This window comes from Caulobacter sp. ALps2, assembly GCF_058681635.1.
The window spans coordinates 3,352,616-3,464,449 of the sequence record NZ_CM178743.1 but is presented as its reverse complement, the minus strand read 5'-3'; the positions used below and the strand labels follow the sequence as shown (position 1 = coordinate 3,464,449).

Annotated in this window: 114 protein-coding genes, 2 tRNA genes and 1 pseudogene (2 of these 117 only partly in view); 38 read left to right on the top strand and 79 right to left on the bottom strand. The window is 67.4% G+C overall.

Annotated elements, in window-relative coordinates; all coding sequences use genetic code 11:
- On the top strand, positions 1-177 hold the 3' portion of the coding sequence (locus ACW173_RS16530) for a substrate-binding domain-containing protein (RefSeq protein ID WP_492081095.1). Its footprint begins 864 nt before the window's first position; the window shows 177 of its 1,041 coding nt (coding positions 865-1,041); the start codon falls outside the window, past its left edge; the stop codon is at positions 175-177.
- Between the two features lie 146 nt (positions 178-323).
- Here ACW173_RS16530 and ACW173_RS16525 read toward each other — a convergent pair whose 3' ends face one another.
- From ACW173_RS16525 to ACW173_RS16505, 5 genes are all read right to left on the bottom strand, one after another.
- Complete coding sequence (locus tag ACW173_RS16525; RefSeq protein WP_492081094.1) at positions 324-683, bottom strand: GFA family protein; 360 nt, start codon at positions 681-683, stop codon at positions 324-326.
- A 100-nt stretch (positions 684-783) separates the two neighbouring features.
- Complete coding sequence (locus ACW173_RS16520; protein ID WP_492081092.1) at positions 784-969, bottom strand: hypothetical protein; 186 nt, start codon at positions 967-969, stop codon at positions 784-786.
- A gap of 141 nt (positions 970-1,110) precedes the next feature.
- Complete coding sequence (locus ACW173_RS16515) at positions 1,111-1,455, bottom strand: hypothetical protein (protein WP_492081090.1); 345 nt, start codon at positions 1,453-1,455, stop codon at positions 1,111-1,113.
- A 120-nt stretch (positions 1,456-1,575) separates the two neighbouring features.
- Positions 1,576-2,229: a peptidoglycan L,D-endopeptidase MepK gene (gene mepK / locus ACW173_RS16510; protein WP_492081088.1), complete on the bottom strand. Its 654-nt coding sequence runs from the start codon at positions 2,227-2,229 to the stop codon at positions 1,576-1,578.
- A gap of 72 nt (positions 2,230-2,301) precedes the next feature.
- Positions 2,302-3,801 (bottom strand): L,D-transpeptidase family protein, encoded by a 1,500-nt coding sequence (locus ACW173_RS16505; protein ID WP_492081087.1) that lies wholly within the window; start codon positions 3,799-3,801, stop codon positions 2,302-2,304.
- Positions 3,802-4,010: 209 nt separating this feature from the next.
- Here ACW173_RS16505 and ACW173_RS16500 point away from each other — a divergent pair, with 209 nt between their 5' ends.
- The 4 genes from ACW173_RS16500 to ACW173_RS16485 all read left to right on the top strand — a co-directional run bounded on the left by ACW173_RS16500 (position 4,011) and on the right by ACW173_RS16485 (position 11,341).
- Positions 4,011-5,819 carry a glycoside hydrolase family 15 protein gene (locus ACW173_RS16500; protein ID WP_492081085.1) on the top strand — a complete coding sequence of 603 codons (1,809 nt, stop codon included), beginning with the start codon at positions 4,011-4,013 and terminating at the stop codon, positions 5,817-5,819.
- A 125-nt stretch (positions 5,820-5,944) separates the two neighbouring features.
- On the top strand, positions 5,945-8,944 hold the full coding sequence (locus ACW173_RS16495) for a porin family protein (protein ID WP_492081084.1): 3,000 nt from the start codon (positions 5,945-5,947) through the stop codon (positions 8,942-8,944).
- Between the two features lie 118 nt (positions 8,945-9,062).
- Complete coding sequence (otsB, locus tag ACW173_RS16490; RefSeq protein ID WP_492081083.1) at positions 9,063-9,857, top strand: trehalose-phosphatase; 795 nt, start codon at positions 9,063-9,065, stop codon at positions 9,855-9,857.
- Entirely contained in the window at positions 9,854-11,341 is a 1,488-nt protein-coding gene (locus tag ACW173_RS16485) for an alpha,alpha-trehalose-phosphate synthase (UDP-forming) (protein ID WP_492081082.1), read from the top strand. The genes otsB and ACW173_RS16485 overlap by 4 nt, the downstream gene beginning before the upstream one ends.
- Here the strand turns inward: ACW173_RS16485 and ACW173_RS16480 are convergent.
- Together ACW173_RS16480 and ACW173_RS16475 are read right to left on the bottom strand one after the other, a co-directional pair.
- Positions 11,338-11,706: a BlaI/MecI/CopY family transcriptional regulator gene (locus ACW173_RS16480; protein WP_492081081.1), complete on the bottom strand. Its 369-nt coding sequence runs from the start codon at positions 11,704-11,706 to the stop codon at positions 11,338-11,340. The genes ACW173_RS16485 and ACW173_RS16480 overlap by 4 nt on opposite strands.
- Positions 11,707-11,776: 70 nt before the next feature.
- Positions 11,777-12,667 carry a PAS domain-containing protein gene (locus ACW173_RS16475; protein ID WP_492081080.1) on the bottom strand — a complete coding sequence of 297 codons (891 nt, stop codon included), beginning with the start codon at positions 12,665-12,667 and terminating at the stop codon, positions 11,777-11,779.
- A 236-nt stretch (positions 12,668-12,903) separates the two neighbouring features.
- On the opposite strand from ACW173_RS16475, the gene ACW173_RS16470 reads away from it, so the two are divergent.
- Genes ACW173_RS16470 through ACW173_RS16460 form a run of 3 tightly spaced genes read left to right on the top strand, consistent with a single transcriptional unit; the run spans position 12,904 to position 15,278 of the window.
- Entirely contained in the window at positions 12,904-13,329 is a 426-nt protein-coding gene (locus ACW173_RS16470; RefSeq protein ID WP_492081079.1) for a TadE/TadG family type IV pilus assembly protein, read from the top strand.
- 1 nt (position 13,330) lies between these two features.
- Positions 13,331-14,980, top strand: coding sequence for a TadG family pilus assembly protein (locus ACW173_RS16465; protein ID WP_492081077.1), 1,650 nt, complete (start codon positions 13,331-13,333; stop codon positions 14,978-14,980).
- A 46-nt stretch (positions 14,981-15,026) separates the two neighbouring features.
- A complete protein-coding gene (locus ACW173_RS16460; protein ID WP_492081076.1) occupies positions 15,027-15,278 on the top strand; it encodes a hypothetical protein in 252 nt (83 codons plus the stop codon).
- Between the two features lie 10 nt (positions 15,279-15,288).
- Here ACW173_RS16460 and ACW173_RS16455 read toward each other — a convergent pair whose 3' ends face one another.
- Complete coding sequence (locus tag ACW173_RS16455; RefSeq protein WP_492081074.1) at positions 15,289-17,283, bottom strand: ATP-binding protein; 1,995 nt, start codon at positions 17,281-17,283, stop codon at positions 15,289-15,291.
- 350 nt (positions 17,284-17,633) lie between these two features.
- Between ACW173_RS16455 and ACW173_RS16450 the strand changes: the two genes are divergently transcribed.
- From ACW173_RS16450 to ACW173_RS16430, 5 genes are all read left to right on the top strand, one after another.
- The gene (locus ACW173_RS16450; protein ID WP_492081073.1) at positions 17,634-18,455 is read left to right on the top strand and encodes a 2-keto-4-pentenoate hydratase; all 822 of its coding nucleotides are present in this window, start codon (positions 17,634-17,636) and stop codon (positions 18,453-18,455) included.
- A 38-nt stretch (positions 18,456-18,493) separates the two neighbouring features.
- Positions 18,494-19,768 carry an MFS transporter gene (locus ACW173_RS16445; protein ID WP_492081072.1) on the top strand — a complete coding sequence of 425 codons (1,275 nt, stop codon included), beginning with the start codon at positions 18,494-18,496 and terminating at the stop codon, positions 19,766-19,768.
- 69 nt (positions 19,769-19,837) lie between these two features.
- Positions 19,838-20,884 (top strand): oxidoreductase, encoded by a 1,047-nt coding sequence (locus tag ACW173_RS16440; RefSeq protein WP_492081070.1) that lies wholly within the window; start codon positions 19,838-19,840, stop codon positions 20,882-20,884.
- A 103-nt stretch (positions 20,885-20,987) separates the two neighbouring features.
- The gene (locus ACW173_RS16435) at positions 20,988-22,217 is read left to right on the top strand and encodes a PQQ-dependent sugar dehydrogenase (protein WP_492081069.1); all 1,230 of its coding nucleotides are present in this window, start codon (positions 20,988-20,990) and stop codon (positions 22,215-22,217) included.
- A gap of 123 nt (positions 22,218-22,340) precedes the next feature.
- Entirely contained in the window at positions 22,341-23,894 is a 1,554-nt protein-coding gene (locus ACW173_RS16430) for a tryptophan halogenase family protein (RefSeq protein ID WP_492081067.1), read from the top strand.
- A 4-nt stretch (positions 23,895-23,898) separates the two neighbouring features.
- Here ACW173_RS16430 and ACW173_RS16425 read toward each other — a convergent pair whose 3' ends face one another.
- Positions 23,899-24,909 (bottom strand): 2-hydroxyacid dehydrogenase, encoded by a 1,011-nt coding sequence (locus ACW173_RS16425; RefSeq protein WP_492081065.1) that lies wholly within the window; start codon positions 24,907-24,909, stop codon positions 23,899-23,901.
- Between the two features lie 105 nt (positions 24,910-25,014).
- Between ACW173_RS16425 and ACW173_RS16420 the strand changes: the two genes are divergently transcribed.
- Positions 25,015-25,710, top strand: a complete 696-nt coding sequence (locus ACW173_RS16420) for a hypothetical protein (protein WP_492081064.1) — start codon at positions 25,015-25,017, stop codon at positions 25,708-25,710.
- A gap of 193 nt (positions 25,711-25,903) precedes the next feature.
- Here ACW173_RS16420 and ACW173_RS16415 read toward each other — a convergent pair whose 3' ends face one another.
- On the bottom strand, positions 25,904-27,268 hold the full coding sequence (locus ACW173_RS16415; RefSeq protein WP_492081063.1) for a cation:proton antiporter: 1,365 nt from the start codon (positions 27,266-27,268) through the stop codon (positions 25,904-25,906).
- Between the two features lie 206 nt (positions 27,269-27,474).
- Between ACW173_RS16415 and ACW173_RS16410 the strand changes: the two genes are divergently transcribed.
- Positions 27,475-27,717 carry a type II toxin-antitoxin system Phd/YefM family antitoxin gene (locus ACW173_RS16410; RefSeq protein ID WP_492081062.1) on the top strand — a complete coding sequence of 81 codons (243 nt, stop codon included), beginning with the start codon at positions 27,475-27,477 and terminating at the stop codon, positions 27,715-27,717.
- On the top strand, positions 27,717-28,232 hold the full coding sequence (locus tag ACW173_RS16405) for a PIN domain-containing protein (protein ID WP_492081061.1): 516 nt from the start codon (positions 27,717-27,719) through the stop codon (positions 28,230-28,232). Before ACW173_RS16410 ends, ACW173_RS16405 begins: the two co-directional genes overlap by 1 nt.
- Positions 28,233-28,246: 14 nt before the next feature.
- Here ACW173_RS16405 and ACW173_RS16400 read toward each other — a convergent pair whose 3' ends face one another.
- The 3 genes from ACW173_RS16400 to pip (ACW173_RS16390) form a co-directional block, all read right to left on the bottom strand.
- Positions 28,247-29,716: an alpha/beta fold hydrolase gene (locus tag ACW173_RS16400; protein ID WP_492081060.1), complete on the bottom strand. Its 1,470-nt coding sequence runs from the start codon at positions 29,714-29,716 to the stop codon at positions 28,247-28,249.
- Between the two features lie 64 nt (positions 29,717-29,780).
- Positions 29,781-30,554, bottom strand: coding sequence for a hypothetical protein (locus tag ACW173_RS16395; RefSeq protein WP_492081059.1), 774 nt, complete (start codon positions 30,552-30,554; stop codon positions 29,781-29,783).
- An 88-nt stretch (positions 30,555-30,642) separates the two neighbouring features.
- Complete coding sequence (pip, locus tag ACW173_RS16390; RefSeq protein ID WP_492081058.1) at positions 30,643-31,728, bottom strand: prolyl aminopeptidase; 1,086 nt, start codon at positions 31,726-31,728, stop codon at positions 30,643-30,645.
- Positions 31,729-32,503: 775 nt separating this feature from the next.
- Here pip (ACW173_RS16390) and ACW173_RS16385 point away from each other — a divergent pair.
- Positions 32,504-32,707, top strand: a complete 204-nt coding sequence (locus tag ACW173_RS16385) for a hypothetical protein (RefSeq protein ID WP_492081057.1) — start codon at positions 32,504-32,506, stop codon at positions 32,705-32,707.
- A 4-nt stretch (positions 32,708-32,711) separates the two neighbouring features.
- Here ACW173_RS16385 and ACW173_RS16380 read toward each other — a convergent pair whose 3' ends face one another.
- The 7 genes from ACW173_RS16380 to ACW173_RS16350 all read right to left on the bottom strand — a co-directional run bounded on the left by ACW173_RS16380 (position 32,712) and on the right by ACW173_RS16350 (position 42,497).
- Positions 32,712-33,818, bottom strand: a complete 1,107-nt coding sequence (locus ACW173_RS16380; protein ID WP_492081056.1) for a PfkB family carbohydrate kinase — start codon at positions 33,816-33,818, stop codon at positions 32,712-32,714.
- A complete protein-coding gene (locus ACW173_RS16375; protein WP_125157944.1) occupies positions 33,819-34,493 on the bottom strand; it encodes a bifunctional 4-hydroxy-2-oxoglutarate aldolase/2-dehydro-3-deoxy-phosphogluconate aldolase in 675 nt (224 codons plus the stop codon).
- 690 nt (positions 34,494-35,183) lie between these two features.
- Positions 35,184-37,913, bottom strand: coding sequence for a phosphoenolpyruvate carboxylase (gene ppc / locus ACW173_RS16370; protein WP_492081055.1), 2,730 nt, complete (start codon positions 37,911-37,913; stop codon positions 35,184-35,186).
- A gap of 174 nt (positions 37,914-38,087) precedes the next feature.
- Positions 38,088-38,843 (bottom strand): 2-dehydro-3-deoxy-D-gluconate 5-dehydrogenase KduD, encoded by a 756-nt coding sequence (gene kduD, locus ACW173_RS16365; protein ID WP_492081053.1) that lies wholly within the window; start codon positions 38,841-38,843, stop codon positions 38,088-38,090.
- 138 nt (positions 38,844-38,981) lie between these two features.
- Positions 38,982-39,824: a 5-dehydro-4-deoxy-D-glucuronate isomerase gene (gene kduI, locus ACW173_RS16360; RefSeq protein ID WP_492081052.1), complete on the bottom strand. Its 843-nt coding sequence runs from the start codon at positions 39,822-39,824 to the stop codon at positions 38,982-38,984.
- 24 nt (positions 39,825-39,848) lie between these two features.
- Complete coding sequence (gene uxaC / locus ACW173_RS16355; protein ID WP_492081051.1) at positions 39,849-41,312, bottom strand: glucuronate isomerase; 1,464 nt, start codon at positions 41,310-41,312, stop codon at positions 39,849-39,851.
- Between the two features lie 108 nt (positions 41,313-41,420).
- Positions 41,421-42,497, bottom strand: coding sequence for a LacI family DNA-binding transcriptional regulator (locus ACW173_RS16350; protein WP_492081050.1), 1,077 nt, complete (start codon positions 42,495-42,497; stop codon positions 41,421-41,423).
- A gap of 160 nt (positions 42,498-42,657) precedes the next feature.
- Between ACW173_RS16350 and ACW173_RS16345 the strand changes: the two genes are divergently transcribed.
- Together ACW173_RS16345 and ACW173_RS16340 are read left to right on the top strand one after the other, a co-directional pair.
- Positions 42,658-44,166 carry a UxaA family hydrolase gene (locus tag ACW173_RS16345; RefSeq protein WP_492081049.1) on the top strand — a complete coding sequence of 503 codons (1,509 nt, stop codon included), beginning with the start codon at positions 42,658-42,660 and terminating at the stop codon, positions 44,164-44,166.
- Positions 44,167-44,257: 91 nt separating this feature from the next.
- Positions 44,258-45,706 (top strand): mannitol dehydrogenase family protein, encoded by a 1,449-nt coding sequence (locus tag ACW173_RS16340; RefSeq protein WP_492081048.1) that lies wholly within the window; start codon positions 44,258-44,260, stop codon positions 45,704-45,706.
- On the opposite strand, the gene ACW173_RS16335 is transcribed toward ACW173_RS16340, so the two are convergent.
- The 3 genes from ACW173_RS16335 to ACW173_RS16325 form a co-directional block, all read right to left on the bottom strand.
- A complete protein-coding gene (locus tag ACW173_RS16335) occupies positions 45,707-46,267 on the bottom strand; it encodes a sugar transferase (protein WP_492081047.1) in 561 nt (186 codons plus the stop codon).
- Between the two features lie 8 nt (positions 46,268-46,275).
- Complete coding sequence (locus tag ACW173_RS16330) at positions 46,276-48,966, bottom strand: polar localization protein TipN (RefSeq protein WP_492081046.1); 2,691 nt, start codon at positions 48,964-48,966, stop codon at positions 46,276-46,278.
- 175 nt (positions 48,967-49,141) lie between these two features.
- A complete protein-coding gene (locus ACW173_RS16325) occupies positions 49,142-49,351 on the bottom strand; it encodes a hypothetical protein (protein ID WP_492081045.1) in 210 nt (69 codons plus the stop codon).
- Positions 49,352-49,583: 232 nt separating this feature from the next.
- Between ACW173_RS16325 and cysD the strand changes: the two genes are divergently transcribed.
- Both cysD and cysN read left to right on the top strand, forming a co-directional pair.
- The gene (gene cysD, locus ACW173_RS16320; protein ID WP_492081044.1) at positions 49,584-50,564 is read left to right on the top strand and encodes a sulfate adenylyltransferase subunit CysD; all 981 of its coding nucleotides are present in this window, start codon (positions 49,584-49,586) and stop codon (positions 50,562-50,564) included.
- A complete protein-coding gene (gene cysN, locus ACW173_RS16315) occupies positions 50,564-52,471 on the top strand; it encodes a sulfate adenylyltransferase subunit CysN (protein WP_492081043.1) in 1,908 nt (635 codons plus the stop codon). Before cysD ends, cysN begins: the two co-directional genes overlap by 1 nt.
- Here the strand turns inward: cysN and ACW173_RS16310 are convergent.
- The 5 genes from ACW173_RS16310 to ACW173_RS16290 all read right to left on the bottom strand — a co-directional run bounded on the left by ACW173_RS16310 (position 52,459) and on the right by ACW173_RS16290 (position 58,286).
- Positions 52,459-53,670, bottom strand: a complete 1,212-nt coding sequence (locus ACW173_RS16310) for an MFS transporter (RefSeq protein WP_492081042.1) — start codon at positions 53,668-53,670, stop codon at positions 52,459-52,461. The two genes, cysN and ACW173_RS16310, sit on opposite strands and share 13 nt — an antisense overlap.
- Before the next feature lies 1 nt (position 53,671).
- A complete protein-coding gene (gene metG / locus ACW173_RS16305; RefSeq protein WP_492081041.1) occupies positions 53,672-55,381 on the bottom strand; it encodes a methionine--tRNA ligase in 1,710 nt (569 codons plus the stop codon).
- Positions 55,382-55,592: 211 nt separating this feature from the next.
- A complete protein-coding gene (locus ACW173_RS16300; protein WP_492081040.1) occupies positions 55,593-57,125 on the bottom strand; it encodes an acyl-CoA carboxylase subunit beta in 1,533 nt (510 codons plus the stop codon).
- Positions 57,126-57,240: 115 nt separating this feature from the next.
- Complete coding sequence (locus ACW173_RS16295) at positions 57,241-57,567, bottom strand: YnfA family protein (protein WP_492081039.1); 327 nt, start codon at positions 57,565-57,567, stop codon at positions 57,241-57,243.
- A complete protein-coding gene (locus ACW173_RS16290) occupies positions 57,564-58,286 on the bottom strand; it encodes an ATP12 family chaperone protein (protein WP_492081037.1) in 723 nt (240 codons plus the stop codon). Before ACW173_RS16290 ends, ACW173_RS16295 begins: the two co-directional genes overlap by 4 nt.
- A gap of 114 nt (positions 58,287-58,400) precedes the next feature.
- Between ACW173_RS16290 and ACW173_RS16285 the strand changes: the two genes are divergently transcribed.
- Both ACW173_RS16285 and ACW173_RS16280 read left to right on the top strand, forming a co-directional pair.
- On the top strand, positions 58,401-59,798 hold the full coding sequence (locus tag ACW173_RS16285; RefSeq protein ID WP_492086003.1) for a DUF1800 domain-containing protein: 1,398 nt from the start codon (positions 58,401-58,403) through the stop codon (positions 59,796-59,798).
- A complete protein-coding gene (locus ACW173_RS16280) occupies positions 59,795-61,057 on the top strand; it encodes a DUF1501 domain-containing protein (protein ID WP_492081036.1) in 1,263 nt (420 codons plus the stop codon). The genes ACW173_RS16285 and ACW173_RS16280 overlap by 4 nt, the downstream gene beginning before the upstream one ends.
- Here the strand turns inward: ACW173_RS16280 and ACW173_RS16275 are convergent.
- Both ACW173_RS16275 and crcB read right to left on the bottom strand, forming a co-directional pair.
- Complete coding sequence (locus tag ACW173_RS16275; protein WP_492081035.1) at positions 61,054-62,049, bottom strand: RluA family pseudouridine synthase; 996 nt, start codon at positions 62,047-62,049, stop codon at positions 61,054-61,056. The two genes, ACW173_RS16280 and ACW173_RS16275, sit on opposite strands and share 4 nt — an antisense overlap.
- The gene (crcB, locus tag ACW173_RS16270; RefSeq protein WP_492081034.1) at positions 62,046-62,429 is read right to left on the bottom strand and encodes a fluoride efflux transporter CrcB; all 384 of its coding nucleotides are present in this window, start codon (positions 62,427-62,429) and stop codon (positions 62,046-62,048) included. Before crcB ends, ACW173_RS16275 begins: the two co-directional genes overlap by 4 nt.
- Positions 62,430-62,593: 164 nt before the next feature.
- Here crcB and ACW173_RS16265 point away from each other — a divergent pair, with 164 nt between their 5' ends.
- The gene (locus ACW173_RS16265) at positions 62,594-63,826 is read left to right on the top strand and encodes a hypothetical protein (RefSeq protein ID WP_492081033.1); all 1,233 of its coding nucleotides are present in this window, start codon (positions 62,594-62,596) and stop codon (positions 63,824-63,826) included.
- 15 nt (positions 63,827-63,841) lie between these two features.
- On the opposite strand, the gene ACW173_RS16260 is transcribed toward ACW173_RS16265, so the two are convergent.
- The 9 genes from ACW173_RS16260 to ACW173_RS16220 form a co-directional block, all read right to left on the bottom strand.
- Complete coding sequence (locus tag ACW173_RS16260) at positions 63,842-64,366, bottom strand: CC0125/CC1285 family lipoprotein (protein WP_492081032.1); 525 nt, start codon at positions 64,364-64,366, stop codon at positions 63,842-63,844.
- A gap of 12 nt (positions 64,367-64,378) precedes the next feature.
- A complete protein-coding gene (locus ACW173_RS16255) occupies positions 64,379-65,194 on the bottom strand; it encodes an RluA family pseudouridine synthase (protein WP_492081031.1) in 816 nt (271 codons plus the stop codon).
- On the bottom strand, positions 65,191-66,492 hold the full coding sequence (locus ACW173_RS16250; RefSeq protein WP_492081030.1) for a replication-associated recombination protein A: 1,302 nt from the start codon (positions 66,490-66,492) through the stop codon (positions 65,191-65,193). Before ACW173_RS16250 ends, ACW173_RS16255 begins: the two co-directional genes overlap by 4 nt.
- 33 nt (positions 66,493-66,525) lie before the next feature.
- Positions 66,526-67,941, bottom strand: a complete 1,416-nt coding sequence (locus ACW173_RS16245; RefSeq protein WP_492086002.1) for a Do family serine endopeptidase — start codon at positions 67,939-67,941, stop codon at positions 66,526-66,528.
- A gap of 80 nt (positions 67,942-68,021) precedes the next feature.
- Positions 68,022-69,272 carry a TCR/Tet family MFS transporter gene (locus ACW173_RS16240; protein WP_492081029.1) on the bottom strand — a complete coding sequence of 417 codons (1,251 nt, stop codon included), beginning with the start codon at positions 69,270-69,272 and terminating at the stop codon, positions 68,022-68,024.
- Positions 69,269-69,766 carry an SRPBCC domain-containing protein gene (locus ACW173_RS16235; protein ID WP_492081027.1) on the bottom strand — a complete coding sequence of 166 codons (498 nt, stop codon included), beginning with the start codon at positions 69,764-69,766 and terminating at the stop codon, positions 69,269-69,271. The genes ACW173_RS16240 and ACW173_RS16235 overlap by 4 nt, the downstream gene beginning before the upstream one ends.
- Positions 69,763-70,092 (bottom strand): ArsR/SmtB family transcription factor, encoded by a 330-nt coding sequence (locus ACW173_RS16230; protein WP_492081026.1) that lies wholly within the window; start codon positions 70,090-70,092, stop codon positions 69,763-69,765. The genes ACW173_RS16235 and ACW173_RS16230 overlap by 4 nt, the downstream gene beginning before the upstream one ends.
- Positions 70,089-70,547, bottom strand: coding sequence for a VOC family protein (locus tag ACW173_RS16225; RefSeq protein WP_492081025.1), 459 nt, complete (start codon positions 70,545-70,547; stop codon positions 70,089-70,091). Before ACW173_RS16225 ends, ACW173_RS16230 begins: the two co-directional genes overlap by 4 nt.
- Before the next feature lie 193 nt (positions 70,548-70,740).
- Positions 70,741-71,982 (bottom strand): alkaline phosphatase family protein, encoded by a 1,242-nt coding sequence (locus ACW173_RS16220; RefSeq protein ID WP_492081024.1) that lies wholly within the window; start codon positions 71,980-71,982, stop codon positions 70,741-70,743.
- A 167-nt stretch (positions 71,983-72,149) separates the two neighbouring features.
- On the opposite strand from ACW173_RS16220, the gene ACW173_RS16215 reads away from it, so the two are divergent.
- The 4 genes from ACW173_RS16215 to ACW173_RS16200 all read left to right on the top strand — a co-directional run bounded on the left by ACW173_RS16215 (position 72,150) and on the right by ACW173_RS16200 (position 75,355).
- A complete protein-coding gene (locus ACW173_RS16215) occupies positions 72,150-73,046 on the top strand; it encodes an ABC transporter ATP-binding protein (RefSeq protein ID WP_492081022.1) in 897 nt (298 codons plus the stop codon).
- A complete protein-coding gene (locus tag ACW173_RS16210) occupies positions 73,046-73,873 on the top strand; it encodes a DUF2705 family protein (protein WP_492081021.1) in 828 nt (275 codons plus the stop codon). The genes ACW173_RS16215 and ACW173_RS16210 overlap by 1 nt, the downstream gene beginning before the upstream one ends.
- A 7-nt stretch (positions 73,874-73,880) precedes the next feature.
- Positions 73,881-74,426 carry a sugar O-acetyltransferase gene (locus tag ACW173_RS16205; RefSeq protein WP_492081020.1) on the top strand — a complete coding sequence of 182 codons (546 nt, stop codon included), beginning with the start codon at positions 73,881-73,883 and terminating at the stop codon, positions 74,424-74,426.
- 68 nt (positions 74,427-74,494) lie between these two features.
- A complete protein-coding gene (locus ACW173_RS16200) occupies positions 74,495-75,355 on the top strand; it encodes a DUF6624 domain-containing protein (protein WP_492081019.1) in 861 nt (286 codons plus the stop codon).
- 62 nt (positions 75,356-75,417) lie between these two features.
- Here ACW173_RS16200 and rplQ read toward each other — a convergent pair whose 3' ends face one another.
- The 28 genes and pseudogenes from rplQ to ACW173_RS16060 form a co-directional block, all read right to left on the bottom strand.
- A complete protein-coding gene (gene rplQ / locus ACW173_RS16195; RefSeq protein WP_492081018.1) occupies positions 75,418-75,831 on the bottom strand; it encodes a 50S ribosomal protein L17 in 414 nt (137 codons plus the stop codon).
- Between the two features lie 187 nt (positions 75,832-76,018).
- Positions 76,019-77,035 carry a DNA-directed RNA polymerase subunit alpha gene (locus ACW173_RS16190; RefSeq protein ID WP_047413138.1) on the bottom strand — a complete coding sequence of 339 codons (1,017 nt, stop codon included), beginning with the start codon at positions 77,033-77,035 and terminating at the stop codon, positions 76,019-76,021.
- A gap of 77 nt (positions 77,036-77,112) precedes the next feature.
- Positions 77,113-77,502, bottom strand: a complete 390-nt coding sequence (gene rpsK / locus ACW173_RS16185; RefSeq protein WP_004616890.1) for a 30S ribosomal protein S11 — start codon at positions 77,500-77,502, stop codon at positions 77,113-77,115.
- Positions 77,503-77,514: 12 nt separating this feature from the next.
- Positions 77,515-77,883, bottom strand: coding sequence for a 30S ribosomal protein S13 (rpsM, locus tag ACW173_RS16180; protein WP_252634399.1), 369 nt, complete (start codon positions 77,881-77,883; stop codon positions 77,515-77,517).
- Between the two features lie 246 nt (positions 77,884-78,129).
- The gene (locus ACW173_RS16175; RefSeq protein WP_492081017.1) at positions 78,130-78,705 is read right to left on the bottom strand and encodes an adenylate kinase; all 576 of its coding nucleotides are present in this window, start codon (positions 78,703-78,705) and stop codon (positions 78,130-78,132) included.
- A gap of 135 nt (positions 78,706-78,840) precedes the next feature.
- On the bottom strand, positions 78,841-80,196 hold the full coding sequence (secY, locus tag ACW173_RS16170; RefSeq protein WP_492081016.1) for a preprotein translocase subunit SecY: 1,356 nt from the start codon (positions 80,194-80,196) through the stop codon (positions 78,841-78,843).
- A 223-nt stretch (positions 80,197-80,419) separates the two neighbouring features.
- Complete coding sequence (gene rplO / locus ACW173_RS16165; protein ID WP_492081015.1) at positions 80,420-80,905, bottom strand: 50S ribosomal protein L15; 486 nt, start codon at positions 80,903-80,905, stop codon at positions 80,420-80,422.
- A 186-nt stretch (positions 80,906-81,091) separates the two neighbouring features.
- Complete coding sequence (gene rpmD, locus ACW173_RS16160) at positions 81,092-81,277, bottom strand: 50S ribosomal protein L30 (protein ID WP_099579521.1); 186 nt, start codon at positions 81,275-81,277, stop codon at positions 81,092-81,094.
- 3 nt (positions 81,278-81,280) lie between these two features.
- Positions 81,281-81,886 (bottom strand): 30S ribosomal protein S5, encoded by a 606-nt coding sequence (gene rpsE, locus ACW173_RS16155; RefSeq protein ID WP_096051657.1) that lies wholly within the window; start codon positions 81,884-81,886, stop codon positions 81,281-81,283.
- Positions 81,887-81,896: 10 nt separating this feature from the next.
- Positions 81,897-82,247 carry a 50S ribosomal protein L18 gene (gene rplR / locus ACW173_RS16150; protein WP_013078658.1) on the bottom strand — a complete coding sequence of 117 codons (351 nt, stop codon included), beginning with the start codon at positions 82,245-82,247 and terminating at the stop codon, positions 81,897-81,899.
- Between the two features lie 3 nt (positions 82,248-82,250).
- Positions 82,251-82,784, bottom strand: coding sequence for a 50S ribosomal protein L6 (gene rplF / locus ACW173_RS16145; RefSeq protein WP_101719243.1), 534 nt, complete (start codon positions 82,782-82,784; stop codon positions 82,251-82,253).
- Positions 82,785-82,802: 18 nt separating this feature from the next.
- Positions 82,803-83,201 carry a 30S ribosomal protein S8 gene (gene rpsH, locus ACW173_RS16140; RefSeq protein WP_099579526.1) on the bottom strand — a complete coding sequence of 133 codons (399 nt, stop codon included), beginning with the start codon at positions 83,199-83,201 and terminating at the stop codon, positions 82,803-82,805.
- Between the two features lie 10 nt (positions 83,202-83,211).
- Positions 83,212-83,517, bottom strand: a complete 306-nt coding sequence (rpsN, locus tag ACW173_RS16135; RefSeq protein WP_223394549.1) for a 30S ribosomal protein S14 — start codon at positions 83,515-83,517, stop codon at positions 83,212-83,214.
- Positions 83,518-83,538: 21 nt separating this feature from the next.
- The gene (gene rplE / locus ACW173_RS16130) at positions 83,539-84,096 is read right to left on the bottom strand and encodes a 50S ribosomal protein L5 (RefSeq protein WP_492081013.1); all 558 of its coding nucleotides are present in this window, start codon (positions 84,094-84,096) and stop codon (positions 83,539-83,541) included.
- Positions 84,089-84,403, bottom strand: coding sequence for a 50S ribosomal protein L24 (gene rplX, locus ACW173_RS16125; protein ID WP_492081011.1), 315 nt, complete (start codon positions 84,401-84,403; stop codon positions 84,089-84,091). Before rplX ends, rplE begins: the two co-directional genes overlap by 8 nt.
- A complete protein-coding gene (rplN, locus tag ACW173_RS16120; RefSeq protein ID WP_125159663.1) occupies positions 84,403-84,771 on the bottom strand; it encodes a 50S ribosomal protein L14 in 369 nt (122 codons plus the stop codon). Before rplN ends, rplX begins: the two co-directional genes overlap by 1 nt.
- A gap of 17 nt (positions 84,772-84,788) precedes the next feature.
- Positions 84,789-85,028, bottom strand: coding sequence for a 30S ribosomal protein S17 (rpsQ, locus tag ACW173_RS16115; protein WP_354073205.1), 240 nt, complete (start codon positions 85,026-85,028; stop codon positions 84,789-84,791).
- Positions 85,029-85,038: 10 nt separating this feature from the next.
- Positions 85,039-85,230: a 50S ribosomal protein L29 gene (gene rpmC, locus ACW173_RS16110; protein ID WP_047413099.1), complete on the bottom strand. Its 192-nt coding sequence runs from the start codon at positions 85,228-85,230 to the stop codon at positions 85,039-85,041.
- Positions 85,231-85,232: 2 nt separating this feature from the next.
- A complete protein-coding gene (gene rplP / locus ACW173_RS16105) occupies positions 85,233-85,664 on the bottom strand; it encodes a 50S ribosomal protein L16 (RefSeq protein ID WP_492081010.1) in 432 nt (143 codons plus the stop codon).
- Positions 85,665-85,677: 13 nt separating this feature from the next.
- Positions 85,678-86,430 (bottom strand): 30S ribosomal protein S3, encoded by a 753-nt coding sequence (gene rpsC / locus ACW173_RS16100; RefSeq protein WP_223394543.1) that lies wholly within the window; start codon positions 86,428-86,430, stop codon positions 85,678-85,680.
- Complete coding sequence (rplV, locus tag ACW173_RS16095) at positions 86,430-86,810, bottom strand: 50S ribosomal protein L22 (RefSeq protein WP_010919132.1); 381 nt, start codon at positions 86,808-86,810, stop codon at positions 86,430-86,432. The genes rpsC and rplV overlap by 1 nt, the downstream gene beginning before the upstream one ends.
- 2 nt (positions 86,811-86,812) lie before the next feature.
- Complete coding sequence (rpsS, locus tag ACW173_RS16090; protein WP_252634387.1) at positions 86,813-87,091, bottom strand: 30S ribosomal protein S19; 279 nt, start codon at positions 87,089-87,091, stop codon at positions 86,813-86,815.
- A 3-nt stretch (positions 87,092-87,094) separates the two neighbouring features.
- Entirely contained in the window at positions 87,095-87,934 is an 840-nt protein-coding gene (gene rplB / locus ACW173_RS16085; protein ID WP_492081009.1) for a 50S ribosomal protein L2, read from the bottom strand.
- A 3-nt stretch (positions 87,935-87,937) separates the two neighbouring features.
- Positions 87,938-88,234 carry a 50S ribosomal protein L23 gene (locus tag ACW173_RS16080; protein ID WP_004616934.1) on the bottom strand — a complete coding sequence of 99 codons (297 nt, stop codon included), beginning with the start codon at positions 88,232-88,234 and terminating at the stop codon, positions 87,938-87,940.
- The gene (rplD, locus tag ACW173_RS16075; protein WP_492081008.1) at positions 88,234-88,872 is read right to left on the bottom strand and encodes a 50S ribosomal protein L4; all 639 of its coding nucleotides are present in this window, start codon (positions 88,870-88,872) and stop codon (positions 88,234-88,236) included. The genes ACW173_RS16080 and rplD overlap by 1 nt, the downstream gene beginning before the upstream one ends.
- Positions 88,872-89,639 (bottom strand): 50S ribosomal protein L3, encoded by a 768-nt coding sequence (rplC, locus tag ACW173_RS16070; RefSeq protein ID WP_492081007.1) that lies wholly within the window; start codon positions 89,637-89,639, stop codon positions 88,872-88,874. Before rplC ends, rplD begins: the two co-directional genes overlap by 1 nt.
- A gap of 13 nt (positions 89,640-89,652) precedes the next feature.
- Positions 89,653-89,961: a 30S ribosomal protein S10 gene (gene rpsJ / locus ACW173_RS16065; protein WP_004616952.1), complete on the bottom strand. Its 309-nt coding sequence runs from the start codon at positions 89,959-89,961 to the stop codon at positions 89,653-89,655.
- A gap of 13 nt (positions 89,962-89,974) precedes the next feature.
- A pseudogene (locus ACW173_RS16060) lies at positions 89,975-90,162 on the bottom strand (hypothetical protein).
- Between the two features lie 402 nt (positions 90,163-90,564).
- Here ACW173_RS16060 and ACW173_RS16055 point away from each other — a divergent pair.
- Positions 90,565-91,323, top strand: a complete 759-nt coding sequence (locus tag ACW173_RS16055) for an outer membrane protein (protein ID WP_492081006.1) — start codon at positions 90,565-90,567, stop codon at positions 91,321-91,323.
- 90 nt (positions 91,324-91,413) lie between these two features.
- Here the strand turns inward: ACW173_RS16055 and ACW173_RS16050 are convergent, their stop codons facing one another.
- The 4 genes from ACW173_RS16050 to fdhD form a co-directional block, all read right to left on the bottom strand.
- Positions 91,414-92,250 (bottom strand): GIN domain-containing protein, encoded by an 837-nt coding sequence (locus ACW173_RS16050; RefSeq protein WP_492081005.1) that lies wholly within the window; start codon positions 92,248-92,250, stop codon positions 91,414-91,416.
- 111 nt (positions 92,251-92,361) lie between these two features.
- On the bottom strand, positions 92,362-93,513 hold the full coding sequence (locus ACW173_RS16045) for a GNAT family N-acetyltransferase (protein ID WP_492081004.1): 1,152 nt from the start codon (positions 93,511-93,513) through the stop codon (positions 92,362-92,364).
- 61 nt (positions 93,514-93,574) lie between these two features.
- Positions 93,575-95,890: an FdhF/YdeP family oxidoreductase gene (locus ACW173_RS16040; RefSeq protein WP_492081003.1), complete on the bottom strand. Its 2,316-nt coding sequence runs from the start codon at positions 95,888-95,890 to the stop codon at positions 93,575-93,577.
- The gene (gene fdhD, locus ACW173_RS16035; RefSeq protein ID WP_492081001.1) at positions 95,890-96,705 is read right to left on the bottom strand and encodes a formate dehydrogenase accessory sulfurtransferase FdhD; all 816 of its coding nucleotides are present in this window, start codon (positions 96,703-96,705) and stop codon (positions 95,890-95,892) included. The genes ACW173_RS16040 and fdhD overlap by 1 nt, the downstream gene beginning before the upstream one ends.
- A gap of 119 nt (positions 96,706-96,824) precedes the next feature.
- On the opposite strand from fdhD, the gene ACW173_RS16030 reads away from it, so the two are divergent.
- The 3 genes from ACW173_RS16030 (at position 96,825) to ACW173_RS16020 (ending at position 100,241) form a co-directional block, all read left to right on the top strand.
- Positions 96,825-98,483, top strand: coding sequence for an FAD-dependent oxidoreductase (locus ACW173_RS16030; RefSeq protein ID WP_492081000.1), 1,659 nt, complete (start codon positions 96,825-96,827; stop codon positions 98,481-98,483).
- 14 nt (positions 98,484-98,497) lie between these two features.
- Positions 98,498-98,803, top strand: a complete 306-nt coding sequence (locus tag ACW173_RS16025; protein ID WP_492080999.1) for a UBP-type zinc finger domain-containing protein — start codon at positions 98,498-98,500, stop codon at positions 98,801-98,803.
- Between the two features lie 76 nt (positions 98,804-98,879).
- On the top strand, positions 98,880-100,241 hold the full coding sequence (locus ACW173_RS16020; RefSeq protein WP_492080998.1) for a serine hydrolase: 1,362 nt from the start codon (positions 98,880-98,882) through the stop codon (positions 100,239-100,241).
- Between the two features lie 75 nt (positions 100,242-100,316).
- Here the strand turns inward: ACW173_RS16020 and tuf are convergent, their stop codons facing one another.
- The 3 genes from tuf to ACW173_RS16005 form a co-directional block, all read right to left on the bottom strand.
- On the bottom strand, positions 100,317-101,507 hold the full coding sequence (gene tuf, locus ACW173_RS16015) for an elongation factor Tu (RefSeq protein ID WP_096051670.1): 1,191 nt from the start codon (positions 101,505-101,507) through the stop codon (positions 100,317-100,319).
- Between the two features lie 52 nt (positions 101,508-101,559).
- Positions 101,560-101,633 (bottom strand) — tRNA-Gly (locus ACW173_RS16010).
- Positions 101,634-101,724: 91 nt separating this feature from the next.
- Positions 101,725-101,810, bottom strand: a tRNA-Tyr gene (locus ACW173_RS16005).
- A gap of 173 nt (positions 101,811-101,983) precedes the next feature.
- Between ACW173_RS16005 and rlmB the strand changes: the two genes are divergently transcribed.
- The 3 genes from rlmB (at position 101,984) to ACW173_RS15990 (ending at position 105,533) form a co-directional block, all read left to right on the top strand.
- Complete coding sequence (rlmB, locus tag ACW173_RS16000) at positions 101,984-102,820, top strand: 23S rRNA (guanosine(2251)-2'-O)-methyltransferase RlmB (protein WP_492086001.1); 837 nt, start codon at positions 101,984-101,986, stop codon at positions 102,818-102,820.
- 107 nt (positions 102,821-102,927) lie between these two features.
- Positions 102,928-104,664: a stalk-specific protein StpX gene (gene stpX, locus ACW173_RS15995; protein ID WP_492080997.1), complete on the top strand. Its 1,737-nt coding sequence runs from the start codon at positions 102,928-102,930 to the stop codon at positions 104,662-104,664.
- A gap of 134 nt (positions 104,665-104,798) precedes the next feature.
- The gene (locus ACW173_RS15990; protein ID WP_492080996.1) at positions 104,799-105,533 is read left to right on the top strand and encodes a TerC family protein; all 735 of its coding nucleotides are present in this window, start codon (positions 104,799-104,801) and stop codon (positions 105,531-105,533) included.
- A 39-nt stretch (positions 105,534-105,572) separates the two neighbouring features.
- On the opposite strand, the gene ACW173_RS15985 is transcribed toward ACW173_RS15990, so the two are convergent.
- Genes ACW173_RS15985 through ACW173_RS15975 form a run of 3 tightly spaced genes read right to left on the bottom strand, consistent with a single transcriptional unit; the run spans position 105,573 to position 108,138 of the window.
- Entirely contained in the window at positions 105,573-105,998 is a 426-nt protein-coding gene (locus ACW173_RS15985; protein ID WP_492080995.1) for a hypothetical protein, read from the bottom strand.
- Positions 105,995-107,020, bottom strand: a complete 1,026-nt coding sequence (locus tag ACW173_RS15980) for a phosphotransferase family protein (protein ID WP_492080993.1) — start codon at positions 107,018-107,020, stop codon at positions 105,995-105,997. The genes ACW173_RS15985 and ACW173_RS15980 overlap by 4 nt, the downstream gene beginning before the upstream one ends.
- Positions 107,017-108,138, bottom strand: a complete 1,122-nt coding sequence (locus tag ACW173_RS15975; protein ID WP_492080992.1) for an Rv3169 family protein — start codon at positions 108,136-108,138, stop codon at positions 107,017-107,019. Before ACW173_RS15975 ends, ACW173_RS15980 begins: the two co-directional genes overlap by 4 nt.
- Positions 108,139-108,259: 121 nt before the next feature.
- Between ACW173_RS15975 and ACW173_RS15970 the strand changes: the two genes are divergently transcribed.
- The gene (locus ACW173_RS15970) at positions 108,260-108,646 is read left to right on the top strand and encodes a DUF423 domain-containing protein (protein ID WP_492080991.1); all 387 of its coding nucleotides are present in this window, start codon (positions 108,260-108,262) and stop codon (positions 108,644-108,646) included.
- Here ACW173_RS15970 and ACW173_RS15965 read toward each other — a convergent pair.
- A complete protein-coding gene (locus ACW173_RS15965) occupies positions 108,637-109,854 on the bottom strand; it encodes a multidrug effflux MFS transporter (protein ID WP_492080990.1) in 1,218 nt (405 codons plus the stop codon). The two genes, ACW173_RS15970 and ACW173_RS15965, sit on opposite strands and share 10 nt — an antisense overlap.
- 114 nt (positions 109,855-109,968) lie before the next feature.
- Between ACW173_RS15965 and ACW173_RS15960 the strand changes: the two genes are divergently transcribed.
- Complete coding sequence (locus ACW173_RS15960) at positions 109,969-110,952, top strand: alpha/beta fold hydrolase (protein ID WP_492080989.1); 984 nt, start codon at positions 109,969-109,971, stop codon at positions 110,950-110,952.
- A 6-nt stretch (positions 110,953-110,958) separates the two neighbouring features.
- On the opposite strand, the gene ACW173_RS15955 is transcribed toward ACW173_RS15960, so the two are convergent.
- Positions 110,959-111,219 carry a low temperature requirement protein A gene (locus ACW173_RS15955; protein ID WP_492080987.1) on the bottom strand — a complete coding sequence of 87 codons (261 nt, stop codon included), beginning with the start codon at positions 111,217-111,219 and terminating at the stop codon, positions 110,959-110,961.
- Between the two features lie 90 nt (positions 111,220-111,309).
- On the opposite strand from ACW173_RS15955, the gene pip (ACW173_RS15950) reads away from it, so the two are divergent.
- Positions 111,310-111,834, top strand: the 5' portion of a protein-coding gene (gene pip / locus ACW173_RS15950; RefSeq protein WP_492080986.1) for a prolyl aminopeptidase. It continues 465 nt past the right edge of the window; the window shows 525 of its 990 coding nt (coding positions 1-525); its start codon is at positions 111,310-111,312; its stop codon lies off the right edge, out of view.

Genomic DNA, 111,834 nt, shown 5'->3' with positions numbered 1-111,834 from the left:
CAGGTCGGCGTGACGCCGGGCCTGAAGGAGTTCGTCACCGAGTTCGTGTCGGACGCGGCTACTGGCCGCGGCGGCTACCTGCAAGGCCGCGGCCTGATCCCGCTGCCCCCGGCGCAGCACCAGGCCATGAAGGGCAAGGCGGGGGCCCTGCCGGCCATGCCGATGCCGAAGGAATAAGCTCTCCACGAGCTTCGACTTGGAGAAGGCGGTCCCCGGGGCTCGTTCGGCAAGCCGAACGAGCCCTGACTCTTTGCGGGAAGAGCGTGACAACCGCCGAAACCGGCATCCACTTTCGGCTGTCACGCTCTCGCGGCCGCCTTTTTCTATGCCGGCTTCTCCCAGGGCGGAGCGTCGGGCGTGTATTCGTCGAAGTCCAGCCGCACGCCGGGATCGTCGTCCAGGCAGTTGGCGGCGATGGCCAGGATGCGGCCGCTGTCGGGATCACCCAACGAGGTGCCGCAGCGCTTGCAGAAGGCGCGATTGAACCGCATCGGCGGCTTGGGCTCGTAGCGGACGACGAGGTCCCTGCCCGCCAGCCAGTGGAAAGCCTCGGCACGGACATAGACATAGGTGCTGGAGCCTGCCTTGCGGCAGCGCGAGCAGTGGCAGGTCCCCATCAGGGCCGGCGGCTCGAACAGCTCGAAGCGGACGCCGCCGCAGCAGCAACTCCCCTTGATCGTCAAATGGGCATCTCCTTGGATACCCAAGGAATTTACGCCTGCCCTGCCGCCAGCTTGGTGGCAGCAACGTCAACGGGCGGCCTTTCGGCCGCCCGCCTTTGGATCAAGGAAGTTCGTAGCCCGGACGCGCGTAGTCGTACGGATTGCCGCCGCCGGCGAGGTATTCTTCGTAGATCTGCGATTCCCAGGGATTGTAGGGCTCGCCCGCCCCCTCGACGACATAACCAGTGCCCGACTGTCCCAAGGACAGAACGCCGGGGATGTTCGAACCCGTCTGAATCCAATCCACTTGATGCTCCTTCATTGCCTTGAATGGCGTTCGGTTGAATGGAGCGCGATCACGCACCCAGATACTTCTCTGGGTTGCGGACAGTTTCAAGTTGTTTTCAGGCTCGACTGAAATGAATTCGAACAACGGTATGGAAGCGCCTTAGCGCGTCCGCGAGGTCATTCCGGCGGCGGCCGCGTCGTCGGCGACCTGCGGGTCAAGGTCTTGTGGCGCGGCGGCGGGCCGGTCGGAACGCGGGGCGGCGGCGGTGGGGTCGGTCACCACGGGGGCCGAGGTTTCCATCTTGTGCGGAGTCGGCTGCGAGCCGGTCGCCGCGTTCATCGCCGCGCTGGCGGCGTCGTCGGCGGCGGTGCGCACTTCGGACGGAGTGTCCTCGTAGCCGCCACCACTGGAGGTCAGGAACAGGATCGTCCCAAACGTCACCAGGACGCCGACGATGAAGCCCAGAATGATCCAGCCGAACGGGTTACCGCGACGTTCGCTCATCTGGCCTGCTTCCCCTGCGACGCTACCGACCTCAGCCGGCTACCATGCCCTAAACGTCCGAACTAGAGCCTGGTTACCCGTTTCGCCAAGAGGCTCGCCTGACAGGCGAATAGCGCCGCCTTAGGTCCCCGACCATTTACGCACGGGACCGACGTCGACGTGCACGAACTTGCTCTTGGGGTAGTAGCCAACGCCGCCCAACCGCAGGCCCAGGGCCTCGGCGCGGATCTCTTCGAGCGCGATGTCCTCGAGGTAGATGTCCATGGCCTTGCCGTCCATGTGCAGGCTGCGCTTGGCGACTTCGCCGCTGCGCTCGGCCAGCAGCCTGTTGGTCGCCGGCGAGCGGTAGCCGGAGATGACCTGGAAGTGGGCCTTGGTCTGGGTCTTGTCCGCGATCTTGCCCAGGATGTCGTACAGGCCCGGGTCGATCGGGTGGGTCTCGTCGTTGCGATAGTCGCGCAGGACGTGGTTCAGGGCCTTCACCGCGTCGGGAACGTACGCGCCGTTCTCCCAGTAGACGGCTTCCAGCTTCTCGTCCGTGTGGATGTTGCGCAGCTTCACCCAGCGCGGCTCGATCACCGGTTTGACGGCGAAGCTCTCGACCGGCGTGGGGCGAAGACCCACCGGCGGCGCGGCGGGAACCACCGGCCCGGTCGGGACTTTACCCTCGAGGATGGCGCCGATGATGTCGTCATCGGCCTTGGCCGCCGCGAACGGCAGCACACTGGCCCCAAAAGCGCCCAGCCCCCACTGGAGCAGCTTACGTCGATCCATGCGTACGCCCTATCCCGACACTAAGTGGCGGGAGGACACCCCAAGAATGTTAAGAAAGCAAGCTGAGCCAGGTCAGAGTGCGGCGATCCGCTGCACCAGCTCGCGATCCCAGCCATACGGATCCTGGCGGAAGTTCACCTGCCCGTCCGGCGTCACATAGGCCGTCCAGTAGAGCAGGAAGACAGCGATCTGTTGCGGCAGCTTGGCTCGGACGGTGTCGCCGGAGGCAAGGGTCGCGTCGATCTTCTCGGGCGTCCAGATGGGGTCGCCTTCCAGCAGGGCCTTGGCCAGCTCGATCGGCTTTTGCAGGCGCACGCAGCCGTGGCTGGCCAGGCGGCTGAAACTGTCGAAGCGGGCGCGGCTGGGGGTGTCGTGCAGATAGACGCCGTACGGGTTGACGAAGTCGAACTTCAGCTTGCCCAGCGCCGCCAGCGGACCGGCCTTCTGCTGCAGGCGCGAGCCGCCGTCGCCCGTGGGAATGACGATGAAGTCGTTGCGGCGCAGATAGCCGGGGCTCTTGCGCTCCTTGGGCCACAGTTCCTTGGAGGCGATCGACGACGGCACGTTCCACGGCGGGTTCAGCACGATCGAGTGGATCATCGACGACAGCATCGGCGTCTCGTCGCCCGGCCGACCGGTAACGGCGCGCATGGTCAGGGTCGGGGTGTCGTGGCTGAACACCGACAGGATGGCGGCGGCCACGTTCACCTGGATTCGCTCGGCCGGCAGGGTCTGGGGCAGCCAACGCCAGCGCTCCATGTTGGCGACGATCTGGTCGATGCGCCGCTCGACCGGCGTGTTCAGGGCGTCCAGCGTCGCCTTGTTCACGATACCGTTCGGATTGAGGCCGAAGCGTTTCTGGGCCCGCTGCACGGCCTGGGTCAAGGCGGCGTCGAACACCGGCGCCGCGTCGACGGCGATGGTCGGATCCTCGGCGGCCAGGCGGGCTTCCAGGGCCACGACACGCGCGCCGGTCGCGCCCTCCTTAAGATCCGGACCGGCGACCAGCGGCGCCCAGCCGCCCCGGGCGGCGATGTCGCGATAGGTCGCCAGACCGCCACGCAGGGTTTGATAGCCGGTATAGGGCGGCGGCAGAGTGTCCAGCCAAGGACCCAGGCGATCCTGCTGGATGGCGGCGTACAACTCCACGGTCGGATCATAAGCCACGGGCTTGAGGCCCCACTCGCTCATGAAGGCCGTGGTCGGCAGGCGACCGCTGCGCACGGCCTTGGCGTAGGCCAGGGTCAGGTCGATCAGTTGGCCTTGAGTGACCGCCTGCTCGGGCGCGAAGATCCGGGCGTCGAAGCCGTGGGTATAGGCGTCACCCAGCACGCGGCGCAGCAGCTCGACCTGATCGGCGCGCAGCTGGATTGTGGAGAAGTCCGGCGCCATGACCATCGGCCGAGGCTCGACCATTGGCACGGCCTGCTGGGGACGTCCGCCAGCCAGGGCGGGCCGCTGCGACTGGGCTAGATACGACTGGGCCAAATACGAATGGGCCTGTGCGGCTTCCACGGAAAGCAGGCTCATCGCCGCCGCCAGGACGCCGAAGGTTCTCGTAAATCGCATCACCGTCGAACAGCCCGCCCACGCTCGCGGCTTGGCCGCGTTAAGGTTTCCAGATGGCCGGCGTCGACCCTCCCCGTCAACGCGAGTAGCGTGAAAGGCGAACCCTCTCCGCCTCTCCCGAGGACGTTTTTCAAGAACAGGAACCCGCAAGCCACACCGTTGGTTTCACCCGAAATGGGCAAAGCCCCAAAACGCGCGCATCGGGGACACATATGGACAAAAGCAAACAGAAGACCCTGGACCTGTTCCCGATCGGCAACTGCGCCGTCAGCGCGCTGATCGACAGTTGCGGCCGGTTCGTGTGGGCCTGCGCGCCGCGCGTCGATTCCGATCCGGTGTTCAGCGCCTTGCTGGACGACGCCGACGCCGATGGCCAGGACGCAAAGGGTCTGTGGGACATCCAGGTCGATCGTCGGGCCGAGGTCCGCCAGGGCTATATCCGCAACACGCCGATCCTGCGCACCGAGATCGCCGACGAGGACGGGGCGCGTATCGAGATCCTGGACTTCGCCCCGCGCTACCTGCAGTTCGGCCGCACCTTCCGCCCGACCGCCTTCATCCGCCTGATCCGGCCGATCGTCGGCGTGGCGCGAGTCACCCTGCGCGTGCGGCCCACCGCCGGCTGGGGGGCGAAGATCGCCGATCACACCCGAGGCTCGCACCACATCCGCTACCTGTGCGCCGACATGACCATGCGTCTGACCACCGACGCGCCGGTTTCGCACATCCTGGAGGAGCGCGCGTTCCGCCTGGAGCAGCCGATCGCCATGTTCCTGGGCGCGGACGAGGGTTTCGACGCCCCCGTCGGTCCCACCTGCGAGCGGATGCTGCGCGAGACGGAGGCCTACTGGAAGCACTGGGTGCGCGGCTTGGCCATCCCACTGGACTGGCAGACGGCGGTGATCCGCGCGGCCATTACGCTGAAGCTGTGCATGCACGAGGAAACGGGCGCCATCGTCGCGGCCCTGACCACCTCGATCCCCGAGCACGCCGACAGCGGCCGCAACTGGGACTATCGCTACTGCTGGCTGCGCGACGCCTACTACGTGGTTCAGGCCCTGAACCGGCTGGGCGCGGTCGACATCCTGGAGAACTACCTGGGCTACCTGCGCAACATCGTGGACCGAGCGGGCGGCGGCCACATCCAGCCGCTGTTCGGGGTCGGCTTCGAGGAGCAGCTGACGGAACGCTTCGCGCCCGACCTGCCCGGCTATCGCGGCATGGGCCCGGTCCGGGTCGGCAACCAGGCCTTCGAGCACCTGCAGCACGATGTCTATGGCCAGATCATCCTGTCGACGGTGCAGGCCTTCTTCGACGAGCGCCTGCTGCGTCCGGCCACCGTCGAGGATTTCGAAGCCCTGGAGCCGGTCGGCGAGCGGGCCTTCAAGCTGCATGACCAGCCGGACGCCAGCCTGTGGGAGTTCCGGGGCCGGGCCAATGTCCACACCTACTCCTCGGCCATGTGCTGGGCCGCCTGCGACCGCCTGGGCAACGCCGCGGAGAAGCTGGGCCTGACCGAGAAGGCCGCCTTCTGGAACGGCCGCGCCGCCCAGATGCGCAAGACCATCGAGGACCGCGCCTGGAACGAGGAGCTGGGCCGCTTCTCGGCCACCTTCGAGGGCGACGCGCTGGACGCCTCGCTGCTGCAGTTGGTCGACCTGCGCTTCCACAAGCCCGACGACCCGCGCAATGTCGCCACCCTGAAGGCGATCGAAGAGGGTCTGCGCCGCGGCGCCTACCTGCTGCGCTACGCCATCCCCGACGACTTCGGCTCGCCGCAGACCGCGTTCAACATCTGCACCTTCTGGCTGATCGAGGCCCTGCACCTGTCGGGCCGCACCGAGGAAGCCCGCGAGCTGTTCGAGGACATGCTGTCACGCCGCACCGGCGCCGGCCTGCTGTCCGAGGACATCGGCTTCGCGGACGGCGAACTGTGGGGCAACTATCCACAGACCTATTCGCTGGTCGGCCTGATCAACTGCGCGGTGCTGCTCAGCCGCCCCTGGACATCGGTTCGCTAGACCCGACCCCATTTGCCAGGCACGCGGCGGCGGATGTTGCGGTTTCGGCAAACATTGAAATCTGATCGTCACATCGGGCAGGCAACGGCGATCGTGGGACGTAGAAAATTCGGAGAAGCTCCTTGGTGAGCCGCAAACTGGCCCTGGTCGGGCTCCTGGGGTGTGTCGCGACCAACGCCGCCCATGCGCAGGAGGCCGCCCCGCCTGTTCCCACGTCCCAAACAATGACGGGCCAAGCCACGACCTCCCAAGCACAGACGGGCCAAGCCACGACGGGCCAAGCCCAGACGCGGCCGGCCGCGAAACCGGCGGCGAAACCCGACGCGGAGCCCCCGGCCGCCCAGAGGCCCCTGACGCCCGAGGACCTGGACACCGAGGTCGAGGCCGTCACCATCACCGCCAGCGGCAAGCCCTATGGCGCGGTGCTGGGCGACATCCCGCCGGAAGAGACCTTCAGCGCCGCGGATGTGCGCTCGTTCGGCGTCTCGTCCATGGAGGATCTGCTCACCGAGTTGACGCCGCAGACCACCAGCGGCCTGGGCGGCGATCCCGTGACTCTGCTGAACGGTCGCCGCATTTCCGGTCGGGGCGAGATCCGCGACATCCCGACCGAGGCCATCCAGCGGGTCGAGATTCTGCCAGAGGAAGTGGCCCTCAAATACGGCTACTCGGCCGACCAGAAGGTCGTGAACATCGTGCTGCGCCAGCGCTTCCGCGCCTCGACCGTGGACGCGACCATCGGCGGCTCGGCCAAGGGCGGCCAGCTTACTGAACAGGGCAGTTGGAGCCAGCTGCGCCTGAACCGCCAGGGGCGCACCAACCTGTCGATCAAGGTCCAGAACGCCGACCAGCTTCTCGAGAGCGACCGCGACCTCGTCAGCCGCACCAACAGCGGCCTCTACGACTATGTCGGCAACATCGGCCCGGCGTCGGGCGACAATCTGGCCGCTCTGACAGCCCTGGCCGGAACGCCCGTAACCGTGGCGGGAGTTCCGACCTCCGCCGCGTCGGGCGCGCCCGACCTGTCGGCCTTCCTGCCGACGGCGAACCTGGCCAACACCAGCGACATCACCAACGACCGCACCCTGCTGCCCCGCAATCGGCAGGTGTCGATCAACAGCGTCACCAATCGCTACATCCTCGACAATGTGTCGGCGACCCTGAACCTGGGCGCGACGGCGTCGCGGAGCGACTCGCTGCTGGGCCCGGCTCGCGCCCGGCTGATCATCCCCGCCGCCGACCCGTACTCGCCATTCGGCCAGGACGTGGCGCTATACCGCTATCTGGGCGACCAGGCGGCGCTTGGCCAGACCTCCAAGAACCTGTCGGGTCACGCCGGCTTCACCCTGAGCCGCGACACCGAGACCCTGCGGCTGTCGCTGACCGGCAACTACGACCACGCGGTCAGCAAAACCGAGACGGATCGCGGTGTCGACCTGACCAACACCCAGGCCCGGCTGACCGCCCTGGACCCGACCTTCAACCCGTTCGGACCGCTGGAAGCGCAGCGGGTCAACAGCGATCGGGCCAAGTCGACCACCGACAGCGCCGACCTGCAGTTCGTCGCCAACCGCGCCCTGGCCAAGTTCCGGGCCGGCGACCTCTCCTCGACCCTGAAACTGGGCGTCAGCGGCTCGCGGCTGGAAGCGACCTCGATCCGCTCGGGCGTCGAGAGCAACAGCACCCAGTCGCGCGGCGACGCCAGCGCCCAGGTCAGCTTCGACCTGCCCCTGGCCAGCCGCCGCAAGGGCGTGCGGGCGGGGATCGGCGACCTGTCGACCAACCTGAACCTGGCCGTGCGCCAGGTCGCCGACTACGGCGGCCTGACCACGATCGGCGGCGGGATGAGCTGGTCGCCGCTCAAGCCGGTCAGCTTCATCGTCTCGGCGACCCGCCAGCAGAACGCCCCCAGCATCAGCCAGTTGGGCAATCCGCTGATCACCACCCCCAACGCCCAGATCTTCGACTATGTGCGCGGGACCAGCGTCGACGTCACCCGGATCAGCGGCGGCAATCCGGACCTGAAGGGCGAGACGCGCAACGTGCTGCGCCTGGGCGGGAGCTACAAACCCGAGAAGATCCAGGGCCTGTCCCTGACGGCCAACTACACTCGCTCGCGGATCGACAATCCGGTGGCCGGCTTCCCCGCCGCCACGGCGGCGGTCGAAGCCGCCTTCCCCGACCGCTTCACCCGCGACGCCGATGGCGTGCTGACCCGCATCGACACGCGGCCAGTGAACTTCAAGAAGCGCGAGAGCGAGCAGATCCGCTGGGGCTTCAACTTCTCGCGCCAGATCGGCAAGGCTCCGCCGCCTCCGGCCGGCGGCTGGCGTGGTCGCCAGGGCGCCCAAGGCGGTCCGGGCGCGGGCGCTCAACCGCCCGGCGCCGAGCTGCCGCGGCAAAATCGTCCCGGCGGCGACAGCAATGAAACGCCCCGTGCGCCTCAACCCGATACGCCCAGCGACCCTAACGCCCAGCAGCAGGCCGGCCAGACCCCGTCAACAGGCGAGGAGCCCCCGCGTCCGACTTTCGGCGACGGCGGCGGTCAAGGCGGCGGTCCACGCTTCGGCGGCGGCGGTGGTGGCGGCGGACGCGGGTTCGGCGGCGGCGGTCGAGGCGGCGGCGGCAATCCGCGCGCCACGCGCCTGCAACTGGCTCTCTTCCACACCGTCCACCTGAAGGAGACGGTGACCATCGCCGAAGGCGTTCCGGTGCTGGACCTCTTGAACGGCGACGTCATCGGCTCGGGCGGCGGCCAGGCCCGCAACGAGGTCGAGGCCCAGGCGGGCGTCACGCGCTACGGCCTGGGCGCGCGGATGACCGCGAACTGGAAGAGCGGCGCCCATGTGGCCGCCGGCGCCGGCGGCGCGACCACCGACCTGGACTTCTCCAGCCTGGCCACGGTCAATCTGCGCCTGTTCGCCGACCTGGGCGTCCGGCGCGAGCTGGTCCAGAAGCATCCCCTGCTGCGCGGCACGCGCCTGACGCTGTCGGTCAACAACCTGTTCGACCAGCAGCAGACGGTCCGCGACGCCACCGGCGTCGTCCCCGTGACCTACCAGCCGGACTACCTGGACCCGCGCGGCCGGGTGATCCAATTCAGCGTCAGGAAGCTGCTGTTCTAGGTCCGCCTCCCCCGTAGGCGCATGCGCAAAAACCCGTGAGCTTGAGTTTATCGCGGGATCGAACCGGGCCGTCCGACGTTCTTGGCGCATGTTGCTTATTGATGAGGGGGTTCTCGCCATGACCGCGGCTCAAACGGTCTCGCGTCTGGAATCTGTCGATCTCCCGCCCCCGCCGATCGACTTGCCGCGCCGTTGCGCGCTGTTTCTCGACCTCGACGGCACCCTGGCCCCGATCATGCCCAGGCCCGACGACGTCGGTCCCGACGCGCGCCGCGCGCGGATGCTGGCGCGCCTGCGCCAGGCGTTCGAGGACCGCGTCGCCGTGGTCAGCGGCCGTGATCTGGCGAACCTGGACTACATTCTGGGCGGCGGCGTGACCGCGATCGGCGCCGTGCATGGGCTGATGCGCCGCACCGCCGACGGCGTGGTCGTCGACCGCCCGCCGCATCCCGGCTTGGCCGACGCTCGCCGCATCCTGGTCGAGCTGGCTCACTGCGAGCGCGGCCTCCTGTTCGAGGACAAGGGCCTTTCGGTCGCCCTGCACTATCGCACCGCCCCGGCCTGCGCCGAGGCGGTGATCGAGGCCGCCGAGCGCCTGTCGCAGGCCACGGGCCTCGTCCTACAGCTGGGCGACATGGTGGCCGAGCTGCGTACGCCCGGCGCCGACAAGGGCGCGGCGGTGCGGGCCTTCCTGCGCGAGGCGCCGTTCACCGGCGCCACACCGGTCTTCATCGGCGATGATTTGACCGACGAGGACGGCTTCGTCGCCGCCAAGCGCCTGGGCGGTTTCGGCATCCTGGTCGGCGAGGCGCGCCCGACCGCGGCTCGTTATCACCTGGCCGACACCCACGCCGTCTCCGCCTGGCTGGAGGGCCTATGCGCCCCCGTCAGCCTGTTCGGAGTCAGCGCATGAGCCGGCTGATCGTCGTCTCCAACCGCGTCAACCCGCCGAATCCGGCGGCCGACGGCGAAGGCTCCGTCGGAGGCCTGGCCATGGCTCTCGCGGCCGCGCTGCGGGAATATTCCGGCATCTGGTTCGGATGGAGCGGCAAGACCATCCCGGAATTCACCGGTCAGCTGAACATGCAGCGGATCGAGGGCGTCACGGTCGCCACCGTCGATCTCGAGGAGACCGACTACCAGGAATATTACAACGGCTACGCCAACAAGACGCTGTGGCCGCTGTTCCACTATCGCGTCGACCTGACGGCCTATGACCGGTCGTTCGGCGAGGGTTATGACCGGGTCAACAAGCGCTTCGCCGAGACCCTGTTGCCGCTGATCGAGCCCGACGACGTGGTCTGGATCCACGACTACCACCTGATCCCGCTGGCGCGGGAGCTGCGGCGAATGGGCGTGACCAACCGGATCGGCTTCTTCCTGCACATCCCGTGGCCGGCCCACCAGCTGGTCACCACCCTGCCCCGCCACCGGCAGTTGGTGGAGGCCCTGTTCGACTACGACCTGATCGGCTTCCAGACCGAGGAGTCGCTGCACGCCTTCGAGGGCTACGTGTTCTCCGAAGTGCACGGCAGCAAGAACGAGCGCGGCGAGTTGCAGGCCTTCGGACGCAAACTGCACGCCTCGGCCTTCCCGATCGGCGTCGACGCCCAGGACTTCGCCCAGCTGGTCAAGGGCGAGACGGCGCGCAAGACCTACGACCGGATGATGGCCCATAGCGTCTTCCGCAAGATGGTCGTGGGCGTGGATCGCCTGGACTATTCCAAAGGCCTGGAAGAGCGCCTGATCGGCTTCGAGCGGTTCCTGCACGATCATCCCGACAAGGTCCGCGAGACCATGCTGCTGCAGATCGCCCCGATCTCGCGCGACGAGGTCGAGGCCTATCAAGATTTGCGCGCGCGTCTGGACGGCCTGATCGGCCGGATCAACGGCGCCTATGCCGAGATGGACTCAACCCCCATCCGCTACGTGAATCGCTCCTACCGCCGCGACGAGCTGGCCGGCATCTATCGGGCCGCCAAGGCCGCGCTGGTCACGCCCTTGCGCGACGGCATGAACCTGGTGGCCAAGGAATATGTCGCGGCCCAGGACCCGGAAGATCCCGGCGTGCTGATCCTGTCGCGCTTCGCTGGCGCCGCGCGGCAGATGAAGGACGCCCTGATCGTCAATCCCAACAGCCCCGAAGAGATTTCCGACGCCCTGGAGCGGGCGCTGTCGATGGACATCGACGAGCGCAAGCGCCGCTGGGAAGCCCTGTTCGAGAACGTCACTCGCGAGGACGTCACCGCCTGGCGCGACAACTTCGTCACGGCGTTGCGCTCGCGCCCCGGTCCGGATGATGACCGCGAGGATTCACCGGCCTCGGTGCAGAGCCTGGACGTGACGGCCAAGAAGCTGCGGGCGCAGCAGGCCGAAGCGAAGGCGATGCGGGCCTAGCGCCCCTCGCCCATCTCGTCGATCAGCCGCTTCAGACGCTCGACCTCGTCGGCCTTTAGCGGGCGGTGCTGGGCGAAGTGGCTGATCAGCGGGGCCAGCTGCCCTTCGAACAGGCGATCCAGCAGGCCCTGGCTCTCGGCCTGGACGTAAGACGTGCGGTCGACCAGCGGGCGGTAGCCATGCTTGCCCTCGGCGCGCTCGGACTTGATCGCCTTCTTCTTCAGCAGGCGATTGATCAGCGTCTTGACGGTGGCCTCGCCCCATTGCTGGGACGCGCCAACCTCGGCGACCAGCTCGTCGGCCGACAGCGGCTGACGGCGCCAGAGCGCTTCCATGACATGGGCTTCGGCGGCGGTGATGTGCATGACGCTTACATCCGTAATTCAACGGGAGACGCTATACCCGCTATTACGTGTGTCAAGCGCGGTTAAGCCTCTAGGCTGCCCTGGCCGCCGCGATCAGCCCCATGGGCGCGTAGTCCTCGAGAACCGGCGCCAGGCTGAGCTCGATCGTGCGCTCGCCGCCGTTCTTGACCAGCAGGGTCGTGAGCGTGACCACCGGCGCATTGGTTCTTAGCGCCGCCTCGATCTGGGCCGACAGCGCGTGGCGTTCGGCCGGGCGCACCACGTCGGTCAGACGATAGTCGATCAGCTCCTCGACCTTGAAGCCGGTCATGGCCGCGAACCGCTCGTCCAGCTCGGCGAAGGCGCCTCGCACGTTCAGGCGGGCGGCTCCCAGGTCATGCAGGTTGGAGGTCGCGATGCGGAAGGCCTCGGCCGCCTCGAACCGGCGGCGCAGGTCGCGCTCCTCGCTGCGGTTGAGCATCAGCAAGGCCACCCCGCCCGGATAAGGAAAGGCGCGCATGCTGCACCGGCGCGCGCCGTCGGGGGAGGCGTTGGCCTCGAACTCGACGACCTCGCCGGCCTTCAGCGCCCGCAGCAGCTGTTCGCCGATCAGAATCTGGCACGGCGCGGGAAACAGGTCGGCCCAGGTCAGGCCTTCCAGCTGAGTGGCGGCCAGTCCGGCCAAGGCTGCGAACGGATGATTGACGGCGGTGACCCTCAGGCGCTCGTCGAAAGCCACGAAGGCTTCGCTCATGGCGCCCAGCACCGCCGACAGCGCCGTCTCCGACCTTGTCCGGGCCCGATGTCCGCCGGTCTCGGCCGACAGCCCGAAGAACAGACCCGCCGACACCACCGCCACACGTGGCCGCCCATGGTGGGTGACGATGACCGGCGCCTCCAGGGCGCGGTCCTGCCAATGTCCGAAGTTGCGGCTGATCTCGCCGGCGGTGACCGACAGCGGCTCCGCGTTCAGGGACTTCATGCGATCACCTGGCTTTCCGCAAAATCCGCAAAATGCTGAATTGCTCGCCTTAAGGACGATCCCCGTAACCGATACGAGATCATGCTATCGTTGCACGATTGGCGCTACAACACCCGTCGCGTGCGGAGCTCGTGCGGCAGGGTGTCGCAGATATCGCGGAGAATCCACGCGCCGCGGTCCTTACCAATCTCAAGGCGTGTATTCGCACAATCCTCCCCTCAAGGAGGAGGCGTCACATGAGAGGACGTTCAAAAAACAAGAAGGTTCGCGGAGCCGAGAGCGGCGCTGTCGCCGTCGAGTTCGCCATCCTCGGCCCGCTGTTCCTGGTGCTGGTGATCGGGATCCTGGTCTGGGGACAGTATTTCTGGATCGCCCACACCGTGCAGCAGATGGCCAACGACTCGGCCCGCGCGGCCTTGGCGGGGCTGGACACGGCCGAGCGCGAGTCGCTGGCCCGCGCCACCCTGGCCGCCGAGGTGGCCGACTATCCCAGCCTGCGCGCCGAGGCCGCGGCCGTGGTCGTCGATAACCAGGCCGACCGCCTGACGGTGTCTATCCACTATGACACCGGCCAGGACGCCTTCAGGGCCTTCGACGGCCTGGTCCCCTCGCCGCCCAAGACGGTGCTACGCCAGGCGTCGGTGCGCCTGGGAGGGTACTGACATGGCCCCTCGCGACTTCGCCTCGAACGAGGACGGCGGCGTTGCGCTGATCGGCGCGGTCGCCATGTCGGCCCTGCTGGGCGCCACGGCCCTGGCGGTCGACATGGGCTCGGTGTTCCTGCAAACCCGCCGCCTGCAAGGCACGGCGGACCTGGCCGCCCTGGCCGCCGCCCGCGATCTGGACAACGCCCAGGCCGCCGCCCTCGCCACGGCCCGCGCCAACGGCTGGGACGGCCCCCTGACCGTCACCGTCGAGAAGGGCCGCTACGCCCCCGACCAAACCGTGGCCGCCAAGGCGCGGTTCCAGGCCGGCGGCGCCGATCCCGACGCCGTGCGCGTCAAGATCAGCACCCAGACGCCGCTCTATTTCGGCCACATGGTCAGCGGCCAATCCAGCCTGGCCATCAATCGCCAGGCCACGGCCGCGCGCGCCGAACTGGCCAGCTTCTCGATCGGCACGCGGCTGGCGGCGCTGGACGGCGGCCTGGCCAACGCCCTGCTGACCGGCCTGACCGGCTCCAAGGTCAGCCTGTCGGTAATGGACTACGACGCCCTGGCCGACGCCGATGTCGACCTGTTCGACTACATGGACGCGCTGAAGACCGAGCTGAACCTGACGGCCGCCTCATACGACGAGGTGCTGGCCGCCAAGCTGAGCACCGGCGAGGCGCTGAAGGCCTTATCGCGGGTCCTTGCCGACAAGGGCCAGACGAGCGCCTCGAACGCGGCCCGCACCTTGGCCCAGGCCGCCGGCGACGGCGCCCCGGCCAAGCTGAACCGCCTGCTCGATCCCGGCCCCTACGGCCCGCAGAGCCAAGTGGCCGGCGGTCGCGGAGCAGCGGTGACGCTGGACGCCCTCAACCTGTCCAAGGCCGTGCTGGCGCTGTCGAACGGCGCGCGCCAGGTGGAGCTGGACCTCGGAACGACCGTGCCGGGCGTCGCGGACCTGAAGGCCTGGCTGGCCATCGGCGAGCCGCCGAACAACGCGCCCTGGATGACGATCACCGCCAGCCGCGACGTCATTGTCCGCACCGCCCAGACCCGGCTCTATCTGGAAGCCAAGGTCGGCGGTTCGGGCCTGCTGTCCGTGGCCCAGGTCAAGCTGCCGATCCTGGTCGAGGCCGCCTCGGGCGCGGCCAAGCTGAAGGCCATGTCCTGCGCCAACGACGAGGCCACCCTGGACGTCAGCCCCGGCCTCGGGACCCTGGCGATCGGCGAGATCGACACCGACACCCTCGACGACTTCAAGACCCCGCTGGCGCCGGCCCCGGCGACGATCGCCAAGGCCCCGCTGTTCTCGGTGAGCGGCAAGGCGTCGGTGTCGCTAGGCGGACAGGTCTGGCAGGCCGTGCGGTTCCGCCAGGATGAGGTGCGTGGCCGGGTGGTCAAGACCGTCTCGACCAACGACCTGGCCAAGGCCACCGTCTCGAGCCTGCTGGGCGATCTGTCGCTGAAGGCCACGATCCTGGGCTTGGGCCTGGGCCTTGGCGAAAGCGCCCTGACCGGCGCGGTCGCCGCGCTGCTCGCCCCCGTCGCCGCCCCGCTGGACGACGCCCTGAACAGCCTGACCGCCCTGGTCGGCGTGCGCCTGGGCCAGGCCGATGTCCGCATGAACGGTCTGCGCTGCCGCGACGCCGCGCTGGTCGCCTGAGCCCAACCCTAGAAATGAGCCCAGCTCTAGAAAGGAGTCACTCCCCATGCCCCTCGCCTATCACCAGCTTCGCTTGGCCCAGGCGCCGCCGTCCGAGTTCAGCCTGCTGGGCTCCAGCTTCGAGCCGCCGAACATCCGCGCCCGACTGCACGCCATCTGCGCGCTCTATGCCTACACCCCGGTCCAGGAGCGTCGGCGGGAACTGCTGGACGGGTTGGAGTCGCTGACCCTGGAGGTCGCGCACCTGATGGCGCTGGACCTGCTGGAGAATGGCTGGCGACCCGATCCGCCGACCTAGGCCATCGTCCCTAAACCATGGCCTTGGCCATGGCGGCCAGCAGGGTCTCCGGCTCGATCGGCTTGGGCACGGCGCCTCGGAACAGGGCCGCGTCCAGAACCGGGTCGCGGTCGGCCGAGAAGGCCAGGATCGGCGTCGGGCGCGCGGCCCCGGCGGCGTGGATCTGGCGGGCGGCGCTGATCCCGTCCAGGCCCGGCATGCGCAGGTCCATCAGGATCAGGTCGAAACTACCACCGTCGGCCAACTCGACCGCCTCGCCGCCGTCACACGCCTCGGCCACCTCGGCCCCGAAGGCCTGCAGGATGGTGCGCAGCAGGAGTCGGTTGGCCGGGTTGTCGTCGGCCACCAGCACTCTGCGGCCATTGATACGAGCGGCGTGGTCCTCGACCTCGATCTCGCCCGCGCCGACCGCCACGACCGGCAACGAGAACCAGAAGCGCGAGCCCCGCCCCGGCGTGCTCTCCACGCCGATCGTCCCGCCCATGGCGTCGACCAGCCCTTTGCAGATGGCCAGGCCCAGACCCGCCCCGCCGCTCTGGCCGCCGCCCTCGACCTGCGAGAAGCGAACGAACAGCCGCTCGAGGCCCGCGGCCGAGATGCCGGGTCCCGTGTCACTGACACTCCAGACCAGCGCCGTTCCATCCGCAGAGGGCGCCAGGGTCACGGTGACCTCGCCGGCGTCGGTGAACTTCACGGCGTTGCCCGCCAGGTTCAGCAGCACCTGGCGCACCCGGTCGGGGTCCAACATCACCCGCTCGGGCGTGGCCGGGTCGACGATCAGGTCCAGGTCCAGGCGCTTGGCGCCGGCCTGGGGCGACAGAAGCTCCAGGGTCTCGCGGGCGCAGGCTTCCACCGTCACCGGACGCGGACGGATCTCGACGCGGCCGTCCTCCAGCCTCGAGAAGTCCAGCAAGTCGTTGATCGTGTGCAGCAGGGCCTCGCCAGCGTTGAGGATGCGGCGGACCAGCACCCGGCTCTCGTCGCCGACATCGGCGCGACGCTCGACCAGACGCGAGAAGCCCAGCACGGCCGTCAGCGGCGTGCGCAGCTCGTGGGTCATGTTGGCCAGGAAGGCGGCCTTGGTGTGGGCTGCGGCCTCGGCCTCGCGGCGGGCGTCCGCCAAGGCCTGCTCACGCTCATACTGCTCGGTCACGTCGCGCAGCACGCCCATCACCGCCGTGCGCTGGCCCGTGGCGTCCAGCTCGACGGTGGTCATGGCCTGCATGCGGCGTTGCTGGCCGTCGGCCCGGGTCAGGCGAAAGTCGATGAACCCGCCTATCGTCCCCTGGGGCCGAGGCTCGCGCACCAGCGCCCGCACCCGATCGACGTCGTCGGGATGGACCATGGCCATGATCTGCTCGCCGCTGACCGCGCGGCCGCGCGGCAGGCCGTGCAGGTCGTACATCTGATCCGACCAGTCGTTGCGCCCGGTCACATAGTCGTAGCGCCAGCGGCCCAGGCCGCCCATCGCCTCGGCCATGTAGGCCCGGCGCGCCTCGGCCTCGGCCTCGTCGCGGGCCATGGCCAGTTCGACCATCAGGCCCTCGCGCTCGCCATGCTGGAGTTGCTTGCCCAGCGCGGCGCCCAGCGTCTCGGCGACCAGGGTGATGGTCTCGATGTCGTCGCGGTCGAAGGCGTCGGGCGCGGTGTCGAACGCCTTCAGCACGCCCACGGCCTGGCCGTCCTGGAACAGCGGCGCGCAGACCATCGAGCGGATCCCGATCTTCTCGCAGGCGACCCGGTCGACGCGCGGGTCCTGGTGGGTGTCGTCACAGCGGAGCAGCCGCCCTTCGCGCGCGGCGCGGCCCGACAGCGAGGCGTCCCGAAACAGCCTCAGACCGCGATAGCGGGCATGGTTGGCGTCGACGGCGACATAGACCATCTCGTCCCCATCCACGAGTTCGACCGCCACGCCGCCAGTTCCGAACACCGACCGCAGAAGGTCGACCGACATCTGCATGAATTCGTCCAGATCGAAATCGGCCGCCACCAGCTTCGATTGCACACGACAGATTTCAAGCAGATGGCGATTTCGCTTCTCGAGGTATTCAAGCAGCTTTTCCCCACGATACACCACTGAGTTGCACCCCACACAACACGACTTGCAGCAAAGTCGGGATACAGAAGACCCGCTTCTACTGTTAACCCTATTCACAAAACTGGCGACTTTCTGCGCCCGACAATTGAAATTGTCGAGCAAGCTCGACCACGACGCGACCCCAGGTCGGGTATTCGACAATCACGCCGTTTCGCCGCGCCTCACGGGCACATTGTCAATGACACCGGTTTCCACTAGAGACGTCACAACCCCCGCCAAGCGGGACCTGTGCCGAATTTCGAGGGAGGATCTACGGCGTGACCGTTTCTGAGGCCGACAGCGTGGTTTTCACCCCCGCGGCCATCGCCCCCCAATTCGTCAAAGCGCGCCAAGACGGCGTTTCGGTTCCCGGCTATCCGGGCGGCGTGATTCCCTCGAGCATGGCCGAGGGCTATTCGGTCCAGGACATCGCCATCGACCTGTGGCCCGACGAACTGGTCGGCTGGAAGGTGGGCCTGGTCCCGCCGCAGCACCGGGAGCGCCTGGGCGCCGAACGCCTGGCCGGCTGCATCTTCAAGTCCAAGGTCCAGGACGCCAAGGTCGGCGCGCCGAACGAATTCCGCGCCATCGCCGGCGGCTTCTGCGCCGTCGAGGCCGAGTTCATCATCCGCCTCGGCAAGGACGCTCCGGCCGACAAGACCGAATGGACCGCCGAGGAGGCCGCCGAGTATGTCGGCGAGCTGCTGGTCGGCGTCGAGATCGCCGGCAGCCCGCTGGCCACCATCAACGCCCTGGGTCCGACGGTCGTGTGCTCGGACTTCGGCAACAACGATGGTCAGATCATTGGTCAGGCCATTTCCAACTGGCGCGACATCGCCTGGGAGGATATGCCGGTCGAGACCATCATCAACGGCAAGTCGGTCGGTAAGGCGACCGCCGCGACGATCCCGGGCTCTCCGCTGGCCGCCCTGGCCTTCCTGCTCGGCGCCGTCGCGGCGCGCGGCAAGCCGTTGAAGAAGGGTCAGATCGTCACCACCGGTGCGACCACGGGCATTCATGACGTGGCCGCCGGCGACGTCGCCCACATCGATTTCGGCCCGTTCGGAACCGTGGATTGCGTCGCCGTTCCGGCGAAATAAGAAACGACCCAACAAAAAGGGGGAAGGAAGGCGTGTCCATGGACTTTTCCAAAGCACCCGCCCCGTCCGAAAAGATCGGACGGTATCGGTGGGTGATCGTCGGCCTGCTGTTCGCGGCGATGGTCATCAACTACGTCGATCGCCAGACGATCGGCCTGCTGAAAGCCGACCTGTCTCACGAGTTCGGCTGGAACGAGAAGCACTACGCCGACCTCGTGTTCTACTTCCAGCTGGCCTACGCCCTCGCGTACCTGGCGTGGGGCAAGATCATGGACAAGATCGGGGCCCGCTGGGGCTTCGGCATCGCGTTCCTGATCTGGCAAGTGGCCCACATCGCCCACGCCGCCGCGCGCGGCTTCGGCGGTTTCGCCATCGCCCGCATGGGCCTGGGCATCGGTGAGGCCGGCGGCTTCCCCGGCGGCATCAAGGCCGTGGCCGAGTGGTTCCCCAAGAAGGAACGCGCCTTCGCCACCGGCATCTTCAACGCCGGCACCAACATCGGCGCCATCGTCACCCCCCTGGTCGTGCCGGGCATCGTGCTGGCCTTCGGCTGGCAGATGGCCTTCATCGTCACCGGCGTCGCGGGCCTGGTCTGGCTGCCCATCTGGCTGCTGGTCTACCGCCGCCCGCGCGAGCAGAAGAACCTGTCGGCGGCCGAGCTGGCCCACATCGAGCAGGATCCGGCCGACCCCGTCGAGAAGATCGGCTGGAGCAAGCTGCTGACCAAGAAGGAAACCTGGGCCTTCGCCCTGGGCAAGTTCTTGATCGACCCGATCTGGTGGATGTTCCTGTTCTGGCTGCCGGACTTCCTGGGCAAGCGCTACGGCCTCGACCTGAAGTCGTTCGGTCCGCCGCTGATCGCCATCTACCTGCTGTCGGACGTCGGCAGCGTGGGCGGCGGCTGGATGTCGTCGACCCTGATGAAGAACGGCGCCAGCATCAACAAGGCCCGCAAGCTGACCATGCTGGTCTGCGCCCTGCTGGCCGTGCCGGTGATGTTCGCGGCCAATGTCGACAACCTGTGGCTGGCCGTGCTGATCATCGGCGTCGCCACCGCCGCTCACCAAGGCTTCTCGGCCAACCTCTACACCCTGCCGTCGGATGTCTTCCCGCGCGGCGCGGTCGGGTCGGTCGTCGGCATCGGCGGCATGCTGGGCGCCTTCGGCGGCATGGTGTTCTCGAAGTATATCGGCCAAGTGCTGGAGCAGATCGGCACCTACACCCCGATCTTCATCGTCGCCGGTTCGGCCTATCTGATCGCTCTGCTGGTGATCCACCTGCTGACACCGAAGATGGAGCCGGTGACCATCTAAGGCGCCGCTTCACGCGAACGCGATCAGGGCCGGGGAGCAATCCCCGGCCCTTTTCGTTAGAACCCGGCCATGACCACCGCCCAAGATCTTAATGTCGCGCTCGTTGGCTACGGCTATGTCGGCAAGACCTTCCACGCCCCGTTGATCGCCGCCACGCCGGGCTTCGCGCTCCATACGGTGGTCTCGAGCGATCCCACCAAGGTGGCGACGGACTTACCAGCCGCCCGCGTCGTCGCCGATCTGGAACAGGCCCTGGCCGATCCGGCCATCGACCTCGTCGTCATCGCCACGCCCAACGCCCTGCACGCGCCCCAGGCGATCGCCGCCTTCGCCGCCGGCAAGCACGTGGTGGTCGACAAGCCCTTCGCCCTGGACGCCGCCCAGGCGCGGACCATGGCCGACGCGGCCGACCGGGCCGGCAAGCTGCTGGTCGTGTTCCACAACCGCCGCTGGGATAGCGACTTCCAGACGTTGCGGCGCCTGATCGCCGAGGACGCTCTGGGCGAGATCGTCCAGTACGAGAGCCACTTCGACCGCTTCCGCCCGCGGGTGCGCGACCGCTGGCGCGAGCGGGCCGGACCAGGCGCGGGCGCCTGGATGGACCTGGGGCCGCACCTGCTGGACCAGGCCCTGGTGCTGTTTGGCGAGCCCCTGGCCGTCGCCGCCGACATCGGCGTCCAGCGCGAAGGCGCCGAAGCGGACGACTACTTCCACGTCACCCTGCGCTATCCGGTCCCGCGGGTGATCCTGCACGGCAGCCTGCTGACCGCCGCCTCGGACCTGCGCATGGCCGTCCACGGGACCAAGGGCAGCTTCATCAAGCATGGCCTGGACCCGCAGGAGGCCCAGCTGAAGGCCGGCATGATCCCCGGCGCGTCCGGCTGGGGCCGTGACAGTCGCCACGGCGTGCTGACCACGGTCGAGAACGACATCCAGATCCACACGGACGTCCGCCCGGAGGTCACCGGCTATCGGCAGTTCTACGCCGGCGTCCGCGAGGCCATCCTGCACGACGCCCCCTCCCCCGTGCCGGTCGCGCAGGCCCTGCGGGTGATGGCGCTGCTGGAACTGGCCCAGCGGGCGTCGACCGAGCGGCGCGAACTGCCGGTCGCCTAGACCTTGGCCGGGATGCGGACGCCGCGCCCCGTCCGGGACGTGGTCCGGGAAACGACGTTCACCGGGTAGCCGACGTCGCGGAAATCATCCTAAGGTCGCGGCCATGCGCGCTTCCCTGCTCACCGCCTCCGCCGCCCTCGCCGCCGCCCTGGCCGCCTGTGGTCCCGCCCCCGCCCAGCCGGGCCAGGCCAGCGGAGCGCCCGTCGAGACGCGCGCGCCGAATGCGCCCGAGCAGAAGCCGGCTTTCGCCAATCAGACCCGCGCCCCGGGACTGAACTCCCACACCCAAGGCCAGTACACGACCCTGGCCAGCGGCCTCGACCACCCCTGGGGTGTCGCCTTCCTGCCGACCGGCGAGATCCTGGTCACCGAGCGCGCCGGTCGCCTGCGGATTCTGGGCAAGGACGGCAAGCTGTCGCCCGCCGTCGCCGGCCTGCCCCCTGTGTTCGCCGAGGGCCAGGGCGGCCTGCTGGGCGTGGCCATCGATCCTGACTACGCCAAGAACGGCCTGGTCTACTGGACCTTCTCGGAAGCGGACGGGAGCGTGAACGGCGCCAGCGCCGCGCGCGGCAAACTGATCCTCGGCGCGACACCGAAGCTGGAGAACGTCCAGGTCATCTGGCGCCAGGCCCCGAAGATGGACAGCGCCCTGCACTTCGGCGGCCGCCTGGTCTTCGCGCCGGACGGCAAGCTCTTCATCACCACCGGCGAGCGCTCGATCCAGGAAGGCCGCGTCCAGGCCCAGAAGCTGGACGCCACCCTGGGCAAGGTCATCCGCATCAACGCCGATGGCTCGGTCCCGTCCGACAACCCCTTCGTGGGCCAGGCCGGCGCCAAGCCCGAGATCTGGTCGTACGGCCACCGCAACCCGCAGGCCGCCGCCCTCGATCCCAACGGCAAGCTGTGGACCGTCGAACATGGCGCCAGGGGCGGCGACGAGCTGAACCACCCCGAGGCCGGCAAGAACTACGGCTGGGCCACCGTCACCTATGGCGAGGAATATTCCGGCAAGCCGATCGGCGACGGGATCACGTCCAAGGACGGCCTGGAGCAGCCGGTCTATTACTGGGACCCGGTGATCGCGCCCTCGGGCATGACCTTCTACGAAGGAAGCCTGTTCCCCGCCCTGAAGGGCAGCGTGCTGATCGGCTCGCTGAGGGAGCAGCATGTCGACCGCCTGGTGCTGAAGGACGGCAAGGTGATCGGCGAGGAACGCCTGTTCACCGACATCGGCGGCCGCGTCCGCGACGTCGTCACCGGCCCCGACGGCGCGATCTATGTCGTCACCGACGAGGACGACGGCAAGCTGATCAAGATCACGCCAAAAGGGTGACTAGACCCCGTAACGCTTGGGGCGCTGTCATCAATCGGCATGCCCTGGGGTAGGCGTGGCCCTACATCATCCCCGCCCCTCAAACTTCCCTCCTCCTTCCCCGAACCCTGCTATCAATCCGGCATGCAGCGCAGGCGAAGCATCCTCATCGTGGGCGGCGGGACAGCCGGTTGGCTGACGGCCGCCTATCTGGCCAAGGCCCTGCGCGTGGACGAGCGGGCGCACCTGGAGATCACCCTCCTGGAGTCGCCCGACATCGGGATCATCGGCGTCGGCGAGGCCACCTTCCCCACCATCCGCAACACCCTGCGGTTCCTCGGGATCGACGAGGCGCGGTTCATCCGCGAGACCTCGGCGACGTTCAAGCAGGGCATCCGTTTCGTCGACTGGGCCAGCGCGCCCCAGGACGGTCGACGCCACGCCTTCTTCCACCCGTTCGAGGCCCCGTTCTCGAGCGAAGGCGCGTCGCTGGCCCCCTACTGGCTGCTGCAGAGCGAGGCCACCCGCGCGCCCTTCGCCGAGGCCGTGACCATCCAGGCCCGCGTCGCCGACGCCCAGCGCGCGCCCAAGCGTCCGCACGAGAGCGACTTCGCCGGCCCGCTGAACTATGCCTACCACTTCGACGCCGCCAAGCTGGCGGGGGTGCTGGCCGAGCGAGCGCGCGAGCTGGGCGTGCGCCACCTGCGGGGCGCGCTCTCCGAAACGATCCTGGACGAGACCGGCGCGATCGACCACCTCGTTTCGCCCGAGCATGGCGACCTCTCCGCCGACCTCTATATCGACTGCAGCGGCTTTCGCGCCGAGCTGATCGGCAAGGCCCTGGGCTCGCCCTTCAAGTCGGTGAAGCCGATCCTGTTCGCCGACCGCGCCATGGCCTGCCGCGCGCCCTACGAGCGGCCCGACGCGCCGATCCAGAGCTACACCGTCGCCACCGCCCACGAGGCCGGCTGGATCTGGGACATCGCCCTGGCCCACGGCCGCGGCGTCGGCTGCGTCTATTCCAGCGACCATATCGACGACGACCGCGCCGAGGCGATCTTGCGGGACTATGTGGGCGGCGCGGAAATGGAGACCCGCAAGATCGCCTTCGACGCCGGCTATCGCGAGAAGCAGTGGATCAAGAACTGCGTCGCCGTGGGCCTGTCGGCCGGCTTCCTGGAACCCCTGGAGTCCACTGGCGTCGTGCTGATCGAGGCGGCCGTGGCGATGATCGCCGAGCTGTTCCCGCACTCAGGCCCGATCAGCGCCCCGGCCCGCCGCTTCAACGAACTGATGACGGCGCGCTACGACAACATCATCGTCTTTTTGAAGCTGCACTATGCGTTGAGCCAGCGGCCAGAGCCGTTCTGGCGCGAGAATGCCGATCCCGCGACCATCCCCGAGCGGCTGGTCGACCTGCTGGAACAGTGGCGTCACCGCCCGCCGGCGCGGTTCGATTTCATCCTGGATCTCGAGACCTTCGCCTTCTTCAACTACCAGTACATTCTGTACGGCATGGGCTTCAAAACCGACCTGACCGACGGCGCGGGCGAGTTCCCGGACGTCGCCGCCGCCGCCAAGTTGTTCGCCAAGATCCGCGGCTTCGCCGACCGCGCGACCCAGGATCTGCCCAGCCACCGGGATCTGATCTCCCAGATCAACAAGTTCGGGTTCGACAAGGCGTTCGAGCCGACCTGAGGCCTCAGCCCTTGACGGCCGCCGCCACGACCTGGTGCGGGGGTGTCCCGCCCGCCTCGATCGCCGACAGGCTCTCCAGCGTTGTCCGGGCGATCGCGTCCAGGGCTTCTTCGGTCAGAAAGGCCTGGTGACCGGTGATCAGCACGTTGGGAAAGGTCAGCAGGCGCTGGAAGACATCGTCCTGGATGATCTCGTTGGACAGGTCCTCGAAGAACAGGTCGGCCTCCTGTTCGTAGACGTCCAGCGCCACGCCGCCGATCTTGCGGGACTTCAGCCCGTCGATCAGGGCGTTGGTGTCGATCAGGGCGCCGCGGCTGGTATTGACGATGACGACGCCCGGCTTGGCCTCCGCGATGACCCGCGCGTCGATCAGGTGGCGGGTGGCGGGCGTCAGTGGGCAGTGCAGCGAGATCAGATCGGCCTCGCGCAGCAGGGTCTCGACCGGGACGTAACGAACGCCGGCCGCGACCAGTTCGGGGTCCTGGACGATGTCACTGGCCAGGACCTGACAGCCGAAGCCCAGGCGCAGCATGCGGGCGACCAGGGCGCCGATACGGCCGGTCCCGATCACGCCGGCGACGCGGCCGGAGAGATTGCGGCCGATCAGGCCATCCAGCGCGAAGTTGTTCTCGCGCACCCGGTTCCAGGCCCGTGGAATGTTGCGGTCCAGCGCCAGGACCAGGCCCAGGGTGAACTCGGCCACCGCTTGGGGTGAATAGGCCGGCACGCGTACGACCATGATCCCAAGCGCTTCGGCGGCTTCCAGGTCGACATTGTTGTAGCCGGCGCATCGCAGGGCCACCGTCCTGACGCCAGCGGCGGAGATCGCCGCCAGCGCGGCGGCGTCCAGGCGATCGTTCACGAACACGCACACCGCCGCGTAACCGGCGGCCAGCGGCGCCGTCGCCGCATCGAGATGGGCGTCGAAATAGTCGATCTCGTGCCCGAGCCCGGCGTTCGCCGCGTCCAGGAACCGCCGGTCGTAGGCCTTGGCCGAGAAGACGGCGAGACGCATGCTGAACTCCACTCTCCACGCGTGAGCATCGATGAACTTCCACTACCGGACGCGATCTGGGAAGCTCGTGGACACGCCGCGCTTCGACACTTTCAGAATGACGCCATGCTCAACAAGGCCTCGCAGATGGACTTCATCCGTATCCTCCGCTCGCTCGAGGAGTTCCTCTACGAGGTGATGACCTGGCTGGTCTTCTATCCCCGCACCCTGCTGCGGACCCTGCTGCGCCCGATCCAGGTGCTGGACTATTCCCGCGCCGAACTGCGCAAACCCGAGGAAGAGCAGTTCCAGGACACGCTGAGCGCGCCCTTGTTCCTGATGCTGAGCCTGGTGATCTCGCACCTGTTCGAGTTGGCCCTGCACCTGCATCCGTTCGCCCATGCCGGCCATGCGGCCGAGACGCTGTTCGGTTCGGACCAGAACCTGGTGATCCTGCGCTCGCTGATGTTCGCGGTCTTCCCGCTGATGTTCGCTGTCCAGCAGGTACGCGACGGCAAACAGGCCCTGACCCGCAAGACCCTGCGCGGCCCGTTCTATGGCGAGTGTTATCCGGCTTCGGTCTTCTGCCTGATGATCGGCATCGGCGGCACGACCCTCCAGGCCTTTCCGACCCAGGCGGCCGTCGGCTGGGCGCTGATCGTCGGCGCCGTCATCTGGTATCTGGGCCTGCAGGTCGTTTGGCTGAAGCGCTTCAACGACCGCTGGAGCCGGGCGATCCTGGTGACCGCCGGCTGCTTCCTGAAGGCGGCCGCGGTGGTGCTGGCCGTCGCAACCGCGATCGCCCTGGCCATACAGGACTGAGGGTTTGGCGATGTCGTACCCGCCGAAGCCAGAATTCCGTATCGCGTCGTGACCGCGCCATGCCGCTCGGCGCGCCGCCGTCCGATCGCTCGCCCCTGTTAGGTGACGACGATCGCGCGCGAAAGTCGAGTTCGAGCCCCAAAGAAAAGGGCCCGCCGAAGCGGGCCCAAGGGGGAGTTTGTTTGAGCTGGTCTTAGGCCTTCGCCGCGTCCGGGACCGCGCCTAGCTCGCCGCTCTCGCGGGCCTTCTTGCCGTAGACGACCTCGAACAGCGGGCTGGCCATCACCGTGGTGACGATCGCCATCAGCACCAGCATCGCGAATAGGGTCGGGCCGATGATGCCCTTCTGCAGACCGATATTGATGATGATCAGCTCCATCAGGCCGCGCGAGTTCATCAGGGCGCCGATGCCCATGGCGGTCGAATGGTTCTCGCCGGTCAGGCGGGCGGCGGTGTAGCAGGCGCCCCACTTGGCCAGGATCGAGCAGGCCAGCACGCCCAGGGCGATCAGCAGCAGCTGCGGCGAGTTGACCATGTCCATCCGGGTGTTGAGGCCCGAATAGGTGAAGAACATCGGCAGCAGCAGCACGACGGCGATGGGCTCGACCTTCTTCTTCAGCTCCTCGACCAGCAGGCCGCGCGGCATGACCACGCCCAGGATGAAGCCGCCGAAGATGGCGTGGATGCCGATCGCGTCCATCAGGAAGGCCGAGGTGCAGAAGGCCAGGATGACCAGCGCCAGCACCTGTGTGCTCATCTCGCCGTCGCGCTCGACCATGCGGCCCAGCGGCGCCAGGATCTTGGGACCCAGGGTGGTGACGAACAGCACCCACAGCAGGCCGCCGCCGATGGCCAGGCCCGCCACGCCGGCGCCGCCGCCAAACGTCGCCAGCACCAGGGCCAGCACGCACCAAGAGACAGCGTCGTCGAAGGCTCCGGCGGTCAGGGACAGCGTGCCCAGCGAGGTCTTTGCCAGGCCCCGCTCGTTGATGATCCGGGCCAGCATCGGGAAGGCGGTCAGGGCGATGCAGGCGCCCATGAACAGGGTGGCGTTGGCCTGGCCGATGCCGACGGCGAACAGGCCCGGGACCTTCAGCAGGAAGGGCGTGATGATGGCCGCGATGACGAACGGCGCGGCGATGCCGGCGAACGAGACGCTCATGGCGCTCTTGGCCTTGGCCTTGAAGTGCCCGGCCTCGAAGGTGGTGCCGACCATGAACATGTAGAGGCCCACGCCCAGCTGAGCGCCCACATACAGGATGTTCTTGGTTTCCTTGGGGAAAATCGCGGCCTGCAGTTCCGGAGCCAGCAAGCCCAGCAAAGACGGCCCCAACACCACGCCGGCGATCATCTCGCCCACGACCTGGGGCTGGGCCAGAAACTTCTGGCCAAGCCAGCCGACGACGCGGCAGGCCAGCACGATGACGGCCAGTTGCAGGAAGAAGTGAACGGAAAAGTCGGTCGGCGTGAAGCTCTGCGCGGCCGCCTTGGTCGCCGGTCCATGCTTGTTCAGCACATCCGCCGCCATGGCGAACGTCTGCCCGAGTAGGTCTGACACGGTCTTGCCCCCTAATGAATGTCGTCTGGCTTTGCGCCTTGAGCCCATGCCGCGCAGGAATCCGCTCTCGACGCAATGTGGCCGACGCGTTTTTGACAGCCTTGTCAGTCGATTGTTTTCGTTGGTCAAATTTCTGTTGCTGGAACGACACGACGTAGTAACGTACCTACAAGACAGCCTTGTCATTGTGGGTAGGTAGGCACGCCTTGAAGGTCGTCACGAGCCGCGAATTCAACCAAGATGTCAGCCAGGCCAAGCGCGCGGCGAGAATCGAGCCGGTGTTCGTCACCGACCGCGGCCGCCCCACCCACGTGCTGATGAGCGTCGAGGACTACCGCCGGCTGACCGGTCAGACCGAAACCATCGTCGACCTGCTGGCCATGCCCGGCCTGCCGGCGATGGAGCTGCCGCGCTCGAGCGACGCCTGGGACCGGCGGGGGGAGGACTGATGCATCTGCTCGACACCGATGTCGTTTTCGAATTGCGCAACGCCAAGGCCGGCGCGACCGATCCGGGCCTTTCCGCCTGGGCGACGCGGGCCGCGCGGTCGAGCCTATTCGTCTCGGCCCTGACCCTGCTGGAGCTGGAAGCCGCCGTCGCCCGCGCTGAACGCAAGGACAAGGGCCCCAAAGGCAAAAACGGGGGCGCGGCGCTCAGAGACTGGCTGGACAACCGCGTCGCGCCGGCTTTCGAGGGCCGCATCCTGGCGATCGACGCCGCCGTCGTCCGTCGCCGGGGCCACCTGCCCCTGGCCGACAGCCGCGACGCCCTGCTGGCCGCCACCGCGCTGGAGCACGGCCTGACCCTGGCCACGCGCGACATCGCCGCCTTCAGCAAGGTCCCGCGCCTGAAGGTGTTCAACCCCTGGGGCTACAAGCCCGAGGCCCTCGACGATGAGGAAGACTGGGGCCAGGCCGCCAAGGCCGGCACTCAGTGGCTGCGCAACATTTTTGTCCGAGGATAGGGCCTCGTACGCGGCTAAGGCCGCTTCACGCCCAAGGTGTTCTCGAGCCAGCCGGCCACCAGTTCCAGCACCTCGGCGCCGTCCATGGCTGGCCGGGCGCGCCACTCCTCCGGATCGTCGGTCACGGGGACCTGCAAGGCGTGATTCAGGTCGGGGAGCAGGACGACCTCCGCCTTCGGATTGCCCGCCAGGGCCTTGCGGGCGGCGGGCATGTTCTCCTCGGGCCGGACCAGGACATCCTTGCCGCCATAGACCGCCAGCACCGGTATGCGGACCCGCTGGAGGTCCTCGAACGGCCGCCGTTCCAGCGCGGCGGGAAGCTGGACGGTGTCGGTCAGGGCCGTGATGATCTGTTCGGCGGCCGCCCGTGGGATGCGACCGTCCTTGGTCCCCAACGCCACCACCGCCTCGACACGCGCCTTGTCCGGAGCCGCGGCGATCAGCCGGCCGGCGAACGCCCGCTGGACTTCGTAGGAGCCGCGCTCCGGGAAACTCATGACCAGGCTGCGCGCGACCTGGTCGATGGTGTGCTCGCGCCCCGGAATGGCCGGCGACAGCAGCAGGACGACGCCACGCGGCGGGTCCGGCAGGCCCGCGACCTGGGCCGCGACCATGCCGCCCTGGCTGTGGCCGACGACGGCGATGCGCGCGGGGTCGATCTCCGCCCGGCTCCGCAGGAAGGCCACCATGGCGCGCGCGTCGCCCGCCAGCACCGGTACGCGCTCGTTGGCCGGTCCGCCGGACTCTCCGGAGCCGCGCTTGTCGTATTCCAGCGTCGCGACCCCGACCGGCGGCATGCGGGCTTGCAGGACCCGGAACGCGCCGCGCACCTGAGGGCCTGAACCGCCGACGACCACCACGGCCGGAAAAGGCCCCTTCCCCGTCGGGACCCGCAGGGTCGCGGCCAGCTTGACGCCGTCCGGCGTGGTGATGGTCACATCCTCGGCGGTCCGGTCGGGCCTGTAGGTCTTCTCGAGCCCGTCCAGCTCGGCCGGCGTCGGGATCCCACGCAGGATCACCGCCGGCCCCAGGCTGACCGGCCCCGCGCGGCCCAGGTGCAGGGCCAGGGCGTCCTTGGCCGGCTCGGCGTCGGCCTTGGCCACGCCCGTGACCGTAAAGCGTCGCCAGTCTCCGGCGCCGGCGATCTCGGTCGTCGCGAAGGTCGGATATGGCGGGGCGTTGGTCAGCAGCAGGGCCGGGATCCGAGCGCCCGCCCCAGCCCTCAGCCAGAACACGCCGGTATAGGTCTCGCCCGCCTTGACCCCGCCCGCGAAGGCCGCGGTCGCGCCGCTGCTCCACGGATCGGTCGTTTCAGTCGCCTCGACGCGGGCGGCGCCACCGCCCGGCGCGCCGGTTTCAGGCCCATGGCTCACCTTGGCGCCGTAAATCGACCAGCCGTCAGCCGGGATAACACCCACCACCTCGGCGGCGCGAGCCACGGACGCGGCGATCAGCATCAACAGGAGAACAACCAGAACCCGCAAGACGACGCCTTCCACGACGAGAGGCGGACTCGATCACAGGTTGCCGCGCGACGCAATCACGCGCCTAGGGCCGGCCGATCACCGAGGCGTCGGCCACGGCCAGCGGCGGCGCGGCGAGGCCGAACGGAACGGCGGCGCCCGCCGGCGGCAGGCCTGGGTCGCGCGGCGGAGCCGGAGGGGGCGCGGGGTTGGCGGCGACCTCGACGGGGGCCGGCGGCGGGACGGCCGCGGCGGCCACGAACACGGGCTTCGGCGCGGCCTTGGCCGACACATAGACGACCCGGTCACCCTTGCAGGTGCCGGCGTTGTACAGCCCCTTCAGGTAACCACGCCGCACGAAGCCGGCCTTGATGGCGTCGCGCACCATCTGGTCGTGGCGTTCGGCCCCGGTCAGGCGGCGCACCCAGCCCCGCATCGGAATGACGTCGGTGATCGTGCTGGCCACCACGCCCAGGACCGGCCGAGACATGCCCTCCCCCTTGTTGTCGTCCTTGGGGTCGTCGTAGTCGTCGCCCAGCACCGCGTCGAGGCTGTCGATCTCGGCCTTCAGCGCCGGACAGCCGGTCTTGGGCGAAGCATAAGGATCGGCGACCGCCTTGGTCAGCAGATCGGGGATCTGCGAACGCACCACATTGATGTCGCGTAGCGGCGCGACCATGGCCGAGCCAAGATTGTCGCCATTGGCCTCGGCCGAGGTCTTGGGGATCCGGGGCGCGTCCTTGTCCTGCTTGCCCGCCAGCGCCGTGTCGGCCGCCCCCAGGCCCAGGCACAGCGCCAGCACGGCCACGCCGCAGCGGCGCGACGCGCTGACGGTAGGCTTTTGAACTGGCGACGACATCTGCGTGAACTCGCACGGTTGATCCATGCAGGTTCAACCCGGGAATCGCCCGGGCCGTTCCGTGAGGCGCGCGATCGTGATCCCCGCCCTAAATCCGGGGCAATCCGTCCATGATGGCCGTCAGGGCCAGGACGGTCTGGGCCTCCATGGCGCTGTGGCCCGCGTCGGTGCGCACATAGGTCGCCGGCGGCAGGCCCGCGGCTTCCAGCGCCTCGACCAGCCGTGAGGCCTGGGTCAGCGGACACACCTGGTCGAAACGGCCATGGACGATGTGCGTCGGCACGCCCTTCAGTTGGGTCACCCCGTCGGTGATCTCGTCCGGCTTCAGGAACAGATGGTTGGCGAAGAAGTGGGCCTCGATCTGGGCGAAGCACAGGGCGAACTCGGCCTCGCCGAACTTGCCCGCGTCCTCGTCGGCCGGGATCATGTTCGAGATCGTGCCTTCCCAGACCGACCAGGCCAGGGCCGCGTCGAGCTGGCGCCGCCGCTCGGCGTCGGTGGTCGGGACCATGTCGAAGATCGCCTTGTAGGCGCCCATCATGTCGCCCCGCTGGTCGGCGGGGATCACCTCCACGAAGGCCTTCCACTCGTCCGGATAGGCGATATAGGCGCCCGGCTCGGTCAGGGCGTGAGGCTGCTCGGCGAAGGTCGCCGCGTTGCCCTGGTACATATAGAGCAGGTCCTCCTTGGACCCCAGGAAGATGCCGCGCAGGATCAGCGAGGCGACCTTCTCCGGGTTCCGGATGGCGTAGACCAAGGCCAGGGTGCTGCCCCAGCTGCCGCCGAACACGTGCATCTTACCGGTGACGCCGAGCGCGTCGCGCAGGGCGTTGATGTCGGCGACCAGGTGGTCGGTGGTGTTGTGCGCCAGGGCCTTTTCCGGACCATCGGCCGCCACCGTGGGCCGGCTCAGGCCACAGCCCCGCTGGTCGAACAGGATCACACGATAGCGGTCGGGATCGAAGAACCGCGACATCACCGGCGCGCAGGCCCCGCCAGGACCGCCATGCAGGAACATCACCGGCTCGCCGTCGGCGCGGCCGTATTCCTCCCAGTGCAGCTCGTGGTCGGGCGCGGTGTCGACGCGCAGCCAGCCGGCGCTCAAGGGCTCGCCTTGAGGATAGGTCCACTCGTTGGTGACCTTGCTGGTCGTCCGCAGCCGCGAGAAATCCATGACGCTCGTCCCTGTCGAAGCACTGACCGACAGTTTCGCGCCGCGACGCCGATTTCTCTAGAAGAAACACGGTTCGCTCATCCTCCAACACCCGTCGGGGTGCGGGGATAGCACCCTCTCCCCTGGGGAGAGGGCGGGGCCCGCCGCGTAGCGGTGGGAGGGTGAGGGATTGGGCGGAGCCGGTATGTGAGTCCGCGCAAGCCGCTGTCTTTCCGTGACTTTATCGGTGAGCGATGTCATCCCTCACCCTCCCATGCTTTGCAGGGGCCCCGCCCTCTCCCGCAGGGAGAGGGTGATCAAAGGCACGAGCGTTCACGCCTCTCCATCCCCACCTCCAAAACCCGCCCTATCCTGCCCTCACCTCGAAGCACTGGGGAGGGCGCGCGGCCAGCGACCTTCGTGGCTTCGGGAGGCGGTCGAGCGGGCGCGCTCGTCGGCGCGGGGGAAACTCCGCAACTGCACCATCCCCGAGGTAGTCGACCCTGGAACACAGAAACGACGGTGGATGCAGGCCGAGGAGAGCGACAGGGGAGCTGAAAGGCTCCTGACCGGGACCAAGCTTCGCGGCTTGGCCCGCCCGTCGGAGGCTTCAAGGGCGAACAGGCGCCAATAGCGTCGGAACGTCACGCTTCCGGATAACGACCGCGCGGGGCGCAAGGCTTCGTCGAAACGGTAATTCTTCCTCTGCTCCGGGCGATGTCCCGGCGCCCCGCCTCCCTCCCCGTCCCTCCGGCGCGCCGCGTCGGAGCGCCTTGGCATGTCTCCGGAGGATTCGATGAGCCGCAAAAAGAAGAAGCCTGGCCCGCCCTGCCCCGTCGCCCTCGATTGCGAATGGCCGCCCGCCCGCATCGCGGCCCTGCGGCGCAAGGTTTGGAAGAAGATGCGGAAGTTCCGCAATTCGAGGGAGTACCAGCACATGTTGGCCAAAGAAAAAGCCCCCGGCCTTGCGACCGGGGGCTCATCTTCATCCGAGGACTGAAGGCTTAGCGGATGACCCGCGCGCCCTTGCCCTTCATCACGGCCTCGACTTCGGCCTGGCGCACCATCGAGGTGTCGCCCGGGGTCGTCATGGCCAGGGCGCCGTGAGCCGCGCCGTATTCGACGGCGGCCTGGGGGCCCTTGCCCTCCATGAAGCCGAAGGCCAGGCCCGAGGCGAAGCCGTCGCCGCCGCCGACGCGGTCATAGATCTCGAGGTTCTCACGCATCATCGAGGCGTAGAACTCGCCGCCGGCGTACAGGATCGCCGACCAGTCGTTGACCGAGGCGGTCTTGGCGTTGCGCAGGGTAGTCGCGGCGACCTTGAAGTTCGGGAACTGCTTAACGGCGGTCTCGATCATCTTCTTGAAGTTGGCCGGGTCGATCGAGCTGATGTGCTCGTCCAGGCCTTCGACTTCAAAGCCCAGGCAGGCGGTGAAGTCTTCTTCGTTGCCGATCATCACGTCGACGTACTGGGCGATGTGACGGTTGACCTTCTGAGCGCCTTCCTTGCCGCCCTGCGACTTCCACAAGCTAGCGCGGTAGTTCAGGTCGTAGGAGATCACGGTGCCGTACTTGCGGGCCACTTCCACGGCTTCGATCACCGCTTCAGCCGTGTTCGAGGCCAGGGCCGCGAAGATGCCGCCGGTGTGGAACCAGCGCACGCCTTCTTCGCCGAACAGCTTGTCCCAGTTCACTTCACCGGGGCGGATCTGCGAGGCGGCCGAGTGACCACGGTCCGAGCAGCCCAAAGCGGGGCGTACGCCGAAGCCCTTTTCGGTGAAGTTCAGGCCGACGCGGGTGTTGCGGCCCAGGCCGTCGAAGTCGCGCCAGATGACGTGCGAGGTGTCGACGCCACCCTGCATCATCAGGTCCTCGACCAGCCAGCCCAGGTCGTTGACCGGCAGAGCCGTCACCGCCGTCGAGCGCTTGCCCCAGCACTTCTTGAAAGCGCGGGCGACGTTGTATTCGCCGCCGCCTTCCCAGACGTTGAACTGGCGAGCGTTGCGGACCCGGCCGAAGCCTGGGTCGAAACGCAGCATCACTTCACCGAAGGACGCGCAGTCCCACTTCGTTTCCGAAGCCGGGCGGATGTTGAGGATATTGTCGGTCATTTAGGCCTTCCCACGAACCTTCTTGATCAGATCTACCGTCTCGCGGACCTTCTTGGTGATGCCCGCGTAGTCCTTGGCGTCCAGCAGCTCTTGGGTGATCAGCTTGGAGCCCATGCCGGCGGCGACGATGCCCGCGCCGAACCACTTCTTGACCGAGGCTTCGTCCGGATCGACGCCGCCCGTCGGCATGATGCGGGTCCAGGGCATCGGGCCCAGCACCGCCTTGACGAAATCGGGACCGCCGACCGACGAACCCGGGAACACCTTGACGATCTCGCAGCCCAGCTCTTCGGCGTACGAGATTTCCGAGGCCGAGCCGCAGCCCGGCGAATACGGGATCTTGCGACGGTTGCAGACCTTGGCGACGTCGGCGTTCAGGATCGGGCCGACGACGAACTTGGCGCCGTTGGCGATGTAGATGCCGGCGGTCGGGGCGTCGACGATCGAGCCCACGCCCATGATCACGCGCGGATCGGCCTCGGCGAAGTAACGGGTGACTTCGTAGAAGACGTGGCTGGCGAAGTCGCCGCGATTGGTGAACTCGATGCAGGGCGCGCCACCGTCGGCGCAGGCCTGGATCACGGCCTTACAGACCTCGACGTCCGGGTGATAGAAAACCGGGATCACACCCTGGTCCATCAGGGCGGTCAGCACCGCCATACGGTCTTTCACCATCGTATTCTCCTTCCCGAAGGATCGATCTTGCGCGGACCGCCACCGGGGCCTCCGCGCGCGCAATATTTCGCCGGTAGTGGCTCAGGGCGTTCCCTTAGACCGCGTTGCGCGCCGGCGCCATACCGGGCTTGCCGCAGCGTCAAACTAAAGGGTCGTAAGGCGCGGTTTTGTCGGACTATTTCAGCCCGGCCGCGTGAAATCGCTGGTCGTCGCTTCCTTCCCCGAACCTTTTTCCGTCGGCGTCCCGAAGCCCGCGTCGAACGCAAAATTGAGGGCGTCGGATTTCACCGACGCCCCAAAAGTTTGCGCAGGAGCGAGCTCAAAGAGCCGCGAACGAGACGGACCAACCACAACGCTGAATCCGAACCGTGATGACACCGGTGTCACCGTAAACGGGGAAAGTGGCCAGGCCACTTCGCCACCGGTGTCATGGGGAGATAACCAGAAACCGACAGGGAGCGCAAGCGCCGTGAAGCTGGGAAATGAAGGCTAGCAAGACTTTGAAATTCATCAGGTTTGGATATCATCCACATCCACCCCTCCCCCGTTTCCCCGGCGAAAGCCGGGGCCCAGATTAATCCGGGACAGCGAGGGTCGATCCGAGATGCATTCCATCAGCTCGCCAGGCGTCCAGGGTTCGATCTGGGCCCCGGCTTTCGCCGGGGAGGTCGGATCAGGAGATGAGCGGGATCACCCCGTATTCCGCAGACCCGCCGCGATGCCGGCCACGGTCAGCTGGATGGCCAGGCGAAGTTCCTCGTCCTGGTCTCCCGCCCGGCGGCGCGACAGAAGTTCCAGCTGCAGGTGGTTCAGCGGATCCACCGAACGGCCGGCCAGGGCCACCGACTCGGCCAGGTCCGGCTGGTTGTCGAGCAAGGACGAGCCGCCACGAATGGCCAGGGCCAGGCTGGTCGCCGCGTCGTGCTCGCGCTGGATCGTGGCGAAGATCCGCTGGGCGGCGGCCTTGTCCGGCGACAGGGCCATGTACCGGGCGGCGATGCCCATGTGGCTCTGGGCCAGGGCCAACTCCATATTGGACAGCAACGAGGCGAAGAAGTCGAAATCGCCGGCTAGGTCGCGAAGCTGCTCGACCGACAGGCCGGCGCGCTCGACGCCCGAGGCGAAGCCGTACCAGCCGGGCAGCATGAAGCGGGCCTGGGACCAGCTGAACACCCACGGGATGGCCCGCAGGTCCTCGATCTTGCGGCTGGCGGTGCGGCTGGCCGGACGGCTGCCGATGTTCAAGCCCACGATCTCGCTGATCGGCGTGGCCGACCAGAAGAAGTCCTCGAAGGCCGGGTCGTCGTACACCAGGGCGCGGAAGCCGTGGAACGAGGCCTCGGCCAGCGCGGTCATGGCGGCCTCGACCTTGGGGTCGGGCTTGTGGGCGGGCCGGTCGCTGGAAATCAGGACGGCGGCGGCCAGGCCATCCAGGTTGCGGCGAGCGGTGGGCTGGTCGCCGAAGCGGCGGGCGATCATCTCGCCCTGCTCTGTCATGCGGATACGGCCCTGGACGGTGCCGGCCGGCTGGGCCAGCACCGCCTCGGCGGCCGGGCCGCCGCCACGACCAACGCTGCCGCCACGACCGTGGAACAGCTGCAGGCCGACGCCCATCCGGTCGGCCTCGAACGCCAGGGCCGAGGCGCCGCGCGCCACGCCGCGACGGCTGGCGACGTACCCGCCATCCTTGTTGGAGTCCGAATAGCCGAGCATGATTTCCTGCACCGGCCGGTCGCCCAGGATGGTCCGCGACAGCGGCAGCTCAAGCCACTGGCGCAGCACGGCCGGGCCGTTCTCGAGATCGCCGATGGTCTCGAACAACGGGGCCACCTTGACCGAGGCGCGCGGCGCGGCCCCGCCCCAGACCATGCCGACCTGCTTGAGCAGCACCAGCGGCTCGAGGATGTCGGACAGGGTCGCGGCCTTCGAAATGATGTACGCGCCGATGCAGCCGTGGCCGTAGTCGCGAACCGCCTGGGCCGCGGCCTCCATCGTGGCCAGCTCCTTGGTCGTCTCCTCGCTGTAGGCCGTGAACGGCGACACCAGGGGGCGCTGGTGCGACAACTCCTCGATCAGCACCTTGCAGCGGGCGTCTTCGTCCAGATCGAGGTAGCGGACGCCGGAGCCGGCGCGCTGGAACAGCTCGTGGACGGTGCGCTCGTGGACGTCGGCGTTCTGGCGCAGGTCCAGGCTCATCAGGTGGAAGCCGCAGGCCTTGGCCACCTCGACCAGGGTGCGCAGGGCCGAGCCGACCAGGCGCTCGCCGCCGTTGCGCTCCAGGCTGTCGATGATCACCGACAGATCGGAGACAAAGGCGTCCGGATGGCCGTACGGCTCGACGTCGGTCGCACCGTTGGCGTAGGCGACGGGCTGACCGGTCATCTTCTGCGACACGGCCGTCAGGCGATCGAAGATCAGCTCCAGAGCCAGGCGGTACGGCTCGTCCAGGCGGTGCACCGACGGGTCGCGGGTCTGGGACGCCAGGGCCAGCAGCTCTTGGGAGACCGGGGCATAGGCGGTCGAGACGGCCAGGTTGGACCACAGCTTGCGGACCTCGCCGGCGTACCAGTCGAGGATGACGCGGGACTGCGAAGAGAAGGCCAGCTTCAGGGTCTCGCCATTGACGCCGGGGTGACCGTCGCGGTCGCCGCCCAGCCACGAGCCCATCTTCAGCAGCGGCGCGAGATGCCCGTGGGAGCCGATCTTCGCCGTCCAGTCGCCGTACAGGTCGATAATCGCCGGCAGGATCGAGGTGCGGACGATCGACAGGGCGTTGCGGATCTCGTCCTTCACCGTGATCCGCTCGGGACGGTACAGACGCGTCCGCCACATCAGGGCGATCTCGCGGAACAGGCCTTCGCGGATCTCGGCGTCCAGATCCGGCGGCAGGTGGTGGCGACGCAGGGCCATCAGCCGCGAGATCTCGGTCTCGCGGTCGACCATGCTGCGGCGGCGCACTTCGGTCGGGTGGGCGGTCAGCACCGGCACGACGTTCATGGCCGCGAAGATCTTGGCCAGTTCGGCGTCGGTCTTGCCCCGGCCTTTGAGGACCTTGACGGCGTCGATCAGGGTGCGGGGACGCTCGTCGCCCGGCTGGGCGTCGGCCTCGGCGTGGCGACGGCGGCCGGCGACGTCCTCGCCGATGTTGGCCAGCAGCGAGTGGCTGGCGAAGGCCCGCGCCAGGAACACGGCCTGGTCGGTCGAGAGGTCGGCGAACAGATGGTCCAGCACCGCCGCGTCGCCCGTGGCCTCGTCCTCACGCGAGGCCGCCTTGCGCGCCTTGGCCACCAGGGCGGCGGCCTCCTCGCCTTCCAGATAAGTAATCGCCTCGATGAGCAGCTCGCTCAGCAGATTGGCGTTCTGGCGGACGTGGCGGCTGGTCGGACGGTCGACATCGATCGACAGGGCCGGGTTGCGCATGGGCGAACTCCAGGGACCGCCAAGGCGGCGATCCCGTACTGGAATGGATCTAGAAACGCGTCGGGCGCCGCAGGTGCTAACGCTGCGGCGCCCTCTAGCGCGGTTCATAGGACGGGAAAACCCACCCGGCACGATGGTTGCGCTACCATCGCATTTTTGCGCGGATTTGTTTCGCTAGCGCGCCAGCCAGCCGCCATCCACGGGCAGAGTAATCCCTTGGACATAGTCCGCGGCCGACGAGGCCAGGAACACGGCGGCGCCGCCGATGTCCTCCGGACGCCCCCAGCGACCGGCCGGGATGCGGGCCAGGATCGAGGCGTTGCGGTCGGCGTCGGCGCGCAGGGCCTCGGTATTGTTGGTGTCGAAATAGCCCGGCGCGATGGCGTTGACGTTGACGCCCTTGGTCGCCCACTCGTTGGCCAGGATCTTGGTCAGACCTGCCAGGCCCGATTTGGCGGCCGTATAGGACGGCACGCGGATGCCGCCCTGGAACGACAGCAGGCTGGCGATATTGATCACCTTGCCCCCACCCTGCTTCAGGGCCTGCTTGGCGAAGGCCTGGGTCAGGAAAAAGACGACCTTCAGGTTGGTGTCCATCACCGCGTCCCAGTCGGCTTCCGAGAACTCGATCGAGTCGGCGCGACGGATGATGCCGGCGTTGTTGACCAGGATGTCGACCTTGCCGAACGCCGCGACGGTCTCGTCGACCACGCGCTGGACGGGCTCGGTCGAGCCGAAGTCGGCCTTGATCGACAGGAACTTGCGGCCCAGGGCCTCGACGGCGGCTTGGGTTTCGGTCGGTTCGCTGCGGCCCGCGGCGGCGATGTCCGCGCCGGCTTGGGCGAGCGCGATGGCGATGCCCTGACCAATGCCGGTGTTGGCGCCGGTGACGAGCGCGACCTTGCCTTCGAGGCTGAACGGATTGGCCATGTCGAGTTCCTGTTCAAAAATCTTGTCATCCCGGCCGACCTGAAAGGTCGATCCGGGACCGCCACATTCGCTTGCGACGGTCCCGGCTCTACGCTGCGCTCCCGCCGGGATGACACGGGAGCGCGTGGGCTTTCGCCCCTACTTCAGCTGGCAGATGTCCAGCACGTTCATGTCGGTGTAGTCGAGGTTCTCGCCGCCCATCGCCCAGATGAAGGTGTAGTTGGCGGTGCCCGAACCCATGTGGATCGACCACGGCGGGCTCATCACGGCTTCCTCGTTGGCGATCACGATGTGACGCATTTCGTCCGGCTCGCCCATGTAGTGGAACACGCGGTCGTTCTCGCCCAGGCCGAAGTAGAAATAGGCTTCCGAACGACGGTCGTGCAGGTGGGGCGGCATGGTGTTCCAGACGCTGCCCGGCTTCAGCACGGTCATGCCCAGCAGCAGCTGAGCCGACTTGCAGGTGGTCGGGACGATGTACTGGTAGATCGTGCGCTCGTTGCTGGTTTCCAGCGCGCCGCGCTCCAGGGCGACGGCGTCGGCGAAGGCCAACTTCTTGGTTTCGAACGCGGTGTGAGCCGGCAGGCTGACCAGGTAGAACCGAGCGGCGACGCCGTCGATGCCTTCGAAGGTCACGTCCTTGGCGCCCATGGTGACGTACAGGCCGTCACGCGGAACGATCTCGTAGACGACGCCGTCGACGGTGATCTTGCCGGTGGTGTCGCCGACATTGATCACGCCCAGCTCGCGGCGCTCCAGGAACGGGTGGCCGGCGGCCGAGGCGGGCTCGGTCTGGTCGGGCAGCTTGACGGCCGAGGTGGCCACGACGCCGCCGACGACGAAGCGTTCGGCGTGGTTGTAGGTCAGGACGATCTGGTTGTCCTGAAAGAGACCTTGCATCAGGTAGCGGTCGCGCAGGTCGTCATTGCTGACCGCGAACATCATGTCCGGATGGGTGGCGTGGTAGGTCTTGGAAAACATCGGGAAGTCTCCGGAAGGGTGTTCTTATTCGGCGGCGGCGCGCAGCGTGGCGGGGCGGGCCCACTCCGGACGCTGGTCCAACTTGTAGGCCTTCTTAGGCAGGTTGTACGTCAGGTCGACGATGAGTTCCTCGGCTTCGACCAGGTCCATGCGGTGCTCGGCGACCATGCGGGCCAGGAACGAGCTGTCGACGCGGCGGGCGACGTCGTGGCGGGCCGGGATCGACAGGAAGGCGCGGGTGTCGTCGTTGAAGCCGACGGTGTTGTAGAAGCCGGCGGTCTCGGTGACCTGCTCGCGGAAGCGCATCATGCCCTCGGGGCTGTCGTGGAACCACCAGGACGGACCCAGCTTCAGCACCGGATAATGGCCGGCCAGCGGGGCCAGCTCGCGGCTGTAGACGGTCTCGTCCAGGGTGAACAGGATCACCGACAGGCGCGGATCATTGCCCAGGCGGGTCAGCAGGGGTTTCAGCGCCGAGACATACTCGGTGCGCATCGGGATGTCGGCGCCCTTGTCGCGACCGTGGGTCTGCAAGAGGCCGACATTGTGGTTGCGGTGCGAGCCGGGGTGGATCTGCATGACCAGGCCGTCGTCCAGGCTCATCTTGGCCATTTCGGTCAGCATCTGGGCGCGGAACAGCTCGGCCTTCTCAGGCGTGACGTCGCCCTTCACCAGGCTCTGGAACAGGGCCTGGGCCTCGACCTCAGACAGGTCGGCGGTGGCGGCGGTCGGGTGGCCGTGGTCGCTGGACGTGGCGCCGGCCTCGATGAAGGCCTGGCGGCGCAGACGGTGGGCTTCGAGGTAGGACTTCCAGCTGTAGACGTCCTGGCCGGACACCTCGGCGAAGCGTTCGAAGGCGCGCGGGCCGCGCTCGTCCTCGAAGTCGATGACGGCGTCAGGGCGATAGGCGGTGATCACGTGACCGCCCCAGCCGCTTTCACGGATGGCCTGGTGGTGCTTGAGCACCTCGTGCGGACCTTCGGTCGTCGCCAGGGTCTCGATGTTGAAGCGATCGAACAGGGCTCGCGGCCGGAACGCGTCGCTGGCCAGGGCCTCGTTGATGCGATCGAAATAGTCGTCGGCGTTCGCGGCTTCGAGGAATTCGGTGAAGCCGAACACCTTGGAGAACACGTGGTTCAGCCAGATCCACGACGGCGTGCCACGGAACAGGTGGAAGTTGGCCGCGAACAGCTTCCAGGCCGCGCGCGGATCGGTGTCGGGCACGCCGGCCTTGGAGCGCACCTTCAGCGCGTCCAGGCTGACGCCCTGGCTGTAGAGCATCCGGTACAGATAGTGGTCCGGGGCCAGCAGCAGGTCGGTGGCGTCCTGGAACGGCTCATTGGTCGCGAACCACGACGGATCGGTGTGGCCGTGCGGGCTGATGATCGGCAGGTCCTTGACCAGGCCGTACAGGCCCCGCGCGTACGAGCGCGTCGTCGCATCCGACGGAAACAGCCGATCTTCGTGGAAATTCAGAGGCCTGGGCATGGCGACGCGTCTGCTCCCTCTATAGCCGGCGGCTTCGCGGATGGCCGCTTAGGCCCGCTTGGTAACCGGTGTCAGAATTCGATGCAAGCCGATCGGGCGGCGAATACTCTAGCTGGGAACCGGTCCCGAGGACTCGCGAACCACCAGGCTCGGTTCGGTCTTGGTGGCGTCACGCGGCTCGCGCCGTTCGACGCCGATCAGCTTCTCGGCGGCCATCTTGCCGATCTCGCGGGTCGGCGTGTGCACCGTGGTCAACGGCGGCCAGACGGCCTGAGCGATCTGGAAGTCGTCGAAACCGACGACCGTGACGTCCTTGGGCACCGTCAGACCCGCCTTGCGCGCCGACTGCAGGACGCCCGCGGCCATTTCATCGTTACCGCAGAAGATCGCGGTCGGACGCGGCGTGCGCGCCAGCAACTCGTCGCCACAGGCCACGCCGGACTCAAAGGTGTAGGCGCCCTGGACGATGTCCTTCTCAGCCAGCTTCAAGCCAGCCTCGGCCAGGCCGTCCTCGAACCCCCCTCGCCGCTCGTGCGACGAGCGGAAGGTGTCGGGACCCGAGATGAAGGCGATATTCTTGTGGCCCAGCTCCAGAATGTGCCGCGCCGCCTGACCCGCGCCCATCCGGTCGTGACCCACGATCATGTGCTCTGGCTTGTCCAGTTCGACCGATGCGATGCGGATGTACGAGCAGCCGATCTCATTCAGCAACTTGGCGACCCGCTCGTCTTCCGACACCGACGGCGGCAGCACGACGCCGAACAGCTTCTGGCGCTCGACGAAGGTGCGGATGTCGGTGAGGAAGGTCGGGCTGGCGCGGTTGCAGGGGTGGACGACCAACTCGAAGCCCGAGCCACGCATGCCGTCCAGCAAGCCCAGTTGCATGTTCACGACATACTGCGGGTTCGGATTGTCGTAGATCATGCCGATCAGGAACGAGCGGCGGAAAGCCAGGCCTCGGGCCTGCGGGTCGGGAGCGTAGCCCCACTCGGCGATAACCGCCTCGATCCGCTCGCGCGTTTCGTCACGGACGAACGGCGATTGGTTGATCACGCGGGAAACGGTCTTCTTCGAAACCCCCGCCAATCTCGCGATGTCGTTGATCGTGGCCCGGCGGCGTCCGCCTTCCACGCCGCTCTCACTGTCTTCGGCCGAGGTCGGGGAAGGCGTCTTCGAAGAGTTCACGGCGTTTCCAGCAGCCTATGTCATTTTCTTTTGTCATACTCTAGCGACGTAAGCATCGCCAACCTAGGACGAAACGTCTGCTTGCGACCCGCCTGACACCGGTTACCATGTCAATGAACGTCCAAATTTGCGACACACCTTCCGGCGACGACCATTCAAGATGACCGAAACGACCCTGGCCCAGCGCGAATCGATCCACCCCGTGGACCCCCGTGATCACGTGGCGACCGCCCTGCGCGACCTCGTCGCCGGCGAGACCCTGGAGCTGCACGGCCAGTCGATCATGGCGCGGGCCGACATCCCCAAGGGCCACAAGATCGCTATCCGGGCTGCCAGCGCTGGCAGCGACGTCCTGAAGTACGGCTGGCCGATCGGCCGGGCGGTCGTCGACATCGCCGTGGGCGACCATGTCCACGTCCACAACGTCCATACCCGCCTGGAAGGCGTCGAGGGCTACAACTTTACCCCGACCGCGCCGGAGCCCCATGCCGAGGCCCCTGCCCGCACCTTCGAGGGCTATCGCCGCAAGAACGGCCGGGCCGGCACCCGCAACGAGATCTGGGTGCTATGCACCGTGGGCTGCGTGGCCAACACCGCCCGCCGCATCGCCGAGAAGGCCAACCAACGCTTCGCCGGCCGTGTCGACGGCGTCTTCGCCTTCCCGCATCCGTTCGGCTGCTCGCAGCTGGGCGATGACCTCTCCCACACCCGCAAGCTGATCGCCGGCCTGGCCAGCCATCCCAATGCCGGCGGCGTGCTGCTGCTGGGCCTGGGCTGCGAGAACAACCAGCTGAAGGCGCTGCTGGACAGCGCGCCCGAGATCGACCGTGACCGCCTGCGCAGCTTCACGACGCAGATGGTCGAGGACGAGCTCGAGGACGGCTTGGCCGCCGTCGAGGCGCTGGTTGAACTGGCCGAGCAGGACAAGCGCGAGCCAATCCCGGTCTCCGAACTGGTCGTCGGCCTCAAGTGCGGCGGTTCGGACGGCTTCTCGGGCGTCACCGCCAACCCGCTGGTCGGCCGCATCGCCGACAAGGTCGCCGACGCTGGCGGCACCCCGGTGCTGACCGAGATCCCCGAGGTCTTCGGGGCCGAGAACGTGTTGCTGCAGCGCGCCGCAACCCGCGAGATCTTCGACCAGGCCGTGGCGGTGATCGACGACTTCAAGCGCTACTTCATCGACAACAACCAGCCGATCTACGAGAACCCCTCGCCCGGCAACATCGCCGGCGGCATCACCACGCTCGAGGAAAAGTCCCTCGGCGCGGTGCAGAAGGGCGGCCGGGCCCAGCTGGTCGAGGTGCTGCGTTACGGCGAGAAGGTCGGTCCGCACGGCCTGACCTTCCTGGAGGCGCCGGGCAACGATGCTGTGTCGTCGACGGCCCTGACGGCCGCCGGCGCGACGGTGATTCTGTTCACCACCGGTCGCGGCACACCGCTGGGCTTCCCCGCTCCGACCCTGAAGATCGCCTCGAACTCGGGCCTGGCCCAGCGCAAGCCGGGCTGGATCGACTTCGACGCCGGCCAGGTGCTGGAGGGCGTGTCGATGGACGACGCCGCCGATCGCCTGATGGACCTCGTCGTCGACACCGCGTCGGGCAAGGCGACCAAGGCCGAGCTGAACGGCGAGCGCGAGATCGCCATCTGGAAGTCTGGCGTTACGCTCTAGACTGCAAAATGGTCAAGCCAATTGCCACAAAGGTCAGACTACAGCATGTAGGCGGCCTATCCTTCCGTTACGAAACTCCAGGCGTGCTCCCTTGACGGCTACTTCCGCGACCTCCCCCGCTCTGCGTCTGAGCCCGACCAGCTATCCTGGCGCCGTCCCCGGCACGGTCCTGCCGACCTATGATCGCGACAAGGTCGAGATCGGCGTCGTCCACTTCGGTCCCGGCGCCTTCCACCGCGCCCACCAGGCCTTCTATTTCGATCAGCTGCTGGCCAAGGACCCGCGCTGGGGGATCTGCGCCGTCTCGCTGAAGAGCCCCGGTGTCCGCGACGCCCTGGCGCCTCAGGACGGCCTCTACACCCTGGCCCAGCTGGACGCCGAGACCACCTTCCGCGTCATCGGCTCGATCCGCGAAGTGCTGGTCGCGCCCGAGGATCCACCGTCGGTCTTCGCCCGCCTGGCCGCCCCGACCACCCGCATCGTCACCCTGACCGTCACCGAGAAGGGCTACACCCTGTCGGCCGAGGGCGGACTGGACGAGAAGCACCCCGACATCGTCCACGACCTGGCCAATCCGCGTGAGCCCAAGAGCGCCGTCGGCTACATCGTCGAGGGCCTGCGCCGCCGGTACGCCGCCGGTCTTGTCCCCTATGCCGTCGTGGCTTGCGACAACCTCGCCGACAACGGCTGGCGCCTGAAGGCGGCGGTCGTCGCCTTCGCGGGCAAGGTCGACGCCGAGCTCGCCGCCTGGATCGACGCCGAGGGCAGCTTCCCGCGCACCATGGTCGACAGCATCACGCCGGCCACCGACGACGCCCTGCGCGCCCGCGTCCAGGCCGCCACCGGTCTGGAAGACGCCTGGCCAATCCAACGCGAGGCCTTCACCCAGTGGGTGGTGGAGGACGTGCTTCCGGCCGACGGTCCTGATCTTGGCAGCGTCGGCGTCATCCTGACCGACGATGTGCGCGGCTTCGAGCGCGCCAAGCTGCGCCTGCTGAACGGCGTCCACTCGACCCTGGCCTATGCCGGCATCCTGCGCGGCCACGAGACGGTGTTCGAGGCGGTCAGCGATCCAGTGTTGGAAGCCCTGGCCCGCGACCTGATGGCCACGGACATCATCCCGACCCTGACCGCGCCGCGTGGCCTGGATCTGGCGGAATACGCCGAGGCCATCCTGGCCCGTTTCCGCAATCCGGAAATCCGCCACTACCTGTCGCAGATCGCCTGGGACGGCACCCAGAAACTGCCCTTCCGCATCCTCGGCACGCTGGCGGAAACCCTTGAGGCCGGCCGTTCGATCGAGCGCCTGGCGATCCCGCTGGCCGCCTGGATGCGTTTCGTGGCCCTGCGCGCCAAGACCGGCGAGGCGATCACCGACCCGCTGCACGACAGGCTGACCGAGATTGGCGTCGGCGTTACCGGCGACGCCAGGACCGACGTCGCCGCCTTCCTGGCGCTGGAGAGCGTGTTCCCGGCGGCGCTGACCTCGAACCCGACCTTCGTCGCGGCGATCGAGATGGCCTACGCCGACCTCGCTTAGCTAGCGGGTCACACCCTTTGCGGTCAGCACCGGCACGACGGTGCTGACCAGGATCTCCAGGTCGAACAGGAACGAGCGTCGGCGCAGGTATTCGGCGTCCAACGCCACCTTGTCCGGAATGGTCAGCTCATCGCGGCCGTTGATCTGAGCCCAGCCGGTCACGCCGGGGCGTAGCCTGTCGACACCGGCGGCCTGGCGCGCCGCGATCAGGTCGTCCTGGTTGAACAGCGCCGGGCGCGGCCCGACCAGGCTCATATGGCCGACCAGCACGCTCCACAGCTGTGGCAGCTCGTCGAGGCTGAGCTTGCGCATGAACGGCCCGACCGGCGTCAGCCATTGATCGGGATCCTCCAGCAGATGCGTGGCGACTTCGGGCGTGTCGATCCGCATGGTGCGGAACTTGGGCATCGGGAACAGCGCCGAGCCCTTGCCCGCCCGCCGCGACCAGTACAGCCCGGGCCCGGGCGAGGTCAGGCGCACCAGCCCCCACAGCACGACGAGCGGAATGGCCAGCACGATCAGGCCGATCGCCGCCGCCAGAAAGTCAAAGGCGCGCTTCACCTGAACGCCTAGCGCAAGTCGCCACTGGCCGCGTCGAGCAGCAGATAAGCCCGACCGGCGTCCGACGACAGCAGGGCCGCGAGCAGGAAGCCTTCGCGATCCTGGCCAGCCGCCTCTTCGATCATGCCGGCGTAGCGGGAGAGGAAGCGTTCGGTATTGGTCTTCAGCGTGGCGTCCGAGAACAGGCGGCGGACGAGGCGACGGATGGCGGCGGGCGCCAGGCGCTTGACCACCTCGCGGGCGCCGGCGGCGTCGCGGGTCTGCAGGGCGGCGGCGATCTCGTCGATGCGGCCGCGCGGCAGCAGGGCGTGCGGATCGATGCCCATGGCGGTGATCTCGGCGGCCAGCTTCTCGCCCAGGCCGGAGTCGCCCGGCGTGCTGTTCTCGATGCCGGCCAACAGGTTGCGCCAGCTCCAGCCTCCGTCAGCGTCCTGCTCGGCCGCGGGCGACGGGGCGTGTTTGCGCGAGGAGGCCTGCTCGAACACCGAACGGAACTCCTCGTCGGTGGCCGTCGGCGTCAGACGCAGACGGCGACGGTCGGCCGGCGGCGGTTCGTCCTCGTCGTCGAACTCGGCCATCGGCAGCGGTTCTGGCGGCTGCACGACGGGCGGCGCGGCGCGGGTGCGGATCGGTGGCGCGGTCGTCGGCGCCGAGCGTGCGGCCATGGTCGAGGCGCTGGACGCGGTGACGGCGCCGGCCGCCTCGCTGAGCATCTCGTAGTTACGGCGAACGCGTTCCTGGAAGGCTTGGTCGATCGCGGCGGTTTCCTCGGCGGTGCGACGGATGGCGTTCATCAGCTGCTCGACGCCCTGCTCGATCGAGACGCGGACCTCGCCGGCCTTCTGCAAGGCCTCCGCCGGCAGGTCGGCGGTGCGCTTGCCGATCTCGGCCAGCATCGACTCCAGCTCGTCCAGCGTGCCGCGCGCGGCCTGGACGGAGTCGGCCAGCTTCTGCGAGGTTCGAGCGCCGGCCTGCTCCACCATCTGGGCGGAGTGCTCGATGATGTCGCGCGCCTCCTCCATGCGGGATTCAAAGACGGCGTCGGCCTTCTGGCCGGCGGCGAAGGCGATCTCGTTCAGCTGATCGACCCGGCTGCGGGCCGCCTCGACACGGGCCTCGACGCTTTCGCTAGCCTTCAGCGCGGCTTCGGCCATGGCTTCCATGGCCGCCTTCAGCTCTTCCTCCAGCAGGGTCCGCTGCTGCTCGGCGGCGTCGCCGATCGTCTCCAGCGTCTTCTTGGCGGTATCGGCGAAGGCTTCGCGGTGGGTGGTGGCGTTGTCGCCGATCTCGCGGAACTGCTCGGCGGCCGCGCTGATCAGGCCGCGCAGGATCTCCGCGCCCATGGCGGCCGTGTCCGACAGCTCGGTGGCGCCGACGCGGGTGTAGGCGACGAACTCGGTGAGCTGGGCGGTGCGGGTTTCGGCCTCGGCGGCGAAGTCTTCCTGCTCCGAGCGCAGCGCCTGGCTGATCTCGACCAGGGCGGCGCGCTGGGCCGCCAGACTCTTCTCGACGGAGGCGACCTGATCGCCGACTCCGGTCCCGGCGGTTTCCAGGCGAGCGATCTGGCGCGACAGGTCCTCGGCCCCGACACGAGCGGCGTCCGAGGCTTCGGCGGCGGCCGTGGCCAGGTCGGCGGCGCGGGCGGCCAGGGCGGCTTCGGCTTCGCGCAGCTGGGTCTCGGCCAGGTCGGAGGCCTCGGCCACCATGCGGGCCTGGCTGCCGATCGCGTCGACCACCGCCGTGGAGCGGGCGTCCAGCGAATGCGAAAGGGTCTCCATCGCCGTGCGCTCGTGGCTGAGACCCAAGGCCAGCTGGTTGGCCATCTTGGCCGACTCGGCGGCGGCCTCGGCCAGGCGGGCGGTCTCGTCGGCCAGGGCCTGGCGCAGGGAGATGATGTGTTCTCGGGCCCGTTCGGCGGCCGCCGCGGCGTCTTCGACGCCCTGGCGCATGGCCTCGGCGGCGCTGGACGCGCCGACGGCGGCCAGGGCCGCGGGCGTGACGATGCGGTCGGTCAGGGTGCGGGTGCGGCGCAGCTCATCGGCGATGCCCGTGGCTTGGCGCAGCAGATAGGCGCCCAGCAGGGTCAGCAGCGCCGGCCCGATGGCCAAGCCCGCGAACACCATCAGCGCGAAACCCTCGACCTTGAAGGCCGGCACGCCACGGGCGAACCCCAGGGCGAAGGCGATCGGAGCCAGGGCCCAGAGCGCGGCGACGGCGGTCGCGATCGTCCAGAACAGCACGCCCGACATCCGGCGCGGCGCGGGCTCGGCGGTCAGCGGGGTCGGCGCTTCTGACACCGGACCGCGCAGGTCCAGCGACGCCTCGCGGCGCTCGGTCTTGGCCGGCGCGGCGCGGTCGTTCTCGACGATCGGCGCGGGCGGTTGAACGCCGAACGCCAGCGAGGTGGCCGGCTTCAGCTCCGGTTCGGCGAAACTGGTGGCCGGCTCGGGGGCCTGCTCACGACGACGGCGCGAGCGCACGGCCGACGGCGGCGGCACGGCCAAGTCATCGTGCAGAGTGTCTTGCAGGCTCAAGGGCTCGGCGGTTGGGATCTCCGCCTCGGGCTCGGCGAACGACGTCGCCCCTGGGAGCTCTGGTGGAAGCTCCGGAGGGAGTTCAGGCGCAATCTTGGTTTCCTCGGGAGGGGACTCCGTCGGCGTCGCCGAGAAATCGAGCGGTTGGCGCTTCTTAGGCTTCATACACAGCCGAGGTCCCAAGACTTGGGCAAAGAGAGGAGCGTCGGCGAGGGGGCGCAGATACAGCCTTCGCGCGCCGAACCCCTCCTTCGCGTGTCACATGAACCTAACGGCGAAAAGCCTTGGCGGAAAGCGGCTTTGGTTGTGTTTGCAAGGGTTGCGTCGCGAAGACGCGCGTTCAGGCGTCGCGCGAAGCGGTCGCGGGGGCGCTAGCGGCGATCGGCATCGGCTTGATCGCCATGCCGCGCGGCGTACGGGCGACGGTCTTGTGCTGCGCCTGCCCCTTGGCCTGCGGGCAGACTTGCTCGATCGCCACGCCGAACTGGCACAGTGCGAATGACGATATCCACACGATCGCCACGGCCAACATTTCGGTCAGGAAGCCCATTGCCCCACCCCGCGAAACCGATAGCGCCGTTATGCGAGAGTCACGTGGCGACGGCGAGTGAACTTTTGGTCATGAAAGCCGAAGCTTGCGGAGCGTGGCGCCAAGGCTACTGACAGCGCCCCCAGATTTCCGGCGGTTGTCCCCGAACACGGTCGGGCCTAGGTCCCAACCTACATTCGGCGCCCTTCTCGACGAGAGGGGGGCGGACATTTTCCCTTTGCGGATCTTCGCCTTGGCCCTTACCCAATTCGCACCCGCCGCGTACCCGCCGGAACCGATGACGCCAGATCTCAAGAAGGCTGCGATCTCGCCAGCCCGCCTGACGCACCTTCAGCGCCTCGAGGCCGAGAGTATCCACATCCTGCGCGAGGTGGCGGCCGAGTGCGAACGCCCGGTCATGCTGTATTCGATCGGCAAGGACAGCGCGGTGATGCTGCACCTGGCCGCCAAGGCCTTTTATCCTAGCAAGCCGCCCTTCCCGCTGCTGCACGTCGACACGACCTGGAAGTTCCGGGACATGTACGCCCTGCGCGACAAGGTGGCGTCCGAGCTGGGCTTCGACCTGATCGTCCATAAGAATCCCGACGCCGAGGCGCGCGGCATCAATCCGTTCGACCACGGCAGCGCCCTGCACACCGACCTCTGGAAGACGGAAGGGCTCAAGCAGGCCCTGTCGAAGTACGGCTTCGACGCGGCCTTCGGCGGCGCGCGGCGCGACGAGGAAAAGAGCCGGGCCAAGGAGCGGGTCTTCTCGTTCCGCTCGTCCGAGCACCGCTGGGACCCGAAGAACCAGCGTCCAGAGCTGTGGAATCTCTACAATACCCGCAAGCATCCGGGCGAAAGCCTGCGCGTCTTCCCGATCTCCAATTGGACCGAGCTGGACGTCTGGCAGTACATCCATCTGGAGAACATCCCGATCGTGCCGCTGTATTTCGCGGCCGAGCGGCCGGTGGTCGAGCGCGACGGCGCGCTGATCATGGTCGACGACGACCGCTTCCGCCTGCGTGACGGCGAAGTCCCGCGGATCAAGAGCGTACGCTTCCGCACCCTGGGCTGCTACCCGCTGACCGGCGCGGTCGAGAGCACGGCCTCCACCCTTCCCCAGGTCATCCAGGAGATGCTGCTGACCACGACGTCGGAGCGCCAGGGCCGGGTCATCGACCATGACCAGTCCGCCTCGATGGAGAAGAAGAAGCAGGAAGGCTATTTCTGATGGCGCACCAGTCCGCCCTGATCGCTCAGGACATCGAAGCCTATCTGCACCAGCACCAGCACAAGTCGCTGCTACGTTTCATCACCTGCGGCAGCGTCGACGACGGCAAGTCCACTCTGATCGGTCGCCTGCTGTACGACAGCAAGATGATCTTCGAGGACCAGCTGGCGGCCCTCGAAGCCGATAGCAAGAAGGTTGGCACGCAAGGCGGGGCGATCGATTTCGCCCTGCTGGTCGACGGCCTGGCCGCCGAACGTGAACAAGGCATCACCATCGACGTCGCCTACCGCTTCTTCTCGACCGAGAAGCGCAAGTTCATCGTCGCCGACACGCCTGGCCACGAGCAGTACACTCGCAACATGGTCACCGGCGCCTCGACCGCCGACGCGGCCGTGATCCTGATCGACGCCCGCAAGGGCGTGCTGACCCAGACGCGCCGCCACAGCTATCTCGTCTCCCTGCTCGGCATCCGCCACGTCGTGCTGGCGGTGAACAAGATGGACCTGGTTGGCTGGGACCAGGCGGTGTTCGACCGCATCGTCGCCGACTATCGCGCCTTCGCCGACCAGATCGGCCTGACGGTCTTCACGCCGATCCCGATCTCGGGCCTGGGCGGCGACAACATGGCCACGCGCAGCGAGCATACGCCCTGGTTCGACGGCCCGATCCTGATGGACTGGTTGGAGGGCGTCGAGGTCGAGGACGACCTGCAGGCCAAGCCTTTCCGCATGCCGGTCCAATGGGTCAACCGCCCGAACCTGGACTTCCGGGGCTTCTCGGGTCTGGTCGCCTCGGGGACCATCAAGCCGGGCGATCGCATCCGCGCCCTGCCCTCGGGTCGCGAGAGCCGCGTGGCCCGCATCGTCACCCTGCCGGGCGATCTCGATCAGGCCGTCGCCGGTCAGTCCGTGACCCTCACCCTGGAAGACGAGATCGACATCTCGCGCGGCGACGTCATCGCATCGGCCGACGCGCCCGCGCCGGTCGCCAACCAGTTCGAGGCCACCATCGTCTGGATGGACGACGAGCCCCTGCCCCCCGGCCGCACCTATCTGCTGAAGCTGGGCGCGCGGACGGTCAGCGCCAGTGTCACCGACATCAAGCACCGGGTGAACGTCAACACCCTGGAGCATACGGCCGCCAAGCGGCTGGAGCTGAACGAGATCGGGATCTGCAACCTCTCGCTCGACCAGGCCATCCCGTTCGAGGCCTATGCCGACAATCGCCAGATGGGCGGCTTCATCCTGGTCGACCGCCTGTCCAACCGCACGGTCGGCGCGGGGATGATCAACTTCGCTCTGCGCCGGGCCGACAACATCCACTGGCAGCACACCGACGTGACGAAGTCGTCGCGTTCGGCGCTGAAGGCCCAGCGCGGCCAGGTCGTCTGGCTGACGGGCCTGTCGGGCGCGGGCAAGTCGACCATCGCCAACCTGGTCGAAAGGCGCCTGCACGCGCTCGGCCGCCACACCTATCTGCTGGATGGCGACAATGTCCGCCACGGGCTGAACAAGGACCTCGGCTTCACCGAGGAGGATCGCGTCGAGAACATCCGCCGGGTGGCCGAGGTCGCCAAGCTGATGGTCGACGCCGGCCTGATCGTGCTGACCGCCTTCATCTCGCCGTTCCGGGCCGAGCGCCAGTTGGCGCGCGACCTGCTGGAGCCGGGGGAGTTCATCGAGGTCTTCGTCGACACGCCCCTGACCGTGGCCGAGGCGCGAGACGTGAAGGGCCTCTACAAGAAGGCGCGTTCGGGCCAGTTGAAGAACTTCACCGGGGTCGACAGCCCCTATGAGGCGCCCGAAGCGGCCGAACTGCGCATCGACACCACCACGATCGATCCCGTCGAAGCGGCGGAACGGATCGTGGCTTGGCTCGAGGGCCGGGAGATCGACTACACGATCTGATGGCGGGATCGGCGCGAGAGCGTGATAGCGCCGATCAGCCCCAGTGCGGCCATGAAGGCGGTGGCCAGGTAGCCCTTCGCGCCAAGGGCGTCGAACAGCGGACCAGAGGCCAGGGTCGCGACGCCCAGCGTGAAGCCCGACGACAGCGCCGAGTTGATCGCCTGGGCCGGCGAGGCGGCGGCTGGCGGGGCCAGTTTCTCGATCAGGCGCAGCGAGGCCAGGAACGACGCTGCGAAGGTCATGGCGTGCAGCATCTGCAACGGGAAAAGCGCCCACAGCGGCGGCTCGAACGCGTAGCAGCTCCAGCGGATAACGGCGGCGCTCGCGCCCAGGATCAGGAACCGCTCCGGACCCCAGCGGCGGCGCAGCGGCTCCAGGAACCACATGAAGCCGACCTCGGCCGCGACGCCCACGCCCCACAGGATGCCGATCATCGGCTCGGAAATCCCCTGCTTGCGCCAGAGGATGGCCGAGAAGCCATAGTAAAAGGCGTGCGCGCCCTGGATCAGCCCAGCCGTGACCACCGCCAGCACGAAAGTGCGGTTGCGCAACAGGTCTCCCAGCCCCTTCCAGCGTTCCGATCGATCAGGCTTGGCCCCCTCCGCGTGGACCCGCTCGGGCGGCACGGCCAGGGCCGCCGCCACGGCGCCGACAAAGCAGGCCACGGCGATCCAGATGGCGATGATCGTGGGCGCGGCGAAGGTCAGGATCGCGCCCATGGCCAGGTTGGCGGCGATGAAGGCGGAAGAGCCGGTGCCGCGCGGGACCCCGTAGTTGAAGTTCTCGAGCCGCGCCCGGCGCAGGGTGATCACGTCGATCAGCGGCGAGACGGTCGACAGCAAGGTCTGGCCGATGAACCAGGCCAGGATGAACCACCACAGGTTCGGAGCGGCCAGCAGGCCCGCATAACCCAGCCCCGCGCCGACCAGCAGCAGCACCATCGGCGTGCGCCGCAGGGTGAAGCCGTCGGCCCACACCGCCAGCGAGGCGCCGGTGAAGGGCTTGAGCAACAGCGGCACGGCCAGGATCAGGCCGATTTCGCCACCACTCATGCCGCGCGAGCGCAGATAGGTGCCGATATACGGCAGGCTGACGCCCGAGCTCAGATAGATCGCGGCGTAGAACAGGCAGAGGCGAACGAGGGTCGGGAGCCCCCCACTTGGAAGGGTGTCTTCCGACTTGTCGGCCCCCGCCTCCACCTTACTCCGCGCCGCCGAAGCGGGCCGTCCATTCGGCGATCTGCTCGTCCTCGATCTTCTTGAACAGGACGTCCGGCACGGTCACCTTCGTGCCGACGGCCAGCTTGGAGAGTTCGGCCTTGGCGTCGCTCGACGGCCATTGCGCCGGGAATTCCAGGCCGAATGCGTCGCCGATCGTCTCGGCCGCGAACGGGATGAACGGGGCCGAGATCTTGGCGTACAGCGCCACCAGGTTCAGCGCCGTGCGGACGATGACGGCGGCGCGGTCGCGATCGGTCTTGATCGCGGTCCACGGCGCGGCCTCCTGCAGGTACTCGTTGCCGACCACCCACAGGGCTCGCAGCGCCTGGGCGCTCTTGCGGATCTCGATGGCGTCCATCTGTTCGGCCAGATCGGCCAGGCGCGCCGAGACGTCGGCGAACAGCTTCTCTTCCAGCGGCCCCGGTTCGCCGCCCTCGGGCACGACGCCCTCGAACTTGCTCTCGTTGAACTTCAGGATGCGGTTGACGAAGTTGCCCAGCACGTCGGCCAGGTCGCGGTTCACCGCGCTGGCGAACTGCTCCCAGGTGAAGGCCGTGTCGCTGCTCTCGGGCGAATTGGCCGTCAGGTACCAGCGCCACAGGTCGGGCGGCAGGATCTCCAGCGCCGCGTCCATGAAGACGCCACGCTTGTTCGAGGTCGAGAACTTGCCGCCGTACCAGTTCAGCCAGTTGAAGGCCTTGAGCATGTCGACGCTCTTCCACGGCTCTTCCGAACCGAGGATGGTGGCCGGGAAGCTGACGGTGTGGAACGCGACATTGTCCTTGCCCATGAACTGGACGTAGCGGACGTCTTCCGCGCCCGCGTCGGTGCGCCACCAGCGCTTCCAGTCACGGTCGGGCGAGCCCTCGGCCCACTCCTGGGTCGCGGCGATATACTCGATCGGCGCGTCGAACCAGACGTAGAAGACCTTGTCCTCGAAGCCCGGGCGCGGCAGGCCGTCCTTGGCCACGGGGATGCCCCAGGCCAGGTCGCGCGTGATGCCGCGATCGATCAGCCCTTCGTCCAGGTGCTTGTAGGCGATCGAGCGGGCCAGCTGCGGCCACTCGGCGTGGCTGTCGACCCAGGCGCGGATCTTGTCCTGCATCTTGGTCTGCAACAGATAGAGGTGACGGGTGTCGCGCACCTCGATGTTCCGCGAGCCCGAGATCACCGAGTATGGATCCTTCAGGTCGGTCGGATCCAGCAGGTTGCCGCAGTTGTCGCACTGGTCGCCGCGCGCCTTCTCGAAGCCGCAGTGCGGGCAGGTGCCCTCAACGTAGCGGTCGGGCAGGAAGCGCTTGTCGTCGACCGAATAGACCATCTGGTCGACGCGTTCCTCGATCAGGCCGTGGTCTTCCAGGGCCTGGCAGAAGTGCTGGGTCAGGCGATGGTTCTGCGGCGATGACGAGCGGCCGAAATGGTCCCACGACAGGCCGAAGGCGCGGCCGACGTCGTGCTGCAGCACGTGCTGCTCGGCGCAGTAGGTGGCGACGTCCTGGCCCGCGGCGCTGGCGGCCAGCTCGGCCGGAGTTCCGTGCTCGTCGGTGGCGCAGATGTACAGCGTCTCGTGGCCCTGGGCCCGCTTGAAGCGCGCATAGACGTCCGCCGGCAGCATCGACCCCGCCAGATTGCCCAGGTGCTTGATGCCGTTGATGTACGGCAGGGCGGAGGTGATCAGGATGCGAGCCATGCGGGCGCGGCCTTTCGGGGGAACGCTAGAGAGCGTCCGCATATAGAAGGGTCGAGCCGGAAGGGAAAGGTTTGGGTGGCTTGCTCACTTGCCCCCTCCGCGCTGACGCGCTCCTCCCCCGGAGGGGGAAGAAGGATTCGACGCGCACCTTCCGCCCCCTCCGGGGGCGGACGACCTCGTAAAGCGAGGTCAGGTGGGGGCAATTGAGCTCTTAGAGCGGAATATTGTCGTGCTTCTTCCAGGGGTTGGACAGTTCTTTCCCCTTCAGGCTCTTCAAGCCCCGCACGATCCGGCGGCGCGTGCCGTGCGGCATGATTACGTCGTCGACATAGCCGCGCTGGGCGGCGACGAAGGGGTTGGCGAAGCGGTCCTTGTACTCGGCCTCGCGGATGGCCAGGGCCTCGGGGTCCTTGGCCTCCTGGCGGAAGATGATCTCGACCGCCCCCTTGGCGCCCATCACCGCGATCTCGGCGGTCGGCCAGGCGTAGTTTAGGTCTCCGCGCAGATGCTTGGAGCTCATCACGTCATAGGCGCCGCCATAGGCCTTGCGGGTGATGACCGTGATCTTGGGAACCGTGGCCTCGGCATAGGCGAACAAGAGCTTGGCGCCGTGCTTGATCAGGCCGCCGTACTCCTGCTTGGTCCCCGGCATGAAGCCCGGGACGTCGACCAGGGTGATGATCGGGATGTTGAAGGCGTCGCAGAAGCGCACGAACCGCGCGGCCTTGCGGCTGCTGTCGATGTCCAGCACCCCGGCCAGCACCTGCGGCTGGTTGGCGACGATGCCCACCGTCTCGCCGTCCATGCGGGCGAAGCCGCAGACGATGTTCTTGGCCCACTCGCTGGAGATTTCGAAGAAGTCGGCCTCGTCGACCATCTTCAGGATCAGTTCCTTCATGTCGTAGGGTTTGGTGGCGTCGGCCGGGATCAGGGTGTCCAGGCTGGCCTCGTCGCGATAGGGCTCGTCGAAGCTCTCGCGCTCCGGCGCGGGCTCACGGTTGGACGAGGGCAGGAAGTCGACCAGGCGGCGCACCTGGGTGAGGGCCTCCAGGTCGTTCTCGAACGCCCCTTCCGCCACGCCGGACTTGGCCGCGTGGACCCGGGCCCCGCCCAGTTCCTCGGCGGTGACGACCTCGTTGGTGACGGTCTTCACGACGTCCGGGCCGGTCACGAACATGTAGCTCGTGTCCTTGACCATGAAGATGAAGTCGGTGATCGCGGGGCTGTAGACGTCGCCGCCGGCGCAGGGGCCCATGATCACGCTGATCTGCGGGATGACGCCGCTGGCCAGGGTGTTCTCGAGGAAGATGTCGGCATAGCCGGCCAGGCTGTCGACGCCCTCCTGGATGCGCGCGCCGCCCGCGTCGAACAGGCCGATGATCGGCGCCCCGACCTTCATCGCCTGGCGCTGGACCTTGATGATCTTCTGGGCGTGGGCGTTCGACAGGCTGCCGCCGAACACCGTGAAATCCTTGGAGAACACGTAGACGACCTTGCCGTTGATCGTGCCCCAGCCGGTGACGACGCCGTCGCCGGGGATCTTCTGGTTCTCCATGCCGAAGTCGGCGCAGCGGTGCTCGACGAACATGTCGAACTCCTCGAACGAGCCCTCGTCCAGCAGCAGGTCGATGCGCTCGCGGGCGGTCAGCTTGCCCTTGGCGTGCTGGGCCGCGACCCGCGCCTCGCCGCCGCCAGCCTTGGCCTGCTCGCGACGATGGTCGAGTTCCTCGAGAATGTGCTGCACGCGCGTACTCCCCTGCCCGGATCGTTCTTCTGGCGGTTCGACCACCTTATGGAGCCAGCCCTAGCGACGCCAGAGCAGCTAGGCAAGACGGACCTTGCGGCAGCGCGGCAAGCGTTCAGCTTGTCCGTGGACCGAACAGGATGATCGCCGCGCCGGCCAGGCAAACCGCGCCGCCGATCAGGTCCCAGCGGTCGGGCCGGGCGTTCTCGACCAGCCGCATCCAGGCGATCGAGGCGACGATATAGACCCCGCCATAGGCGGCGAAGGCGCGGCCGGCGACGCTGGCGTCGATCCGCGTCAGCAGCAAAGCAAAGACGATCAGCGACAGCGTCCCCGCCCCGGCCCACCAAGGCGTCTTGCCCATTCGCAGCCAGGCCCAGAAGGCGAAGCAGCCGCCGATCTCGGCCAGCGCCGCCAGGACGTAGATCGCGAACGATCTCAACGCAGCGCCGCGAACCAGCGGTCGATCATCTCGGCCTCGACGGCCAGGAACGCGGCGCGAGCCGTGGCTTCCGCGTCCTCGCCCCATTGCTCGGCCTGGAACACCTCTTCCAAGCGCGACAGGTCCAGCGCCTTGCGGCCAGTCAGGCGGCCGGCGCGCACGGCCAGGGCCAGCACCGTCGAGCCATAGAGGCCCGAAGCGAAGGCCAAGCCGGCCAGGGCGAAGTCGTCCAGGGTCAGGGCCAGGGCCTCGACCGCCGCCAGGGTGGCCGGCGGCTGGGACTGATGGATGATCCCGGCCACCGGGATGAAGACCAGGCCGAACTCGGCCTTGGCCCAGTCGAGGATCGCGCCCCACTCGCGGTCCTGGCGCTCGACCAGCGGCGTCGGGTGTTCGGCGCGGTAGCACAGGTGATCCGACGCCGCGTAGGCGGTGATCTCGCGGGCCATCTCGGCGCGGTTCTCGGCGATGCGGTCGATGGCCGTGAAGGCCAGGCGCGTGGCCGGCATCAGGCTGTTGTCGATATATTCGACCTGCGCTTCCCACTCGGCGACGATGATGTCGGCGAGGGCCTTGGTCGGCGCGACCAGGGGTTTGCGAGCTGGCGACTTGGGCGTGCGGCCGTCCAGCTGGATCGCGTAGCCGCCGTCCACGGGGGCGGCGGCGGCGGCCTTGTAGAAGCGCTTGGGTTTCAGCAGCAGCTCGGACTTGTCGGACACGGTGAGAACTCTTTTTGGCGGCCTGGCGACGGAACGCGCCAGGGCTCGCGTTGAATGAGCAAGATCGCGTGTTAGCGCAAGGGAGAGCACCGCTTGAGCTTACCGTCCAAGGACATGATGGCCGCCATCGCCGTCACTCGTTTCGGCCTGGGCGCCCGCCCCGGCGAGATCGAGGCGGCCAAGGCCGACCCGCGGGGTTTCCTCACCGCCCAGATCCGCCGCGACGGCGCCGACATCCCGAAGGACGGCGGCGAAAGCGCCTCGGTCCGCTTCGAGCAGATGCGCGACTACCAGCAGCAGCGCAGGATGGAGCGCCAGCGAAAGGACGACCAGCCCGGGCCCGCCGCCAACGCCCCCTCCGACAGAGCAATGACCTTCAAGGACGCTCAACGCGAACTGCGCGAAAAGGTCGGCGCCGACTTCCTGGCCCGCGCCCAGCTCGGCGCCAGCACCCCGGCCAGCTTCCGCGAGCGCTGGGTGCTGTTTTGGGCCAATCACTTCACGGTCTCGGCGACCAAGCAAATCACCTCGGTGCTGATCGGACCGTTCGAGCGCGAAGCGATCCGGCCCTACGTCTTTGGCCGGTTCGAGGATCTGCTGGTCGCGTCCTCGACCCATCCGGCCATGCTGACCTATCTGGACCAGACCCAGTCTATCGGCCCCAACAGCCGGGCCGCCGGCTATGTCGGTCGCCGCCGCAACGGCAAGGCCGGCCTGAACGAGAACCTGGCGCGCGAAATCCTGGAATTGCACACCGTCGGGGTCGACGCGGGCTACACCCAGGGTGACGTCACGGAGTTCGCCCGCGCCCTGACCGGTTTCTCGGTCGGCCGCGACCAGGAGGACAGGGCCGGCCAGTTCGTATTCCGCGACAACGCCCACGAACCAGGGACCCGCATGATCCTGGCCCGCCCCTACAGCCAAGCGGACATCAAGCAGGGCTTGGCGGTGCTGAAGGACCTGTCCGCCGATCCGCGCACCGCGCATCACGTCTGTGGCAAGATCGCCCGCCACTTCGTCTCGGACACGCCGCCCAAGGCGCTGACCGACCAGTTGGAGAAGCGCTGGATGGCCACCGGCGGCGACTTGGCGGCCGTCGCCAAGGCCCTGGTCGAAAGCCCCGAGGCCTGGGACCCGACGCCGGCCAAGTTCAAGACCCCCTACGAGTACACGCTGTCGACCTGGCGGCTGATCGGGGCCGAGCCGTCGGCGATCGAACGCCTGGCGCCGATCCTCACCGGTCTTGGCCAGAAGCCCTTCTCCGCCCCCTCCCCCAAGGGCTGGGCCGAGGACGCCCAGACCTGGGCCTCGCCCGACGGCCTGATCAAGCGCATGCAGTGGGCGCAGGGCTTCGCCGCCGTCGTCGCCGATCGCACCGATCCCAACGCCCTGGCCGTTTCAGCGCTGGGCGAACGCCTGACGCCCCCCGTCGCCAAGGCCGTGTCGCGGGCCGAGACCCGCCGCGAAGCCTTCGCCCTTCTCGTGATGAGCCCGGAGTTCCAACGCCGATGACCGCTCAGATGAACCGCCGCGCCCTACTGGGCCTAGGCATCTCCGTCAGCTTCCTCGGCAGCCAGGCCTTCGCGGCGTCCGAGGGCGACCTGGCCAAGAAGAAGCTGGTCGTCGTCATCTGCCGGGGCGGCATGGACGGCCTGTCCGTCTCGCCGCCGGTGGGCGACAGCAACTACGCGGCCCTGCGCGGCTCGATCGCCCTGCGGCCCGACCAGGTGCTGAAGCTGGACGAGACCTTCGGCCTGCACCCGGAACTGAAAGCCGTCCATGCCTTGGCTCAAGCCGGCCAGGCTCGCATCGCCCCGTCCATCGCCAGCCCAGACCGCGCCCGCTCGCACTTCGAGGCCCAGGATGTGCTGGAGACCGGCGCGGCCCATGTCTACGGGACCGAGACCGGCTGGCTGAACCGCACGCTGGAAGCGCTCGCCCCGGCCCGTAAGGTCGAGGGGCTGTCGGTCGGGACCACCGCGCCGCTGATCCTGCGCGGCAAGGTCCAGGCGGCCAGCTGGTCGCCTGGCAAGGGCGTCGACGAAACTGCCCGCCTGCCGACCCTGCTACAGGACCTCTATCGCGGCGATCCGATGCTGGGCCCGGCCTTCGCGCGCGGGCTGGAGACCGAAACCATGGCCCAGCAGGCCATGACCGCAATGGCCGCCACGCCAGCCATGAACGAGATGGCCGCTTCGACGCCCAGCATGATGCAGCCCGCCTCGATGTCCCCGACCATGGCCAACGACCGCCGGAACCGGGCCGGCAGCGAGGCCGCGCGCAAGCTGGGCTCGACCCTGGGCGGCTTCATGACCCAGGCCGGCGGCCCGCAGATCGCCGCCATCTCGCTGGACGGCTTCGACACCCACGCCGGCCAGTTGGGCCAGATCGCCACCCGCCTGTCCTACATGGACGCGGTGCTGGACGGCCTGCACAAGGGCCTGGGGCCGGAGTGGAAGAACACCGTGGTCGTCGTGGTCACCGAGTTCGGCCGCACCGCCCGCGTCAACGGCACCGGCGGCACCGACCACGGCACGGCCTCGACCGGCCTAATCCTGGGCGGCGCCCTCAAGCGCGGCGGCATCGTCGGCGACTGGCCGGGTCTTGCGCAGAATGCCCTGTTCGAGAACCGCGACACCGCCCCGACCCTCGACATGCGCGGCCTGTTCAAGGGCGTGCTGGCCGACCACATCGGCGTCGACCGCGCGGTCCTGGAGAACAAGGTGTTCCCCGACAGCGCGGCCGCGAAACCGGTGACCGGTCTGGTCTAGCGCCGCTTGGTCTGCCTGCGCGCGAAGGGCTCGGCATCGGCCTCGTCTTCCGAGAAGCCGAACTTGCGGAAGCCTTCCTTCATCTCGGGGCTCAGCGGCGCCTCGATGTGCAGCATGCCCGCCGACGGGTGCGGCAGCAGGATCGAGCGCGCGTGCAGCTGCAGCTTTAGCCCTTCCGACAGCGGCGCGGACTTCTCGTCGCCGTACTTGGGATCGCCCAGGATCGGGTGACCCATGGCCTTCATGTGAGCGCGCAGCTGGTGCGTACGACCGGTGTGCGGGCGCAGCGCCATCCAGGTCACGCGCGGACCCGCGCGGCTGATGGTGACGAACTCCGTCTCGGCCGGCTGGGCGTCCGGATCCTTGGGCTGAGCGGGCACGACCAGTTCGCGATCGCCAACCCCACGCTTGGCCAGGTGCAGCTCCATCACGCCTTCGGTGGGGTGCGGGTTGCCGGCGACGATGGCCCAGTAGGTCTTCTGCGCCTTGCGCTTGGCGAAGGCGCCCGACAGGCGCGCGGCGGCGCTGGGCGTCTTACCCAGCAGCAGCACGCCCGAGGTGTCGCGGTCCAGGCGGTGAACCAGACGCGGACGGTCGACGCCCTCGCCCCAGGCGCTGAGCAGCTTGTCGACGTGCTTGGTGGTCTTGGTGCCGCCCTGCACGGCCAGGCCGGCGGGCTTGTTCAAGGCCAGGACTTCCTCGTCCTCGTACAGCACCAGCGACTTGGCGTAGGCGATGTCGCGCGGCGACAGCTTGTTCTTGTCGGTCGGATCGGGCGCGTCGGGCAGCGGCGGCACGCGGATCTGGCTGCCCGCCGCCAGCTTGGTGTCGGCCTTGGCGCGCGAGCCGTCGACCCGGACCTGGCCCGAGCGGAACAGCTTGTTCAGCTGGATATGGTTCAGGTGCGGCCAGCGACGCTTGAACCAGCGATCGAGGCGGACCCCGTCCTCGCCGGCGTCGACGTACAGGGTGCGGACTTCCTTGGTGCTCATGCGAAAACCTTGCGGGCGACCAGAAGGCCCGCGAACAGGGCCGCCACGCTCAGAAGCACGCTGGCGGCCGAATAGGAGAAAGCCTGGCCGTACGCGCGCTTCTGGATCATCAGCGCGGTTTCCAGGGAGAAGGACGAGAAGGTCGTGAAGCCGCCCAGCGCGCCCACGCCCAGCAGCACGCGCCACTGTTCGCTGGACGCGCTGCCGCGATGGGCCAGCCACGAGGCCAGGCATCCCATCAGGAAGCCGCCCGCGACGTTGACGGTGAAGGTGCCGTACGGCCAGCCGGGTCCCATGACGCGCATGGCGCCGACGCCGATCAGGTAGCGCGCGACCGAGCCGACGGCTCCGCCGGCGGCCACGAGGAGCAGCTTGTTCATGAAGGCCTTATGCGCCGAGCGAACGTGAACGCCAAGCACCCACCGGAGTTCCCTTGTTTTTCCCCGATTTCTTTCAGGGTAAACGCAGTTGTAAACCCTTTTTCAAAACCCACGGTTAAGCGCGAGACACGCACTCTGGGCGTGTCTTAAACAGCGCCAGACCCATGCCCTTCGACACCCCACCTCCTTCAGACGCGACCGAACGCGTGGCCTTGCCGGGCCCGGTGCTTCAGCGCCTGACGGGCAATGACTTGGTGGCGCGCGGCTCGGTCAACGTCATCAGCATCAAGGCCATCCGCCAGTGGGCTGGCGAGTGGTGGAGCCAGAAGCGCGGCGACGTCTGGACCTATGTCGAACTGAAGCTGAACGAGCACCTGGATCGCCAGGACATGCGCGCCCGCATCTCGGACAGCGAATTCCTGATCGCCATGAACAATGATCAGGGCCTGGCCGCCCAGGCGACCAGCGTAAAGATCCTCGAGGACGTGCTGGTCCACCTGCTGGGCGCCGCCTCGCCGATGGATCTGGGCATCCGCTCGGTGATCGGCCTCGAGAACGGCGAAGCCGTCTGCAAGGCGATCGACCCCACCGTCATCCTGGCCGCCCGCGCTCGGCGCGACAGCGCCCGCTCGCCGGTGCGCGTGGCCGTGGACCCGGCCGACGAATCCCGCCGCACGCCCGTGGCCTTCACCACCGCCGGCGGCGCGGCCCTGCGGGTCGACTTCACGCTGGAACACGTGGTCAGCCTGCGCCGCAACGTCACCACCGCCGTACGCATCGAGCCGATGGTGACGCACCTGGCCAGCGGCCGTCAGGCCTCGGCCCGCGCCCTGACCAAGCTGTCGGACCGCGACGTCGCCTTCATCGACGAGTCGACGCTGAAATACGCGGCCGTCTTCGCCCGCTCGGCCCAAGGCCCGAACACGCCCGAACTGATCCTGCCGGCTTCGTTCCGCACCCTGGGCACCCAGCGTGGCCGCGACCTGCTCACGGGCACCGCCGGCCTGTCGCTGGCCCTGCTGCGCGGCGGCGTCATGATCGAGCTGGTCGACGTCACCCGCGGCACGCCCGCCGGTCGTCTGCTGGAAGTGGTCGGCCTGCTGCGCGCCCTCACCCGCGGAGTCATCGCCCGCGTGCCGCCCGACAAGGAAGCTCTGCGCGTGCTGCGCGACGCCCGCCTGGCCGGCTTGACCCTGGACGCTTCCGACCTCTCGGGCGAAGCGGGCAAGATCGCCATGGACATAATGGCCTTCGGTCGCGACGCGCGCGGCCTGGCGCCGATGACCATCCTGCAGGGCCTGCCGCAGGAAGGCTATTTCGCCGCCGCCGAAACCGCGGGCCTGACCCACGCCTCGCTGCGCGCCAACTATCCGCTGGCCAAGCAGGCCGCGGCTTAAGGCGTCGCGCGGGCCTCAGGTCCGCTGGCGGCCGTACCCAACGTTCTTGACCACGTCCCGCGCGTCATAGGCGTCGCGGTCCTTCGGGATCGCGCCCTTGCCGAACACCACTTCGATCGAGCGTGAGAACGCCGGACCCGGACCCAGGTTGAAGCTGGTGCCGAGGCCCACGCCGACGCTGGAGCGGCGGCCGAAGCTGGCCGAACCACCGCCGACCGACATCCGGGGTCCACGATCATAGCCGCTGGACGTGGTCGAGCGGTCGGCGATCCGGAACCAGTCGTAGCCGTCGCGCAAGGCCAGCTCGGCCGCGCGCAGCAGGGCGTAGTCGGCGATCTGGGCCTCGGGCGCGCCGGGGCCGCCCTGGAAGGTGACGCGGTAACGGCCCGCTTCCAGGCGATACTCGGAATAGCCGACGTCGTTGGGCGCGCCGGCCTGGGCGCGATAGACGGTCGGAGCCGTGGCGCACGCGGCCAAGAGTAGGCCCGAGAGAGCGGCGGCGATCAGCGGTCTGATCATATGTTTTGGGGCGATCTTCATCGTCTTGCCTCTTCAGACCTGATCAACGGTCTCGGAACCTGGCTGTTCCGGAACCGCGAGGTCCAACGCCTCGAGCATGGTCTTGAAATCCGACGGAAGCGGGGCCGTGACCCTGCGCTCGCCGCCCAGCGGATGCGGGAAGGTCAGGCGCGCGGCGTGCAGCATCAGACGTGGCACGGCCACACCGCCCAGCATCAGCGCCCCGCCATAACGGCTGTCGCCGGCCAGCGGCCGGCCGATGGAAGCCATGTGAACCCGCAGCTGGTGCATGCGCCCGGTGTCCGGCGACAGCTCGACCAAGGCGGCCACGCCGTTGCTGGCCAGGGTGCGATAGCGGCTGCGAGCGGTCTCCGCATCCGGATGGTCCGGCGCGCAGACCCGCATATAGGCTTCGCGGCCGATCGACTCGCGGCGTAGCGGACTGTCGATCATGCCGCCCTTCGGCTCCGGCGCGCCTGGCGCGACGATGGCCAGGTAGCTCTTGCGGAAGCGCTTGGCCATCATGGCCTCGCCCAGGAAGGCCGCGCCCGGCTTGGTCTTGGCCGTCAGGATCACACCCGACGTGTCACGGTCCAGGCGGTGGATCAGTCGCGGCCGCGCTTTGCCCGGCTTGGCGAACGCCCACAGCAGGTCATCCAGCGTGTGCGCCTTGATCCGTCCGCCCTGGCTGGAGAGGCCAGCGGGCTTGTCCAACACGATGATCGCCTCGTCCTCGTAAAGCACCCAGGACTGAGCCGCCGCGATCTCGTCGGGCGTCAGGGTGATCGGACACTCGACGGCCTTGGGCTTGGCGATACCGGGCAGACGGCGGAATTTCGGACTACTCATTTGCCGTCCTTACGCACCTTGCCCCAGGCTTCCAAGCGCTCGCGCGCCTTGGCCTCGGCGCCGACCGGTTTCGGTTCGTAGAACCGTCGGCGTTCCATGCCGTCCGGGAAGTAGTTCTGGCCCGAGACCCCGCCCTCGACATCGTGGTCGTAGGCGTAGCCGTCGCCATAACCCAGCGACTTCATCAGCTTGGTCGGGGCGTTGAGGATGTGGGACGGCGGCATCAGGCTGCCGGTTTCCTTGGCGGCGCGGCGGGCGGCCTTATAGGCGTTGTAGACGGCGTTCGACTTGGGCGCGCTGGCCATGTGGACCACGGCCTGGGCCAGGGCCAGCTCACCTTCGGGCGATCCCAGGAAGTCGTAGGCGTCCTTGGCGGCGGTGGTCAGCAACAGGCTGAGCGGATCGGCCGCGCCGATGTCCTCGGACGCCATGCGCACCAGGCGGCGGGCGATGAACAGCGGGTCCTCGCCGCCCTCCAGCATCCGCGCCAGCCAATACAGCGCCGCGTCCGGATCGCTGCCGCGCACCGACTTATGCAGGGCCGAGATGAGGTTGTAGTGCTCCTCGCGATCCTTGTCGTAGGCCGGGCGGCGCTTCTGCAGGAACTGGCCCAGCTGGGTCGGGTTCAGCGGGCTGTCGGTCCCGATCGAGAACAGGGTCTCGGCCAGGGTCAGCAGGTAACGACCATCGCCATCGGCCATGGCCACCAGAGTCGAGCGCGCCTCGGTGTCGATCGGCAGCGGCCGGTTCTCGGCGACCTCGGCGCGTTGGAGCAGTTGGTCCAGTGACTCCTCGCCCAGGCGCTTGAGCACGAAGACCTGGCAGCGCGACAGCAGAGCGCCGTTCAGCTCGAACGAGGGATTCTCGGTTGTCGCGCCCACCAGGGTGACGATCCCCTCCTCCACGAACGGCAGGAAACCGTCCTGCTGGGCGCGGTTGAAGCGGTGGATCTCATCGACGAACAGCAAGGTCGACTGGCCGGCGGCGCGACGGACACGGGCCTGCTCGAAGGCCTTCTTCAGGTCCGCGACGCCCGAGAACACCGCCGAGATCTGGTGGAACTCGTAGCCGCCGGCCTTGGCCAGCAAGCGGGCGATGGTGGTCTTGCCGGTGCCGGGGGGCCCCCACAGGATCATCGAGGCCAGGCGATGGGCGGCGGCCATGCGGCCGATGGGACCTTCGGGACCCAGGAGATGCTGCTGGCCCACCACCTCGTCGAGGCTCTGGGGCCGCAGGCGGTCAGCCAGCGGGGCCGGTGCGTGAGGGGTCAGGCCGGCGGCCTGAAAGAGATCGGACATGATCCCCTTCTAGCAGGCCGCCGGCCGCAAGTCCTAGAACTGCGCCTGGATCAGCTGACCGCCGCGTTCGATGGTGACGTTCCAGCGGGCCGGCTTGGTCGCGGCGGCGGTGACAAGATCGGCGACGGTGTTGATCGTTTTGCCGTTCACCGCGCGGACGAAGTCACCCGGGCGCATCCAGTTCTGGGCGTAGCCGGGGGCTATCTTGGTCACCAGCGCGCCCTTGCCCGCGAACGGGTCGACGCCCAGGTCCTGGGCCGTCGCTGGCGACAGGTTCAGCACCGTGGCGCCGTTGAACGGGTTGTTGCCGGCAATGGCGCGTTCGTCGCGGGCCGGCGTTTCGGGCGCGGCCTCGGCGCGGACCGTGATGGTCTGCTCGCGGTCGTTGCGCTGGATCTGCATGGGCACGCGGTCGCCGACCTTGTGCGCCCCGATCGCGAAGGCGCCGCCGCCCTCGTCGTTCACGGGCCGGCCGTCGATCGCCAGGATGACGTCGCCTTCCTTCAGGCCAGCGCGGTCGGCTGACGAGCCGGGATAGACCTGGGCGACCAGCACGCCACGCGGCGCGGTCATGCCCAGGCTGCGGGCGATGTCGCCGGTCACCGGCTGGCCCTTCACGCCCAGCCAGGGCCGCACGACGCTGTGGGCGCCGCCCAGGGCCGCGCCCACCACCTGGCGGACCACGGCGGCGGGAATGGCGAAGCCGACGCCGGACGAGGAGCCCGAGCGCGAGATGATGAAGGTGTTGATGCCGACCAGGTCACCATCCATGTCGACCAACGGACCGCCGGAATTGCCCGGATTGATGGCCGCGTCGGTCTGGATGTAGCTGCCGAAGTCCGCCGCCCCGACATCGGTGCGGGCCAGGGCGGAGACGATGCCGTTGGTCACGGTCTGGCCGACGCCGAACGGATTGCCCATGGCCAGGACCAGGTCGCCGACCTCGATCTGATCCTGGTCGTCGATCGCCATGACCGGCAGCTTCTCGCCCTTGGTGTCGATCTTCAGCACGGCGAGGTCGGCGCGCGGGTCGTCCAGCAGTACGGTGGCGGCGAACTCACGGCGGTCGGCCAGCTGGACGGTGATGTCGCCCTTGCCCTCGACGATGCCTTCGATGTTGTGGTGGTTGGTGATGATCACCCCGTCGGCGCGGACGATCGCGCCCGACCCCAGCGAGCCCTGCACCTGCTCGCGCGGCGCGCCGCCGCCCGAGAAGAAGTCCCAGAACGGATCGACGCGCTGGCGCACCACCCTACGGCTGGCGACATTGACCACGGCCGGAGCGGCCTTCTTCACCACCGGCGAGAACGACAGCTTCATCGTGGCCGCGTCGGTGGGGACGCGCTTGGTCGGCTGCGGCATGTCGGGGATGGCCTGAGCTTGGCTCTGGCCGGTCGGGTTGGAACAGGCGGCCAGTAGGACGACGACGGGCAGCAGGGCGCGAAGCATGGTCTTCAAGTAGGGCTCCTAACGTTCCTCGCGACTTCAGCCGAGCTTTCGGGCGAGTCTAAGGCGTTCCGGTGAAGGCTTCAGGCGGTCTGGGGTTCCGCCGTCGCCACTGGATGGGCCTTGGCGTAGCCCAGGACGGTCGCCGCCAGCATCAGCACAGCCGCGATCAGCACCGGCAGGCCGGGCAGATGCAGCGTGGCGTCGTGACGGATGGCGAAGGCGAACGGCAGCAGGAACAGCGGCGGGCCGATGATCGAGGCGATGCCCATCATCGCCGAATTGGCGCCTTGCAGCTGCCCCTGCTCGTTGGGCATCACGCGCCGGGTCATCAGGCCTTGCAGGCCCGGCTGGATCAGCCCGCTCAGCGCGAACAGCGGCAGGCCGCACAGGTAGAGGAAGCCCGTGGGGGCCAGGGCATAGACCATGAAACCCGCGAAGCCCGAGAACAGGCCGATCAACAGCGCGCCACGCTCGCCCACCGCCTTGACCACTCGACCGACGATCAGCGCTTGGACGATGATGCTGGAGACGCCGCTGGCCATCAGGGTCAGGCCGATGGTGGCCGGCGACCAATTGTAGCGGAAGCCCATGTACAGCACGAAGACGCTGGGCAGGACGTTGCTGGCCAGCTGGAACAGGAAACCGACACCCGCCAGGCCCATCAGGCCCGGATGCTTCCGCAGCAGATGCAGCGAGCCGACCGGATTGGCCTTCTTCCAGTCGAAGCGCGGCTGACGGCGCTCGGGCGGCAGGGACTCGGGCAGGACGAAGAAGCCGTACAGCCAGTTCAGCAAGGCCAGGGCCGCGCAGACCAGGAACGGCGCGCGATGATCGAACTGCCACAGCCACCCGCCCAGGGCCGGGCCGAAAGTGAAGCCGACGCCGAACGCCGCGCCCATCAGGCCAAAGCCCTTGGCGCGGTTCTCGGGCGTGGTCACGTCGGCGACATAGGCCGAGGCGGTCGAGAAGCTGGCCGCCGTCATGCCGTTGAAGATCCGGCCGACGAACAGCCACCACAGGCTGGGCGCGAAAGCCATGAACAGGAAGTCGACGCCCAGACCGAAGATCGAGGTCAGGATCACCGGCCGGCGGCCCCAGCGATCGGACATCAATCCCAGGATCGGCGAGCAGAAGAATTGCATCACGCCCCAGACGGTGGCGAACAGGACGTTCCAGTCGGCGGCCACCGCGGTGTCGCCGCCGCCCAGCATCTTCACCAGGTTGGGCAGGACGGGGATCATCACCCCCAGGGACAAGACGTCCATGGTCGCGGTGACGAAGATGAAGCCCAAGGCGGCCTGTCGTCGGACGCCCGTGATCGGTTGGTTCATTGGTCGTCGCCCTCCCCGGCGGCCTCTAGTTGGACGGTGTTCGCCCGGCTCGCAAGTCCCGCCAGCAGTGCCCGCCACCATTCGCCATGGCGCCGCAGGAAGACCGCGTTCGGGAAGGTGTGACGGGCCACGTTCCGCGCCGGCACGGTGTCCCAGCCGCGGTGTTCGACGGTGACCCGCGTGCCGTCGTCGACCGGTTCGAAGCGCACCTCGACCTCGGTGTCCATGCTGGGTTCGAAACTGGCCTGACGCCAGCCGAACACCAGTCGCGCGCCGCGCTCCCAGACGCTGACCTCGCCGACCTCGAACACCTTGCCCGAGGCCAGGCGCTCGACCAGTCGGCGATCCTCGAAGGCCATCACGCCCGGCGAGCGCGGGGTGAACGAAAACAGGCTATTGGGCCGCCACCACAGGGCGATGTCGTCGGTGAAGGCGTCGAACACCACCTCCGGCGACGCGGCGATGCGCAGGGCGACCAGGATTTTGGAACTCACTTGTCCTTGGCCTCCACATGCGCCTTCAAGGCCGACAGCTGGTCGACCCAATGGTCCTCGGCCGCTTCCAGCCAGGCCTTCAGCTGCGCCATCGGCTCGGGCCGCAGGCGGTAGACCCGAACGCGGGCGTCGAACTGCGGATGGCTCTCCTCGACGAGTCCTGATTGGCGCAGGGCCCGCAGGTGCCGGCTCATCGCTGGCGGCGTCAGGCCCAGGCTCTCGGCCAGCTCCCCGGCCCGGCGCGGGCGTTCGCGCAGCAGGTCGACCGTCCGCCGTCGGTGCGGATCGGCCAGAGCCGCCAGAGTGCGGTCGAGGGCCTCTTTCATCCGGCCCCGACCGCGATCTTCAGGCCGCTGCGCTTTTCCATCTCGTCGGTCGAGACGACCTCGACATCGGCCGAGACGGTCCAGATGTGCCCCTCGGGATCGCGGCAGCGATAGGTGCGCGCGCCGTAGAACTGGGTTTCCGGCGGCGCCAGGATCTCGGCTCCGGCCGCCTGGGCGCGCTCGCAATGGGCGTCGACATCGGCGGCGATGTAGATGTGGACCGACTGGGTGTTCCTGCCTCCCAACGAGGCCGGGCTGGCGTGGTTCTCGCTCCACTCGTTGCCGATCATGATCCGGTGGCCGGCATATTCCATCTGCGAGTGGGCCAGATTGCCCTCGGCGTCCTCGATCAGCAGGGACAGGTCGAAGCCGAACGCCTTTTCCAGGAAGGCGATGGCGGCCTTGGGATCACGATAGACGACGGCCGAGACCAGGCCGGGGCGGGAGTCGGACATGGCGATGATCCTTCCATTGAACGACAATATTTAACGCATATCGAAACTATCTAGGCAAGTGGGACTTGTCCCGGCCCGTCATGGCGGCCGGGTGGTGATCGCCGACGACCGCCGCCTGCCCGCTCTGATGCGGTCCAGCGTACTGACGGCGGCGCCCCAGCGGGTCGATCTCGATCTACGAAACGCGAGCGGGTTAGCGCAGCGCCTGGCCCACGACCTTCAGCGAGCCGTCGACCTTTTCGGGCTTCACGCCGGTGACCTTGGCCAACAGCGGATAGACGTCGACATTGTCGAAGGCCGGCAGCACGACGCCGGGCTTGAACGACGGGCCGTGGGCCACGAACACCGCGCGCATGGCCGGGTCGTAGGGGTCGAAGCCGTGCGCGCCACCATTCTTGCCGTCCCACTTGCCGGGCTTTTTCCGGGCCTCGAGCGTGGTGGTGTACCAGCCGGTCTCCGACAGGCAGACGATGGCCGGCACGCGCTTGTTGCGACCATAGTGGTAGCGGGCCGGGATCCTGGCCTTCTTCCAGCAGGTCATGTGCGGCAGGGTTTTGCCCAGGAGCGCCGCCTCGACCGCCTTGGCCTGTCCGGGCTCCGGCGAAAGGCTGGTCACCGCGCCCTTGGTGACCAGGTGGATCTTGGAGAGGTCGATCAGATCGTCCAGCACGATCCGGTTGGCGGCCGGCAGCGGGGCCATGCCGTGGTCGGCGACGATGACGATGTCGGTGTTCTCGAACCGTCCGCGCGCCTTCAGCCCCTCGACCAGGCGGCCGATGTTGCGGTCCAGCTCGACCAGGGCCGCCGTCAGCTCCGGCGAGTTCGGGCCGAAGTGGTGGCCTTCGGTATCGGCGGCGTCGAAGTACAGCGTGGTGAAGGCCAGCGGCGGGCCATCGGCGCTGTCCATCCAGGCGAAGACCTGGTCGACGCGGGCGTCATAGGCCAGGTCGTGGTCGTACTTGATCCAGTGGGTGGGTCGCACGCCGTCGATCGCGACCTCCGAGCCCGGCCAGAACATGGCGGCGGCCTTCTTGCCCTGGCGCTCGACCGACCACCAGAACGGCTTGGCCTGGTTCCACCAGCGCGGGTCGCTGGCGGTCGGGGCGTTCATCGTGAACTTGGGACCGCCGATGACGGCGTCCTCCATCTCGTTGCCCACCACGCCGTTGCGGTCCGGGCGCTTGCCGGTCACCAGGGTGTAGTGGTTCGGATAGGTCAGGGTCGGGAACGAGGGCCGCATCGACCCACGCGCGCCGTCGTCGGCCAGGGCCTTGAGGTTCGGCGTCACGCCGCGATCCAGATAGTCGGCGCGGAAGCCGTCCATCGACACCAGGATCGTCAGGTGCGGCGCTTTCTCCCGCGCGATGGCCCCGCCGCCACCCGCCAGCACCAGGCCGACCGCGAGAACCAGGGACAGGAGGCGGCGGACCAGCATCGACATACTCACAAAAGCCAAAGTCTCGCCCCTGATCGACGCCGCACGTTGCAGCCATATGACAACCGGCGTTCGCCATAGCATGACCGGCTCTTAACTTGGCGCACGCCCGCCGGGTCGCCATAGTCCCTCGTCGAGCCGAGTCGGTCGGCGCACGGAAATCCCGCATGTCGATCGCCCTGGAGGCCGACCGCCTCACCAAGACCTACGGGCCGGTGCGCGCCCTCGACGACTTCTCCCTGGCCATTCCCGCCGGCGGCGTGTTCGGAGTTCTGGGCCCCAACGGCGCTGGCAAGAGCACCTTGTTCCGCATCGCCCTGGGCCTGGTGCGCCCCACCAGCGGCGGGGTGCGCCTGTCCGGCGCCGCGCCCGGCGACATCACCGCCCTGCGCAAGGTCGGGGCGATGATCGAGACGCCGCGCTATCCGGCCTATCTGACCGGCCGCGACACGCTGAAGATGCTGGCCCTGGAAAGCGGGGCCAAAAGCGTCGATGTCGACGGCTGGCTGGAGCGGGTCGGCATCGCCCACGCCGCCGATCGCTCGACCTCGGGCTACTCCGTTGGCATGAAGCAGCGCCTGGGCCTGGCGGCGGCCTTCTTCACCAAGCCCGAACTGGTCATCCTGGATGAGCCGACCAGCGGCATGGACCCGGCCGGCATCCAGGAAATCCGCGCCCTGATCGTCGACCTGGCCCAGCGCGAGGGCGTCACCGTCATCCTGGCCAGCCACCAGCTGGACGAGGTGCGCCGCGTCTGCGACCGGGTCGCCATCCTCTCCAAGGGCAAGGTCGTGGCTGAAGGGGCCGTGGCCGAGCTGACCGCCGGTGAAGCCCGCCTGCGCATCACGACCGCCTCGCCCATCACCCAGGTCCTGGCCGTGCTGGGGGCCAAGGGCGTCGCCGATGGCGCCGACGCGGCCCTGGCCGACATCCGCCGCGATGAGGCCCCCGCCCTGATCCGCGACCTGGTCGAGGCCGGGGTCGAGATCACCGAAGCCCGCTGGCGCGAGGCCGATCTGGAAGGCGTCTACCTCAAGACCCTCGATCAGCAGGGAGCCGCCTGATGCTCGCCGACGCCATCGCCGCCGAACGCTTCCGCCTGCTGCGCGACCGCTCGGCCCTCTTTTGGGGCTTCTGCTTCGCCCCGATCGTGGGTTTCATCCTCAGCGTCGGGGGCGACCTCTTCCTGCGCTTCATGATCAAGAAGCCGATGCCCGGCCTGGGGATCGGCCTCGTCGACCAGGTGATCAAGGCGCTGTCCAGCGGCGCGGCCACCTTCGACGCCCTGTTCCTGATGATCGGCGCGGCGGCCGTGCTGGCCGGCGATTACCGCTGGGAGACCTGGCGGCTGCTGACCCCACGCAACACCCGCCAGAACCTGCTGTTGGCCAAGCTGGTCGTCGTGGGCGAGGCGATCTTCTGGAGCCTCGTTTTGACCGCCTTCCTGTCGGTGATCGCGGCCGTGCTCGGCGCGGCGATCAACGGCAAGACCTTCGCCGCCTCGATGTTCGGGGCCAATGGCTTTGATGTGCTGGGAGTCCTGGCCATCACCTGGCTGGAGGCCATGACCCTGGCGGCCCTGGCCGCGCTGGTCGGCGTGATCTCGCGCTCGACCATGGGCGTGGTCATCGTCTGCCTGGGCGCGCGGTTCATCCAGACCATCCTGGCCAGCACCCTGCGCCTGATGGAACAGGGCCAGCCCAGCTGGAAGCTCCTGGCCATGCCGGTGTTCGACGCCGACCTGCTGCGCGCCAGCCTGCTAGATCCCAATCAGCTGGGCGCGGCCAGCGGCTCGGCGGGCGTGGCCCTGGCGGCTTTGGTCGTTTGGACCGTGGCGCTGGCCGCGGCGGCGGTGTTCCTGTTCCGCCGCCAGGACCTGACCAAGGAGTAAGCCTAGCGTGAAGACCCAGAAGCAACGGATGCTGGCCGGCGAGCCCTATGTCGTCGACGCCGAGCTGCAGGCCGACCAGCGCGTGGCCCAGACCTGGATGGACCGCTACAACGCTTCGGGCCTGGACGAGCGCCCGCTCCTACTGAGCCAGGGCCTGGGCGCGGTGGGCGAGAACGTCGCCGTCCGCGCGCCGTTCTTCGTCGACTACGGCTACAACATTCGGCTCGGCGACCGCGTGTTCATGAACTTCAACTGCGTGATCCTGGACGTCGCCGAGGTCACGATCGGCGAGGCCACGGCCATCGGACCGGGCGTGCAGATCCTGACCGCCGACCATCCGCGCGATCCCGTGGAGCGCCGCACCGGGCAGGAGTCCGGCAAACCCATACACATCGGGGCCAATGTCTGGATCGGCGGCGGCGCGATCATCCTGCCCGGCGTGACGATCGGCGACGACGCGGTGATCGGCGCCGGCGCGGTGGTCACGCGCGACGTGGCGCCGGGCGCGACGGTGGTCGGTAATCCGGCGCGGCCGGTGGCGCCGAAGAGCTGATAGCTCCACCCCAGGATAGAGCAGAGCAAGACCACAACTTTGCCGTAAATGCCGCCAAGCTTGGCGGCATGAAAGCTTCGCCATTGTTCCTCGCCGCCGCTGCGTTCGCCTCCGTGATAGGCGTCTCATCCGCCCACGCCCAGATGACGCCGCTGTACTTCACCTGCGACGCCAACGCGCGTGACTTGGCGATGAAGGGCCTCAAAGAGGGGACCGCCTCGGACGCCGAGCAGGCGACCGAGCTGAAGGCGGCCGAGACGGCGATCGCGGCAGCGGCCAAGCTGAATGCCGAGGCGCTAGCCGGCCTAGAGGTCCCGCAACCCTATAGCGGCGCGGCCTACTGGATGAGGCTCGCCGCCAAGGCCCCCTCCCCTGAGCTGGCCGAGCTCTACCAGCGCGTCGCCAAGGATCAGCTGACCCGCTACCAGAGCGGCATTGCCATGCAGCGTACCCACTGGGCCGCGGGCCTGTCGGACGCCGCGCGCGCCTACGCCTATCGGATCATCCAGCTGGACGGCTGCGGCGTCGACCAGGCCAACACCGCCTGGCTCAAGGAGCGAGTAAAGGCCCACGGCTGGTACACGATTGACACGTACGGCAAGGAGGCCGACCAGGCTGCCTTCCTGCTAGCCCAGCACGCCGACCGCGATGCCGCCTTCCAGGCTGAGGTCCTGCCGCAGCTGGAGAAGCTGGCCCAGGAGGGCAAGGCGAAGCCGTCCAGCTATGCCATGCTCTACGACCGCGTCGCCGTCGCCCAGAAGCGCCCGCAGCGCTACGGCAGCCAGGGGCGTTGCAACGACCAGGGCGTCTGGACGGCCTTCGAGACCGAGGATCCCGCCACTTTGGACCAGCGCCGCGCCAGCATGGGCCTGCAACCGGCGGCGGACTATGCGGCGATGGTCAGCTCACGCGCCTGTAAGCGCGCCTAGCCAACGACGAAAAAGGCCCCGGATCGCTCCGGGGCCTTTGCGTTCAGGCGAACCTGAAAATCTTAGTCTTCGGCTTCGTTCGTGTAGACCGGACCCGAGTCCTTGCCCTTTTCCGAGACGTCGCGGTCGACGAACTCGATGACGGCCAGCGGGGCGTTGTCGCCGTAGCGGAAGCCGGCCTTCAGGACGCGGATGTAGCCGCCCTGACGGTCCTTGTAGCGCGGGCCGAGGACCGCGAAGAGCTTGCCGACTTGTTCGACGTCGCGAACCGAGCTGATGGCCTGACGACGGGCGTGCAGGTCGCCGCGCTTGGCCAGGGTGACCAGCTTTTCGACGATCGGACGCAGTTCCTTGGCCTTGGGCAGGGTGGTGACGATCTGCTCGTGCTTGATCAGCGAGGCCGACATGTTGGCGAACATGGCGATGCGGTGAGCCGAGGTACGGCCGAGTTTACGGTGAGCTTTACCGTGACGCATTTTCTATCTCCTGGGCGCGAAGCCCGAGCGGCGCAAAGGTGTTGAGCGCCTGATTGTCACCAATCCTGGTCCGTCCCGACCGGGTCAGAGCGAAGCGCCGGGGCCCTCCACCGCGTCAGCGGCTTCAAAAGGCCCAGGCCGTCTCCCGAAAGAGACGGCCCGGATTTAGCGCGATAGGCTAGAAGTCTTAGATTTGGTCTTCGAACTTCTTGGCCAGGTCTTCGATGTTCTCCGGCGGCCAGTTCGGCACATCCATGCCGAGGTGCAGGCCCATGCCGGCGAGAACTTCCTTGATCTCGTTCAGCGACTTGCGGCCGAAGTTCGGGGTGCGGAGCATCTCGGCTTCGGTCTTCTGGATCAGGTCGCCGATGTAGACGATGTTGTCGTTCTTCAGGCAGTTGGCCGAACGGACCGACAGTTCCAGCTCGTCGACCTTCTTCAGCAGGGCCGGGTTGAACGGCAGTTCCGGCTTGGACTCGTCGGCCGACTTGGCCTTCGGTTCCTCGAAGGTGATGAAGATCTGCAGTTGGTCCTGCAGGATCCGGGCGGCGTAGGCCACGGCGTCCACCGGAGTGACGGCGCCATTGGTTTCCACTTCCAGGACCAGCTTGTCATAGTCCAGCGACTGGCCTTGACGGGTCGGCTCGACGCGGTAGGCGACGCGCTTGACCGGCGAGTAAAGGGCGTCGACGGCGATGAGGCCGATCGGCGCGTCTTCCGGACGGTTGCGGTCGGCCGGGACGTAGCCCTTGCCGTTGTTGACCGTGAACTCCATGCGCACCGAAGCGCCGTCGTCCAGCGTGCAGAGCACGTGGTCGGGGTTCAGGATTTCGATGTCGGCGGGAGTTTCGATCTGACCAGCGGTCACCGGGCCGGGGCCCGTGGCGCGCAGGGTCATGCGCTTCGGGCCTTCGGCATGCATCCGAACGGCCAGTTGCTTGATATTCAGAACGATGTCGACGACGTCTTCACGGACGCCTTCGAGCGAGGAGAACTCGTGCACAACGCCATCGATCTGGATGGCGGTGACCGCTGCGCCTTGCAGCGACGAGAGGAGAACGCGACGCAGGGCGTTGCCGAGCGTCACGCCGAAACCGCGCTCGAGCGGCTCGGCGACGATCCGGGCCTTGCGGGTCGCATCGGCGCCGGTTTCGATTTGCGGCTTCTCAGGACGGATCAGCTCGTTCCAGTTTCTTTCGATCACGTGGTCGGGTCCCTTGAACGCGGCTCGCCGGCCGCGTTTTGCGCAGCCGGCGAAGGAGATTAGTGGTCTAAAAAGTACTAGACGCGACGACGCTTGGGCGGACGGCAGCCGTTGTGCGGGATCGGCGTGACGTCGCGGATGGTCGTGATGGTCATGCCCGCGGCTTGCAGCGCGCGCAGAGCCGATTCACGGCCCGAACCCGGACCCGACACGTTGACTTCCAGCGTCTTGACGCCGTGTTCAGCGGCCTTCTTGCCCGCGTCTTCCGCAGCCATCTGAGCGGCGTACGGGGTCGACTTGCGCGAGCCCTTGAAGCCCATCATGCCGGCCGAGGACCACGAGATCGTGTTGCCCTGGGCGTCGGTGATGGTGATCATGGTGTTGTTGAACGAGGCGTTCACGTGCGCCACGCCCGAGGTGATGTTCTTGCGTTCGCGCTTTTTAACGCGACCCGGTTCCTTGGCCATCGTCAGGCTACCTTATTTCTTCTTGCCGGCGATCGGCTTGGCCGGACCCTTACGGGTACGAGCGTTCGTGTGGGTGCGCTGACCGCGGACCGGCAGGCCCTTGCGGTGACGCAGGCCGCGGTAGCAGGCCAGGTCCATCAGACGCTTGATGTTCATCGAGTTCTCGCGGCGCAGGTCGCCCTCGACGGTATAGTCGCGGTCGATCGTCTCGCGGATCTGCAGGACTTCGGCGTCGGTCAGTTGATTGACGCGACGCGCATCCTCGATGCCCACCTTCGTGATGATTTCACGCGCGGACCGTTGGCCGATGCCGTGAATGTACTGAAGCGCGATCAGAACGCGCTTGTTCGTCGGGATGTTGACGCCTGCGATACGGGCCACGTCTAATGTTCTCCTAGTCACGCACTAAAGACGCGAACGGCGCGCCCGGCCGGGTCGGAGACCCAAACCGGCGCGCACGGATCGCGCCCTTTCGCGGAAGCGCCCCGTTATAGGGATCGTTTCGCTTCCGTCAACAACTGAATCCACCAGACATCCAGTGAATCAGGGCTTTCTTAAGCGACGACGCCCAGCGTGACGGATGTCACGCCACCTCTCGGTATTTGGAGCCTGTTTCCCTGTGTCGGATCATCCGACAGAGACAGGCTCCAGAGCGTTGTCGATGGAACTGGCGACGGCTTCGACCGAACCCATTCCGTCCAGTTCCGTGAGCTTCCCCTGCCCTTCATAGTAAGGCAGCAGCGGCGCGGTCTGGGCATTGTACTGAGCCAGGCGAGTCACGAAGATCTCGGGATTGTCGTCCGGCCGTCCCTGTTCTTCGAACCGCTTCTTGATCCGCTCGATCAGGGCTGGCTCGTCTACCTTGAGTCGGAGAACAGAGTCGATCTTCTGTCCACGGGCCGCCAACATCTTATCCAGAGCTTCGGCCTGGGCCACCGTGCGCGGGAAACCGTCGAAGATCGCGCCACCGGCCGCCTCGGCCTCGGGCAAGCGATCTTCGATCAGCGCAATGACGATCTCGTCCGTCACCAGCTCGCCACGGTCCAGCACGCCCTTGACGCGTTGGCCGAGGTCCGAGCCCGAGGCGATGGCGGCGCGCAGCATGTCGCCAGTCGACAACTGGACCATGCCACGTTCGGTGACCAGGCGCTTGGCCTGGGTCCCCTTCCCCGCTGCCGGCGGACCGAACAGGATCAAGTTCATGTAAGCCCCTTCGCGCGTCACCGAGTCTACGCCCGGCTGATCTCCCGAAGCAGACCTAGAGCCCCGGGAATGAAAACGGAAGCCGGTTTTGTGACAAACCGGCTTCCGACGCTTCCAATTAAATTGAAGCCCCGCTTAGCGGTTACGGCCGCCGCGCAGCTTCGACTTCTTGATCAGCCCCTCGTACTGGTGGGCCAGCAGGTGCGACTGGATCTGCGCCACGGTGTCCATGGTCACCGTCACGACGATCAGGATCGAGGTGCCGCCCAGGGCGAACTGGTTGGACTTGATCGACATCATCACCAGTTCCGGCGCGACGCAGACGGCGGTGATGTAGGCCGCGCCGATCACGGTCAGGCGGGTCAGCACGTAGTCCAGGTACTCGGCGGTGCGCTTGCCCGGACGGATGCCCGGCAGGAAGCCGCCGTACTTGCGCAGGTTCTCGGCCGTCTCCTCGGGGTTGAACACGACCGAGGTGTAGAAGAACGAGAAGAAGATGATCAGCAGGGCGTAGAAGATCAGGAACGCCGGATGGCCATGCTGCAGCGCGCCGACCACTCCAGGCAGCCACGACAGGTGCTCCGGCAGGTTGGTGGTCGACATGAACTGCATGGCGGTCGTCGGCAGCAGGAGCAAGCTGGAGGCGAAGATCGGCGGGATGACGCCCGAGGTGTTGATCTTCAGCGGCATGAACGAGCTTTCGCCGCCGATCATGCGGTTGCCTTGCTGGCGCTTGGGATAGTGGACCAGCAGGCGGCGCTGCGAGCGTTCCATGAAGACGATGGCCAGGATGGCGGCCACGGCGCCGATCAGGATCAGAAACAGCGGGGTGTAGTTGCCCGAGGTCTGGGCCTGCACGAACAGCTGGCCCAGGGTCATGGGCAGGTGGGCCACGATGCCAGCGAAGATGATCAAGGACACGCCATTGCCGACGCCACGGCTGGTGATCTGCTCGCCCAGCCACATCAGGAACAGGGTGCCGCCCGTCAGGGCCACCACCGTCGAGACCACGAAGAAGGCCGGGCCGATGCCGCCGGCGACCACGCCGGGCTGGGCCTGCAGGCCCATGGCGATCGAGGCCGACTGCACGACGGCCAGAACCACGGCCAGGTAGCGGGTGTACTGGTTGAGGGTCTTGCGGCCCGCCTCCCCGCCTTCCTTCTTCAGCTTCTCCCACGGGGGATACACCGTGCCCATCAGCTGGACGATGATCGAGGCGCTGATGTAGGGCATCACGTTCAGCGAGAAGATGGCCATGCGCTGCACGGCGCCGCCCGAGAACGTGTTGAACATGCCAAGGATGCCCTCGGCGTTACCGCTGAACAGGCGCTCGAAAGCGGCCGCGTCGATACCGGGGATCGGGACGTAGGTGCCAAGGCGGTAGACGACCAGGGCGATGATCGTGAACCAGATACGCTTGTGAAGTTCGGTCGCCTTTTGGAACGACGCGAAATTCATGTTGGCTGCGAGTTGTTCGGCGGCCGAGGCCATTCAGATCCCCACGACTCAGGAGCGCGATTGCCGGAAATGGATAACCGCTTTCATGCGGCGACCACGCTCTGAAATTTGGTTTCTCGGATCAGGCTGATCCGAGGAGAGCGCCACAAATAGGTGAGGCCCGCCGTGTTGTCACGGCGAGCCCCCTAATTCTGTCATCCCGGTCGAAACAAAGTCCCGGTCGAGCGCCTGGCGCTCATCGGGATGACATATGGTCTTAGGCTTCGGCTTCAGCCTTGGCCTTCTTGGTCACGGTGACCGAACCACCAGCGGCCTCGACGGCCTTGATGGCGGCTTCCGTGGCCGAGTAGACGGTCAGCTTCAGGGCGGTCTTGATCTCGCCCTTGCCCAGCAGCTTCACGCCGTCCAGTTCGCGACGGATGACGCCAGCGGCGACCAGTTCAGCGGCGGCCAGTTCGGCGCCAGCCTTGAACTTGCCAGCGACGACGGCCTGCTCCAGGCGCCACAGGTTCACTTCAGCGAACTCCAGGCGGAAGGGATTGTTGAAGCCGCGCTTAGGCATACGCATGTGCAGCGGCATCTGACCGCCTTCGAAGCCGTTGATGGCGACGCCCGAGCGCGCCTTCTGGCCCTTCACACCGCGACCGGCGGTCTTGCCCTTGCCCGAACCCGGGCCACGGCCAACGCGCATGCGGCCCTTGGTCGAGCCTTCGCGGGGAGCCAGTTCGTTCAGCTTGGTCATATGTGCCTCTCCTTGGAGATCTGCGCCCAGCCAATGGCTGGACTCGGCTTTTGAAAATCAGAGCGCGCTTAAAACCCTAAAACGCCAAGAAACTCAATCAAGAAATGAGACCGGGGCGAAATGGGCTTCAAACGAAAACCACCCCGGATCGCTCCGGGGTGGCGTATTTCGTCGTCGTGTAGCGGACTACTCGACGATTTCCAGCAGGTGCGCGACCTTGCGGATCATGCCGCGGACCGACGGGGTGTCTTCCAGCGTGGACGTGCGGCCCAGCTTGTTGAGACCCAGACCGGCGAGCGTGGCGCGCTGGTCCTTTTCACGACGGATCGGGCTGCCCGTTTGGCGGACCGTGACTTGCTTAGCTTCAGCCATGACTTAGCCCTCGATGGCTTCCGGCGACGAAGCGCCGTCGGCGCGACGGCCGAGGATGTCGCCAACCTTCTTGCCGCGCTTGGCGGCGATCTGGCGGGGCGACGACTGGACCTTCAGGGCCTCGAACGTGGCGCGAACCATGTTGTACGGGTTCGAGGAACCCGTCGACTTGGCCACGACGTCCTGGACGCCCAGGGTTTCGAGAACCGCGCGCATCGGACCGCCGGCGATGACGCCGGTGCCGGGAGGCGCCGCGCGCATCATCACCTTGCCAGCGCCCCAACGGCCAGCGCCGTCGTGGTGCAGGGTGCGGGATTCACGCAGCGGGACGCGGATCATCGTCTTCTTGGCTTCTTCGGTCGCCTTGCGGATGGCTTCCGGCACTTCACGCGCCTTGCCATGACCGAAGCCGACGCGGCCCTTTTGGTCGCCAACGACCATCAGAGCAGCGAAGCTGAAGCGACGGCCACCCTTCACGGTGGCGGCGACGCGGTTGATGTGGACGAGCTTTTCGACGATGTCGCTGTCGACCCGCTCTTCGGGGGCGTTGCGGTCGCGACGGTCACGGCGTTGACCGCCTTCACCGCGCTGTTGTTCACCACGAGCCATTTCTGTTCCCTTAGAAGTTCAGGCCGGCTTCGCGCGCGGCGTCGGCCAGGGCTTTCACCCGGCCGTGGAAGATGTAACCACCACGATCGAAAACGACGTCCTTGACGCCCTTTTCAATGGCGCGCTCGGCGACGAGCTTACCCACGGCGGCGGCGGCATCCTTGTCCGCGCCCTTGCCTTCGGCTTCCAGAGTGGAAGCCGACGCCAGGGTCACGCCGCGTTCATCATCGATGACCTGGGCGTAGATGTTCTTCGACGAACGGAAGACCGACAGACGCGGACGACCGTTGGCGAGGCTCTTGAGGCGGGTGCGAACGCGCTGAGCGCGCTTGGCCGCCGATTCACGAGGAGAGAGCGCCATGGCTTACTTCTTCTTGCCTTCCTTGCGGCGAACCTTCTCGCCAGCATAACGCACGCCCTTGCCCTTGTAGGGCTCCGGCGGACGAATGCGGCGGATCTTCGCGGCAATCTCGCCGACCGCCTGCTTATCAATGCCGGCGATCTTGATTTCGGTTTGCTTCGGCACCGCGAAGGTGACGCCGGCCGGAGCCTCAACGTCCACATCGTGGCTGAAACCGAGTTGGAGGCTCAGGGCGGTGCCCTTCATGGCCGCGCGGTAACCGACGCCGACCAGTTCGAGGCTTTCCTCGAAGCCGGCGGTCACACCGTGCACCATGTTGGCCACCAGCGTGCGGGACAGACCCCACATGCCCTTGGCGCGCTTCGTGTCGACGCGCGGAGTCAGAAGGAGCTCGGCGCCCTCTTGCTTGACCTCGACTTCGTCGGCGATCGTCCACGACAGTTGACCCTTGGGGCCCTTCACCGTGACCGTCTGACCCGCGAGCGTGACTTGCACGCCCGAGGGGATTGCGACGGCTTTCTTACCGATACGTGACATGCTCTTTCCCTCCCGCGCCTAGTAGACGCGGCAGAGGACTTCGCCGCCGACATTAGCGTCGCGTGCAGCGGTGTCCGACATGACGCCCTTCGGCGTCGAAAGGATCGAGATGCCCAGGCCGTTCTTGATCGGCTTCAGGTCCTTGATCGACGAATAGACGCGACGGCCAGGCTTGGACACGCGGCTGATCTCGGCGATCACGGGCTCACCGTCGAAGTACTTGAGCTCGATCTCGAATTCGGGGAACGCACCGGGCTTCTCGATCAGCGAGTAGCCACGGATGTAGCCTTCATCGGCCAGCACGTCGAGGACGCGGGCGCGCAGCTTGGAAGCCGGCGTCGAGACCTTGTTGCGCTTGCGCGTGGCGGCGTTCTTGATGCGAGCGATCAGGTCGCTCAGGGGATCGTTCATCGACATCTGATCGTCCTTACCAGCTCGACTTGACGAGGCCGGGGATCTGACCCTGCGAACCCAGTTCGCGGAGCGCAATCCGGCTCATCTTCAGCTTGCGGTAGTAGGCGCGCGGACGGCCCGTGACTTCGCAGCGATTGCGGATGCGGATCGCGGCGCTGTTACGCGGCAGCTTGGCGAGCTTGAGGCGAGCGTCGAAACGCTCCTCGAGCGGCAGGCTTTCGTCGTTGGCGATCGCCTTCAGCGCGGCGCGCTTTTCGGCGAACTTCTTCACGAGAGCCTTGACGGCTTCGTTCCGGTTGACGGCGCTTTTCTTGGCCATGGTTTCTTTCCCTTCCCGCTCTTAGTTGACGAACGGGAACTGGAATTCCTTCAGGAGAGCCTTGGCTTCCTGGTCGGAGTTCGCAGTGGTGCAGACGATGATGTCCATGCCCCAGATCTGCTCGATCTGGTCATAGTTGATTTCCGGGAACACCAGGTGCTCCTTCAGGCCCATGGCGTAGTTGCCACGGCCATCGAAGCTCTTGCCGTTCAGACCACGGAAGTCCTTCACGCGCGGCAGCGCGATCGTGACCAGGCGGTCGAGGAACTCGTACATCCGGTCCTTGCGCAGGGTGACCTTACCACCGACCACCATGCCTTCGCGCAGCTTGAAGCCGGCGATCGACTTGCGGGCCTTGGTGGCGACGGGCTTTTGGCCGGCGATCGCCTGCAGGTCCTTCAGAGCGGTCTGGGCCTTCTTGGAGTCGGCCACGGCCTCGCCGATACCCATGTTCAGGACGATCTTGTCCAGCTTGGGGATCTGCATCTCGTTGGTGTAGCCGAACTGCTCCTTCATCGCGGCGCGAATGCGCTCGCGATAAACGGTCTTCAGCCGGGGCTCGTAAGCTTGATCAGCCATTGATCACCTCGCCGGTCGTCTTGGCGACGCGCACCTTCTTGTCGCCTTCGATCTTGAAGCCGACGCGGGTGGGCTTGCCCTTGGAGTCCACGACGGCGACGTTCGAGACGTGCAGCGCGGCTTCCTTTTGCTTGATGCCGCCTTGCGGGTCGGCTTGGGTCGCCTTGGTGTGACGCGAAACCATGTTCACGCCTTCCACGACAACCCGGTTTTCCTTCGGAAGAACCTGGGTCACAGCGCCTTGCTTGCCCTTGTCCTTGCCGGCCAGAACGACGACGCGGTCGCCCTTCTTGATCTTAGCGGCCATTACAGCACCTCCGGAGCGAGGGAGATGATCTTCATGTGGTTCTTGGCGCGCAGTTCACGGGGAACCGGGCCGAAGATCCGCGTGCCGACCGGCTCGCTGGCTTTGTTCACGATCACCGCGGCGTTCTTGTCGAAGCGGATGACCGAGCCATCCTTGCGCTTCAGATTTTGGTTCACGCGAACGACGACGGCGCGAAGCACGTCACCCTTCTTCACGCGACCACGCGGGATGGCTTCCTTCACGGAGACGACAATAACGTCGCCGACGCTGGCGTAGCGACGGCCTGCGCCGCCCAACACCTTGATGCACATGACCCGGCGAGCGCCAGAGTTGTCGGCGACTTCCAGGTTAGTTTGCATCTGGATCATGGTCTAAACCTTCCAGATTAAGCGGAAGCCTTGGGAAGTGCTTCCCAGGTCTTCAGCTTGGACTTCGGAGCGCATTCGACGATGCGAATTGCTTCGCCGGCCTTGTACGCGTTGGATTCGTCGTGCGCGTGGTACTTCTTCGACTGACGCACGATCTTCTTCAGGATCGGGTGAACGATAGTCCGTTCCACCTTCACCACGACGGTCTTATCGCCCTTGTCGGAGACGACGACCCCTTCGAGGATACGCTTGGGCATATCGTTCTCCTTAAGCCGCGGCCTTGGCGCGCAGCACGGTCTTGATCCGCGCGATATCCTTGCGGATCTCGTTGACGCGGTGGGTCTTCTCGACCTGGCCCGTGGCAGCCTGGAAGCGCAGGTTGAACTGCTCTTTCTTCAGGCTGATCAGGGTGTCGGCCAGCTGGTCGGGGGTCAGGCCCCGGATGTCAGCAATCTTCATGATCAAGCCTCCACGGCCACGCCCGCATCAATGCGGGTGACAACACGGGTGCGGATCGGCAGCTTGGCGGCGCCCAGGCGGAGAGCTTCACGCGCGACATCGTCCGGCACGCCGTCGATTTCGAACATGATGCGGCCCGGAGCCACGCGAGCGGCCCAGTAATCCACGGCGCCCTTACCCTTACCCATCCGGACTTCCGCCGGCTTGCCGGTGACCGGCACGTCCGGGAAGATACGGATCCAGACGCGGCCTTGACGCTTCATCTGGCGGGTGATGGCGCGACGGGCGGCTTCGATCTGACGGGCCGTGATGCGCTCCGGCTCGACGGCCTTCAGGCCGTACGAACCGAAGTTCAGCAGGGTGCCGCCCTTCGAAGTGCCGTGGATGCGGCCCTTGAACTGCTTGCGGAATTTGGTCTTTTTCGGAGACAGCATGGCGATCTAATCCTTAGGCGCGATCGCGACGGTCACGACGGTCGCCCCGGTCGGGACGGTCGCCGCGCTCACGGCCGCCACCTTCGCCGGCGGGACCGGACTCGGTGGCGAGACGCTTGTCGAGCGCCATCGGATCATGCTCCAGCACCTCGCCTTTGAAGATCCAGGTCTTCACGCCGATGATGCCGTAGGTGGTCTTGGCTTCGGCGAAACCGAAGTCAATGTCGGCGCGCAGGGTGTGCAGCGGCACGCGACCTTCGCGATACCACTCCATGCGGGCGATTTCAGCGCCGCCGAGGCGACCCGAGACGTTGATCCGGATGCCCTTGGCGCCGAGGCGCACGGCCGACTGGATCGAACGCTTCATGGCGCGACGGAAAGCGATACGACGCTCGAGTTGTTGAGCGATCGACTCGGCCACCAGCTGAGCGTCGGTTTCCGGCTTGCGGATCTCGACGATGTTCAGGTGAACTTCGCCTTCGGTCTTGATCGACAGGTCCTTGCGGAGCTTGTCGATGTCAGCGCCCTTCTTGCCGATGATGACGCCCGGACGAGCGGCATAGATCGTGATACGGCACTTCTTGTGCGGACGCTCGATGATGATGCGCGAGACACCGGCTTGGTACAGGCGCTTCTTCAGGGCGGCGCGGATCGCGAGATCCTGGTGCAGCATCTTGCCGTACTGGGCGCCGTCGGCGAACCAACGGCTGTCCCAGGTGCGGTTTACGCCGAGCCGCAGCCCGACCGGATTGACTTTCTGACCCATTAGGCGGCCTCACCCAGTTCGCGGACCACGATCGTGATCTCGGAGAACGGCTTCTCGACGCGCGTCGCGCGACCGCGAGCGCGGGGCGAGAAACGCTTCATGATCAGGTTCTTGCCCACATAGGCCTCGGCGACGACCAGGGAGTCGATGTCGAGGTTGTGGTTGTTCTCGGCGTTCGAAATCGCCGAGTACAGCGCCTTGCGGACGTCCTGGGCGATGCGCTTGTGGCTGAACTCGAGCTCGTTGAGAGCGCGTTGGACGTTCAGGCCACGGATGGACTGAGCGACCAGGTTCAGCTTGCGCGGGCTGGTGCGCAGGGTGCGCACCTTGCACATCGCTTCGGCGGCCGGCAGGCGGCGTTCTTGCTTCTGCTTGGCCATGATTACTTCCTCTTGGCCTTCTTGTCGGCAGCGTGGCCGGGGAAGCTGCGCGTGGGCGCGAATTCACCGAACTTCATGCCGACCATGTCTTCCGACACGGAGACCGGGATGTGCTTGTGGCCGTTGTGCACGCCGAACACCAGGCCGACGAACTGCGGCATGATGGTCGAACGACGCGACCAGGTCTTGATGACGTCCTTGCGGCCCGACGACAGTGCGGCGTCGGCCTTCTTCAGGAGGTACCCGTCGACAAACGGGCCTTTCCAGACGGAGCGGGTCATGGCTTAGCGGCCCTTCTTCGCTTTGTGGCGCGAACGGATGATGAACTTGTCCGTGGCCTTGTTGACGCGGGTCTTAGCGCCCTTGGTCGGCTTACCAGCCGGGGTCACCGGGTGGCGGCCGCCCGAGGTACGACCTTCACCACCACCGTGGGGGTGGTCGACCGGGTTCATGGCGACACCGCGGACGTGCGGGCGACGGCCCATGTGACGAGAACGACCGGCTTTGCCGAGGTTCTGGTTCATGTGGTCGGGGTTGGAAACGGCGCCGACGGTGGCCATGCACGTATCGAGGACCATGCGCAGCTCGCCCGAGTTCAGGCGGATCTGGGCGTAGCCGGCGTCACGACCGACCAGCTGGGCGTAGGCGCCAGCCGAACGGGCGATCTGACCGCCCTTGGCGGGCTTCAGCTCGATGTTGTGGATGATCGTGCCGATCGGCAGCGTTCGCAGCGGCGAGGCGTTGCCCGGCTTCACGTCGACCTTTTCAGCCGTGACGACTTCGTCGCCGACCTTCAGGCGTTGCGGGGCCAGGATGTAGGCCAGCTCGCCGTCGGCCTGATACTTGATCAGGGCGATGAAGGCGGTGCGGTTCGGATCGTACTCGAGGCGAACGACCGAGGCCGTGCCTTGCTTACGACGCTTGAAGTCGACCAGGCGATACAGGCGCTTGGCGCCGCCGCCGCGGAAACGGACCGCGATACGGCCATTGCCGCCGCGACCGCCCGACTTGGTCAGGCCCTCAACGAGCTTCTTTTCCGGGCGGCCCTTGTGGAGCTCGCTGCGGTCGATCAGCACCAGGCCGCGTTGGCCGGGGCTGGTCGGGTTAAAGTGCTTCAAGGCCATGTCTTAGAGCCCCGTCGTGATGTCGATCGACTGGCCGTCGGCCAGGGTCACGATCGCTTTTTTGACGTCGTTGCGACGCCCGACGATGCCGCGGAAGCGCTTGGTCTTGCCCTTGGTCACGATGGTGTTGACCTTCGTGACCTTGACTTTGAACAGCTCTTCGACGGCGGCGGCGATTTCGTCCTTGGTCGCGTCGTTGGCCACCTTGAAGACAACCTTGTTCTGCTCCGAGAGCAGGGTCGTCTTTTCGGTGATCACCGGCGACAGGATCGTGTCGTAGTGGCGAGCGGTGGCGGCCATTAGGCGGCTTCCTTCTCAGCGAAACGGGCCGAGATCGCTTCAACCGCGTCCTTGGTCAGGACGAGGGTTTGGCGACGCAGCACGTCGTAAACGTTCAGGCCGGCGTTCGGCAGGACATCCACGTTCGGGATGTTGCGGGCGGCGAGCTTGAAGTTCGCGTCCACTTCCGGACCGGCGATGACCAGGGCGTTCTTCAGACCGATCTTGTCGAAGGTGGCGCGCAGGGCGGCCGTCTTCGCTTCGGTCAGAACGACGCTGTCCAGGACGACCAGCGTACCGGCCTTGGCCTTCGAGGACAGGGCGTGGCGCAGAGCCAGGGCCCGGATCTTCTTCGGCAGGTCGAACGCGTGGCTACGGACGACAGGGCCGTGGGCCTTGGCGCCGCCGACGAACTGAGCCGCACGACGCGAGCCGTGACGAGCGCCGCCGGTGCCCTTTTGCTTGTACATCTTCTTGCTCGTACGAGAGACCTCGTTACGAACTTGAATCTTGTGGTTACCCGAGCGGCGCTTGGCCAGCTGCCAGGTCACGACGCGCTGCAGGATGTCACCGCGGATTTCGTCGATGCCGAAGATGGCGTCGTCGAGATCAACGGAGCCGGCCTTGCCGCCGTCCAGTTTGATGACGTCGAGTTTCATTAGCCTTCGCCCTCTTCGGTCGCAGCCGCGGGGGCCTCTTCAGCGGGGGTCTCAGCGGCGGCCGGAGCAGCTTCGCCAGCCTTGCGGAAGGCGCCCGGACGCGGAGCGTCGGCAGGCAGAGCCTTCTTCACGGCGTCGCGAACCTTCACGTAGCTGCCTTCGTGACCCGGGACGGCGCCCTTGATCAGGATCAGGCCGCGCTCGACGTCCACCTTCCAAACGGTGACGTTCAGCGTGGTGACGGTTTCTTGACCGAGGTGACCAGCCATCTTCTTGCCCGGGAACGTACGACCCGGGTCCTGGCGGTTACCGGTCGAACCGTGCGAGCGGTGCGAGACCGAGACACCGTGGGTGGCGCGGAGACCACCGAAGTTCCAGCGCTTCATGGCGCCGGCGAAGCCCTTACCGACGGTCACGCCTTGGATGTCGACCTTCTGGCCGGCGACGAAGTGGTCGGCCGTCAGTTCGGCGCCGACTTCGATCAGGGCGTTCTCTTCGACGCGGAACTCGGCGACGACGCGCTTCGGCTCGACGGCCGCCTTCGCGAAGTGACCGCGCATGGCGTTCGAGGTGTTCTTGGCCTTCTTGGCGCCGGCGCCGAGTTGCAGGGCGGTGTAACCGTCCTTCTCAACCGTGCGCTGGCCCGTGACTTGGCAACCGTCGAGCGACAGGACGGTGACCGGCACGTGCTGACCAGCTTCGTCAAAGAAGCGGGTCATGCCCAGCTTCTTGGCGATGATGCCGGTGCGTTGGGTGGGGAGAGTCATGGATCGGCCCTCCTTACAGCTTGATTTCGACGTCAACGCCGGCCGACAGGTCGAGCTTCATCAGCGCGTCCACGGTCTGCGGAGTCGGGTCAACGATATCGAGAACGCGCTTGTGCGTACGGATCTCGAACTGCTCGCGCGACTTCTTGTCGACGTGCGGCGAACGGTTGACGGTGAATTTTTCGATAAGCGTGGGCAGGGGGATGGGGCCCCGCACCGTCGCACCCGTGCGCTTGGCCGTATTGACGATCTCGCGCGTGGAATGATCCAACACGCGGTGATCGAAGGCCTTGAGCCGGATGCGGATGTTCTGACGATCCATATCGCTCGGTTTCCTAGTGGGCTGCGCCCGCGTCTCGAACCATTTCAAAGACCAACTCGAACCCCCAGAAGGGAGCTCGTACGCAGCGTCCGCAAAACAAAATCCTCAACGGTTTCCCGCCGAGGGTGATGACCAGATGTTGCACCAAGAAGGCGCTATGTCCGGGCGTCTCGCGAACCGCGTTTGAGCCCTAGAGCTCACAGCCGGTCCAACAGAGGCGCGCTTGTACGGTCCAGAATCGGTTTCGTCAAGCGCTCTGTCCGGTTCGTCTCGTCCTTGAGGGACTCGAGTCGTCGGGCGGGTTCTGAATAGGCGCCCTGCCCGGCCCGCGCAAGGGCCTCGAAAACATAACACCGGTCCGCATTTAACGCTTTTGGCGACATGAGTAGCAAGAACGTGCGCCCGCTCGCGCGTAGGCGAAACGGCCACCTCCGCAAGTGTCACAAAAATGCATTATTCAGCCTCCAAGCGCCGCCGGTGGCCTTGAGCCCGAGTCCGAACCTCCATAGATGCCGCTCCTCCCCGGCGGACTGGGCGGCCCCTCCCCCAACAACGACCGCCCAGCCAGCCGGAGGAGCCACTGTGTGTAAGGGGATAGACCCAATGAATACCAAGCTCTTCGCTACCGCCGCCCTGATCGCCGCCGCCATCTCGGCTCCGGCCTTCGCTCAAAACGTCGGCTCGGTCGGCGCCGCCGTGAACTACACCGACCTGAACACCCGCTTCGGCGGCAATGACGGCACGTCGGTCGTCATCGACGGCTCGGTCGCCATCCCGCTGCAAGGCGCCTGGACCGTGACCGCCAACGGCGACGTCTCGATCTCGGACAACGACCTGTCGGACGAAACCGTCGCCTCGGGCGCCGTGCACCTGACCACCAAGCTGGGCGACACCGTCCGCGTCGGCGGCTTCACCGCCCTGTCGCGTCCGTCGAACGACACCCTGTGGGCCGTCGGCGCCGAAGCTCAGAAGTATCTGAACAACGTCACCCTGACGGGCCTGGTCGCCTACGGCCAGTCCAACGACCTGGACGCGGACCTCTACACCGTGCGCGGTGAAGCCCGTTACTTCGTCTCGGACAACTTCCGCCTGAACGCCGGCGCTGGTTGGTCGCGCATCGACACCAACGTCAACGCCGACCTGTGGGACGTGAATGCCGGCGGCGAATACAAGTTCGCCAACACCGGCTGGTCGACCTTCGCCAAGTACACCCACGCGGAATCTAAGGACCTGGCCAAGCTGAACTCGGACGCCGTCAAGTTCGGCTTCCGTTACACCTTCGGCGGCAGCCTGAAGGACCGCGACCGCGCCGGCGCCGACCTGGCCACTGCCGGCGATCTGTTCGGCTTCGGCGTCCGCTAACCGCGGCCGCCGGACCAACGGTTCGGACATGAAGAAGGCCCCGGGAGCGATCCCGGGGCCTTCGTTATATATAGAGTGCGGTTAAGCGGCTTACTGGCCGATGATCACATCGCCCGAGCCGACCACGTGCTTCTTCACCGGGCCGTTGACCTTGGCGATGCGGATGTCGCCGGAGCCGGCCACCGAAACGTCGACCGAGTCGGCCTCACCGTTGAAGCTGACGTCGCCCGAGCCCATCACGTTGACTTCCACCGAGCGGCTACGGCCGCCGGCCACGGTGATATTGCCCGAACCGGCGATGTTGCCTTCCAGCTTGCCGGCGATGCTGGCGGTCGTGACATTGCCCGAACCGGCGATATTGACCTCAAGGTCGCCGCCGATGGCCTGGGTGCTGACATCGCCCGAGCCGGCCAGGTTGATGTCGGCCCACGCCGCCGTGCCGGTCTTGGCGTCGCCGGAGCCGGCCTGGTTGAGCTTCAGCGCGCCCCTGGTGTTGGCCACGGTCCAGTCGCCGCAGCCGGCATTGGCCAACTCGACGCTGCCCGAGCGCCCGATCTCACCGAACACCGCGCCGCCGGCCTTGACCTTGACGTCCATCGGCACGCGGACGGCGATCTGCGGGAAGTTGTCGTAGGAGACATTGCCTACGCCGCGGACCCGCACCCAGACCTTGCCGTCGCGGCTGTTGCAGCCGTTGATGCGGTTCATGCGCAGATTGCCGTCCACGACCACCTCGTCGCCGTCCTTGCGGACTTCCAGCGGCAGGCTGGCGTTGGTGGTCAGGAACTCGACCTTCACGTCGGCGCGGTTCTCGGGGATCACCACGACACGGGCGACGGCGTCCTTGATCTTGATGGACGGTTGGGCCTGGACGGCGGTGGCGGAAACAGCGGCGGCCAGCAAGGCCAGGGTGGTCAGAGCGCGCATCGGTCATTCCCCTCGGATGCGTTGAATTCGATGAGGGGAAGCTAGCGAGGGTTTGTCACCGCTTCGACTTAATTCGAGGTCATGACCCCGAAGTCATCTAACGCCGGTCGCTTAGTCGACCATCAGGGCGGCCAGACCCAAGCCCAGCCCCAGGCCCAATCCGACCCCGGCGCCCAACTTGGGATGCCGGCGATTCATCGCGGCCATGAAACTGGCCCCGCCCCGCAGCTGTCCGACCAGACTGGGCTCGCAGGCGACGATACGATCGAAGCGGCGAGCCAGCCGCGAGGCGCCGACGATCCGCATGCGGTTGCCGCGCGAGCTCATGCGACGCTCGATCAGACCCTCATAGACCAGCTCCGCCGGATCGGCGAAGTCGTGCTTGTAGGCGTCGGCGTCGACGCCGAAGTCCACGCGCTGGATCCCTCGCGCGGCCGCGGCCTCCAGCGTATCCAGCGTCATCAGTCCGCCCGGCGAGTACCTGGCGTAGGCCGGGTCGTAGATCGGGAACCACAGGTGATGCCGCCCGCCCGAGGTCAGGCCCAGCTCGGCCGCGACCAGCTTGCCGCCGGCCCTCAGCACCGCCAGACGCAGGCCGAAATCCGGCGCATCGACCTGCGCCAGCGTCCGCATCAGCTCGACCGTCCAGCCGCAGGCGAAGACATCATACTGGTGGGTGCGGATGATCTGGACCCGCTTGTGGTCGACGACATAGTCGACCTGCTCGAGGGTCGGACGCTCAAACGAAAACGACAGCGGTCCGTGGTCGCGCTCCAGCGCCCGGCGACGCCGGCGCTTGTCCTTCAGGAACCGCGCGTCGCGGCCGGCCAGATAGGCTTCGAAGCCTCGCGAAAGGTCGGCGGCCATGGCCCGACGCGGCGACAGCCCCGAAAGATCCGCCTCCCCTGCCCTGACCAGGCCGGTGAAGCGCGCGCGGTGCACGCCCTCCAGTCGCGGCAACAGGTGGGCGACATTCAGGCCCGGTTCGGCGACCAGGCCGTGGAAATCGCTGAGCGGCGCGGCCAGCGGCTGCAGCAGCCCGCCGCGTTGCTGGAACGGCAGGAAGCCCCGCACCGCACCGCCCTCGCGGACGACAGCGACGCGCGCCCCGGGCGCGATGTCGGCGGCGATCTGGACGAAACGGGGATCGAAATAGGGACTGGCCAGCGCGGGGTCGGCAGCACGGAAGGCGCGCCAGAGCTCAAGCTCGGCCGCTCCCAGCTGCGAGACCTCCATGGCCTCGACGACGACACCTTCTCGCACGACGCAACCCCACTCCCGTCCGGGTTGGTGGCATTAAACCTAAAGGCTCCTAACAATCGCTTTAGTTGCGAAGTGTGTCCGCGGCCCCCGTCGCCAGCCAAGCCGTCTGATGTTTGCGCAGACGGACTGGGGCGGACTTGTAGGCCGGCGTGCCCGAGCGCTGGTCGTGGTCGTCCAGCGAGATGACGACATTGGTCTCGGGATAATAGGCCGCCAGGCATCCCGGTGGGATTTCGCGCGCCACCACGGTGAAGGCTCGCACCACCCGTTCGCCGGTCTCGTCGAAGGCCGCGCCCAGGTCGACCAGGTCGCCTTGGGCCAGGCCCAGCCGCGCCATGTCGTCGGGATTGGCGAAGATCACGTCGCGCCGGCCAAACACCCCACGATAACGATCGTCATAGCCATAGATCGTGGTGTTGTACTGGTCGTGGCTGCGCAGGGTGGTCAGGATCATCACGTCCGGATCGCCCCGGCGCGGGTCGCCGCCCCTGGGATCGTGGACCATGAAGTTGGCCTTCCCCGTGGCCGTCTTCCACACCCGCTTCGACGGCCCGACCTCCAGGCGGAAGCCGCCGGGGACGCGGACCTTGTCATTATAGTCAACGAAGGTCGGGAAGACCCGAGCGATCAGGTCGCGGACGGCGTCGTAGTCATCAGCCAAGCCCGGCCAGTCGACATGCGGATCCTCGCCGAACAGCGCCGTCGCGATCCCGCACACGATGGCCGGCTCGGACATCAGGTGCTCGGACGCCGGAGGATTGAGCCCGCGCGAGGCGTGGACCATCGACATCGAGTCCTCGACCGTCACCGACTGGCGAACGCCGGCGCGGACATCCAGTTCGGTACGACCCAGGCACGGCAGCAGGATCGCTTCCTTGCCGATCAGCAGGTGCGTGCGGTTGGGCTTGGTGGCGACATGGACGGCCAGATCCAGCCGGCGCATGGCCGCGAAGGTCCGCACCGGATCGGGCGCGGCCACCGCGAAGTTGCCGCCCAGGCCGATGAAGACCTTGCCGCGCCCCTGCTCGATCGCCTCGATCGCCTCGACGACCGTGTGGCCGTGCTCGCGCGGCGGCTCGAAACCGAAGACATCCCTCATGGAGTCCAGCATCGCCGCCGACGGCTTCTCCCAGATGCCGACCGTACGATTGCCCTGGACGTTGGAGTGACCGCGCAGCGGACAGATCCCCGCCCCAGGACGACCGATATTGCCCTTCAGCAGCAGCAGATTGACCAGTTGCTGCACCGTGCCCGAGCTGTCGCGGTGCTGGGTCAGGCCCATGCCGTAGCAGAGGATCGTCGCCTTGGCCTTGGCGTAGATCGCCGCCGCCTCCTCGATCCGAGCGCGCGGCAGGCCGCTGCCCGCCTCGATCGTCGACCAGTCCTGAGCCTCGACCGAGGCGACGAGCGCTTCGAAGCCGGCGGTGTGTTCTTGTATAAAGTCGTGATCCAGAACGCCGCCTTCGCGGGCCTCCATGGCCAGCAACGCCTTCATCATGCCCTGCACCAGCAAGGCGTCGCCGCCGATCTTCAGCTGGAAATAGGCCGAGGCGATCGGGGTCGAGCCCAGGGTCGCCATCTCGACAGGATCCTGCGGCGCGGCGAACTTCTCCAGCGACCGCTCCTTCAGCGGATTGAAGGCCAGGATCGTCGCGCCGCGCCGGCTGGCGTCGCGCAGCGTGGTCATCATCCGCGGATGGTTGGTGCCGGGGTTGTGGCCAAAGCACAGGATCAGGTCGGCGTGGTCGAAGTCCTCCAGGGTCACCGAACCCTTGCCCAGGCCGATCGAGTCCGGCAGGCCGACGCTGGTCGGCTCGTGGCACATGTTCGAGCAGTCAGGGAAATTGTTGGTCCCGAACCGCCGGGCCATCAGCTGATAGAGAAACGCCGCCTCGTTGCTGGCCCGGCCCGAGGCGTAGAACTCGGCCTCGTTCGGATCGCCGAGCGCCTTGAGACCCCGCGCCGTGCGGGCGAACGCCGCCTCCCAGGTGATCGGCTTGTAGCGGTCGTCGGCCGGATCGTAGGCCATCGGCTCGGTCAGCCGGCCCAGGTCCTCGATGGCGTGGTCTGTCCAGGTCAGCAGCTCGCTGACCGTGTGCTGGGCGAAGACCTCGGGCGTGGCGCGCTTGGACGTCGCCTCCCAGGCGACGGCCTTGGCGCCGTTCTCGCAGAACTCGAACGAGCTGGTGTGCTTGGGATCGGGCCAGGCGCAGCCGGGGCAGTCGAAGCCCTCCGGCTGGTTGGCCCGCATCAGGGTCTTGCCGCCCTCGACGATCGTCTCCTGGTCGGCCAGGGCCCCGGCCACCGCCTTCAGCGCCCCCCAGCCGCCGGCCGGCATATGATAGGGCCGGACACCTTCAACCTTCTTGTCGGACATCAGGCCGGCTCCAGCTCGGTTTCGACAAGGCGCTCGCCGCCGGCGAACACCGCGTGGCCATCGGCGCGCGCCAGGGCCACCAGGGTCAGGTTGGCCTCTTCGGCCTTGGCGATGGCCAGCTCGGTCGGGGCCGAGACCGCGACCAGGATCGGACAGCCCATCCGCGCGGCCTTTTCGACCATCTCGAACGAGCAGCGGCTGGTCACGACCACGAAACCCGCCGCCGCATCGGTCCCGGCGCGAGCCATGGCGCCGGCCAGCTTGTCCAGCGCGTTGTGGCGGCCGACATCCTCGCGGACCAGGACCAACGCGCCCTCGGCGTCGAAGAAGGCGGCGGCGTGGGTGGCTCGGGTCAGGCGGCCCAGGGCCTGCTGCTCTTCCAGCGCCGCCAGGGCGCGCGGGATCGCCTCGTGCCGGATCGTGACGCCCTGCCCCAGCACCGGCAGCGGCCGGACCGCGTCGGCCAGGCGCTGCACGCCGCACAGCCCGCAGCTGGAGCGGCCTTCCAGGTTGCGTGGCCGGGCCTTCTTCACCAGAGCGCCCGGCGCCAGGCGGATGTCGACCAGTATGCCCTGCTCTTCTTCCTTGGTCGTGATCGCCAGCACGTCGGCCGCCCGGGCGATCGCCTCGGTGACCACGAAGCCCAGGGCCAGCTCCTTCAGGTGCTCGGGCGTGGCCATCAGCACCGTGTGCGGACGACCGTCGAACGACAGGCCGATGGCGGTCTCTCGCGGCAGCGGCCGCTCGAGGGTCTGGACGGGTGTCCCGGCGCGCCATTGCACGGCCGGACGACGGGTGGCGGAGGAACGCGACATGGCCGCAAGCCTACTCCGTGGGCGCCGGGCGGTACAGCCGGTGACGTTACGGCGGGTTTGTTCAAAACCGTCATCGTTCGGCGCGTGACCGGACGCCGATCCTGGAGCAATCTCAAGCCATGGCAGGCACCACCTTCGACACCCGACGCGCCCAGATGTTTCCCCGGCTGGAGGCGGCCGAGATCGATCGGCTGCGCCGCTTTGGCCAGGTCGTCCACGCCGAGCCCGGCGCGGTCCTCGCCACGGCCGGCGTCGCCTCGCCCGGCCTGTTCGTGGTCCTGTCCGGCCGCGTCGCCATCAGCCGCCGCGACGCCCATGACGAGAGCCAGCCGATCGTCGAGCACGCCGCCGGCCAGTTCGTCGGCGAGATCGCCCAGCTGTCGGGGCGTCCCTCGCTGGTCGACGTCAAGGCCATCACCCAGGTCGAGGCCCTGCTGATCGCGCCAGAACGCTTGCGGGCCGTGCTGGTCGCCGAGGCCGAGCTGGGCGAGCGGATCATGCGGGCCCTGATCCTGCGCCGGGTCAGCCTGATCGAGACCGGGGCCGGCGGCCCGATCATCCTCGGCCGCGAAAACGACGCCCAGGTCATCCGCCTGTCGGGCTTCCTGGCCCGCAACGGCCATCCCTACCAACAGCTGGATCCGGACCAAGTCGACTGCGCCAGGGTGCTGATTGACCGCTTCCAGGTCGATGACAGCGAACTGCCGATCGTGCTGTGCCCGAACGGCGAGATCCTGCGTCAGCCGACCAATCACCAGCTGGGTCGCTGCATCGGCCTGGTCGGGCCGATCGACGCCGACAAGCTGTATGACGTCGCCGTGGTCGGCGCGGGGCCCGCCGGCCTGGCCACCGCCGTCTATGCCGCGTCCGAGGGCCTGTCGGTGCTGGTGCTGGACACCCGCGCGTTCGGCGGCCAGGCCGGGGCCTCGGCGCGGATCGAGAACTATCTGGGCTTTCCCACCGGCATCACCGGCATGGCCCTGATGGGCCGCGCCTACGGCCAGGCCCAGAAGTTCGGGGCCGAGCTGGCCATTCCCGACGAGGTCGCCTCGCTGGTCTGCGAGGACGACGGCCGGCACCGCTACCGCCTGGCCCTCGCCAGCGGCGAGACAGCCCAAGCCAAGACCGTGGTCATCGCCAGCGGCGCCCGTTATCGGCGGCTGGAGGTCGAGAACCTCGACCGCTTCGAAGGCGCCTGCGTCCACTACTGGGCCTCGCCGCTGGAGGCCAAGCTGTGCGCCGGCCAGGAGGTCGCCCTCGTCGGGGCCGGCAATTCGGCGGGCCAGGCGGCGGTGTACCTGGCCAGCCAGGTCAAGAAGGTCTGGATGATCGTGCGTGGCGAAAGCCTGGCGGCGACCATGTCGCGCTATCTGATCGACCGCATCGAGAGCACGCCCAATATCGAGGTCATCGTCAAAAGCGCGATCGTCGACCTGGAGGGCGATGAGCAGGACGGAAAACCAAGCCAGCTGTCGGCCATCCGCTGGCGCGGTCCGAACGGCGTCGAGACCGTCCAGGCGATCAGCCACCTCTTCCTGTTCATCGGGGCCGCGCCCAACACCGCCTGGCTGACCCACTGCCATGTCGAGCTGGACAATCACGGCTTCGTCCGCACCGGGACGGACCTGGCGCCGGGCACCCCGCTGCTGCAGACCAGCCGCAAGGGCGTGTTCGCGATCGGCGACGTCCGGGCCGGCTCGGTCAAGCGGGTCGGGGCCGCCATCGGCGAGGGCGCCCAGGCGGTCGCCGCCATCCACGCCTATCTGGCCGACGCGTAGAGGAGCCTCCGCCCATGACCTGCTCTCACGGCGACTCGATCCGCGTGGTCACGCCCTCCGCCAAGGGTTGCGAGGAATGCCTGAAGGCCGGCGGCTGGTGGGTGCACCTGCGCCTGTGCCGCGGCTGCGGCCATGTCGGCTGCTGCGACGACAGCCCCAGCAAGCACGCCACGGCCCACTTCCGCGCCACTAAGCACCCAATCATCGAAGGCTACGACCCGCACGAAGGCTGGGGCTGGTGCTTCGTCGACGAGGAATTCGTCGAGCTGCCGGACCAGACCCCGCAGGTCGGGCCGATCCCGAGGTTCGTCGAGGGCTGACGCACCTTTGAATTGAGTTGCTAAGCTTCGCCCTTCCGGCGATCGTCGTTCCCTCAATGATAAGGGGGACGTGTCGATGAAGCTGAAAATCCTGCTGGCCAGCGCGGCGAGCTTTTTGCTGACCTCCCCCGCCCTGGCCATCGGCCCCAACTGCCCGGCCGACTATGCCGCCCAGGCACGCGGCCTCATCGCCCAGCAGGTCAAGGAAGGCCTCTTCACCGGCACGGTGCTGATCGCCAAAGACGGCGTTCCGTTGCTGCGAGAGGGCTTTGGCGCGGCCAACCGCGAATGGGATATCCCCAACGCGCCCGACACCAAGTTCCGCCTGGGCTCGGTCACCAAGCAGTTCACGGCCGTGGCGATCATGCAGCTGGTCGAGGCCGGCAAGCTGTCGGTCGACGACCCGATCTCGAAATACTACGCCGACGCCCCGGCGACCTGGTCGAAGGTGACGATCAAGCATCTGCTGACCCACACCTCGGGTATTCCCAGCTACACCGGCATTCCGGGCTTCTTCGAGAAGAACGCCCAACTGCCGATGAAGCCCGAGGAGATCATCAAGCTAACCCAGGACAAGCCGCTGGAGTTCGAGCCGGGCAGCAAGTTCGCCTACGACAACAGCGGCTACGTCATCCTGGGCTATGTCATCGAGAAGGTGTCCGGCCAGACCTATGCCGACTACCTGAGCCAGAAGATCCTACAGCCCTTGGGCCTGAAGAATACCGGCTACGACGTCTCCACCCAGATCCTGGCCAAGCGCGCCACCGGCTATCAGCCCAGCAAGGACGGCTGGCGCAACGCCGAATATCTGGACATGACCATCCCGTACGCGGCGGGCTCACTCTATTCGACGGTTGACGATCTTCTCGTGTGGGATCGCGCCATGAGCGACGGCAAGCTTCTGACCGAAGCTTCTCGCAAAGCGATGTGGACCGACTACGGCCACAACTACGGCTTCGGCTGGGCCGTCAACCCGCAGTCCGGTCACGAGCGGATCTCGCACGGCGGCGGTATCCACGGCTTCAGCACCTCGCTGAACCGCTACCCCAAGGACGGCTTGGTGACGATCGTGCTGTCCAACTTCCAGGCCGCCTCGGCCAATCCGCTGGCCAACAACCTGGCGGGCCTGTGCTTCGGGACCTATACGCCGCCCAAGGCGATCGCCGTGCCGACCGCGACTCTCGACAAGTACGTGGGCTCGTACCTGCTGATGCCGAACTTCATCCTCAAGATCTATCGCGAGGGCGAAAAGCTGATCACCCAGGCTACCGGCCAACCGCCAATCCCGGTCATCGCCACGGCGCCGGGCGAGTTCTACGCGGCCGGCCCTAACGCCAAGATCAGCTTCAAGCAGACGGGCGATTCACCAGCCACGTCGCTAACCCTCCATCAGGGCGGCCGCGACATGGAAGCGCCACGCATCCCGGACAAGCCCTAGAACAGCAAAAGGCCCCGGAGATCGCTCTCCGGGGCCTTCGCTTAGATCAGATCAGCGTGTGCTGAGATCGATCGATTACTCGACGATCTTGGCAACCACGCCGGCGCCGACAGTGCGGCCGCCTTCGCGGATGGCGAAGCGCAGGCCTTGGTCCATGGCGATCGGGGTGATCAGCTCGACGTCCAGCTCGGCGTTGTCGCCCGGCATGATCATTTCCACGCCTTCCTTCAGCTTGATGATGCCGGTGACATCGGTCGTGCGGAAGTAGAACTGCGGACGGTAGTTGGTGAAGAACGGGGTGTGACGGCCGCCTTCTTCCTTGTTCAGGATGTAGGCTTCGGCCACGAACTTGGTGTGCGGAGTGATCGAACCCGGCTTGCAGAGAACCTGGCCGCGCTCGACGTCTTCACGCTTGGTGCCGCGCAGCAGCACGCCCACGTTGTCGCCGGCTTGACCTTGGTCCAGCAGCTTGCGGAACATTTCGACGCCCGTGCAGGTCGTCTTCTGGACCGGACGGATGCCGACGATTTCGACTTCTTCGCCGACCTTGACGATGCCCTTTTCGATACGGCCGGTGACCACGGTGCCGCGGCCCGAGATCGAGAACACGTCTTCGACCGGCATCAGGAACGGCAGGTCAACCGGGCGTTCCGGTTGCGGGATGTAGGCGTCGACCGAAGCCATCAGCGCCAGGATCGCCTCTTCGCCAATCTTGGCGTCACGGCCTTCGACGGCGGCCAGGGCCGAGCCCTTGGTGATCGGGATGTCGTCGCCCGGGAACTGGTACGAGCTCAGCAGCTCGCGCACTTCCATCTCGACGAGCTCCAGCAGCTCTTCGTCGTCGACCATGTCGACCTTGTTCATGAACACGACCAGGGCCGGCACGCCGACCTGACGGGCCAGCAGGATGTGCTCGCGCGTCTGCGGCATCGGGCCGTCGGCGGCCGACACGACCAGGATCGCGCCGTCCATCTGGGCCGCGCCCGTGATCATGTTCTTCACGTAGTCGGCGTGGCCGGGGCAGTCGACGTGCGCGTAGTGACGGTTGGCCGTCTCATACTCGACGTGAGCCGTGTTGATCGTGATGCCGCGGGCCTTTTCTTCCGGCGCGGCGTCGATGTCGGCGTAGTTCTTGGCGGTCGCGCCGCCCGACTTCGCCAGCGTGATCGTGATCGCGGCCGTCAGCGTCGTCTTGCCATGGTCAACGTGACCAATGGTGCCGATGTTGCAGTGCGGCTTAGTGCGTTCGAACTTTTCCTTGGCCATCGTCTCTACCTTCGCGCCGGCGGCTGTTGTTGGGGTGACTCATATGGGGAGCTGGAGCGGGTAGCGGGAATCGAACCCGCATCCTCAGCTTGGAAGGCTGCTGCACTACCATTGTGCTATACCCGCCCATCACCCCAAAAGGGGGCTTGCGGGGTCGCGTCGGCTCCCGGTTCTGGCTCTGGGACGCCCATCCCGCTTCCTGAACTCGTCGCGTGCATGGTGGGGGAAGCAGGACTCGAACCTGCGAAGGCGTACGCCAGGGGATTTACAGTCCCCCCCCTTTGCCACTCGGGACATTCCCCCAAGCACGCGACGGAGTTCCGAAGCCGGCGGCCTTTACCCGGTCCGACGCACAACAGCAAGCCATTGAACTTCGAACTGGAACAAAAGCTTCTTTGGACGGTGACGGACGATGCTAAGAGCAGCGCCGGCCGGCCTAGAAACCCTTGGGGCCCCAAATCGGAGCGCGTCTTATAGTGTCCTCTCATTCCGAACGCAACGACCGGAAACGTCCTTCTGCACAAGGACGCGATTTTCGTTCCAAGCCACGGAATAAAAACGATTTTTCTCGTGGCCAAGGTGACGCCAAGGACTGGATCTGGGGGACTCACGCCGTCGAAGCGGCGCTTTCGAACCCTCGTCGGCCGGCCCCGAAGCGCCTTCTGGCGACCCCGGACCGCGCCAAGCGACTCAGCCCCGATCTCCAGAAGCTGGCCTGCCTGCAGGTGATGGAAGGCCAGGAGATCGCCAAGCAGTTGCCGCAGGGCGCGGTGCACCAGGGCCTGGCGATGAAGATCGACGAGCCCGAGGTCATGAGCATCGCCGAGATGGGCGCGCCGGCGAAGGGCCTGCTGGTCATGTTGGACCAGATCACCGACCCGCAGAACATCGGCGCCATCTTCCGCTCGGCCGCCGCGTTCGGGGCCACGGGGGTGATCCTGCAGGACCGCCACGCGCCGGTGTTGTCGGGCGTGCTGGCCAAGACCGCCGTCGGCGCCGTCGACAAGGTGCCTCACGCGCGCGTGGTCAATCTGTCCCGAGCCCTGGAGGAACTGGCCGATCTGGGCTGGCGCGCCGTCGCCCTGGCCGGCGAGGCCGAAGAAAGTCTCGAGACGGTGCTCGACGGACAGGCGACTGTACTTGTTCTGGGTTCGGAGGGTGAAGGTGTCCGCCGTCTGGTCGCAGAGCATTGTGACGCCTTGGGAAAGATCCAGATGCCGGGAGGTTTTGAGAGCCTGAATGTCTCCGCGGCCGCCGCGATCGCACTCTACGAGGCGTCCAGAGTTCGCCTCAGGGAAGAATTGAGTTCGTGAATCCTCTTTAACCGTTTTGATTTCGTCGCAAGCTCGTGCTTTTCTCGCGAACAGTGGTCCGCGAGCGCCTGCTCGCGGAGAATTTAGGCATGGGATCGGGGGACCCGATGTTTGTACGTAATGTACGCTTGGCCGCCCTGGCGACTTCGGCGGCCGGTGTGCTGCTGCTCGCCGGGTGCAGCGCTGGCGACCAGGCGAACGCGCCGCCGCCGCCGCGCGGCGACTATCAGGCCGATGCGAGCACGCCGGACCTGATGGGCGCCGCGCCGGCTCCGGACGCCAGTCAGGCACAGGACGGCCTGCTGGGCGGTCCGGCCGCCGCCACGGGGGACACGAGCGTGTCCTCGCAGCCGCTGCCGCCACCGCCCGCGCGCAATTCGCACCTGAAGACCTGGCGCCGTCCGGACGGCACGCTGGTCACGGCCATGCGTCCGATCGCCAATCCGAAGGGCTCCAGCCGCCACGAGCAGCGCCCGGCCGCCAAGCCCCATCGCGTCCATACGACGATCCCGGCCACGTCGAAGCCGGTCGCCCAGCATCCGGTGGCCAAGCCTGTCGCGCCGAAGACGGTCGCCCCGACGCCCGCGCCGGTGCAGGCCGCCAAGCCGGTCGTGCCGGCGACGCAGCTCGCCAAGCCGCCCGTCGTGGCCGCCAAGCCGCCTGTCGCTCCGGCCAAGCCAGCGACCAAGCTCGAGAAGCTGCAGGCCGCCATCGCGCCCGAAGCCACCAACGGCGCCGTCCTGGCCGCCGGCGAGAGCCTGTCAAAGAACCAGCCCGGCCAGGTGACCCTGTCGCTGCCCGCCACGCTGGGCGACCTGATCAAGCGGGAAGCCGCCAAGCTGGGCCTGACCAAGGCCGCCAAGAAGACCAGCGCCTATGCGCAGCTGGAAGGCGAAGGCTACGAGATCACCCCGAACGGCCGCCAAACGGCCGTGATCAAGCCGGGCGAGCCGACCACCTTCGCGTGGCAGGTCAAGCCGGGTCCGGAAGCCAAGGGTCAACTGAAGTCGGACTTCGGCCTCGAGCTGAACGGCGCCAAGCAGCCGCAAGGCTTCGCCCTGGGCACGATCAGCAAACGCGTCGCCGCCCTGCCGGAGAAGGTCAAGAAGAGCTTCGGCAAGCTGGACCTGGGCGTCCTGAACGGCAACCTGTCGCTGCCGGGCGTCGGCTCGGTGCCGATGAAGACCGCGCTGGGCGTGGCCCTGGTGCTGTTGGCCCTGATCATCCTGGTCGGGGTGTCGCGCAGCGCCTCGGAGTCGCGCCGTCGCGCCGAGCGTCAGCGCAAGTACCGCACCCTGACCGACTACGGCCGCAACGAGATGGAGTTCGAGGACCCCAAGCCGACCTCGGCCCACGTCTCGTACGTGAACCCGTTCGTGGCCGCCGCCGGCGGCGCGGCCGCGGGCGCCGTGGCGGCGTCGGCGATGTCGCACCATGACGATCATGGTCACGGCCATGACGATCACGGTCACGCCGCGCCGGCCGATCATGGTCATGCCGACCATGGCCACGCGGATCACGGGCACGCCGATCACGGTCACACCGACCATGCCAACGCCGACCACGGCCACGACCTGCACGCGCAGGCTCATCCCGAGCCGCACGCGCCGGCCGAGCACGTCTCGTACACCAACCCCTTCATGGCCAATACGTCGGGCCATGACGATCACGGGCACGCGCACGATCACGAGGCTCACGCCCCCGGTCATGACGACCACCATGCTCCGGCCCATGGCCATGGCGATCACGGTCATGCCGCGCCTGGCCACGACGACCATCACGGCGACCACGGCCACGCGGCTCATGACCCGCACCACGCCAAGGAACCCGAGCACGCCCACTAAGGCTAGCGCCTGAAGAAGCGGACGCCCCGGATCCCTGATCCGGGGCGTTCTTGCTTTTGCGCCTGGCCCCTTTTTGCGTCCGATCAGGGCTTTTGCGCCTTGCATCGCCGCGCGCGTCACCGCATTGAGGACGCATGTTCGAAGCTCTGAGCGCCCAGCTGGGCGGCCTGCAAGGTCCGCTGACGGCCCTGCTCCAAGTCCTGATGATCGACCTGGTCCTGGCCGGCGACAACGCGGTCGCCGTGGGCCTGGCGGCCGGCGGCCTACCGCCCAAGGAACGCAAGAAGGTCATCCTGTACGGCCTGGGCGCCGCCGTCGTTCTGCGCATCAGCTTCGCCTTGATCACCACCTGGCTGCTGGGCGTCATCGGCCTGCTGCTGGCCGGCGGCTTCCTGCTGCTGTGGGTCTGCTGGAAGATGTGGCGCGAGATGCGCGAGCAGGCCGCTCACGCCGAGGCCATGGCCGCCATCGATGGCGACGACAGCACCGAACCGGCCGTCCGCCAGGCCAAGACCTTCAAGCAGGCCTTCATCCAGGTGCTGATCGCCGACGTCTCGATGTCGCTGGACAACGTGCTGGCCGTGGCCGGCGCGGCCCGCGAGCATCCCGGCATCCTGATCTTCGGCCTGCTGCTGTCGATCATCCTGATGGGCGTCGCCGCCAGCGCCATCGCCAACCTGCTGCACAAGCACCGCTGGATCGGGTTCGTCGGCCTGGCCATCGTGCTCTACGTCGCCCTGCACATGATCTGGCAGGGTCACCGCAGCGTGGTCATGGATCTGCACCAGACGTCCGCCTACAACGCCGCCGCCCCGGGTCCGCTGGACATCAGCCCCGACGAACTGGCCAAGCACAACAAGCACAAATAGCCGGGGTCAGCGCCCCGCCCTTCTTTGCGGCCAGCGCGCCTAGCGCCCCGGTAGGGGCGGCATGTCCAGTCGCCGAAGCTCGGCCATCGTGGCGTAAAGGCGAAGGATCACGTGGTGACGCGCTGTGTCGCCCCCCGCCTCAACGGCTTCGTGCAGCCCTATCAGCGCCTTGCGCAGGGCCGCGTTGACCCGGTCCAGGGCCGAGAAGGTCAGGCCCTCCGTCGACGGCAGCCCCGCGACATCCAGTCCATAGTCGGACGCCGCCTCGTCCAGGACAGCGCGGATCGCCAGGTTCTCGGCGACACGCGCGGCCACGCCGCGTTCGGCCTCCTGGGCGGCCAGCAAGGACAGTATGGCGACGATGGCGACCTTGCCGGCCATGAACTCGCCCTGCTGCTCGGGCGGACCAGGATCCATCATGCACAGGAAGTTGCCGACCAGGACGTCGGGCAGGCTGGGCGTCATGCCGATCCCTCCAAGGTTTGGCCCTCCAGGCGTAGCAAGGCGGCGGCCAGGATCTCGTCGTGCCGGCGGGCCGTGTACCAGCCCGAGACCGCCAGGATCGGCTCCTTGAAGCCGCCGTCACGATATTCCTTGGCCGCCGAGGTCCAGATCGCCTGGCCTTTCACGGCCGCGAACAGCGACCACCAGGAAAGCGCCGCCTCGTCGACCGGCAGGCCGCTGGCCCGCGACCAGATCGAGAGCGCCTCGGCGCGCGGCAGCATGCCGGCGACATGGGCGGCGTCGAAGTGGCCCCACAGCGGATCGATCGCCCAGGCCAGATCCTCCAGCGGATCACCCAGATGGACCATCTCCCAGTCCAGGATCGCCAGGATCTTGCCCGCCCCGTCGTGCAGGAAATTGCCGGTGCGATAGTCGCCATGCACCACCCGCACGGCGCTCGCGGGCGGCGGCGGCTTGCGGCGCAGGGCCCGGATGGCGGCGCGGACGATCGGCTGCGGGTGCTGCTCGTCGGCCTCGATGACGTCGGACCACTGGTCCAGGGCCACGCGCCAACAGTCCTCTCGCGCCGGCGCGGACGCGGCCTGGGCCAGTGGCAGGTCGGCCGGCTCGGCGGCGGCGATCGTTCCAAGGATCTCGAAGAAGCGCTCACCGATCGCCCGGGCGTGTTCGCCGTACGGCATAACCGTGAACGGCGAGGCGGCCGCCCCGCCCTCGACGCGCTCCATGATGAAGAACGGCCGCTCCAACTCCGCGCCCTCGGCGTCCATGACGATGGGGCGCGGCGCGGGCAGCTTTTCGTGGAAATTCTCCAGGGCCAGGTATTCCAGGCTGCGGTCGGTCTCGATCAGGCTGGCGGTCGGGTCGCGGCGCAGGATCAGCGGCCGGGTGTCGCCCCCGACCTTGGCCGCGAACCGATAGGTCTCGCGGCTGGCCCCGCCGGGGATGCGCGAGAGGTCGGCGACGGAAACCGGCTGGCCCCAGGTGCGAGAGAGGTACGCCTCCAGGCGCTCGGCCAGGCTCACGGCGCCATGTCCAGGATCGAGGCGAAGCCCGACGGCGCATGCGGACCGATCGCCAACTGTTCGAAGACGCCCCTGCCCTTCCGCGTCCGGCCCGCGCCGTCGACATAGGTCACCTCGCTCAGCGCCTGGACGTGCAGCAGGTGCGGCATCTTGCGGTCGAGATCGGCGGTGACGAAGTCCTCGCGTTCGACCTTGAGTTCACCGTGGTTCAGGCCGTGGCCCCAGACGGGGTGGTTGTAGCCCAGGCCCAGCATGAAGAATTCGGACTTCGGCGTGATGGTCACCGAGCCGTCGGCGCCCAGATCCAGGGTCGCCGCGGCGGCGTGGCGCGTGCCGCTCTTCCAGTCGATGGCGCAGGCCGACTGGGCGAAGCCCCCAAAGTCGTCCTCGCGGCCGTCGTCTTCCAGCCAGACCGCGCGACGATTCCAGGCCCGGCCCAGCTCGTCGTCATTGGTGTGGAAGAACAGGCTGCCGTCCTCGAAATTGCACGGCGCCCACAGCCAGAAGAACTGCGGCAAGGCCGGTGGGGCCAGCTCCTGCGGATCGCGCGCCCCGACTGGCCGCACGCCCCACGAGCGGTCGCGGGTGCCGACGAAGCCGTCGACGCTGGTGCGCACGCCATCGACCTCGATCCAGCCGCTGTAGCGGCCGTTCTGGGTCAGACGGGTGTAGTCGAGCAAGGTGCGCGGACCGTTGCGGCGGACAAAGCGTGGCTCCTCGATCGGGAAGGCGCGGCCCTCGAAGACGATCTCGGCACTGATGCCCTGCTCCGGCGCGGCCACGGTCAGCTTGAGGCGCCGCAGCGGCGTTTCGACCGCGATGCTGATCGGCCCGACACTCAGGTCCATCCGCTCCATCTTCAGCCAACGGCTGGCGTGGAGGTTCACTTGGCGGCCGTCCCGCATCACGCAAAAGGCCGCGTCGGCGATGTTGAGATGCGGATAGACCCCGAAGGCGGCGGCGAAGAACAGGTCGCCGCCGTCACCGCCCCCCTTCTCTTGGGAGGCCGCGTAGCCGTTGAAGAAGTAGCGGTCGTAGAAATTCCGATCCGTCCCGGCATAGGCCACGGGCTCGGGCGTCTGATGGATCGGGTAATCGTCGCCCCAGGTGAGCGCCATGCCGTCCTCCCCTGGCTCGTGCGACGCTCTCATTCCGTAAGGAAGCGGCGTCGCTTTACGTCCAGGTGAACGACGTTAAGGTCGCGCTCCGCGATTGCAACGGTGACGGAGCGTAAAGCCGATGACGGGATGGACTCCCCGGATCTGGACCGGGCTGGCGGCGGTGAGCGGCCTGCTGGCCGTGGCGTTCGGGGCCTTCGCGGCGCATGGCATGTCCGAGCCCAAGCCGGTCGAGTGGCTGCGCACCGGTTCGCTTTACCAGATGGTCCACGCCCTGGCCGTGTTCGGGGCCCTCGCCCTGCATCGCGCCGGCGCCAAGGCCATGGGCTTGGCGGCAGCGCTGTTCCTGGGCGGGACCCTGCTGTTCTCGGGCTCGCTCTACGCCATGGCGCTGGGCGCGCCGCGTGTCCTGGGCGCGGTGACGCCGTTCGGCGGTCTGGCCTTCATGATCGGCTGGGCAGTGCTGGCTGACCGAGCCTTCCGCGCGCCCGCGCTGGATCAGGCCTGAAGCTTCTTGCCGCCCGGCAAGGCCAGGAAGAAGATCGCCAGGGCCGAGCCGACCAGGCAGGCGAACATCACCCCGGCCACCGGACGCGGCGAACCATCGTGCAGCAGGCCGCCGGCCCACGACGCCAGGGCCCCGGCCCCGAACGAGGCCGAGCCCATCAGCGCCGAGATCGAACCGGCCCTGCGGGGGTCGACGCTGAGCGCCCCGGCCATGGTGTTGCCGCCCATCAGGCCATAGATCGACAGGGCGCAGAACAGCAGCGGCAGCACCGTCCACTGGCCGCCCCAGCCGGTGAAGGCCGCCAAGGTCAGTAGCAGGGCCGCGACGATCGAGGCGATGCTGGCCTTGCTCAGCACCTGGTCCGGCAGATTGCGGCGCAGCAGCAGGCGGTTGACCTGGCTGGCTCCGATGATGCCGACGGCGTTGAAGGCGAAGATCAGGTTGAAGACCAGCGGCGAGTGGCCATAGGTCCCCATCACCAGGTCCGGCGCGCCCGAGATGTAGGTGAACAGCACCGCCCCGTTCAGCGCCCCGGCGATCGCGTAGCCCATCAGCCGGCGCATGCCGAACAGGGCGACATAGGCTCGCAGCGGGTTCTCCGACCGGGCCTGGGCCTCGGTCTCCGCCGAGCGAGATTCCGCCAGGCTGATCGTCACCCAGACGCCGATGATCACGCCGAAGCCCGCGAGGGTCCAGAACACGCCTCGCCAGCCGGCGAGGAACTGCACCACCCCGCCCAGTTGCGGGGCCAGCACCGGCGCCAGGCCCATGATCAGGGTCATCAGCGACAGCACCCGGGCCGTGTCGGCGTGGCTGAAACGGTCACGGACCACGGCCCGCGCGATCACCGCGCCCGCGCAGCCGCCCAGGGCCTGGACGAAGCGCGCGACGATCAGGATCTCGATGTTCGGAGCCAGAGCGCAGACCACGGACGCGACGAGGAAGACCGCGATCCCGACCAGCAAAGGCAGGCGCCGGCCGAACCGGTCCGAAGCCGGGCCGTAGATGATCTGACCGATGGCCATGCCGGCGAAGAATGCCGCCAGGGTCGCCTGGGTCTGCTCGGGTCCGGCGCGCAGGGTCCGGCCGATAGACGGCAGGCTCGAGAGATACATGTCGATCGACATCGGCGCGAAGGCCGTCAGCGCGCCCAGGAGCAGAACGAGTCGCCATGGAACGGCGACGGGCGGCGAAGCTACGTCGGTCATGCGGCCTTCTACGCCTTTTCGACCCTACGGAAACCTCAAATGACGCTTGCCGGGACCCGATCCGGGATCCACGGTGATCAGCAATCACATAAGACGGCGGGAGGACGAGCGGTCATGACGGTCAAGAATCCAGGCCTGCCCGAGCCCCGGTTCGCCGACGTCAACGGCGTCCGCATGGCCTATTACGAGGCCGGGCCGCGCCGGGGCGTCCCGATCGTCTTCTGCCACGGCTTCCCGGAGCTGGCTTTCTCGTGGCGTCACCAGATCGCCGCCCTGGCCGCCGCCGGTCGCTGGGTGATCGCGCCCGACCAGCGCGGCTATGGCCTGACGCCGGGTCCCGACGCCGTCGAGGCCTATGACATGGAGCACCTGACCAGCGATCTGGTCGGGCTGCTGGACCACCTCGGCGTCGAGAAGGCGATCTTCGTCGGCCACGACTGGGGCGGCATCGTGGTCTGGCAGATGCCGCTGCTGCATCCGGATCGCGTGGCCGGCGTCGTCGGCCTCAACACGCCCTTCACCCCGCGCCTGCCGCTGGATCCGATCGAGATGTTCCGCAACGCCTATGGCGAGGACATGTACATCGTCCACTTCCAGAAGCCTGGCGAGGCCGACGCGCGGCTGGGCGCGGATCCCGAGCGGACCATTCGTTTCTTCATGCGCAAGCCCAAGGGCAGTCAGGACGAGTTCCTGGGCCGCCCCGCCGAGCGCCGCGGCCTGGCTCTGCAGGACGCCCTGCTCCACTACGATCCGGCGACCGACGACAACCAGTTCCTGGAACCCGACGAGTTGGCCTTCTTCGTCGACGCCTTCACGCGAACCGGCTTCACCGGCGGCATCAACTGGTACCGCAACTTTACCCGCAACTGGGAGAAGGCCGAGACCCTGCCGCGCCGGATCGATGGCATTCCATGCCTGATGATCATGGCCGAGCTCGACGTCGTGCTGCCGCCCGCCATGGCCGACCGCATGGGCGACCAGATCTCCGACCTCGAGAAGGTGCTGATCGAGGGCAGCGGCCACTGGACCCAGCAGGAGAAACCCGCCGAGGTGAACGCGGCCATCCTGGACTGGCTGGACCGGAAGTTCCCAGCCTAGGCGCTTCTAGTTCTTCGCCGCCAGCATCAAATCGGCGCGCCGGCGCATCGCGGCCGCCAGTTGCAGCATGGCCAGAGCCGAGACCTCGTCGCGCTCGGCCGCGCGCAGGCTGTAGACGTTGGCCATGGCGAACAGCGCCTCGATCCGGTCGACGCCCTCGGCCCCGAACATTTCGCCGATCTGACGGTCGAGTTCCGCCAACTGCATCGGATTGAGCATGCCGAGCAGTTCGTCGTCGGAATAGTCTTCAGGGGCGAGCTGAGTCATGGGCGGCAACATACAGAACCGGACGAAAGGCGCGAGCCCATCCCGATCCTCCGTTCACAGGCGGATACAAACCACGTTAGGGTTAGTCTCATGGATCGTAACGCTTCCGCCGCCGTCATGGGTTCCATCGGTCGTCGCGGCCTCTTTCGCGAGGTCGAGCCGTTCTCGTTCGGTTGGCTGCCGACCGGCGGACCGCATGAAATCTATTACGAGGAATGCGGCAACCCGCGCGGCAAACCCTGCGTGATCCTGCATGGCGGCCCGGGCGGCGCGGTCAATCCGACCATGCGGCGGTTCTTCGACCCGACCAAGTGGCGCATGACCCTGTTCGATCAGCGCGGTTGCGGTCGCTCGCGTCCGAACGCCAGCCTCGATGACAATACGACCTGGAGCCTGATCGAGGACATCGAGCGCCTGCGCGAGCACCTGGGCGTCGAGAAGTGGACCGTGTTCGGCGGCTCGTGGGGTTCGACCCTGGCCCTGGCCTACGCCATCAAGCACCCCGAGCGTGTCTCGGGCCTCGTCCTGCGCGGGATCTTCCTGCTGACCGAGCGCGAGCTGAACTGGTTCTACCAGGAGGGCGCCTCGATGCTGTTCCCCGACGCCTGGGAGCGG

Coding starts and splice junctions, on each gene's coding strand:
- ACW173_RS16460 (WP_492081076.1), top strand. CDS start 15,027: ATGCCCCTCGCCTATCACCAGCTTCGCTTGGCCCAGGCGCCGCCGTCC.
- rplD (WP_492081008.1), bottom strand. CDS start 88,872: ATGAAACTCGACGTCATCAAACTGGACGGCGGCAAGGCCGGCTCCGTT.
- ACW173_RS16030 (WP_492081000.1), top strand. CDS start 96,825: ATGGCAGGCACCACCTTCGACACCCGACGCGCCCAGATGTTTCCCCGG.
- rpsN (WP_223394549.1), bottom strand. CDS start 83,517: ATGGCCAAGAAAAGCGCCGTCAACCGGAACGAAGCCGTCAAGGCTCTC.
- rplQ (WP_492081018.1), bottom strand. CDS start 75,831: ATGCGTCACGGTAAAGCTCACCGTAAACTCGGCCGTACCTCGGCTCAC.
- stpX (WP_492080997.1), top strand. CDS start 102,928: ATGTTTGTACGTAATGTACGCTTGGCCGCCCTGGCGACTTCGGCGGCC.
- ACW173_RS15970 (WP_492080991.1), top strand. CDS start 108,260: ATGACGGGATGGACTCCCCGGATCTGGACCGGGCTGGCGGCGGTGAGC.
- ACW173_RS16055 (WP_492081006.1), top strand. CDS start 90,565: ATGAATACCAAGCTCTTCGCTACCGCCGCCCTGATCGCCGCCGCCATC.
- rplN (WP_125159663.1), bottom strand. CDS start 84,771: ATGATCCAGATGCAAACTAACCTGGAAGTCGCCGACAACTCTGGCGCT.
- ACW173_RS16330 (WP_492081046.1), bottom strand. CDS start 48,966: ATGAAGCCTAAGAAGCGCCAACCGCTCGATTTCTCGGCGACGCCGACG.
- ACW173_RS16325 (WP_492081045.1), bottom strand. CDS start 49,351: ATGGGCTTCCTGACCGAAATGTTGGCCGTGGCGATCGTGTGGATATCG.
- ACW173_RS16445 (WP_492081072.1), top strand. CDS start 18,494: ATGGACTTTTCCAAAGCACCCGCCCCGTCCGAAAAGATCGGACGGTAT.
- ACW173_RS16040 (WP_492081003.1), bottom strand. CDS start 95,890: ATGTCCGACAAGAAGGTTGAAGGTGTCCGGCCCTATCATATGCCGGCC.
- ACW173_RS15965 (WP_492080990.1), bottom strand. CDS start 109,854: ATGACCGACGTAGCTTCGCCGCCCGTCGCCGTTCCATGGCGACTCGTT.
- ACW173_RS16050 (WP_492081005.1), bottom strand. CDS start 92,250: ATGCGCGCTCTGACCACCCTGGCCTTGCTGGCCGCCGCTGTTTCCGCC.
- rplB (WP_492081009.1), bottom strand. CDS start 87,934: ATGGCCTTGAAGCACTTTAACCCGACCAGCCCCGGCCAACGCGGCCTG.
- ACW173_RS16260 (WP_492081032.1), bottom strand. CDS start 64,366: ATGAAGATCGCCCCAAAACATATGATCAGACCGCTGATCGCCGCCGCT.
- ACW173_RS16380 (WP_492081056.1), bottom strand. CDS start 33,818: ATGACCGACAATATCCTCAACATCCGCCCGGCTTCGGAAACGAAGTGG.
- ACW173_RS15960 (WP_492080989.1), top strand. CDS start 109,969: ATGACGGTCAAGAATCCAGGCCTGCCCGAGCCCCGGTTCGCCGACGTC.
- ACW173_RS16425 (WP_492081065.1), bottom strand. CDS start 24,909: ATGCGTCTCGCCGTCTTCTCGGCCAAGGCCTACGACCGGCGGTTCCTG.
- ACW173_RS16285 (WP_492086003.1), top strand. CDS start 58,401: ATGATGGCCGCCATCGCCGTCACTCGTTTCGGCCTGGGCGCCCGCCCC.
- ACW173_RS16025 (WP_492080999.1), top strand. CDS start 98,498: ATGACCTGCTCTCACGGCGACTCGATCCGCGTGGTCACGCCCTCCGCC.
- rpsE (WP_096051657.1), bottom strand. CDS start 81,886: ATGGCTCGTGGTGAACAACAGCGCGGTGAAGGCGGTCAACGCCGTGAC.
- kduD (WP_492081053.1), bottom strand. CDS start 38,843: ATGGCCAATCCGTTCAGCCTCGAAGGCAAGGTCGCGCTCGTCACCGGC.
- rpsK (WP_004616890.1), bottom strand. CDS start 77,502: ATGGCCAAGGAACCGGGTCGCGTTAAAAAGCGCGAACGCAAGAACATC.
- ACW173_RS16440 (WP_492081070.1), top strand. CDS start 19,838: ATGACCACCGCCCAAGATCTTAATGTCGCGCTCGTTGGCTACGGCTAT.
- ACW173_RS16470 (WP_492081079.1), top strand. CDS start 12,904: ATGAGAGGACGTTCAAAAAACAAGAAGGTTCGCGGAGCCGAGAGCGGC.
- ACW173_RS16265 (WP_492081033.1), top strand. CDS start 62,594: ATGCCCTTCGACACCCCACCTCCTTCAGACGCGACCGAACGCGTGGCC.
- ACW173_RS15985 (WP_492080995.1), bottom strand. CDS start 105,998: ATGACGCCCAGCCTGCCCGACGTCCTGGTCGGCAACTTCCTGTGCATG.
- ACW173_RS16465 (WP_492081077.1), top strand. CDS start 13,331: ATGGCCCCTCGCGACTTCGCCTCGAACGAGGACGGCGGCGTTGCGCTG.
- ACW173_RS16230 (WP_492081026.1), bottom strand. CDS start 70,092: ATGAAAGAGGCCCTCGACCGCACTCTGGCGGCTCTGGCCGATCCGCAC.
- ACW173_RS16275 (WP_492081035.1), bottom strand. CDS start 62,049: ATGAGCACCAAGGAAGTCCGCACCCTGTACGTCGACGCCGGCGAGGAC.
- rplF (WP_101719243.1), bottom strand. CDS start 82,784: ATGTCACGTATCGGTAAGAAAGCCGTCGCAATCCCCTCGGGCGTGCAA.
- ACW173_RS16405 (WP_492081061.1), top strand. CDS start 27,717: ATGCATCTGCTCGACACCGATGTCGTTTTCGAATTGCGCAACGCCAAG.
- rpsC (WP_223394543.1), bottom strand. CDS start 86,430: ATGGGTCAGAAAGTCAATCCGGTCGGGCTGCGGCTCGGCGTAAACCGC.
- ACW173_RS16395 (WP_492081059.1), bottom strand. CDS start 30,554: ATGTCGTCGCCAGTTCAAAAGCCTACCGTCAGCGCGTCGCGCCGCTGC.
- ACW173_RS16475 (WP_492081080.1), bottom strand. CDS start 12,667: ATGAAGTCCCTGAACGCGGAGCCGCTGTCGGTCACCGCCGGCGAGATC.
- fdhD (WP_492081001.1), bottom strand. CDS start 96,705: ATGTCGCGTTCCTCCGCCACCCGTCGTCCGGCCGTGCAATGGCGCGCC.
- ACW173_RS16225 (WP_492081025.1), bottom strand. CDS start 70,547: ATGTCCGACTCCCGCCCCGGCCTGGTCTCGGCCGTCGTCTATCGTGAT.
- ACW173_RS16240 (WP_492081029.1), bottom strand. CDS start 69,272: ATGAACCAACCGATCACGGGCGTCCGACGACAGGCCGCCTTGGGCTTC.
- rplV (WP_010919132.1), bottom strand. CDS start 86,810: ATGGCCAAGCAGAAGCAAGAACGCCGCCTGCCGGCCGCCGAAGCGATG.
- rplR (WP_013078658.1), bottom strand. CDS start 82,247: ATGGCGCTCTCTCCTCGTGAATCGGCGGCCAAGCGCGCTCAGCGCGTT.
- ACW173_RS16375 (WP_125157944.1), bottom strand. CDS start 34,493: ATGGTGAAAGACCGTATGGCGGTGCTGACCGCCCTGATGGACCAGGGT.
- metG (WP_492081041.1), bottom strand. CDS start 55,381: ATGGCTCGCATCCTGATCACCTCCGCCCTGCCGTACATCAACGGCATC.
- ACW173_RS16250 (WP_492081030.1), bottom strand. CDS start 66,492: ATGTCCGATCTCTTTCAGGCCGCCGGCCTGACCCCTCACGCACCGGCC.
- ACW173_RS16080 (WP_004616934.1), bottom strand. CDS start 88,234: ATGGCCGCCACCGCTCGCCACTACGACACGATCCTGTCGCCGGTGATC.
- ACW173_RS16435 (WP_492081069.1), top strand. CDS start 20,988: ATGCGCGCTTCCCTGCTCACCGCCTCCGCCGCCCTCGCCGCCGCCCTG.
- uxaC (WP_492081051.1), bottom strand. CDS start 41,312: ATGCCCAGGCCTCTGAATTTCCACGAAGATCGGCTGTTTCCGTCGGAT.
- secY (WP_492081016.1), bottom strand. CDS start 80,196: ATGGCCTCGGCCGCCGAACAACTCGCAGCCAACATGAATTTCGCGTCG.
- ACW173_RS16175 (WP_492081017.1), bottom strand. CDS start 78,705: ATGAACTTGATCCTGTTCGGTCCGCCGGCAGCGGGGAAGGGGACCCAG.
- kduI (WP_492081052.1), bottom strand. CDS start 39,824: ATGTTTTCCAAGACCTACCACGCCACCCATCCGGACATGATGTTCGCG.
- ACW173_RS16515 (WP_492081090.1), bottom strand. CDS start 1,455: ATGAGCGAACGTCGCGGTAACCCGTTCGGCTGGATCATTCTGGGCTTC.
- ACW173_RS16245 (WP_492086002.1), bottom strand. CDS start 67,941: ATGCTTCGCGCCCTGCTGCCCGTCGTCGTCCTACTGGCCGCCTGTTCC.
- tuf (WP_096051670.1), bottom strand. CDS start 101,507: ATGGCCAAGGAAAAGTTCGAACGCACTAAGCCGCACTGCAACATCGGC.
- rplO (WP_492081015.1), bottom strand. CDS start 80,905: ATGACCAAGCTGAACGAACTGGCTCCCCGCGAAGGCTCGACCAAGGGC.
- ACW173_RS16385 (WP_492081057.1), top strand. CDS start 32,504: ATGAGCCGCAAAAAGAAGAAGCCTGGCCCGCCCTGCCCCGTCGCCCTC.
- ACW173_RS16485 (WP_492081082.1), top strand. CDS start 9,854: ATGAGCCGGCTGATCGTCGTCTCCAACCGCGTCAACCCGCCGAATCCG.
- rplX (WP_492081011.1), bottom strand. CDS start 84,403: ATGGCCGCTAAGATCAAGAAGGGCGACCGCGTCGTCGTTCTGGCCGGC.
- rplE (WP_492081013.1), bottom strand. CDS start 84,096: ATGGCTGATCAAGCTTACGAGCCCCGGCTGAAGACCGTTTATCGCGAG.
- rplP (WP_492081010.1), bottom strand. CDS start 85,664: ATGCTGTCTCCGAAAAAGACCAAATTCCGCAAGCAGTTCAAGGGCCGC.
- rpsJ (WP_004616952.1), bottom strand. CDS start 89,961: ATGGATCGTCAGAACATCCGCATCCGGCTCAAGGCCTTCGATCACCGC.
- pip (WP_492081058.1), bottom strand. CDS start 31,728: ATGGATTTCTCGCGGCTGCGGACGACCAGCAAGGTCACCAACGAGTGG.
- ACW173_RS16420 (WP_492081064.1), top strand. CDS start 25,015: ATGCTCAACAAGGCCTCGCAGATGGACTTCATCCGTATCCTCCGCTCG.
- ACW173_RS15990 (WP_492080996.1), top strand. CDS start 104,799: ATGTTCGAAGCTCTGAGCGCCCAGCTGGGCGGCCTGCAAGGTCCGCTG.
- otsB (WP_492081083.1), top strand. CDS start 9,063: ATGACCGCGGCTCAAACGGTCTCGCGTCTGGAATCTGTCGATCTCCCG.
- ACW173_RS16255 (WP_492081031.1), bottom strand. CDS start 65,194: ATGAGTAGTCCGAAATTCCGCCGTCTGCCCGGTATCGCCAAGCCCAAG.
- rpsH (WP_099579526.1), bottom strand. CDS start 83,201: ATGTCGATGAACGATCCCCTGAGCGACCTGATCGCTCGCATCAAGAAC.
- ppc (WP_492081055.1), bottom strand. CDS start 37,913: ATGCGCAACCCGGCCCTGTCGATCGATGTCGACCGTCCGACCAGCCGC.
- ACW173_RS16200 (WP_492081019.1), top strand. CDS start 74,495: ATGAAAGCTTCGCCATTGTTCCTCGCCGCCGCTGCGTTCGCCTCCGTG.
- mepK (WP_492081088.1), bottom strand. CDS start 2,229: ATGGATCGACGTAAGCTGCTCCAGTGGGGGCTGGGCGCTTTTGGGGCC.
- ACW173_RS16345 (WP_492081049.1), top strand. CDS start 42,658: ATGACCGAAACGACCCTGGCCCAGCGCGAATCGATCCACCCCGTGGAC.
- ACW173_RS16500 (WP_492081085.1), top strand. CDS start 4,011: ATGGACAAAAGCAAACAGAAGACCCTGGACCTGTTCCCGATCGGCAAC.
- ACW173_RS16210 (WP_492081021.1), top strand. CDS start 73,046: ATGCTCGCCGACGCCATCGCCGCCGAACGCTTCCGCCTGCTGCGCGAC.
- ACW173_RS15955 (WP_492080987.1), bottom strand. CDS start 111,219: ATGACTCAGCTCGCCCCTGAAGACTATTCCGACGACGAACTGCTCGGC.
- cysN (WP_492081043.1), top strand. CDS start 50,564: ATGGCGCACCAGTCCGCCCTGATCGCTCAGGACATCGAAGCCTATCTG.
- ACW173_RS16430 (WP_492081067.1), top strand. CDS start 22,341: ATGCAGCGCAGGCGAAGCATCCTCATCGTGGGCGGCGGGACAGCCGGT.
- rpmC (WP_047413099.1), bottom strand. CDS start 85,230: ATGAAGATTGCTGACATCCGGGGCCTGACCCCCGACCAGCTGGCCGAC.
- crcB (WP_492081034.1), bottom strand. CDS start 62,429: ATGAACAAGCTGCTCCTCGTGGCCGCCGGCGGAGCCGTCGGCTCGGTC.
- ACW173_RS15975 (WP_492080992.1), bottom strand. CDS start 108,138: ATGGCGCTCACCTGGGGCGACGATTACCCGATCCATCAGACGCCCGAG.
- rpsS (WP_252634387.1), bottom strand. CDS start 87,091: ATGACCCGCTCCGTCTGGAAAGGCCCGTTTGTCGACGGGTACCTCCTG.
- rpsQ (WP_354073205.1), bottom strand. CDS start 85,028: ATGCCCAAGCGTATCCTCGAAGGGGTCGTCGTCTCCGACAAGGGCGAT.
- ACW173_RS16480 (WP_492081081.1), bottom strand. CDS start 11,706: ATGCACATCACCGCCGCCGAAGCCCATGTCATGGAAGCGCTCTGGCGC.
- ACW173_RS16020 (WP_492080998.1), top strand. CDS start 98,880: ATGAAGCTGAAAATCCTGCTGGCCAGCGCGGCGAGCTTTTTGCTGACC.
- ACW173_RS16280 (WP_492081036.1), top strand. CDS start 59,795: ATGACCGCTCAGATGAACCGCCGCGCCCTACTGGGCCTAGGCATCTCC.
- rpmD (WP_099579521.1), bottom strand. CDS start 81,277: ATGGCTGAAGCTAAGCAAGTCACGGTCCGCCAAACGGGCAGCCCGATC.
- ACW173_RS16220 (WP_492081024.1), bottom strand. CDS start 71,982: ATGCTGGTCCGCCGCCTCCTGTCCCTGGTTCTCGCGGTCGGCCTGGTG.
- ACW173_RS16215 (WP_492081022.1), top strand. CDS start 72,150: ATGTCGATCGCCCTGGAGGCCGACCGCCTCACCAAGACCTACGGGCCG.
- rplC (WP_492081007.1), bottom strand. CDS start 89,639: ATGACTCTCCCCACCCAACGCACCGGCATCATCGCCAAGAAGCTGGGC.